Raw genomic sequence first — 115343 nt, 5'->3', positions numbered from 1 at the left:
GGCTGATCGAAGACGGCCTGAAGGCCGGCGATCGCCTGATCACCGAAGGATTGCAATTCGTCAAACCTGGCATCGAAGTCAAAGCCAGTGAAGCGACTAACGTTGGCGCAAAGAACCCGGCCCCCGCACAGGCAGCTGATAAGGCTTCCAGCGGCAAAGGGGAGTAAACCATGTCGAAATTTTTTATCGACCGTCCGATTTTCGCCTGGGTAATTGCCTTGGTGATCATGCTGGTCGGGGCACTATCGATTCTCAAACTCCCGATCAACCAATACCCGAGCATTGCGCCTCCGGCGATCGCCATTTCCGTGGCCTACCCGGGCGCTTCCGCGCAAACCGTGCAGGACACCGTGGTTCAGGTGATCGAACAGCAGCTCAACGGTATCGACAACCTGCGTTATGTCTCCTCGGAAAGTAACTCCGACGGCACCATGACGATCACCGCGACCTTCGAGCAAGGCACCAACTCCGATACCGCGCAGGTTCAAGTCCAGAACAAGCTGAACCTGGCCACCCCGCTGCTGCCGCAAGAAGTACAGCAGCAGGGTATCCGCGTGACCAAGGCAGTGAAGAACTTCCTGTTGGTGATCGGCGTGGTCTCGCGTGACGGCAGCATGACCAAGGACGACCTGTCCAACTACATCGTGTCCAACATGCAGGATCCGATTTCGCGGACAGCCGGCGTGGGCGACTTCCAGGTGTTCGGCTCCCAGTACGCCATGCGTATCTGGCTCGACCCGGCCAAGTTGAACAACTTCAACCTGACCCCGATCGACGTCAAAACCGCCATCGCCGCGCAAAACGTCCAGGTATCGTCCGGCCAGCTCGGCGGCCTGCCTGCCCTGCCCGGCACCCAGCTGAACGCGACGATCATCGGCAAGACCCGCCTGCAGACCGCTGAGCAATTCGACAAAATCCTGCTCAAAGTCAACAAGGACGGCTCCCAGGTTCGCTTGAGAGATGTCGCCGACGTTGGCCTGGGTGGCGAGAACTACAGCATTAACGCCCAATTCAACGGTGCCCCGGCTTCCGGCCTGGCGGTGAAACTGGCCAACGGCGCCAACGCCCTCGACACTGCAAAAGCCCTGCGCAAGACCATCGATACCCTCAAGCCGTTCTTCCCGGAAGGCATGGAAGTGGTGTTCCCGTACGACACCACTCCGGTGGTGACCGAGTCGATCAAGGGTGTGGTTGAAACCCTGGTCGAAGCGATCGTGCTGGTGTTCCTGGTGATGTTCCTGTTCCTGCAAAACTTCCGCGCCACGGTCATCACCACGATGACCGTGCCAGTAGTATTGCTGGGTACATTCGGGATCCTCGCGGCGTTCGGTTTCAGCATCAACACCCTGACCATGTTCGGTATGGTGCTGGCCATCGGCTTGCTGGTGGACGATGCCATCGTGGTGGTGGAAAACGTCGAACGGGTCATGAGCGAAGAAGGCTTGTCACCCAAGGAGGCCACCAAGAAATCCATGGGGCAGATCCAGGGTGCACTGGTGGGTATTGCGCTGGTGCTGTCGGCGGTACTGCTGCCAATGGCGTTCTTCAGCGGCTCCACGGGTGTGATCTACAAGCAGTTCTCGATCACCATCGTTTCGGCGATGGCGCTGTCGGTGATGGTCGCACTGATATTCACCCCGGCCCTTTGCGCCACCATGCTCAAGGCGATTCCGAAAGGCGAGCACGGCACTCCGAAACGCGGCTTCTTCGGCTGGTTCAACCGCAATTTCGACCGTGGCGTACGCAGCTACGAGCGAGGCGTGGGCAACATGCTCACGCACAAGGCGCCTTACCTGCTGGCGTACCTCATCATCGTGGTCGGCATGATCTGGCTGTTCACCCGCATTCCAACGGCGTTCCTGCCGGAAGAAGACCAGGGTGTACTGTTCGCCCAAGTGCAGACCCCGGCCGGTTCGACGGCCCAGCGCACCCAAGTGGTCGTGGACCAGATGCGTGAATACCTGCTGCGCCCAAGCAAGGATGGCGGTGAAGGCGATGCGGTGAACTCGGTGTTTACCGTGACCGGCTTCAACTTCGCCGGCCGTGGCCAGAGTTCGGGTATGGCGTTCATCATGATGAGGCCGTGGGATGAACGTAACGCCGACAACAACGTGTTCAAAGTCGCGGCCCGTGCCCAACAGCACTTCTTCACCTTCCGCGACGCCATGGTGTTTGCGTTCGCGCCACCGGCGGTACTGGAACTGGGTAACGCCACCGGTTTTGACGTGTTCCTGCAAGACCGCGCCGGTATCGGTCACGAAAAGCTGATGGCTGCCCGTAACCAGTTCCTCGGCATGGCGGCGCAAAGCAAAGTGCTGACGCAAGTGCGCCCGAACGGTCTGAACGACGAGCCGCAATACCAGCTGGAAATCGACGACGAGAAGGCCAGTGCGCTGGGCGTTACCATTGCCGACATCAACAACACCCTGTCGATTGCCCTGGGCAGTAGCTATGTAAACGACTTCATCGACCGTGGTCGGGTGAAGAAGGTTTACGTGCAAGGCCAGCCGGATTCGCGCATGAGCCCTGAAGACCTGAAGAAGTGGTACGTGCGCAACAGCGCCGGGACCATGGTGCCGTTCACCGCGTTCGCCAAGGGTGAGTGGATCTACGGTTCGCCGAAACTGGCCCGCTACAACGGCGTCGAAGCGGTGGAAATCCTCGGTTCCCCGGCGCCTGGCTATTCCACCGGCGAAGCGATGGCCGAAGTCGAAGCCCTCGCCCAGAAACTGCCGGCGGGTGTCGGTATTTCCTGGACCGGTCTGTCGTACGAGGAGCGTCTGTCGGGCTCGCAAGCTCCGGCGTTGTACGCATTGTCGCTGCTGATGGTGTTCCTGTGTCTGGCGGCGCTCTATGAAAGCTGGTCGATTCCGATCGCGGTGATGCTGGTGGTGCCGCTGGGGATCATCGGTGCGCTGCTGGCGACCAGCCTGCGGGGCCTGTCCAACGACGTTTACTTCCAGGTGGGCCTGTTGACAACCATCGGTCTGGCAGCGAAAAACGCCATTCTGATCGTCGAATTCGCCAAGGAACTTCATGAGCAAGGGCGTAGCCTGCGCGAAGCAGCGATCGAAGCGTGCCGGATGCGTTTGCGACCGATCATCATGACCTCGCTCGCCTTCGTCCTCGGCGTGGTACCGCTGGCGATTTCCACGGGCGCCGGTTCCGGTAGCCAGCATGCCATCGGTACGGGCGTTATTGGCGGTATGATCACCGCCACGGTACTGGCGATCTTTTGGGTCCCACTGTTCTTCGTCACCGTGTCGTCCATTGGCCAGCGCAAAATCGCCGACCAGGACGACGCTATTGAACCTTCTAAAGAGGCTGGCCAATGAGCAAGTCGCTACTCTCCATCGCAGTTGCCGCCTTCGTGCTGAGCGGCTGCTCGCTGATTCCCGATTATCAGCAGCCTGAAGCACCGGTGGCGGCCCAATACCCGCAAGGCCCGGCGTACTCGTCGGCCCAGGCGCCGAACCAGGCGGCTGCGGAACAGGGCTGGAAGCAGTTTTTCCATGACCCGGCCCTGCAACAGCTGATCCAGGTCTCGCTGGAAAATAACCGTGACCTGCGTGTCGCGGCCCTGAACATCGACGCGTTCGCGGCTCAGTACCGCATCCAGCGTGCCGATCTGTTCCCGGCCGTTTCGGCCAATGGCACTGGCAGCCGTCAGCGCCTTCCGGCTGACGCTTCGCAGACGGGTCAAGCCGGAATTTCCAGTTCCTACTCGGCTACCGTTGGCATCAGCGCTTATGAACTCGATCTGTTCGGTCGGGTCCGCAGCCTCAGCGAAGAAGCCCTGCAAAAGTACTTCGCCACTGAAGAAGGTCGTCGCAGCACGCAGATCAGCCTGGTGGCCAGCGTGGCCAACGCCTACCTGACCTGGCAGGCCGACAAGGAACTGCTGAAGCTGACCCAGGACACCCTCGGTGCGTTCGAGGAGAGCTACAAGCTCACCGCGCGCAGCAACGAAGTGGGGGTCGCCTCGGCCCTGGACCTGGCCCAGTCGCGTACCTCGGTGGAAAACGCCCGGGCGCAACTGGCCAAGTACACCCGTCAGGTCGCGCAGGATGAAAACAGCCTGGTGCTGCTGCTCGGCACCGGCATCCCGGCCAATCTGCAAGCCGCCAAGCCACTGGCTGACGACCTGCTGAGCGACGTCCCGCCCGGTCTGCCATCGGACTTGCTGCAACGTCGTCCGGATATCCTCCAGGCCGAGTACAACCTGAAAGCGGCCAACGCCAACATCGGCGCGGCACGGGCGGCGTTCTTCCCGAGCATCAGCCTGACGGCCAATGCCGGCACCTTGAGCCCGGATCTGTCCGGTCTGTTCAAGGGCGGTTCGGGCACCTGGCTGTTCTCGCCGCAGATCAACCTGCCGATCTTCAACGCCGGCAGCCTGCGCGCCAGCCTGGATTACTCGAAAATCCAGAAAGACATCGGCGTGGCGAACTACGAGAAGTCCATTCAAACGGCCTTCCAGGAAGTCGCCGACGGCCTGGCTGCCCGCCAGACCTACACCGATCAGTTGCAGGCGCAGCGTGATTTCGTCACCGCCAACCAGGACTACTACCGTCTGGCCGAGCGTCGCTACCGTATCGGTGTCGACAGCAACCTGACCTTCCTCGATGCCCAGCGTCAGCTGTTCAGTGCGCAACAAGTGCTGATCACAGATCGCCTGGCGCAACTGGTCAGTGCGGTCAATCTGTACAAGGCACTGGGTGGTGGCTGGAACGAGCAGACGGCGAAAGTCGAACCGCTGAAAGAAGAAGCGCCAAAGATGAAAATGTTCTGATAGCGCTGTTGTAAGAGAAGCCCACCTTTTGGTGGGCTTTTTGTTGGCTGTGGGAAAAGGTGTGTCTGGTCTGGCCCCTTCGCGGGCAAGCCTCGCTCCTACAGGTTGTGCGGGGTACATAAAGTCTGAGTTCGACGCGGACACTGTAGGAGCGAGGCTTGCCCGCGAAGAGGCCAGCCCTGACACCACCAAACCCTCGGCCCATCTTGCGTTCGATAACCGCCCAAAACCCGCTTTTCCCGATTGAACCACCCAGTCCATCCCCCGCACCATTCGTCGCACAAAACCAATAACATCAGGTTCGACACCATGCCCCCGCGCCCTGCCCTGTCCGGCTGATCCCACTCCCGTTTTTCATCCATTCGAATCCTTGTCTGCAACCTCAACGTTGCGGCACCGAACCGTTTCATCCCTAACAATTAGAGAGACCCGAGCCCATGACGCCTTCCACCGCGCAGTATTTCTTCCCAAGCCTGATCGCCATCGCTCTGGCCGGTGCGGCCCTACCCGCCATGGCCGAGGAGTCGGGTTTTGTCGAAGGCGCCAAGGTCAACCTGAACCTGCGTAACTTCTACATCAACCGCAACTTCACCAACCCGACCAAAGCTCAGGGCAAGGCAGAAGAGTGGACGCAAAGCTTCATCCTCGACGCCAAGTCCGGGTTCACTCAGGGCACCGTCGGGTTCGGCATGGATGTGCTGGGGCTGTACTCGGTGAAGCTCGATGGCGGTAAAGGCACGGGCGGGACGCAGTTGCTGCCGCTGGATCACGACGGTCGCCCGGCGGACAACTTCGGTCGTACCAACGTGGCGTTCAAGGCCAGGCTGTCGCAGACCGAAGTCAAGGTAGGCGAATGGATGCCGGTGCTGCCAATCCTGCGCTCGGACGACGGTCGCTCCCTGCCGCAAACCTTCCGTGGCGGCCAGATCACCTCGAAAGAAATCGCCGGCCTGACGCTCTATGGCGGCCAGTTCCGCGCCAACAGCCCGCGCGACGACAGCAGCATGAGTGACCTGTCGATGACCGGAAAACCGACCTTCACCTCCGACCGTTTCAACTTCCAGGGCGGCGAATACGCCTTTAACGACAAGCGCACCCAGATCGGCCTGTGGAATGCCGAACTCAAGGACATCTACAGCCAGCAGTACGTGAACCTGATTCACAGCCAGCCTATCGGCGCCTGGACGCTGGGCGCCAACCTGGGTTTCTTCTATGGCAAGGATGACGGCAGCGCCCGGGCCGGCGATCTGGACAACAAGACCTGGTCGGGCCTGTTCTCGGCCAAATACGGCGGCCACACCTTTTACGTAGGCCTGCAAAAACTCACTGGCGACAGCGCCTGGATGCGGGTCAACGGCACCAGCGGCGCCACCCTGGCCAACGATAGCTACAACGCCAGTTACGACAACGCCCGGGAAAAATCGTGGCAGGTGCGCCATGACTACAACTTCGTCGCCCTCGGCATCCCCGGCCTGACCCTGATGAACCGCTACATCAGCGGCGACAACGTGCACACCGGCACCATCACCGATGGCAAGGAATGGGGCCGCGAAAGTGAACTGGGCTACACAGTACAGAGCGGCGCGCTCAAGGACCTCAACGTCAAATGGCGCAACTCGACCCTGCGCCGGGACTTCAGTAATAACGAGTTCGATGAGAATCGGTTGATCGTCAGCTATCCGATCAGTTTGTTGTAACCACACCAAGGGCAGCTGGCGAAGTTTAAGGCCGCTGCCTGTAACCACCGGTCGGCTTGACTGGCATTTTGCGAGTTGGCAGATACAGTCAAAAAGGTTGTTTAATTCTCCAGCCCTGATGTAGGAGCCCCTGTTTTCTTCCGTTATCTCCGGATGCTGTACGCGAAGCTGCCATGACCGCGGAGGTCAGGTATGTGCAAGCGAATAGTTATCGTCGGTGGCGGCGTAGGTGGAACCATGTTGGCCAATCAGCTGGCCAGCAAGCTGTATCCGGAAATCCTGCGCGGCGAAGTCTCGATTGCACTGCTGTCCAATTCCCCTGATCACTTCTATAAACCGGCGTTCATGTACGTTGCGTTCAACCTGTTTTTCCAGGAAGAACTCAAGCGTGCGGAACGCTCGCTGTTGCGCCCGGAAATCGAGTTCAAAGTTGAAGAAGTGACACGTTTTGATTTCCCCGGGCAACGCTTGAATACCCGTAGCGGAAAAGTTTACGACTATGACTTTCTGGTCATCGCCACTGGATGCATACCGGCTCCGGAACGCATCGAAGGCTTGAAAGAGGCCGGTGATCATTTCTACCAATACGAGCCCGCCAGGCAACTGGCGCAAAAGCTGAGCACCATCGAACAAGGTCGCATCTTCATTACCGTGTCCTTCCCGAAAACGCCCAACGTTCCGCATCAATGCGGTATCGCGCCTGTCGAAACCACCTTGATGCTCGATGATTTCCTGCGGCGTCGTGGCGTGCGGGACAAGGTCGAAATTATCTACACCTACCCGACCACGGCTCAACTGCTGCATAACTGCCTGTTCCTGCAACGGCCGACGGGGGAAATTCTGCCGCGTATTTTCGAGCAGAAAAACATCCGTTTTCAGCGTGGGTTCACCCTGAGTCGCGTTGATCCAGACAGCAAAATCGCGTACTCCGAGGAAGGTGACGAGCAACCCTTCGACATTCTGATGGCGACACCACCGATAAGGGCCGTGGACGTCGTGCTGGAGTCCGGTGCCTCACAAGCACCCAACAACGAAGGGTGGTTACCCACCAACCACGAAACCCTTCAGGTCTACGATCTGGACCACGTCTATGTGATCGGTGACAGCTGCGACCTGCCTATCAGCAAAGCGGGAGGTGCATGCCATAACCAGGCGCCCGTGATTGCCAACAACATCGCCGCCGAAATCCGTCTGGGCACCACCATCGCCGCCTATGACGGGCGTGTTCAGGCCGTGGCGCAAATGGGCCTGAATGCAGGAATGCCGCTTTGTTATGACTACCAGCGCGATGTCCTGCCAACCCCGCCCACCAAACTCGGCGGGTTACTCAGAAACGGCTTCAATCGCGGCCTGTACTGGGCTGTCGCCCGCGGAATGCTTTGACCCTGCACAGGGAGAGGATGAATCGTCATGGACCTGGTAAATGAATCAATCGCACCCGCCACCAGCCCCGGATTGGATGCGCTAATGGACAAGCTGAAACCGTTGATTGACGGTGGTCGGCTGGACAACCTTGTGGACCTGCTTTCGCTGGTCAGCGACCTCATCGACCTGTTGGATCCGGCCATGGTGGAGAAGCTGGCTCAGCTTTTCGAGAACGTAACAGCTGCCACCTTTAGCGTCAGCAATGCCGTTCGCATGGCAAAAGCCGATAGCGCAGAAAACGGGCAGCCCCCCAGCGTTTATCAACTGCTGAAATTGTTGCGCGAACCCGATACTCGACGAGGTGTGGGGTTTGCACTCAAAACCCTAAACGTCATTGGAAGACAACTTTGAACTGCCAGAGAGGACAACCTCGTGAGCACCAAACTGCAAACAGCAAGGAATGCCAGCACTGACTGGGATGCCAGGGCCTACCTGCAATTCTCGATACTTCGACTACGCCCGGTTAACGAACTCCTCGACCGCGTCAACCTTGAAAACCCCAAACGCATCTACGACCTCGGGTGTGGCACCGGCATTGCCACTCAAGCTCTGGCCAAGCGCTGGCCCCGCGCGCACCTGACGGGTGTCGACAGTTCTGAGCGGATGCTTGAGGAGGCCAGATGCTTGCCAATCAAGGCGCAGTGGAAGCAGTGTGATCTACAAAACTGGCAGCCGGAGCAACCGGCCGATCTGCTCTTTGCCGCCGCTGTGCTGCACTTCATCAACGATCACGGACTGCTGCTGCCGCGTTTGCTCGGTTATCTCAATGCGGGTGGTTGTCTGGCGGCGCACATGCCCGACTGGCGGGACGCGGTGTGGTATCAACTGATGCTCGACACCCTCAACGATGGCGGTTCCGACGGTAAACCGCTCGGTTCCCCGCAATTGCGCGAGACGATGGCTGCGCGGTCGTTGCTGTCGTTGGAAGATTACTACCGGCTGCTCTCACCGATCACCCGGACGCTGGATATCTGGGAGACCGAGCAGTTGCAGGTTGTGGACGGCAAGTCGCCGGTGTATGACTGGGTCAAAGTCTCGGCCTTGCGGGCGGTGATGCAAGGTTTGAAAGATGACGAACAGGCGCGGTTCATTTATCACTTCATGATGCGGGTGCATGCGCATTACCCCCATGAGAGCGATGGACGCACGCTGTTTCCGTTCAAGCGGATTTTCATTGTCGCTACGGTTTAACATTCAGCATTGATGCAAGCTGAACCACCGCCATCGCGAGCAGGCTCGCTCCCACATTTGATCGGTGTGAACGCAATTATTGCGTTCAACGAAAATCCCCTGTGGGAGCGAGCCTGCTCGCGATGGCGTCACCTCAGACAATACAAAACCCGAAGATCAATCTCGGGATTCAACCCCCAACTCATCCCACACCGACTCCGCCAAATGGAACGTCGCATTGGCCGCCGGGATGCCGCAGTAGATCGCGCTTTGCATGATCACTTCCTTGATCTCGCCGCGGGTCACGCCGTTGTTGGCGGCGGCGCGCAGGTGCAGCTTGAGTTCTTCGTTGCGGTTCATGCCGATCAGCATGGCGATGGTGATCAGGCTGCGGGTATGACGCGGCAGGCCCGGACGGGTCCAGATGTCACCCCACGCATGGCGGGTGATCATCTCCTGAAACTCCGAGTTGAACTCGGTCAGGGCATTCAGGCTACGGTCGACATGGGCATCACCGAGCACCGCGCGCCGGACGTTCAGGCCCTCGTCGTAACGTTGTTTCTCGTCCACAACAATCCCCTTAATGAGCCAACAGAAACGCCAGCACACGGTCGCTGAAATCTGCACCGGCCTGGACGTTGGACAGGTGCGCGGCATAGAACTCGGCGTACTCGGCGCCCTGCACATGCTCCTGAATAAAATGCCCGCCGGACGGCGGCGTGACCGCATCTTCAGTGCCGGCGATGACCAGCAGCGGCACCTTGATCGAGGACAGCTGATCACGGAAGTCGGCATCACGCACGGCCGCGCAATTGGCGGCATAACCTTCAGGCGAAGTGGCCGCGAGCATGTCAGTAATCTTCTTCGCGGTAGCAGGATTCGCCTCGGCAAAATCCGCGGTGAACCAGCGCGCAATCGACGCATCGCGCAAGGCAACCATGGCGGCCGGACCGTCACGCAGCACGGTTTCGATCCGTGGGTTCCACACCGACGGATCGCCGATTTTCGCCGCGGTGTTGCACACCACCAGTTTGTTCAATCGATCGCCAGCATTGATGCCCAACCACTGGCCGATGAGGCCGCCCATGGACAGACCGCAAAAATGTGCCCGCTCGATGTGCAACGCATCCAGCAGCGCCAGCACGTCGCGGCTCAGTTGCTCGATGTTGTACGGCCCCGGCGTCACCAGCGATTTGCCGTGGCCACGGGTGTCAAAACGCAGCACTCGGAAATGCTCGGTGAACGCCGAAATCTGCGTGTCCCACATGTGCAGGTCGGTCCCCAGCGAGTTGGACAGGACCAGCACCGGCGCATCCGCCGGGCCATCAAGTTGGTAGTTCAGTTCGCCCTCGGCGAGTTGTACGAAAGCCACAGCAATCTCCTTCAGGCAGTCAACGCAGAATGTTCAGCCACCGCTCGCTCGACCCAGGCATGGGCCTGACCGAGGTAATAGGCGGGGTCCAGCAAACGATCGAGTTCAGCAGCAGACAGCTCGGCGGTCACTTGCGGCTCGTCGCCGAGTACCGCTCGCAGATGACGTTGTTCAGCCACCGCACGTTTGCAGCATTGCTCAAGTAAATGGTGCGCGGTGTCACGGCCAACCCGTTGGGCGAGGACGATGCTCACCGCTTCGGCCAGCACCAAACCCTGGGTCAGGTCGAGGTTGCGCGCCATGCGATCGGCATCCACTTCCAGTCCATCCGCCACCAGCAACGCTTGTTTAAGGCTGCCGGACACCAGGCAACAAATCTCCGGCAGGGTTTCCCATTCGGCATGCCACAGGCCCAGGCTGCGCTCGTGTTCCTGAGGCATGGCGCTGAACAGGGTCGAGAGCAGGCCGGGTACGCGGGTTGCCGCACCGATCAGCACGGCGGCGCCGACGGGATTGCGTTTGTGCGGCATGGTCGAAGAACCGCCCTTGCCCGGTGCCGACGGCTCAAACACTTCGCCGGCTTCGGTCTGCATCAACAGACTGATATCGCGGCCGAGTTTGCCGAGGCTGCCGGCGATCAAACCGAGCACCGCGCCGAACTCCACCAGGCGATCACGCTGGGTGTGCCAGGGTTGGTCCGGCAACGTCAGTTGCAGCTCACCGGCCAAGGCTTCGGCAATCGGCATCGCTTGCTCGCCGAGGGCCGCCAGTGTTCCGGAGGCACCGCCGAATTGCAGCACCAGCAGGCGCGGTTTGAGTTCTCGCAAACGCTGACGGCTGCGGGTGATGGCGCCCAGCCAACCGGCGATTTTCATGCCGAGGGTCACGGGCGTGGCGTGTTGCAACCAGGTACGTCCGGCCAGCGGTGTGGCAACGTAGCGCCTGGCTTGGGTCGAGAGGGTCTCGCCCAGTTGCGCCAGATCACTTTCGATCAGTTCCAGTGCTTGGCGCAGTTGCAGCACTAGCCCCGTGTCCATCACGTCCTGGCTGGTTGCGCCCAGATGCACATAGCGTTCGGCTTGGGCATCGTGGGCCGCGATCTGTTTACCCATCGCCTTGACCAACGGAATCGCCGAATTGCCCGCCGTGGCAATCGCCTCGCCAAGTGCGGCAAAGTCGTAGTGCCCGGCCCGACATGCCGCCTCGATCGAGGCGACAGCCGTCTGCGGAATCAAGCCAACCCGCGCCTCGGCCCGCGCCAACGCCGCTTCGAAATCAAGCATGGCCTGAACCCGGCCCTGATCGCAGAACACCTCACGCATATCGTGGGCAGTGAAGTAGGCATCAAACAATTGATTGCCCGGTCGCTCGTTCATAAACAGTCCCTGAAGGCGTGGACCGTGAGGCCAACGCGGATGGATCAAAGGTCGTGGTGCAAATACTTGGCCTGTCTCGGCAGGCGCAGGCTGAACAGGAACGCCACCGCCATCATCACCGTGACGTACCAGTAGAAGGAGTTTTCCATGCCCACGGCTTTAAGGCTCAGGGCGACGTATTCCGCCGAGCCACCGAAGATCGCGTTGGCCACCGCATAGGCCAGGCCGACACCCAGTGCACGCACTTCCGGCGGGAACATTTCGGCTTTGACCAGGCCACTGATGGACGTATAGAAACTCACGATGGCCAGCGCCACGGTAATCAGCACAAAGGCCAGAAACGGACTGCTGACACTTTTCAGGCTCAGCAGGATCGGCACGGTGCACAGCGTCCCCAATGCACCGAACCACAGCATCGAGTTACGTCGGCCGATCTTGTCCGCGAGCATGCCGAACAGCGGCTGCATGCACATATAAAGGAACAGCGCGCCGGTCATGATGTAACTGGCGGTCTTGGCGTGCATGCCGGCGGTGTTTACCAGGTACTTCTGCATGTACGTGGTGAAGGTGTAGAAAATCAGCGAGCCACCGGCGGTGTAACCGAGCACGGTGATGAATGCTGCTTTGTGATCGCGGAACAACGCGCGGATGCTGCCGGCGTCCTTGTTCTCGCGCATCTCCTTGCTGGTGGTTTCTTTCAGCGAACGACGCAGAAACAGCGAAATCAATGCCGCCACCGCACCGACCACAAACGGGATCCGCCAGCCGTAGGCACGCAGATCGTCTTCGGTGAGGAACTGTTGCAGGACCACCACCAGCGACACCGCCAGCAGTTGCCCGCCAATCAGCGTCACGTACTGGAACGAGGCGAAGAAACCACGCTGGCCCTTGAGGGCGACTTCGCTCATGTAGGTCGCGGTGGTGCCGTATTCGCCACCCACCGACAGGCCCTGGAGCAAGCGGGCGAACAGCAGCATGATCGGCGCCCAGACGCCGATGTCCTTGTAGGTCGGCAGGCACGCGATGAGCAACGAACCGAAGCACATCATCAGAATCGAGATCAACATCGAATTCTTGCGCCCGTGCTTGTCCGCGACACGGCCGAAAATCCAGCCACCGATCGGTCGCATCAGGAACCCGGCCGCGAACACGCCGGCGGTATTGACCAACTGAACGGTGGGGTTGTCGGACGGAAAAAAGGCGGGCGCGAAATAGATCGCGCAAAAGGCGTAGACGTAGAAGTCGAACCATTCGACGAGGTTACCGGACGAAGCGCCGACAATTGCGAAGATCCGCTTGCTGCGCTCTTCGCCGGTGTAGTGCGCTGGAATAGCGGTGGGGGTTGTCATTGTTTTCACTCAATGGGGACTGTGAGAGTCTAGACACACTTTGCAACAGTCCCGTTCCGCAGATAGATCAGCAACGCAGATCCCTGTGGGAGCGAGCTTGCTCGCGATGGCGGTATGTCAGTGCCATCAATGCTGAATGACACACCGCTATCGCGAGCAAGCTCGCTCCCACAGGGTTTGTGGTGTCCACTCAATAATCGAAGAACACGGTCTCGGCATCAGTGCCTTGCAGGATGACATTCCACTGATAAACACCGGACGCATCCTTTTTCGCCAGCAAGGTACTGCGACGCTCAGCCGGCACACACTCCAGTAGTGGGTCCTCAACGTTCGCCGGTTCGCCCTCAAAGTAAATCCGTGTGAGCAAGTGCTTCACCAACCCACGAGCAAACACCAGCACAACCAGGTGCGGCGCCTGGGTCGAGCCCTTCAGGCCTTCCACCGTTCCAGGCTTGATGGTGGTGAACCGGAAACGCCCTTCGGCATCCACCGGCACCCGGCCAAAACCTTCGAAGTTCGGGTCCAGGGGTTTGGCCTGGTCGTCTTCGGGGTGGTCGTACTTGCCGGCGGCGTTGGCCTGCCAGACTTCCAGCATCGCATCGTTGACGAAATCGCCATTGCCATCGACGACTTGCCCGGTGATCACCACGCGCTCGCCGAGGGTTTGTTCAACGGTCAGGTCTTCGCGGTTCAGCCAGGTCAGGCCAATGTGGTAATACGGCCCGACGGTGTGGGACGTGGTCGCGTTCAGCGTCATCTTATTTCTCCATCGGCGTGGCTTCGCGGCCGCGCAAGACGATGTCCCAGCGATAACCGAGGGCATAGGAAGGGATGGTTTTTTCCAGATCGAACGTGGCGATCAAACGCTCTTTGGCGCGGGTGTCGGGCACGCAGTTGTAGATCGGGTCATAAGCCAGCAGCGGGTCGCCCGGGAAATACATCTGCGTGACCAGCCTCGTCAGGATGCTCGGCCCGAACAGGGAGAAATGGATGTGCGCCGGGCGCCAGGCGTTGTGGTGGTTGCCCCAGGGGTAGGCACCGGGCTTGATAGTCTGGAACTGGTACCAGCCATCGGCGTCGGTCACGGTGCGGCCGGTGCCAGTGAAGTTCGGGTCCAGCGGCGCGTCGTGCAGGTCGCGGGCATGGTTGTAGCGACCGGCGGCATTGGCCTGCCAGATCTCCACCAGAATCCCCGGGACCGGCAAGCCGTCTTCATCCAGCACGCGGCCGTGGATGATGATGCGCTCACCCAACGGTTCGCCCGCGTGTTGCACCGTCAGGTCGTTGTCCTTCTCGTTAATACGCTCGGCGCCGATGGTCGGGCCGGTGATTTCCGACAACGAATGAGGCAAAAACACCAACGGCTTGGACGGCGCGCGACGGTTGGTGGATTGATAAGTCGGGTGTAGGTAGTCCGGCTGGGTGCCTTCCTGCGGGCGACGGTAACCAGGCTTGTCAGTCATTTCGCTTTCCTCTGTTCTTATGAGTCTGCCGGGTGTCAGACGCGTTCGATGGCCAAGGCCAGACCCTGGCCGACGCCGACGCACATGGTCGCCAGACCTTTCTTGCCACCCGTTTTTTCAAGCTGATGCAACGCGGTCAGGACCAGACGCGCACCGCTCATGCCCAACGGATGACCCAAGGCAATGGCGCCACCGTTCGGGTTGACCTGGGCCGCGTCGTCCGCAATACCCAGTTCGCGCAGCACCGCCAAACCCTGGCTGGCGAAGGCTTCATTGAGTTCGATCACGTCGAAATCGCTAACGGCCAGGCCCAGGCGCTCAGTCAGTTTGCGCACCGCCGGGACCGGGCCGATGCCCATGACACGCGGTGCGACACCGGCGCTCGCCATGCCCAGCACTTTGGCGCGAGCGGTCAGGCCATGTTTCTTCACCGCTTCGGCGGAGGCCAGGATCAGCGCCGCGGCACCGTCGTTCACACCCGAAGCGTTGCCGGCAGTGACAGTTTTGTCCGGGCCATTGACCGGTTTCAGTTTGGCCAGGGTTTCCAGGGTGGTGTCGGCACGTGGGTGCTCATCCTGGCTGACGACGGTTTCCCCTTTCTTGCGGGCAATGCGCACTTCAACGATTTCTTCCGCGAAAAATCCTGCGGCTTGCGCGGCGGCCGTCCGCTGCTGGCTGCGCAGGGCGAAAGCGTCCTGATCCTCGCGGGACACTTCGTAATCGTCCGCCACGTTGTCGGCGGTCTGCGGCATCGCATCGACGCCGTACTGGGCTTTCATCAACGGATTGATGAAGCGCCAACCGATGGTGGTGTCTTCCAGCTTCATGTTGCGCGAGAACGCCGCATCGGCCTTGCCCATCACGAACGGCGCGCGGGACATTGACTCGACGCCGCCGGCAATCGCCAGCTCCATTTCACCGCTGGCGATGGCGCGGAAGGCGGTGCCGATGGCGTCCATGCCCGAAGCGCACAGGCGATTGAGCGTAACGCCCGGAATAGTTTCCGGCAGCCCGGCCAGCAGCAGCGCCATGCGTGCGACGTTGCGGTTGTCTTCGCCGGCCTGGTTGGCACAACCGAGGAACACCTCGTCCACTGCCGTCCAGTCCACAGACTGGTTGCGCTCCATCAAGGCCTTGATCGGCACGGCGGCGAGGTCGTCAGCACGAACAGCCGACAAACCGCCACCGAAACGGCCGATGGGGGTGCGAATCGCATCGCAGATATAAACGTCGCGCATCACGCTTCTCCGGGTGCTTGGCCGTGGGCGGCGGCGGTGCGGGCTTCCAGATCCCTGAGCGCCTTCAATTCAACGTCGGTGGGCTCGGCGGTGTGTTCAACCGTGTCTGCGAAACGAATCGCCCAACCGGTGGCGGCAATCACTTGCTCGCGGGTCACGCCCGGGTGCAGCGCGGTGACCACGAATTCATGGGTGTCGGCTTCCGGTTCCATGATGCACAGGTCGGTGATGATGCCGACCGGACCGGCGCCCGGCAGGCCGAGACGCTTGCGCGAATCACCGCCCTCACCATGGCCGACCGAAGTAATGAAGTCGAGTTTGTCGACGAAGGAACGTGCCGACTGCTTGAGGATGATCAGCACGCTTTTGGCGGAGCCAGCAATCTCCGGCGCACCACCGGCACCCGGCAGACGGACTTTCGGCTGGTGGTAGTCACCGACCACCGTGGTGTTGATGTTGCCGAAACGGTCGACCTGCGCGGCGCCGAGAAAACCGACGTCGATGCGCCCGCCCTGCAACCAATAGCGAAAAATCTCACCGGTCGGGACAACGGTGTCGGCGGTTTCCGCCAGTTCGCCGTCACCAATCGACAGCGGCAGCACGCTCGGCTTGGCACCGATCGGACCCGATTCGTAGATCAGGACGACATCCGGTGAAGAAGTCAGTCGCGCCAGGTTGGCGGCTTTCGACGGCAGGCCGATACCCACGAAGCACACCGAACCGTTTTTCAGACGGCGGGCGGCGGCGACGGTCATCATTTCATTGGTGGTGTAAGTCATTACTTGGCCTCCGAAGCAGCGGCCAGCTTGGCCTGGAACTCACTGAAGTCAGCGCAGCCGTGGATGTATTCGTTGATCCACGCGGTGAAGGTTTCACGGTCGCGGGCAATCGGGTCCCATGCCTGGTAGAAACGGTTATCGCGCTCGTTGTAGCCGTGAGCGTAGGACGGATGCGCACCGCCTGGAACGTGGCAGACCGCGCTCAAGGCCCAGGTCGGCAGCACGCAGGAGTTCATCGGTGCGTTGAGGTCGTCGACAATTTCCTCGACGGTAACGATGCAACGCTTGGCCGCCAGCGCGGCTTCTTTTTGCACACCAAGAATGCCCCACAGCAGCACGTTGCCTTTACGGTCGGCTTTCTGCGCGTGAATCACGGTGATGTCCGGACGCACCGAGGGCACGGCTGCCAACACTTCGCCGGTGAACGGGCAGGTGACGGTTTTGATCAGCGGGTTGACCTTCGGCAAGTCGGAACCGGCGTAGGCACGTAGCACTGCGAACGGTAGGCCGGAAGCGCCAGCGACGTAGGCATTGGCCAGGTCGGCGTGGCTGTGCTCTTCGATTTCCAGCGCGTGTGGCCATTGCTTCTCGACGGCGTCACGCAGGCGGTGCAGCGAACCGACGCCCGGGTTGCCGCCCCAGGAGAAAATCAGCTTGCGAGCACAACCGGCGCCTATCAACTGGTCGTAGACCAGGTCAGGCGTCATCCGCACCAGCGTCAGATCTTTCTTGCCCTGGCGAATGATTTCGTGACCCGCCGCCGTAGGGATCAGGTGAGTGAAGCCTTCGAGCGCGACGGTATCGCCGTCGTTGACGAATTGCTTCACCGCGTCGTGCAGCGAAAGGATTTCAGCCATGGGGCAGGCTCCCGTTTTGTTATGAACCGACAGTGGATGAAAAAGGCGCGAGGTTCAGCGCCGGAATGACTGAAGGTTAAGCCTGTGCAAAACGTCAAACAATCCGATAATCGACTGAGTGTTCGTTTATCGAACAGATTGTTGCTTGACTACCGATCGCTAAAAGCTTCGCGGGCAAGCCTCGCTCCTACAGGTGGTGATCACCCGTAGGAGCGAGGCTTGCCCGCGAAGAGGCCATTAACCTCGCTGAAAATTCTGAACCCTGCCCTCAGGTCGCATCCGCATGACTGACCATGCCCTTGATCACCACCGCCGTGGTCGCCAACGCCGCCGGAATCACCAGTGCCGTCAGCACCTGCTCAAAGTTCCAGCCCAGGCCCAGCAGCGTTGCGCCCATCCACGCCCCGAGAATCGCGCCGAACCGGCCAATCCCCAGCATCCACGAGACCCCGGTGGCGCGACCTTGAGTCGGATAAAACCGCGCCGCCAGCGAAGGCATCGCCGATTGCGCGCCGTTGACGCACATCCCTGCCACCAGCACCAAGGTCGCCAAAATCGTGATGTTGCCCAGGCTCTGCCCTACCGCGTAGGCAAACACCCCGGCCATCAAGTAGAAAATGCCGATGACCTTGTGCGGATTGAACCGGTCCATCGCCCAGCCCACGCCCACTGCGCTCAGCACCCCGCCAAACTGGAACAGCGCGCCAATGAACGCCGCTTGCTCCATGCTTGCGCCGCTGTCGCGCATCAGCGTCGGCAGCCAACTCGTCAGCAGGTAAACGATCACCAGCCCCATGAAGTAGGTCAGCCACAACAACAAAGTGCCGGTGCTATAGGTGCCGGAGAAGATCACCGCGAACACGTTGCGAGCCTTCACGGTTTTCTGTTCCGGCACGCTGAAGCTCGACGCCTGGGCGACGACGACCGGATCGATCGGCGCGAGGGTCTTGCGCACTTTGTCGGTGCCACGGTTGCGCACGACCAGATAGCGCGCCGATTCCGGCAGCCAGAACAGCAAGACGACGGCGAGGATCAACGGCAGAACCCCGCCGATCAACAGCAGGCTGTGCCAGCCGAAGGCAGGAATCAGCTTGGCCGAGATGAACCCGCCACCGGCCATGCCAAGGTTGAAGCCGCAGAACATGCTGGTCACCAGCAGGGATTTTTTGCGCTCCGGGGTGTATTCCGACAACAGCGTGGTGGCATTCGGCATCCCGGCGCCAAGGCCCAGGCCGGTGAGGAAGCGCAGCACCAGCAATTGATCGACGTTGGTGCTGTACGCCGACGCCAGGCTGAAGGCACCAAACACCAGCACTGCACCGACGAGTACGACTTTTCGCCCAAAGCGGTCAGCCAAGGGGCCGGAGCCCAGTGCGCCGAAGACCATGCCGATCAGCGCCGCACTCATGACCGGGCCGAGACTGGCGCGATCGATGCCCCAGTCCTGGGACAGGGCCGGCGCGATGAAACCCATGGCCGCGGTGTCGAGGCCATCGAGGAAGACAATCAGGAAACACAGGATCACCACTCGCCACTGGTAGCGCGAAATGGGTTGAGCATTGATGAAGGACTGCACGTCGAGGCAGTTTCCTACAGCAGACTGAGGCTGGTTCATTATTTTTATTCCACGCAAGAACGCAGTCGGACAGTTGCCAGCCTTGGGCTGGCGCTGCCGCGACAGTAATGATCCTGGGGAAACAGCGTCAATTCGATAAACGCGACTCTGTGCGTTTATCGAACAGCTTAGGCAAACAGCTGGGCGCTGAGGTCGCGACTGGCACTCAGCAAGCCCGGCAAGAAACGTTGCTCCAGCTCGTTGCGGCTGACCCGTCCGGCGTGGGTACTGACGTTAAGCGCCGCCACCACCTGGCCGGAAGCGTCATACACCGGAACGGCAATCGAGCGCAGGCCTTGCTCCAGTTCCTGATCGACGATGCACCAGCCTTGCTGCCGCACTTCCTGCAAACATTCGAGCAACGCCTCGGGGGTGTGCAAGGTTCGGCTGGTCTTGGCCTGGAACTCCGCATGGTCGAGGTATTCGCGCAGCGAAGTGTCATCCAGCGCCGCGAGAAGAATCCTGCCCATGGAGGTGCAATAGGCCGGCAACCGCCCACCCACCGACAGGTCTACGGAAATCAGGCGCTGGGTGGTCGCCGAACGAGCGATGTACAAAATGTCGTCGCCCTCCAGCGTGGCCATGTTGCAGGCTTCGTGAAGTTGCTCACTCATCCGGTCCAGATACGGCTGGGCAGAAACCGCCAACGGCGTCGAGGACAGGTAGGCATGGCCGAGCGTCAGCACTTTGGGCAGCAGCGAATAAGTGCGACCGTCCGTGGTGGCGTAGCCGAGTTTGATCAGGGTGTGCAGGCAACGTCGCACAGCGGCGCGGGGAATTTCCGTGCGATGACTGATCTGGGCAATGGTCAGGTGTCGCTTGCGCTCCTGGAACGCTTGTACCACCGCCAGCCCCCGGGCCAGGGACGTCATGAAATCCGGGTCGCCGGTCAGGGCCTGGATTCGCTTGGCGGGCGAGGCCACGATCGGCGGCGCCACTGAAGCGAAGGAATTGCGCATTTGATCGTTCATATCAGGTCCTTTTCCTACACGGATCAACGGCTATTACAAGCGGCTTCGGGTCCTGCACACAAGCCACAGGCCGCAAGATTGGGCGATTATCGAACCATCGCCCGATAATCGCAATCGGCACCACGGGCAATGCCAACTTGCCTGTGCTGATTTTCACAGTGCCGGCTACATGCTTTTATTCTTGTTGGGTCGCTGACTTAAAGGAACGATGTAAGGGGGGTTAACTTGTTCGGCTTTATGGCGTCAGAAAGACATCGCTGCAATGTGACATCATCGCAGCCCTAGTTACCGATGAAAGTTGCGAGTAACAAAACAATCACACAGCCAGAACTACTTTTAACTCGCAAGAGATAGTGTTCTTCGGATCGACCGCTATAATGCACCTCAGTGGCGAAGCGGTTTTTACGTGCCGATTCCACTATTCGGCAGCCCGGTATTCTATCGTCGCTGTCTGCAGCAAGCGCTTGACGCTCATTTCATATGCTCCGCCAACGCGCTCGCTGAAACAGGTAACTGATGCTACGTCAGCTGTTTTTCTCTGGTGCCGTGGCCGCCTGCAACATGGAAGTATTGTTCGCACGCCGTAAAAAACGATGCCTTTGTCGGGGATTGTCCTTTCGACGCGTGTGGTCAATGGATCCATGCAGCGCGTTTCACCAGAATTTATCTCAACTCATACAGGTAGCACTGTGACGAAAGACGAACTGCGCGCGGAACTTGAGCGCCAGGAACAACGTTACAAGGAAGTTTACGGCGGGGAAGTCACCACCTACGCCGCTCAGCCCGAACCCGAACGCAAGCCATGGCGTAAACGCGCCACCGTTCAGGATCAGGCATTCACCCAGGAATTGCAGAAGATGGAAAAGGAACTCAAAGCCGAAGAGCCATGAATATCCCGGCCTGAATCCTTTCAAGGGTCTGCATCTGCACCTGTTAAAAGCGGGTTGTATGGATGTTGCCTTTCGCGCCCGCTACAAGCGGGCAGCGGCCACCTCACCCTATGGATGAGGCAAATGGCACATGCCTGACCCTCTTCTCAGATATTTCACACAAGCGTTCAAGCCTCTCGGCTTTACGAGCGAAACCCTTGTGGCTACGGTCTTTTCATCTGAATTCAATGACTTGCAAAACCCGGGGAAAAGCTGGGAGATAGGCTATCGTCACAAACTAATTCGTTGAAGAATGTTACCGATGAGCACCTAGTGCATCGATTAGCAGTCTTTTCTGGCATAATCGCGCCCCCTTACGACCGGGTCAGAAAACCTTCATGATCGATTTATTCAGCGGACTGGATGCTTGGGTGCTTGTGAGCCTCTTGCTCGCCCTGGCCTTTGTCCTCGCCTTCGAGTTCATCAACGGCTTTCATGACACCGCTAACGCGGTGGCCACCGTTATCTACACCAAAGCCATGCCGCCTCATCTGGCGGTGTTCTTTTCCGGTGTGTTCAACTTCCTCGGCGTGCTGCTGGGCGGTGTCGGCGTGGCGTATGCCATCGTTCACCTGCTGCCGGTAGAGCTGCTGATCAATGTGAACACCGGTCACGGGCTGGCCATGGTGTTCTCGCTGCTCGCCGCCGCCATCACCTGGAACCTGGGCACCTGGTACTTCGGTATCCCGGCCTCCAGCTCCCATACGCTGATCGGTTCGATCCTCGGTGTCGGCCTGGCCAACGCGTTGATCAACGATATTCCACTGGCCGATGGTGTGAACTGGCAGAAAGCGATCGATATCGGTGCCTCCCTGGTGTTCTCGCCGATGGCCGGCTTCCTGGTCGCGGCCCTGATATTGATCGGCCTTAAATGGTGGCGTCCGCTGTCGAAGATGCACAAGACGCCGGAACAGCGCCGCAAGATCGATGACAAGAAACACCCGCCGTTCTGGAACCGCCTGGTGCTAGTGATTTCGGCAATGGCCGTGAGCTTTGTGCACGGCTCCAACGATGGCCAGAAAGGTATCGGCCTGATCATGCTGGTGCTGATCGGTATCGTGCCGGCGCAGTTCGTGCTCGACCTGGGCAGCACGACTTACCAGATCGAGCGGACTCGCGATGCGACCTTGCACCTGAGCCAGTTCTACAAGCGCAATGCCGATACGCTGGGTGAATACCTTGCGCTGGGCAAAAGTGTGGAAGGCGATCTGCCGGAGAAATTCCGTTGCAACCCGCAACAGACCGAACCGACCATCACCGCCCTGCTCGGCACCCTTAAAGGTGTAGCAGACTACCACTCGCTACCGTCGGAAAGCCGCATCGAAGTGCGTCGTTATCTGCTCTGCCTGGACGACACGGCGAAGAAAGTCGGCAAGCTGCCAGGCCTCCACGCCCGCGAAAAGGCTGACCTGAACAAGCTGCGCAAAGACCTGACCACCACCACCGAATACGCCCCGTTCTGGGTGATCCTGGCGGTCGCCCTGGCCCTGGGCCTGGGTACCATGGTCGGCTGGAAACGCGTGGTGCTGACCATCGGCGAGAAGATCGGCAAACAAGGCATGACTTACTCCCAAGGCATGTCGGCACAGATCACTACGGCGAGCCTGATCGGCATGGCCAACATCTTCAGCCTGCCGGTCTCCACCACCCACGTCCTGTCCTCAGGCGTTGCCGGCACCATGGTCGCCAACAAAAGCGGCCTGCAAGGCGGCACCGTAAGAACCATCCTGCTGGCCTGGGTCCTGACCCTGCCAGCAACAGTGGCCCTGTCCGCCGGCCTGTTCTGGCTGGCGTCGAAGGCACTGGGCAGCTGATACATCGCTGCAACAAAGAGGCGCGTTCCGTGAGGTTCGCGCCTTTTTTATGGCCGGCATTTCGGCAATCCCGTTCTAATGAAAGAGATTGGTTGGACATGAGGACGCCATCGCGAGCAGGCTCGCTTGTATGTTTAGACTTGAAGGGGTGGGCGGGACTAAAAGCTCGATTCCGACTCTAGCCAGTACGGACCGTGGGAGACTTCTCGTCCCGCCCTTTCTACCCAAAGCGCCGATAAGGAATTCATCGGTAAAACCGACGATAGAGGCAAGCCAGCGCAAGGGTAAACCCCGACAAGCACCTAAACCCTAGCTCCGAGGATTCGTCATGACAATCCTTACCTCGCCAACGGTAATCGGTATCGATGTGGCCAAGGCCGAAATCGTCGCTTACCGCGAAGACCTGAAAATCACTCAAGCCATCAACAACGATCGGGAAACTCTTGGCCGTTGGCTCAAAACGCTGCCTGCGCAAAGCTCAATTGCCCTGGAAGCTACCAGCATTTACCACTTAGACACGGTTGAGCTGGCCCACGAAATGGGGCATCGGGTTTACGTTGTGGATGCTTATCGGCTGAGCCACTACCGCGAAAGCATTGGCCAGCGGGCGAAAACCGACCCTTGTGATGCGCGTCTGCTGGCGCGTTACCTGACTAGCGAGCAGGAACGGCTGCGCATCTGGAGTCCACCTCCGCAGGCCTACAAAGTATTGAAAAGTCTGCTGCATAGACGCGCAGAACTCATCAACGTGCGTGTGGGGATCACGTTGAGCTGGTCGAGCGAACCGCTTCTGAAAGAGGAGTTGGCCCAGCAGTTGAAGTCCTTCAAACAAGCTGAGCAGGTCATTCAGAAGTTACTGCACAAAGTCAGCAAAGAAGCGGGGATCACCGAAAACATCAAGCGTTGCAAAGCCATTGAGGGGATTGGTGATCTTACTGCTATTGGCTTGGCGACCGCGTTCATGCGTGGCCACTTCGTCAGTGGCGATGCGTTCATTGCCTTTTTGGGGATGGACTTGAGAGCAAGAGATTCCGGGAAAAAGAACGGCCCACGTCACCTGAGCAAAAAAGGCGATACGGAGATACGGCGCCTGGCTCACAACGCGGCAATGGCGGCATGTCGGTCCCCCACTTGGAAACCGTACTATGAGTCCTACCTGGCCAGAGGCTTGGCAAAAACCCAAGCCCTGGTCATTCTCGCCCGCAAGCTGTGCCGGGTGGCATTCGCGCTCATGAAAAACCAGAGCGAATACCAGCCGAATTTGAGGTTGCAGGGTTCCCCTGCAACATAGAATCTCCCACAGGGGAATGAGGTGCACCTGCAAGAGACTGGTCGGCTACTAGGCCGCCATCGCGAGCAGGCTCACTCCCACAGGGTTCTATATTGTCAGTGAGATTTTCGTGGGCAAAAAAAAGGGCAACCGAAGTTGCCCAAAATGCCTTGCGTGCTCATTACATCCAGAAAGAACTACGGCTTACGCTTATGCGAATCCTTCCAGATAAAAAATCCGAACCCTGCGAAAAACAGAACCATGAGGCCGACTGTCAGCACTCCGGCGATCACCACGTTATCGAAAAACATGACGGCTCTCCTGCACTTGCCCTGTTGCGATAGGGCTAAGTTAACCAATCAGGCAGAAGAGAAAATTGACCAGGATCAATGTCGCCCGAGACAGGGCGTAAAGGAGGGGAAATAACTGACCTGCATCAAAGGATGCAGGGTGATTCAACGCTTTTTCGGCTTGTTCTTCGGCTTCTTCTTGGCTTTACCCAACGGCATCGCCTGCTCAAACGCCTGACGCACTTCATTCAGACGCTTTTCATTAAGGTCATGAACCCGCTTGGCGCGTTCAGAGTTAAGGTCAATCAGCTTGTCATCTTGGCTCATGGTGCTCAGGACATCGTATGGCAGGGTTTTAGCAATAATGCGGTCTCGCAGCAGCGCTGACCAGCCACAACCTCAAATCTGGATATCGACCCACAACCCCTGGCGCGGCTGATCTTCCATCAACGGCGCCACCGGCACGGTATTGTCGGCATTGAGCTCGACACCCGGAACCGCCAGATGCTCCTCCGGATCTTCATCGGCTTCACGACGACGCCGTTCCCGCTCCTGCTTGCGACGCTGTTCCTCGCGCAGCTGGAAAGCAGCTTCCTCGGGATCACGCTGTTGCAGGTCGATGGTGGTTTCGTTGGAGCTTTCCTGCACCGGCACAACAGGCGGAATGTCCGGGCGCTGGCGGATCGGGTCCTGCTGTGACGTGATCGGCACGGCACTCAAGGGGAGCATCGGTGGCAGCATAATTATCAGTCTCCTGTCAGCAGGCTGTCGGCTGCGGGGATGGCGACTTGAGCCATCGGTCGCAAACTGTGACCGGTTTGGCACCGATTGGTGCCCCGTCCTGCAAGCATCGCATCGCTGGGCTAACGTAAGACTGCGAGTTTTTATGAGAGTCCTTTGGCCCTGAAGCCCTCATTCCGTTAAGATAGCCCGCTTTTTCAAGGTGGGAGTCAGGCAGCATGGCGCAGCAGTATCAACCGGGGCAACGCTGGATCAGTGACAGCGAAGCCGAGCTGGGTTTAGGCACCGTTCTGGCACAGGACGGCCGCTTGTTGACCGTGCTCTATCCGGCCACTGGCGAGACTCGCCAGTACGCGCTACGGAATGCGCCCCTCACCCGCGTGCGATTTTCGCCGGGTGACTCGATCACTCACTTCGAAGGCTGGAAACTGACCGTCCAGGAAGTCGACGACGTCGACGGCCTGCTGGTCTACCACGGCCTCAATGCACAGAACGAAGTGGTCACCCTGCCGGAAACCCAGCTGTCGAACTTCATCCAGTTCCGACTGGCCAGCGACCGTTTGTTCGCCGGGCAGATCGACCCATTGGCCTGGTTCTCCCTGCGCTACAACACCCTGGAACACACCAGCCGCCAGTTGCAATCCTCGCTCTGGGGCCTGGGCGGCGTGCGTGCGCAACCGATCGCGCACCAGCTGCACATCGCCCGTGAAGTCGCCGACCGCATTGCGCCGCGGGTTCTGCTGGCCGACGAAGTGGGTCTGGGCAAAACCATCGAAGCCGGCCTGGTGATCCACCGCCAACTGCTGTCGGGCCGCGCCAACCGCGTGCTGATCCTCGTTCCGGAGAACCTGCAGCACCAGTGGCTGGTCGAGATGCGCCGCCGCTTCAACCTGCAAGTCGCGCTGTTCGACGAAGAACGCTTCATCGAAAGCGATGCCGCCAACCCGTTCGAAGACACCCAGCTTGCGCTGGTCGCACTTGAGTGGCTGGTGGGCGACGAGAAAGCCCAGGACGCGCTGTTCGCTGCCGGCTGGGACCTGCTGGTCGTCGACGAAGCGCATCACCTGGTGTGGCACGAAGAAAAGGCCAGCCCCGAATACTCGCTCGTCGAGCAACTCGCCGAAGTTATTCCCGGCGTGCTGCTGCTGACCGCCACCCCGGAACAACTGGGCCAGGACAGTCACTTCGCGCGCCTGCGCCTGCTTGACCCGAACCGTTTCCATGACCTGCACGCCTTCCGTGCCGAGAGCGAAAACTATCGCCCGGTGGCCGAAGCCGTTCAGGAGCTGCTGGACAAGGGGCGCCTGTCGCCCGAAGCGCACAAGACCATTCATGGTTTCCTCGGCAACGAAGGCGAAGCCTTGCTGGCGGCGGTCAACGATGGCGATATCGAAGCCAGCGCCCGTCTGGTCCGTGAACTGCTGGACCGCCACGGCACCGGCCGCGTGCTGTTTCGCAACACCCGCGCCGCCGTGCAGGGTTTCCCGGAGCGCAAACTGCATCCGTACCCGCTGCCCTGCCCGGACGAATACCTCGAACTGCCGCTGGGCGATCATGCCGAGCTGTACCCGGAAGTCAGCTTCCAGGCCCAGCCGGACGCCAACGAAGAAGAACGCTGGTGGAAATTCGACCCGCGCGTCGAATGGCTGATCGATCAGCTGAAGATGCTCAAGCGCACCAAAGTGCTGGTGATCTGCGCCCACGCCGAAACCGCCATGGACCTGGAAGACGCCCTGCGCGTGCGTTCCGGGATTCCGGCCACGGTGTTCCACGAAGGCATGAACATCCTTGAGCGTGACCGCGCTGCCGCTTATTTCGCCGACGAAGAGTTCGGTGCGCAGGTTCTGATCTGCTCGGAAATCGGCAGTGAAGGTCGCAACTTCCAGTTCTCGCACCACCTGGTGCTGTTCGATCTGCCATCGCACCCGGACCTGCTGGAGCAGCGTATCGGACGTCTGGACCGGATCGGCCAGAAGCACATCATCGAACTGCACGTGCCATACCTGGAAACCAGCCCGCAAGAGCGCCTGTTCCAGTGGTACCACGAAGCGCTGAACGCGTTCCTCAATACCTGCCCGACCGGCAACGCCTTGCAGCATCAGTTCGGCCCGCGCCTGCTGCCGCTGCTGGAAAATGCCGACGATGGCGAGTGGCAAGCGCTGATCGACGAGGCCCGCGCCGAGCGTGTGCGTCTGGAAGCCGAGTTGCACACCGGCCGTGACCGCTTGCTGGAGCTCAACTCCGGCGGCGCCGGCGAAGGTGATGCACTGGTCGAGGACATCCTCGAGCAAGACGATCAGTTTGCCCTGCCGATCTACATGGAAACCCTGTTCGACGCCTTCGGCATCGACAGCGAAGACCATTCGGAAAACGCCCTGATCCTCAAGCCAAGCGAAAAAATGCTCGACGCCAGCTTCCCGCTGGGCGACGACGAAGGCGTGACCATCACGTACGACCGCAACCAGGCGCTGTCTCGCGAAGACATGCAGTTCATCACCTGGGAACACCCGATGGTGCAGGGCGGCATGGACCTGGTGCTGTCCGGCTCGATGGGCAACACCGCCGTGGCGCTGATCAAGAACAAGGCGCTGAAACCTGGCACCGTGTTGCTGGAACTGCTCTACGTCAGCGAAGTGGTTGCGCCGCGCTCACTGCAATTGGGTCGTTACCTGCCGCCGGCCGCCCTGCGCTGCCTGCTCGACACCAATGGCAATGACTTGTCGGCCCGGGTGTCGTTCGAGACCTTGAACGACCAACTGGAAAGCGTGCCCCGTGCCAGCGCCAACAAGTTCATCCAGGCTCAGCGCGATCAACTGACGCCACGGATCAACGCGGGCGAAGAGAAAATCTTCCCGCGTCACGCCGAACGGGTTGCCGAAGCGCAACGTCGTCTGGCGGCCGATGCCGACGAAGAACTGGCGCGCCTGACCGCGTTGCAAGCGGTCAACCCGACCGTGCGCGACAGCGAATTGGTTGCCCTGCGCAAACAGCGTGAGCAAGGTTTGGCCATGCTCGACAAGGCTGCGTTGCGACTGGAAGCGATTCGGGTGTTGGTGGCGGGTTAAACCGCCCTGCTCCACCGCTGAAAACAAGAAGGCTCGCAGCGATGCGGGCCTTTTTTATTGCCTGAAATTTGATGCTGTGATGCTGATGGCCGCATCTCTAGCAGGCTAGCTCCCACAGGGGATTTGTTAACGCTGTAGATCCAATGTGGGAGCCAGCCTGCTGGCGATAGCGATTATGCAGTCGCCACTGCAGCATCAGGTTCACCCACAGCGACCAACCCGTCCTTCATCCGCTTCGCATCCCGAACAAAACACCGCGACGCCAGGAACAAAAACACCATGGTGAAAAACAGCGCCACCGGGATCAGATACATCGCGTCATGCAACCCGACCGCCTTGAACGCCTCGGTCATCTGCTCGACGCCCGCCGCGGCCATCGCCGTGTGCGCAAAGTGGTCGGACAAACCGCCCACCACCACCGGTCCCAACCCCCCGCCCAGCAAGTACAACCCGGCAAAGAACAGCGCCATCGCCGTGGCCCGCAAACGCGGTTCGACCACGTCCTGAATCGCCGTGTAAACGCAGGTGTAGAAGTTGTAAGCGAACAGCCATCCCACACTGAATATCGCGACGAACACCCCGATCTCGATCCGCCCGGCATGCAGCGCCCACGCCGTACACACGGTCGAGATGATCAGGCTGAACGCCGCAAACAGCAGTCGCCCATTGGCCACCCGCTGGTGAATCTTGTCGGCGACCCAGCCACCGAGCGTCAACCCGAACAACCCGGTCACGCCGACGATCACCCCGGTCGCCACCGCCGCTTCCTGCAATGGCATCAGGAAGTAACGCTGCAGCATCGGCACCAGGAACGAATTGCAGGCATAGGTGGCAAAGTTAAAGCACAGCCCCGCCATCACCAGCCACAGGAAGGTCGGCACCGCCAACACGCGACGGATCGGCCGGTCGACGCGTTCCTGGGAGACTTGCACGCTCTCCGCGGCGCCGCGTTTCGGCTCCTTGATGTAGAACATGAAGATCGCCAGGATCAGCCCCGGCACCGCCGCGATGAAGAACGGCGCACGCCAGCTGTCGAACGCCTTGACCATGGCGCCAATGGTGAAGAACGCCAGCAGCAGCCCCAGCGGCAGGCCGAGCATGAAAATGCCCATTGCCCGCGCGCGACGGTGAGCCGGAAAAAGATCGCCGATCAGCGAGTTGGCGGCCGGTGCGTAACTGGCTTCGCCAATGCCGACGCCCATGCGCACGATCAGGAACGCCCAGAAATTGCCCACCAACCCGTTGACTGCCGTCAGGCCGCTCCACGCCGCCAAGCCCCAGCCCATCAGTTTGCTGCGCGAACCGGTATCGGCCATTCGCCCCAGCGGCAGGCCGGCAATCGCATAAACGATGGTGAATGCAGTGCCGATGATGCCCAGCTGGAAGTCGCTGAGGTGCCATTCCATGCGGATCGGTTCGATGATGATGGCCGGGATGGTGCGATCGAAGAAGTTGAACAGGTTGGCCAGGAACAGCAGGAACAGAATGCGCCAGGCATTCGCCGCTTGGGTCGAGTTCTGCATGGGGTCCGTCTCTTTTATTGTTATTGGGGCCTCGCTGTCCCCGGAACCTCCAATCTAGTCAGACCCGCCAAAGCTGTCTGTAATTATTCGTAATGCTGATACCAACCCATGGCACAAGGAGCTTTCTGTGGGAGCTAGCCTGCTAGCGATGACGGAGTGTCAGTCGACATCATCGGTGCCTGACACACTGCTATCGCTAGCAGGCTAGCTCCCACAAGGTTTTTTGCAAAGCAGGTATTTCTCGCCATTGGTCACCTTGAAAAATACCTTCGATCCCCCCTTCCCAAGCCCAAGGCGAAGCCTAGAATAGCGGCCTTGTCTGCCCCACCGTGTCCCCCATCCCTCCTTTGACTATCGCCCATGTCCGAAGCCAGTCCGTGTCTGAATTGCGGTGCCTGCTGTTCTCATTTTCGCGTGTCTTTTTTCTGGGGTGAATGCACCTCGGCCGGGGGAACGGTGCCTGACGACCTTGTCGCGCCCATCAGCCCCAGCCGGGTGGCGATGCTGGGCACCGACTGCAAACCCACTCGCTGTGTCGGGCTGGTCGGCGAAGTCGGCAGCACCGTGCAATGCTCGATTTACGATCAGCGTTCCAGCACCTGCCGCGAGTTCGACGCCTCCTGGGCCAATGGCGAGGCAAACGTGGATTGCGATGCGGCACGGGCAGCGTTCGGATTGCCGGCCCTGCAACCGGAATTCGAATTCCCTTATGAACAGATCGCCTAAGGCTCCATACAAGTAATTACAAAATCATAAGCAGCAATTGGCCACTACCGTTTGCACTCTTTGTATGACCTCTATACTCCAACGCATTCGCCAGGGTTCATGGTGTCGGCTGGATAGATACGGGGCGTCCGATGGAGTGGCCTGCTTTATATTTCACGACCCAACTGCCAGAAACCGGCCAGGTCATACTCAATTGCGTCCATAACCCCTTTTTGGTGTTGCTGGCTTATGTGGTCGCCTGTGCGACCGGCTTCGCCACGCTGGACATCACCGAACGGGTCGGCCATGCCGAAAAACCCGCGTCCCAACGTCTCTGGCGCTGGGTCGGTGCCGGCTGTCTGGCGGGCGGTATCTGGGCCATGCACTTCATCAGCATGCTGGCGTTCCAGGCGCCGATCGAAATTCACTACCAGATGCCCATCACCCTGATCTCACTGTTATTCGCGTTGACCGCCTCGTGGCTGGCAATGCACACCCTCAGCCATCCTCATGTGAATTTCTGGCAAACCCTGCGGGCCGCGGTATGGATCGGCCTGGGCATTGCGACCATGCACTACGTGGGCATGGCCGCCATGCAGTCGAATGCGACGGCTTATTACGACCCCGGCCTGTTCGCCCTCTCCATCGTGATCGCGATTGGCGCGAGCCTGGCCGCCCTGCTGATTTCCCGTCACCTGCGCGAAGGCAGCGGCGTGGCTCATCAACTGCTCAAGTACACCGCCAGCCTGGTGCTTGGGGCCGGCATCGTCAGCATGCATTTCACCGGCATGGCAGCGCTCAACCTGGTGCTGCCCATCGATAGCCTCCAGCCGCTGCCCGGCGACAACAACCACCTGCAACTGGGATTGACGGTGGCGATGATGACGTTGCTGATCATCGGCAGCAGCATCAGCGCGGCACTGGCCGACAAGAAGCTGCAACACAAGGATTGCGACCTGCAGCGGGTCAACACCCTGCTCGGCCAACTGGATCAGGCACGCCTGTCGCTGCAACAGGTGGCGCACTACGACGCGCTGACCAACTTGATCAACCGCCGTGGTTTCAACCAGATTTTCTCCGAAAAACTGCTCGAGAAGACTAACGAAGGCGGCATGCTGGCGGTGATATTCCTCGACATCGACCACTTCAAGCGGATCAACGACAGCCTTGGCCATGACGCTGGCGACGAATTGCTCAAGGTTCTGGCCAGCCATATCAAGAGCTCGGTACGCAGCCACGACGAGGTGGTTTCGCGCTTCGGCGGGGACGAGTTCTGCATCCTCATCGGCCTGAATGACCGTGAAGAAGCGCGGCACCTGGCCCAGCGCATCATGCTGAAAATGAAAGAGCCCATCGAACTGGCGGGTCGCAGTATGGTCATGACCACCAGCATCGGCATCAGTGTTTTTCCGCAGGATGGTACGACCTGCGAGGAGCTGCTGAAAAACGCCGACCTGGCGCTGTACCAGTCCAAGGGCAGCGGGCGCAACGGGTTGCAATTTTTCAGTCCACACATGAAAACCCGTGCCACGCTGGAGCTGCAACTCGAAGAAGAACTGCGGTACGCCTTGCGCAATGACGACGGATTGATCCTCTATTACCAACCGATCTATGAGCTGAAAACCGGGCAGGTCACCAAGCTCGAAGCGCTGATTCGCTGGCAACACCCGGTTCACGGGTTGCTGGCACCGGATCGATTCATTGCCATTGCCGAGGCCAACGGCCTGATTGCCGAACTGGACAACTGGGTGTTGTGCAAGGCCTGCGAGGATCTTGGCGAGCTGTCCCGCCAGGGCCGTGAAGATCTCAAGATCGCCGTGAATTGCTCGCCACTGAACCTTGCCCGCGAGGATCTTGCCGATGAAATCGAAAACGCCCTGCGCATCGCCGGGGTGGCACCGCACCGACTGGAACTGGAGGTGACCGAAAACGCGCTGATGGGCAACCTCGCCAACACCCTGGTGCTGCTGAAGCAGATCCGCTCCCTCGGTGTGTCGCTGTCGATCGACGACTTCGGCACGGGTTATTCATCCCTGGCCTACCTCAAGCGCCTGCCGCTGAACACACTGAAAATCGACCGCTCGTTCATCCAGGACGTCCCCAAGGCCACCCAGGACATGGAGATCGTCCACGCCATTATCATCATGGCCCACACCCTGCATTTACAGGTCATCAGCGAAGGCGTTGAAACGTCCGAGCAATATGACTTTCTCGAACGCCAGGGCTGCGACTTCGTTCAGGGCCACCTGCTCAGCCGTCCGGTGCCTATGGCCGAGTTGCATACGGTACTGGAGGACATCAATCAGCGCAAACATGCACGCAGTGTCAGTCCTCTGAGCCTGGCTTGCGGTACAACTGCACTAACGTCGACGGATCCTTTTCCAAAAAACCCTGGCCCCCATGCAAGCGCATCAGTTGTGCGGCCAATCCGCTGATCGGCGTGGCCGAACCCTGTTCGCGGGAGAATTTCACCGCGGTGTCGAGGTCCTTGAGTAGCGTGCGCACGTGCCACTTCACCGGTTTGAAACGACTCTCGGCCATTTGCGGGGCGAGGATCTGCAGCGGTCTTGAATCGGCGAACCCTCCTGCCAGCGCCTCGGCGATCAGGCTGGCGTCGACCCCGGAACGCTCGGCCAGCGCCACCACTTCAGCAATCACTAGCGCATTGCAGGCAACGATCATCTGATTGCAGGCCTTGGTCACCTGCCCGGCGCCGACTCCGCCCATGTGAGTCACCCGTTGACCGATATTCAGCAGCACCGGTCTGACTCGCTCAAGGTCTGCCGCGTTGCCGCCCACCATTATCGCCAGGCTGCCGGCCTCGGCACCGACGACCCCGCCGGACACCGGAGCGTCCAGCCAGCGCATGTCGCATTGGCTGTCCAGCGCCGATGCCATTTCACGCGTCGCGGTCGGTTCGAGACTGGAAAAGTCCACCAGCAACTGACCACTTTTCGCCCCCTCGGCAATCCCGGCCGGGCCGAAAACCACCTCGCGCACCACCGCAGTGTCCGCCAGGCACATCATCACCACGTCGGCGTGCTGACCCAATTCAGCCGCTGTCGCCACTTGCCGGGCGCCGGCCTCGACCAACGCTGCGCACTTGGCCGGATTGCGATTCCACACCGTCAGCGGGTACCCCGCCGCCAACAGGCGCCGACACATGGGCAAGCCCATCAGGCCGATTCCGGCAAAACTCAACGAAGGTAGGGTTGACATCATTTAGCCTCCTTTTGATTAAAGATCGCCGAATATTGGCCGATTCATCATGACTAAGGAAAGGATTCCCCCGAGCGATGCTCAGGCTTTAACCCTGACGCTTGGGCAAAATACGCGCTAAAAAAAGTCGCGAGATCCTATCCGTGAAGGTTCGACGACACTGTGTCGCCGAACTAACCAGCCCAGGTACATGGCGCCCAATGACTTCTAAAAATAATCCGGCCACTACGGTTTCCGATCTGACACTGAGCCCCGCAGCGAACAGCCCCTCATCGTCGAAGCCATTGATCCCGTCGCGTCCGCTGGCCAGTCAGCAATACCTGTATTTCACCGAAACCAACACCGATCGCATCCTCGATAACCTCAATGGCCTGCGCGACATGGTGTTCCCGCGCCCACCGCACCTGGAAGGCGACAACGAACAGCACAACGACCAGGAATTCCCCTCGGTGTGCCTGATCGGCCTGGGACGTTGCGGTTCCAACATTGCGCTGGACGTCGCGGAGCTGGTGTACAACGCCCGCAAGTTTTACCTCAACGAATTCAACAACGAAGACCGTCTGTCGCCGGACAAACGCTACGCCGAAAAGGGTTACAGCCCGGCGCAGTGGATCCGCAACAACCTGCGTCTGGGGACGAACAAGGCCACCAAGCCGGTGTTCCTGGTAGAACCGCTGGTGATGCTCGGCGACCTGGACAAAGACATCGCCGGTCGTATCCGCTTCTCACGCAAGGGCGAAAAGAGCGGCTTTCTGCGCGACTACAGCAAAATGAAGATCATGGACTTGTCGGAAGTCCACGCCGGTGGCGCCGGTAACGCGCCGATCCTCGGTCAGTACCTGGCCAAGATCATCCTGAACAAGGACACCCAGCGTTTCTCCAGCCCTGACTGGAAAATGATTCACTCGTACCTGATCGACAGCTGCGGCATCAAGGCCAACCAGTCGCGCCTGTATTTCTCGATTTTCAGTGCCGGCGGCGGTACCGGTTCGGGCATGGCCTCGGAATTCGGCCTCGCCCAGCAGCACTCGTACATGAACAAGACGTTCGACACCAAGCCGATGGATGAACACGACGGCAAGAGCGGTCACTCCTTCGTCTTCGAGCCGATCTTCACCAGCGGCATCTGCGTGCTGCCGAACATTTCCGATCACCGCAGTGAAATGTCCGAGGCGCTGCACATCAACGCCGGTCGCCTGCTGTGCAAATACCTGTCGGAAGAGTGGGACTTCTCCTACAACTTCGCCAACGAAGACAGCAGCGAAGCCAGCGTCATGGGCCGTATTCGCCCATGGAACGCCATGATGCTGATCTCCAACGACATCATGCGTTATGCCGAAGAAAGCGATGATGGCAACATCCAGAACATCGACGTCAACGCGATGGAAAAGCACGCCAACCAATACATCTCGCAGCAGATCTTCAACATTCTGACGGCGCAGGCGGTCACGACTGACTACGACCAGAACTATTTCCGTCGTGCCGGCATCGACATCGGTGAAACCATTCGTCTCGACGCCAACGACTTGTTCATGAGTCTGGCCGGCCCGGTGGCGATTGCCTACGCCGAGTCCGTGGTGCCGGAAACCCCGCCGCCGAGCAGCGACAAGTTCAAGGTGTTCGAAAAAGAACCGCAGCGTCTGAACATCGACGACTTGTTCTTCCGCTCTATCGACCTGCCGCACTTCAACAAAGTGACCCAGGCGATCGAAGGCATCAGCCTGTTGCCGATCGAGTCCAAGCGTTATCGCGCCTCGCTGGAGCAGTACAAGAATTCCGGTTACGACGCGGCCGCGTTGCACGACCTGCACTTCTTCAAGAACTGCTCGTCGGTGGTCTCGATAGTTTCGCTGCCCAAAGACTACAAGCTGTCCTACATGGACCTGAACCGGTTGAAGACCCACCTCAACAGCCTGTTCCCGAACACCACGCTCAAGCGTTATGCGCTGGTGATCGGTGCATCGGCCAACTTGTCGTTGACCACCCTGATCGCCAAGAGCCCGTGCCTGTCGGACGACTTCCTGACGCTGATCGTGGCCTTCATCAAGCGCTGCTTCGCGAAAAACCCGTACCGCTTCGACGACACGCTGGATAACTCGATCCTGGACTTCATCATCAATGAAGAATTCGACGAAGACCTGATCGACGACTTGCTCAATGAGTTCGAGAACCCGGCGAAGATCCTTGATACCAACTGGTACGCGATCAAACCGATGTACGAGAAGAAGTACCGCGAGCTGATCAACGACAAAGACAAGTTTGTCTCGATCAACGACATTCGTTTGTCGCGTGATTGCGTGAAGAAGGCGATCAAGTACCTGCGTGAGATCTACCGTCACCGGATTGGCAAGACCAAGGTTATTTCGCTGAATAACCATACTGGCAAGACGTTCTCGGTCTGACGCAATTCGGCGTCGCGGCCAATCGCGAGCAGGCTCGCTCCCACAGGGATCGCATTTCTTCTGAAGGAACGCGGTCAACTGTGGGAGCGAGCCTGCTCGCGATGGCGGCACAGGATTCAGCACAAATCCCAACATCCAGAAACAATTAAGCAGCCCAAAGGCTGCTCAATAAACTGTTCCCGTTACGTTTACGTCACCCTCGCCAAGACCCTTCTGTGGCCTTTCTCTACGGCAACGTGCCATCACGCTACTCACCTACACACTTTTAGTCGCCGACCCTGCGCACCAATAAAGTGCAGACAGTCAGCTCGTCGCCCTTTCCTGGATCAGAATCCAAGGTGAAACCACCACTGCCCACAGCTCGGGGTCGCGCTCAAAAAGATCCAGCGCCCGTGTTTCAGACAGCTTGGCGACCTTGTCGGCAGCCAGCCAGGCAGCCACTTTCTCGCCTTCATCCGTTGCCACGGCTTCGGCGGCGGCGATCAAATCCAGGCCAGCGTCGACCCACAATAGGGCACCCTTGGCGAAGAAGGGCTCCAACTCTTTCCACGTAATAGATGCGGTTTCACCAAGCAGCTTGGCATAGAGGGTGCTAGGTTCTTGATTCATGGGCGCTGTCCGGAAAAGAAATCGATGCGAATGATAACGTCGGTGGTCTGGCAGAAAAACCCGGATGCAATTGAGTCACCGAAAGAAAAGAGCAGGAAAGCCAGGGAATGCTGCTGAATCAAGCAATTAGCCAGCTAACATCCCGCCGCAATTCTGTCTTTTTCTTTCAATAAAGCGACACCCTCTGGATTTGCCCCCTGACGCCAGCTTCCCAGGCTAACAATTGGCGCTCTACACTGTACCGGTACAGTTGCCGGGGGCATTTTCCGGAGGATATCGAAGATATCTGACCCGGTTCTGCTGCTACGGCGCCAGGACTATAAAAACTACAACAGTAAGAGTGGAGCACTATGACTAAGGCTACTAAGCAGATTTCCAAACTGTTTGCCGCTATGGTTCTGGCCGGGGTTGCCAGCCATTCGTTCGCAGCTGACACCATCAAGATCGGCATCGCCGGCCCTAAAACCGGTCCTGTAGCCCAATACGGCGACATGCAGTTCAGTGGCGCCAAAATGGCCATCGAACAGATCAACGCCAAAGGCGGCGTAGACGGCAAGCAACTGGTCGCCGTTGAATACGATGACGCCTGTGATCCAAAACAAGCGGTAGCGGTCGCGAACAAAGTCGTCAACGACGGCGTCAAGTTCGTGGTCGGTCACCTGTGCTCCAGCTCCACTCAACCGGCTTCGGACATCTACGAAGACGAAGGCGTGATCATGATCACCCCGGCTGCCACCAGCCCGGACATCACCGCCCGTGGTTACAAAATGGTGTTCCGCACCATCGGTCTGGACAGCGCCCAGGGCCCTGCCGCCGGTAACTACATTGCCGATCACGTCAAACCGAAAATCGTTGCTGTCCTGCACGACAAACAGCAATACGGTGAAGGCATCGCCACCGCCGTTAAAACCACACTGGAAGGCAAAGGCGTCAAGGTTGCCGTGTTCGAAGGCATCAACGCCGGCGACAAGGATTTCTCTTCGATCATCCAGAAACTCAAACAAGCCAACGTCGACTTCGTTTACTACGGCGGCTACCACCCTGAGCTGGGTCTGATCCTGCGCCAGGCGGATGAAAAAGGCCTGAAAGCCAAGTTCATGGGTCCGGAAGGCGTGGGTAACGACTCGATTTCGCAGATCGCTCAGAAGGCCTCCGAAGGTCTGCTGGTGACCCTGCCGAAATCCTTCGACCAGGATCCGGCCAACATTGCCCTGGCTGACGCCTTCAAAGCCAAGAAAGAAGACCCGAGCGGTCCGTTCGTGTTCCCGGCCTACTCGGCGGTGACCGTGATCGCAGACGGTATCAAGGCTGCCAAGAGTGAAGACGCTGCCAAAGTGGCTGAAGCTATCCACGCCGGCACGTTCAAAACCCCGACTGGCGACCTGAGCTTCGACGCCAAGGGCGACCTGAAAGACTTCAAATTTGTGGTTTACGAGTGGCACTTCGGCAAACCGAAAACTGAAGCCAAGCCTCAGTAAGGCCTTGCCTGACTGACTGCCAATAAAGCCCACGGCGTGCCGTGGGCTTTGTTTTACAAATGTACTGGGCCGTGCTGGCGTGATCCGCCAGCCTCCCCACCTGAAAATCTCAAAACCGTCATCAGCGGTTCGCTGGCAAACCTCGCGTTCGAAGTGGATGCAGATCCACGGGGCTCGAGCGGGAAAATGACTCCACCAGTGAAATGCGTATCAGGTTTTTAGGAGCGCTGTAATGCCTGACATCTATCACTTCCTCCAACAGCTGGTTAATGGCCTGACCATTGGCAGCACGTATGCCCTGATCGCCATCGGCTATACGATGGTTTACGGCATCATTGGAATGATCAACTTCGCCCACGGCGAGGTGTACATGATCGGCTCCTACGTGGCGTTCATCGCCATCGCCGGGCTGGCCATGCTGGGACTCGACAGCGTTCCGCTGTTGATTACCGCTGCTTTCATCGCGACCATCGTCGTGACCAGTGCCTACGGTTACAGCATCGAACGCGTCGCCTACCGCCCCTTGCGCGGCAGCAACCGTCTGATCCCGCTGATTTCCGCCATCGGCATGTCGATCTTCCTGCAGAACACGGTTCTGCTGGCGCAAGACTCCAAGGACAAATCCATAGCCAACCTGATCCCCGGCAACTTCACCTTCGGGCCAGGTGGCGCACATGAAGTGCTGATTTCCTACATGCAAATCGTGGTGTTCGTGGTGACCCTGGTCGCCATGCTCGGCTTGACACTGTTCATCTCCCGCTCTCGCCTGGGTCGTGCCTGCCGCGCCTGTGCCGAAGACATCAAGATGGCCAACCTGCTGGGTATCAATACCAACAACATCATCGCCCTGACCTTCGTCATCGGTGCCGCACTGGCAGCCATCGCGGCCGTTTTGCTGAGCATGCAGTACGGTGTGATCAACCCGAACGCCGGGTTCCTCGTCGGACTCAAGGCGTTTACTGCTGCGGTACTGGGCGGTATCGGCAGTATCCCCGGGGCCATGCTCGGTGGGTTGGTGCTAGGGGTGGCGGAAGCCTTTGGTGCCGATATCTTCGGCGACCAGTACAAGGACGTCGTGGCTTTCGGCTTGTTGGTTCTGGTTCTGTTGTTCCGGCCGACCGGCATTCTGGGCCGTCCGGAGGTTGAAAAAGTATGACTAGGAATCTTAAACAGGCACTGTTCAGTGCCTTGCTGGTATGGGCCGTGGCCTACCCGGTACTGGGTCTGAAGCTGACCATTGTCGGCATCCACCTCGAAGTTCATGGCACCAGTAACGCCACACTGATCACCATCGCGTTGTGCTCGGTGCTGATGTTCTTGCGCGTGCTGTTCGACCACCAGATCAGTTCGGCCTGGCGTTCCTCGCCAAACATGCCGTTGATCCCGGCCAAGACCAGCAACTTCCTGACCCTGCCAAGCACTCAACGCTGGATCATCATTGCGTTGATCGCCGGCGCCCTGGTCTGGCCGTTCTTCGGTTCTCGCGGTGCGGTGGATATCGCCACGCTGGTGCTGATCTACGTGATGCTCGGCCTCGGCCTGAACATCGTGGTCGGCCTGGCCGGCCTGCTCGACCTGGGTTACGTCGGCTTCTATGCCGTCGGGGCGTACAGCTATGCATTGCTGTCGCACTATCTGGGTCTGGGGTTCTGGATCTGTCTGCCGATCGCCGGCCTGATGGCGGCCACTTTCGGCTTCCTGCTCGGCTTCCCGGTACTGCGTCTGCGCGGCGACTATCTGGCGATCGTGACTCTGGGCTTCGGTGAAATCATTCGTCTGTTCCTGCGTAACCTCACCGATATCACTGGCGGCCCGAACGGCATCAGCAACATCGAGAAGCCGACGTTCTTCGGCCTGACCTTCGAGCGCAAAGCGGCCGAAGGCATGCAGACGTTCCACGAGTACTTCGGCCTGGAATACAACTCGATCAACAAGGTGATTTTCCTGTACCTGGTTGCTCTGTTGCTGGCCCTCGGCGCGTTGTTCGTCATCAACCGTTTGCTGCGCATGCCGATCGGCCGTGCCTGGGAAGCGTTGCGTGAAGACGAAATCGCCTGCCGTGCGCTGGGTCTCAACCCAACGGTCATCAAGCTGTCGGCCTTCACCCTCGGCGCGGCATTCGCCGGTTTTGCCGGCAGCTTCTTCGCTGCCCGTCAGGGCCTGGTGACACCGGAGTCGTTCACCTTCATCGAGTCGGCGATCATTCTCGCCATCGTTGTATTGGGTGGCATGGGCTCGCAACTGGGCGTAATTCTGGCTGCCGTGGTGATGATCCTGCTGCCTGAAATGATGCGTGAATTCAGTGAGTACCGTATGTTGATGTTCGGCGCCTTGATGGTGCTGATGATGATCTGGCGTCCTCAAGGCCTGCTGCCCATGCAACGTCCTCACATGGAGCTGCGCAAATGAGCCGCGAGATCCTTAAAGTCGAAAATCTGAGCATGCGCTTCGGCGGCTTGCTGGCGGTCAACGGCGTAGCCCTGACCGTGAAAGAAAAACAGGTAGTTGCGTTGATCGGCCCTAACGGCGCCGGCAAAACCACGGTGTTCAACTGCCTGACCGGTTTCTACAAACCGAGTGGCGGCAGCATCCTGCTGGACGGCGAACCGATCGAAGGCCTGCCAGGCCACAAGATCGCCCTCAAAGGCGTGGTGCGCACCTTCCAGAACGTGCGGTTGTTCAAGGACATGACCGCGGTCGAGAACCTCTTGATCGCGCAGCACCGTCACCTGAACACCAACTTCCTGGCAGGCCTGTTCAAGACTCCAGGGTTCCGCAAGAGCGAGCGCGAGGCGATGGAATTCGCCGAGTTCTGGCTGGACAAGGTCAACCTCAAGGAGTTTGCCAACCGTCCGGCCGGCACCCTGGCCTACGGTCAGCAACGTCGCCTGGAAATCGCCCGCTGCATGATGACCCGCCCGCGGATCCTCATGCTCGACGAACCGGCCGCCGGCCTGAACCCGAAGGAAACCGAGGACCTCAAGGCGCTGATCAGCATGCTGCGTGAAGAGCACAACGTTACCGTGCTGCTGATCGAACACGACATGAAACTGGTCATGAGCATTTCCGACCACATCGTCGTGATCAATCAGGGCACGCCTCTGGCCGACGGCACGCCGGAACAGATCCGTGACAATCCTGAAGTGATCAAAGCCTACCTGGGGGAAGCGTAAATGCTGCAATTCGAAAACGTTTCCACCTTCTACGGCAAGATCCAGGCGCTGCACAGCGTCAACGTCGAAGTCCGCCAGGGCGAGATCGTGACCCTGATCGGCGCCAACGGTGCCGGCAAGTCGACCCTGCTGATGACGCTCTGCGGGTCACCGCAGGCGCACAGCGGCAGCATCCGCTACATGGGCGAAGAGCTCGTCGGCCTGGACTCGTCGCAGATCATGCGTAAAAGCATCGCGGTCGTGCCGGAAGGTCGTCGGGTGTTTGCCCGTCTGACTGTGGAAGAGAACCTGTCCATGGGCGGATTCTTTACCAACAAGGGCGATTATCAGGAGCAGATGGACAAGGTTCTCGGACTTTTCCCACGCCTGAAAGAACGCTTTGCCCAACGCGGCGGCACCATGTCGGGCGGCGAACAGCAAATGCTCGCCATCGGCCGTGCGCTGATGAGCAAACCCAAACTGCTGCTGCTCGACGAGCCATCGCTGGGCCTGGCACCGATCATCATCCAGCAGATCTTCGACATCATCGAACAGCTGCGCAAGGATGGCGTGACCGTGTTCCTGGTAGAGCAGAACGCCAACCAGGCGCTGAAAATTGCCGACCGTGCGTACGTTCTGGAGAACGGACGGGTGGTGATGCAAGGCACTGGGGAAGCGCTGCTGACTGATCCGAAAGTGCGTGAAGCGTATCTGGGTGGTTGAGTCTTTGCGGTAAACAAAAAACGGCCTTCGGGCCGTTTTTTTGTGGCTGGCGCAAACCCTCCTGACAATAAAGATCCCCTGTGGGAGCGAGCCTGCTCGCGATAGCGGTGTGTCAGTCAACAAAACTGTTGAATCTGAAACAGCTATCGCGAGCAGGGTCACTCCCACAAGGGATTTGGGGTGTTCGGGATAGCCGTTTTCTGCACATTTCAAAAAAGTTTCGCAGTCAGCTGTAACGCATCGCGATGACCTTTCTCTAGAGGGGTAAGCCAGCACAAACGCGGCTTACCAAAACTCAAACAACGGAGAAACATCATGACTGCTACCACCCGCACCCTGTCCGCCACCGCCCTCGTTCTGGCCCTTGGTTCTGCGCTGAGCATGGCCGCTGTCTCCACCGTCCAGGCCGCCGACAACAGCAACATGGAAAAATGTTTCGGCGTGGCCATGAAAGGTCATAACGATTGCGCAGCTGGCGCTGGCACCACGTGCGCAGGCACCGCGAAAACCGACCACCAGACCAACGCCTGGAAACTCGTTCCGAAAGGCACCTGCGCCACCACCGAAAGCAAGACTTCGCCGACCGGTTTCGGTCAGATGGAAGCTTTCAAAGCCAAAGCCTGATCAGCCTCCCAGCCTGAGTGTCGACCATGAACAATTCACCGTTCGGGCTCCCGCCCCGCGCCGGGCTGGGGCTCAAGACCGGGCACTTTCGTGAAGTGCTCGGTGCACAACCGGACATCGGTTTCTTCGAAGTCCACGCCGAAAACTACATGGTGGCCGGCGGCCCTTTTCATCACTATCTGGGGTTGATCCGCGAGCAGTATCCGCTGTCGCTGCATGGCGTTGGCCTGTCCATCGGTGCCGAAGGTCCGCTGGACCTTCAACACCTGCAACGCCTTGCCGAGCTGATCGAGCGCTATCAACCCCACTCCTTTTCCGAACACCTGGCCTGGTCCAGCCATGGCCCGGTGTTTCTCAATGACCTGCTGCCGCTGGCCTACGACAACGCAACGCTGAAACGCGTCTGCGAACACATCGATCAGGTGCAGACCACGCTCAAGCGCCCAATGCTGCTGGAGAATCCGGCGACGTATCTGGCGTTCAAGCACTCGACGATCGATGAGGCCGACTTCATCAGCGAAGTCATTCGCCGCACCGGTTGTGGGTTGTTACTGGACGTGAACAACGTCTACGTATCGAGCATCAATCATCAACGCGACCCTTTGGCCTACATCGACGCCCTGCCCCTTCACGCGGTCGGTGAGATTCATCTGGCCGGATTTGCCGAAGACACCGACAGCCTCGGTGACCGTCTGCTGATCGACGATCACGGCGCGCCTATCGATAACGCCGTGTGGGCGCTGTACGTACAAGTGCTGGAGCGCGTCGGTCCGATGGCGACGCTGATCGAACGCGACAACCAACTGCCGGCCTTTAGCGTGCTGCACGCCGAAGCGCGTCAGGCCGATGAGTTGTTGCTGTGCGCCGAGGTCCGGTCATGAGCAATCACGCCGATTTCGCCGCCGCCCTGTTCGATCCAGAGCGGCCCTGCCCCAACGGATTATTCAGTGCAAATGGCGCTGATCCGGCCAGCCGTTTTGCGGTGTATCGCAACAATGTGCAGAGCTCGCTGATCAACGCATTGGCGGACAGTTACCCCGTGGTCGTGCAATTGGTTGGCGAAGAGTTCTTCCGCGCCATGGGCGGGATCTATGTGCAAAGCACCCCGCCCCGGAGCCCGTTGATGAATCGCTACGGCCATGATTTCGCAGCCTTCATCGAAGGCTTTGCGCCCGCCGCCAGCGTGCATTATCTGGCCGATGTTGCCCGATTGGAACGCCAGCGAGTCGTGGCCTATCACGCCGCTGATGCGCAAGGCGTGGGCAACGAACAGTTCGCCGCGGAACTCGCCGATCCGCATGCCCTGAGCGAGCTCACCGTCGAACTTCATCCCTCCCTCAACCTGTTGAATTCAACCTACGCCGTGGTCGCGATCTGGGCTGCGCATCAACAGGACGCGACGCTGGCAGAAATTGATCTGAACCACGGACAGCACGCGCTGGTGCTGCGTCACGGTCTGGAGGTTGAGGTATTTGCCATTGATCAGGGTGCCAGCGCATTCATCCAGAACCTGCAAAACGGCCAGTCGCTAATGCAGGCGCTGGAAGCGGCCCCCGCCTTCGACCTTGGCCAAACCCTGGCGCTGCTGATCAGTCGCAACGCCATCACTCATTTACACAAAAACAAGGTATCGCCATGAACACCCGGACTGAATCACAGAACCCCATCGCCCGCGCTATCGCGTTGCTGGAGATGATCCCCCACAGCCTGATCGCCTTTATCGCGCGTTTCTCCATCGCCGCGGTGTTCTGGAAGTCCGGGCAAACCAAGGTCGAAGGCCTGGCCATCGACCTGTTCGACGGCTCCTTCCAGCTTGGCGTGCCACACCTGGCGGACTCGACCATCCCGCTGTTCCAGAGCGAGTACCACGTGCCGTTGCTGTCCCCGGAACTGGCGGCGCACCTGGCAGCCTTCGCCGAGCATTTCTTCCCGATGCTGATCCTGATCGGCTTCGCCACGCGGTTCTCGGCGCTGGCCTTGCTGGGCATGACCCTGACCATTCAACTGTTTGTGTACCCCGATGCTTATCCAACCCATGGCACTTGGGCTGCGGTGCTTCTGTACCTGATGGCCACAGGGCCGGGGAAATTGTCGATTGATCACCTGATCGCCCGACATTTCTCCCGCTAACGCAGCCCCATGTAGCAGCTGCCGAAGGCTGCGTTCGAACGCGAAGCGGTCGCAAAATCCGGAAATGCGGTTTACCTGACAGATCGCAGCGACTGATCTCACGTCTGCTGCGCAGCCGAACGCAGCCTTCGGCAGCTGCTACAAAGTCAGTGCGAAGTCAAAGGCGGGCCAACGCCTCGCCGCTGCGTTTGAACCAGTCGATCAGGTAGTCCGCCAACACTTGGGTGCGTTTCGGCAGTCCCCCCTGATACGGATGCACCAGGTACATCGGCATGCTCCGCGTCTGATAATCGCGCAGGAGCCAGCGCAATCGCCCGTCAGCCAGTTCCGCTTGCAGCAGGTAAGAAGGCAACCGCGCAATGCCGGCGCCGGCCAGTGCCGCTTTTTTCAGCAGGTTGTAGTGATTGCTGGCAAACGGCCCCGACACCCGCACCCGCAGCAACTCGTGCTGCTGGTGATAGAGCCATTCTTCGCGACCGCTGTAATGGCTGTTGAGCAGGCAGCGATGCTCGGCCAACGCCTGGGGCGTCTGCGGTTCGCCGTACTGTTCGAGATAGGCCGGGCTGGCGCAGGTCATTTCGTGCCAGGCAAGCAGCGGTCGGGCAACCAGGCGCTCGTCATTACTGACATCAGAGCGAACCGCCAGATCAAAACCGTCGCGGGACAAATCACGGTAGCTGTTGCTCAGGTCCAACTCGATCTGCACGTCTGGATACTTACGGGAAAACTCCAGCAACAAGCCATCGAAGAAGGTTTCCCCCAGCGATACCGGAACTGTCATACGCACCGGCCCGGCCATGTCGTCCTTCAGACGCGCCAATGCCTGACGCGTCTTCTCGACTTGTACCACCAGCGCCTGAGCTTGCGGCAACAGCGCCGCGCCTGCCGCCGTCAAACTCAAACGGCGGGTAGTGCGTTGCAGCAAAACCACGGAGAACCGGGTTTCCAGCAGGCTGATGCGCTTGGACAACTGCCCCTTGCTGCAACCCAATTGTTGCGCCGCCAAGGTGAAACTGCCCGCTTCGATCAACACCGCGAACGCCGCCAGATCATCCATCTCGCTCATGGATTGTTTCCATTTGAAAACCAAAGGTTGCCTATTAGCGCGCTTATCAACAGAAAAAACCACTCTAGACTGCAACCTCGTTCAACCACTTCGAGGAACAGTACGATGAAAATTCTTTTGATAGGCGCAGGCGGCACCATCGGTTCAGCGGTCGACAATGAACTGTCCCAGCGTCACGAAATCATCCGCATCGGCCGTAACAGCGGCGATTTCAACGTGGATATCAGCGACAGCGCCTCGATCCGCAAACTGTTCGAGCAAACCGGCAAGTTCGACGCTCTGGTCTGCGCGGCCGGCAACGTCACCTTCGCGCCGCTGAATGAAATGACCGAAGAGAGTTTTGCGCTGGGCCTGAAAGACAAGCTGATGGGCCAGGTCAACCTGCTGCTGATCGGCCGTGAATTCGCCAATGACGGCGCCTCGTTCACCTTCACCACTGGCGTGCTCAGCCACGACCCCATTCGCAGCGGCGCCTCGGCGGCAATGGTCAACGGCGCGCTGGACAGCTTCGTCCGTGCGGCGGCCATCGAACTGCCACGCGGGTTGCGGGTTAACTCGATCAGCCCGACTGTGCTGGTCGAAGCCATGGGCAGTTACGCGCCGTACTTCCGTGGCTACAAACCTGTTCCCGCAGCGGATGTGGCATTGGCCTACGCCAAAAGTGTGGAAGGCTTGCAAACAGGCCAGACCTTTCACGTGGGCTGAGTCCGCTACTCAAGCGATCTGATCACTCAATCAGGGTGGGCAGCAGATTTTTGGCGACGGTTTGAGACATCGCAACCCGGAACCGAGCCCCCAAAGCCGAATGTACGGTTGCGGTGGAAATGGGCAGGCCATTGATCATTAAGGTCAATGGCTGACCCAAAGACTCACGACTGATCTTTTGTACTCGCTCGGTCGCCTCAGGACTGAGCGTGACCTCCAACTGAACGAGGTCCGGGTTGGCCCCATAGTCGTCCTTCAAAAGCATCTCCATTCTGGTGAAGTCAGTGGCCGACGAGAAATCAATCTCGACCGCATAACCCGCCTGTGCCACCGCCATTGCCAGTATCAACACCCCGATTTTCCTGTGCATGACGCGCTGTTCCTATGCTCATAAGCGTTGAGATTCCTGTGTAATCTACCGACCTGGTTCACTACTGCGCTCAAAAACACCTCACAAAATATTGCGCAAAGGATCTGTCCACCTGACACCGACTTAAGCTGTTCTTGTTATCGACGCCCTGGCTGCGTAACGTGGCGGCACTTGTCTGGAGAGCCGAAGATGCGTGTTGCCCGTTCCGTAGTCCTTGTTGCCCTGCTTCCGTTGTTCGCTGCCTGTCAGTTGCTGGATGGCCCGCGTGAAAGCGCCTCCCACGTGGTCCAGACCCGCATGCAGGGGCAGTTGACGGCGGCGGACGGCAAGTTGCTGTTCCAGCCGTGCAATGAGCAGCGCAGCTATGTGGTCAATGACACCGGCGGCACCAGCGTCCTGCAAGAGGCTGCGTCCCTCGCCGATGCTCAGGGCAAGCTGTTCGCCGACGTGCGTGGGAATATCGTTGCCGATAGCCGCCTGGATCTGGAGCAGTTGTACCGCGTCGAACGCTCGGGCACCGCGTGCGATGATCCCAATTTCAAACTGCTGATCCTGCGCGCCGCCGGCCACTCGCCCGAGTGGAACGTCAAGGTCAGTGGCAAAGGCATGGTCATCGACCGCGCCGGTCAACCACCCCTGGCGGTGCCGTACGTTGAAGAACAGCTGGGCGATGGGCGTTTCAATCTCAGCACCGAAGCCAATAACCAGCACATCGAACTGTGGGTCGCGCCGCAACGTTGCGTCGACAGCACCACCGGCAGCGTCCAGCACATGAGCGCCGAGCTGCGCATCGATGGTCAGGTGCAACGCGGTTGCGGGTATTTCGGCGGCGCGCGTAACGACTGATCGTTTTTGCCTCACGGGACCGGCGTTTGGGGCTTATAATCGCTGCCTTCAAACGCCTTGGCGCAGTTGTGCGCCCCGCGAACCGGATCCTGTCATGTTACGAATCACCGAACTCAAGTTGCCGATCGACCATCCCGAAGAAGACCTGCGCCCTGCCATCGTGCAGCGCTTGGGCATCGCCAGTGATGACCTGCTCGATTTCACCTTGTTCAAGCGCAGCTACGATGCGCGCAAAAAATCCTCTGAACTGTGCTTCATCTACACCATCGACCTCACCGCCAAGGATGAGGCCGCGCTGCTGCACACGTTCGCCGATGACCGTAACGTCAACGTGGCGCCGGATGTCAGCTACAAAGTGGTCGGCCAGGCGCCGGCTGATCTTGAGCAACGTCCCGTCGTCGTGGGTTTCGGTCCATGCGGGATTTTCGCCGGGCTGCTGCTCGCGCAAATGGGCTTCAAGCCGATCATCCTCGAGCGCGGCACCGAAGTGCGCCAGCGCACTAAAGACACCTGGGGCCTGTGGCGTAAAAGCGTGCTCAACCCGGAATCCAATGTGCAATTTGGTGAAGGCGGCGCGGGAACGTTCTCCGACGGCAAGCTCTACAGCCAGATCAAGGACCCGAAATTCATCGGCCGCAAAGTCCTGCACGAGTTCGTCAAGGCCGGCGCACCGGAAGAAATCCTCTACGTCAGCAAACCGCACATCGGTACGTTCCGCCTGACCGGCGTGGTGGAAAACATGCGTGAGCAGATTCGCGCGCTGGGCGGCGATGTGCGCTTCCAGCAGCGGGTCACCGACGTGTTGATCGAGGACGGCCAACTGGTCGGCGTCGAGCTCAATGGCGGCGAACGGATTCATTCGAAACACGTGATTCTGGCCTTGGGCCACAGCGCCAGGGACACCTTCCGCATGCTTCACAGCCGTGGTGTGTTCATGGAAGCCAAGCCGTTCTCGGTGGGTTTCCGCATCGAGCACCCGCAGTCGCTGATCGACCGCGCGCGCCTCGGCAAATACGCCGGCCACCCGAAACTCGGGGCGGCCGACTATAAGCTGGTGCACCACGCCAAGAACGGCCGTTCGGTGTACAGCTTCTGCATGTGCCCGGGCGGCACCGTGGTGGCGGCGACGTCCGAGCCGGGCCGCGTGGTCACCAACGGCATGAGCCAGTACTCGCGTAACGAGCGCAATGCCAACTCCGGGATCGTCGTCGGGATCACCCCGGAAGTCGATTACCCGGGCGGCCCGCTGGCGGGTATCGAGTTGCAGGAACGCCTGGAATCCCACGCCTTTGTGCTGGGCGGCAGCAACTACGAAGCGCCGGCGCAACTGGTTGGCGATTTCATTGCGGGCAAGGCGTCCACCGAGTTGGGCAGCGTTGAACCGTCCTATAAGCCAGGCGTTGCCTTGGGTGATCTGGCGCTGGCTCTGCCCGCGTTTGCGATTGAAGCGATTCGTGAAGCATTGCCGGCATTCGAGAAGCAGATTCGCGGCTACTCGCTGCATGACGCGGTGTTGACCGGGATCGAGACGCGCACCTCGTCGCCGCTGCGGATTACCCGTAACGAGTCGATGCAGAGCCTGAACGTAAAGGGGTTGTTCCCGGCGGGTGAAGGCGCGGGTTATGCGGGCGGGATTCTGTCGGCGGGTGTGGACGGGATTCGGATTGCCGAAGCCGTGGCACGCGACATCCTCGGCCTGGAAGCCTGATCAGCACGACCTGACACACCACAAAACCCTGTGGGAGCGAGCTTGCTCGCGATAGAGGATTTACATTCAACAGAGGTGTTGACTGATCTACCGCTATCGCGAGCAAGCTCGCTCCCACATTGGATTTCGGTGTATCAGATGTTTGCGCGTAGAACGGTATTCGGCAACAGCTCACCACGCTCCACACTCGCCGCCACTACATCCATCATCCCACTCAACTCATACCCCTGGGCCTTGAGCCATTCCTGATCGTAATAGCTGGTCTCATAACGCTCGCCGCCATCGCACAGAATCGCCACGATCGACCCCGACTCGCCCGCCGCCGCCATCTGCCCCGCCGCCATCAAGGCGCCAATCAGGTTGGTCCCGCTCGATCCGCCGACACGACGTCCCAAATGCTGCGCCAGGTAATGCATGGCCGCCAGCGACAACGCGTCCGGCACCTTGACCATCGCATCGATCACCTTGGGCAGGAACGACGCCTCGACCCGTGGCCGCCCAATGCCTTCAATCCGCGAACCGTGATCCAGTCGCAAGCTGGCATCACCGGTCTTGTAGAAATCGAAGAACACCGAACGCTCGGCATCGGCGCACAGCACGCGGGTGCAATGCTGGCGATAACGCACGTATCGACCGAGGGTCGCGGTGGTGCCGCCGGTGCCGGGGCTGGAAATCAGCCAGCTCGGTTCCGGGTGCCGTTCGAACCGCATTTGCTGGAAGATCGACTCGGCGATGTTGTTGTTCGCCCGCCAATCAGTGGCACGTTCGGCGTAGGTGAACTGGTCGATGAAGTGACCGTCGTGCTCGCGGGCCAGGCGCTCGGACTCGGCGTATATCTGCGTCGGATCGTCCACCAGGTGACTCTTGCCGCCGTAAAAGGCGATCTGCGCGATCTTCTCTTTGGACGTGGTCGCCGGCATCACCGCAATGAACGGCAACCCCAGCAACCTGGCGAAGTACGCTTCGGAAATCGCCGTCGAACCGCTGGACGCTTCAATCACGGGCGCGCCGGGTTTGAGCCAGCCGTTACACAAGGCATAGAGGAACAACGAGCGCGCCAGTCGGTGCTTGAGGCTGCCGGTGGGATGGCTGGACTCATCCTTGAAATACAACTCGATACCCGGGAAACCCGGCAGCGGCAAGGGGATCAGGTGGGTGTCGGCGCTGCGCTGGAAGTCGGCTTCGATAATCCGAATGGCTTCGCGGGCCCACTGTCGGTTGTCGCTCATGGTGGTTTTCTCGTTGAATCGGACAAGAGTCGGCCTTGTCGCAGGGCTCAGCCAATAAGCTTAGGAAAAATCCCACGCCACGCACAGATACAGCTGAGGCCCAATACGTCTGGCAACTGCTAGGCTCAGGTCCGTGCCAGCCCTTCGCGTTGTAACGGCATATAACAAAAAAGAATATAACTTTTGTTTTAACAACTAACGGTACGGGTTAGGGTGTGCCACCTTTTTGATTATTCGATGGAGAGCGACCTTGCCTCTGCGTAGCACTTTCACGCGTTTCTTTCAGTTGGAAGCTGCCAGCGGTCTGTTATTGATCGCTGCGGCAGCCCTGGCTTTGATCATCAACAACTCCCCGTTGTCGTGGCTCTACAGCAGTTTTCTGGACACGCCGGTAGTGGCGCAGGTCGGTGCGCTGCAAATCGCCAAACCGGCGCTGCTGTGGATCAACGACGGCCTGATGGCCCTGTTCTTCCTGCTGATCGGCCTGGAAGTGAAGCGCGAAGTCCTCGACGGTCAACTGTCGAAACCTTCGCAGATCGTTCTGCCCGGCGCGGCAGCGATTGGTGGCATGGTGGTTCCGGCGCTGTTCTACTGGTTTCTCAATCGTGACGACCCGGCCGCCCTGAGTGGCTGGGCCATCCCGATGGCCACCGACATCGCCTTCGCCCTCGGTGTCCTCGCCCTGCTGGGCAAGCGCGTGCCGGTGTCGCTGAAACTGTTCCTGATGACCCTCGCGATCATCGACGACCTCGGCGCCATCATCGTCATTGCGATCTTCTATTCCGGCACGCTCTCGACCCTTTCCCTGGCATTGGCCGCAACTTGCATCGTCGCGCTGATCGCGATGAACCGGCTCGGCGTGGTCAAGCTCGGGCCGTACATGATCATCGGTTTGATCCTCTGGGTCTGCGTGCTCAAGAGCGGTGTCCACGCGACACTGGCCGGTGTGACACTGGCGTTCTGCATTCCATTGCGCACGAAAAACGCCGAACCGTCGCCGCTGCTGACCCTCGAACACGCCCTGCATCCCTGGGTGGCCTACGGCATCCTGCCGCTGTTCGCCTTCGCCAACGCTGGCCTGTCCCTGAGCGGCGTGACCATGGAAAGCTTCACCCACCACGTTCCGATGGGCATCGCCGTTGGCCTGCTGCTGGGCAAGACCCTCGGTGTGTTCGGCCTGACCTGGCTGGCCGTGAAAATCGGCATCGCCGCCCTGCCCCAAGGCGCCAACTGGGGCCAGGTATTGGGTGTGGCGGTCCTCTGCGGGATCGGCTTCACCATGAGCTTGTTTGTCGGCTCCCTGGCGTTTGAGCCGGGCGTCAGTGAATACGCAGGGATGGATCGGATGGGTATTTTGACCGGTTCGATTCTGGCGGCCTTGATCGGTTATGCGGTGACGGCGGCAGCGAGCCGCAAGCGCACCGCGCTGCAATCCTGAGTGATAGAGAACACTCTTAGCGACATTCAGGATTCGTCCTACAGCCACGTTTGACCTCGTTCGTTAACGTCGCACAGCCCCTTTTCGGGGGCTGTCGACGTACGAACGCAAGGAAGATCAGTGGCTGGCAACAAGGATATCCCCAGGGTTAAAAACCCACCGTCCGGCGACGGTCATCACGTCACTCACCGCTTCATGACGGCCACCGAGCTGGCCGAGCGGGACGCCCGACAAAACGCTTACGACGCCATGCTCGCGAGGCAAGACGCCTTCGAGCGCAGCCGTGAGATTGTCGCTAAAAAGGACGAATCCGTTCGTGCCGGATGCGTCTTCGCCAAGTCCTGCAAGCTGCCGGACGCCATCATCGATTACTCGAATCCTTCGGGCATGGTGCCCACCGACAGCCTCAAGGATTACGGGGAAGTCGCCTGGCTCGGCGCCCGTGAAGCAGACGATGCCGGGTTGCTGAATCTCGAAACCATCAGCGGCAGTACCCTCTCGCTTGGCATTGGCCGAATGGCGCTTCGCGCTCCGGCTCTTACTGCTCCAGCCGCCGCAATCGGCGTTGCCGGGGCCACCGCATTGGCCACGGTGGTCGCGCTGTTCTGGACGCCAAGCCTGGGCGACAGTGCGCTCTATACCGAAGAACAGTTGCGCGCCTTGAAACAGGCCAGGACCCGCGTTCGTCTACAGGTTGAACAACAGGCTGACGGTAGTCTCAAGGGGTATGGCTTCTACACCGGCAAGAACCGCGATTGGGAAATGGTTGATGTTGTGCAGTTCTCGTTGCGCGGCAGCCAGCAAGTGGCAGATCTGGGGGATGGGGTTGAACTGATCTGGACACCGGCTGTGGATGGTTCAGACATCCTTGGGATTCCAGCGTTGGAGGCTGCACCGCAAGCGCCGCATATTTGGGTGTATCCGCCTACGCCAGCGGCTGACGGGATTATTGTGAATCCGGTTTATCCGCCTGAGTACAAGGATTTCATTCTTGTGTTTCCGGTGGATTCGGGGGTAAAGCCGGTTTACATCGTTCTAAGTGTCCCGGGAGACCTGAAGTACCACCCTGCGCCAACAGCATTACCAGCTTTTCCAGATGTAAAACCTGCGCCGATGAAAACTTCCGTGCGGGGCGGCGGAAAAAAACGCAGACGCTGGAAGGATCCGTCAGGGAGAATTTATGAATGGGATTCACAACATGGCAAGGTTGAGTTGTATACGAAACAAGGAAAACATCTGGGAGAGTACAACCCGGAAACCGGAGAGCAGACAAAACCTGCCGATCCTGCAAGGAGAGTAGAAAAATGAAACATGTAATAGAGGTTTTCGACCGTCAGACTGAAGATCTGCTTCTTACGGTAGATATCCCTGCCAGTCGACGTAAAGCTTTGAGAGTTCTGATGAACTGGCAGCAACCGGACGACGAATTCGACGGTCACGACTTGTCACCAGAACAAGTAAAGGTATTGGAAGACTGGACAGGAAAATCCCTCATGGGTGCAAATAACATCGTACAACTGGTATGCACAGAATGACTCGGAGCTATCCAGCGGTACGCCATGCAGTTGAAGCTTTTGATAAAAAAACAGAATTTTTAGTGTTTGAGGTTCCCATACCAAGGGAGAATATTGAACAGCTGAGAATAATAATGAAGTGGAGCGAACCAGAAGACGAAATCTATGGTTACGATCTTGATAGTGCTCAGATTACACAGTTGGAAGCTTTGATCGGCATTACGTTCTACGACCAGAAGTACGATTTTCAAATCGGAAGTCATGCAAGCAAGTAAATTTTCTACTTGCATAAAAAACCCCAACCAGTCACCCGGTCGGGGTTCTCTTTTACCGCTCGTTCCCGCTTAGTGCGAAACGCGGCTTGTCCCATCAACAGTAGCAATCCGCACCCGCTCACCCACACGGAACACTTCATTCTCCTGAACCTGCTGCACATAGGCGCGCATGCTGCCGTCGTCTTCGCGAACGGTGATTTCGACGCCCTGTGTGCGGGTCAGGCCTTCTTCGGTGGCCGAACCGAGCAGGCCGCCAGCGACGGCGCCGATGACCGCCGCGACGATGCTGCCTTTACCGCCGCCAATGGCGCTACCGCCGACACCGCCGACCACTGCGCCCGCTGCGCCGCCGATCGGGGTCTTGGTGCCTTCGATTTTCACCGGACGCAGGGATTCGATGGTGCCCATGCGAACGGTCTGCACACGACGCGCTTCGTCACGGGAGTAGGAGTCACCGGTCAGGCTCGATTGGCAGCCGGTGAGCAACATCGCCATCGTGGAAAAGGAAGCAACCAGCAGAACAGACTTACGCATAGCATCAACTCCAAAGGACAGGTATTCATTAAACTCCGCAGCTTGACGCCTGTCACGGCATCGCTGGGATAAAAATGGTTTCATTCAGGCCCGGTACAGGCGCCTCGGACTCACCACACAGTAGCGGCAAACTGAAAAATCTGCGCCACTGACCCAAGGATTTTCATGGATTACTTCATCATTGTCGTCACCACTGTCGCCGGTTTGTACTTCCACTGGTGGCTGTACGTGCGGATCAAACGCTGGATGGACCGCGATCTGGCGTTGGCACTGGCGGGTAAAGACGAGCAGAAAAAAGCGTTCATGCTCGAGCAACTGGCAAGCGCTCAGGCGCAGAAGATCAAGCGCCGGGACCTGCCCCAGTGGCTTGAAGCCGCTGCGACGGGCTATCCCGATCGGTAGACTGCTTAAGGTGCCAGACGTTCAAGAATCCAGTCGGCGCCTTGCTGACGGTAGTTGAGGCGATCGTGCAGGCGGCTCGAACGGCCTTGCCAGAACTCGATGCGCTCGGGTAGCAAGCGGTAACCGCCCCAGTGTTCCGGGCAGTGAGGCTGAGTGTCGCTGAAACGTTGCTCGGTGTTTTTGAGCAGCGCTTCCAGTTCAGCGCGATCGGCAATCACGCGGCTCTGGGGCGAAGCCCAGGCACCGAGGCGACTGCCCAACGGGCGGACCTGAAAGTAGGCGTCGGACTCTTCAGCCGTGACCTTCACCACCCGTCCTTCAATGCGTACCTGACGCTCCAGGGTCGGCCAGAAAAACGTCATGGCGGCGAACGGGTTCGCCGCCAGATGCTGGCCTTTGGCGCTGTCGTAGTTGGTGAAGAAGGTGAAGCCCTCCTCGTCCAGGCCCTTGAGCAGCAGAATGCGGCAATGCGGCCGACCGTCCTGATCGACCGTGGCCAGGGTCATGGCATTGGCCTCCACCGGCGGTTGCTCGGTTTTCACCGCGTCGGCAAACCACTGATGGAACAGCCCGAACGGCTCGGCCGGGGCTTGCGCCTCGGTCAGGCCATCACGGGTGTAGTCGCGACGCATATCAGCCAGGCCCTGGGTCATGGCGCATTCCTTTTGGTTAACGAATTACTTTTTGTCCGCATCGGCGGCAACGACTTTCTTGTCAGCCGCTGCGGCTTTGGCTGGTGCCGTTTTTTTCGCAGGCGTTGCCGTTTTAGCCGGTGTTTTCTTGGCTGGAGCCTTGGCAGCTTTCTTGGCCGGGGCTTTTTTCGCAGCAGGCACAGCCGCTTTCTTCGCGGCTGGCGCAGGGGTAACTGGCTTGACCACTGGCTTGACGTCCTGCACAGCGACCATCTTCACTGGCGCCGGCGCCGGCATGTTGTACTTGCTCAGCAACGCGACCATGGTGTTTTGCGGAGTCACCAGCAATTCAACACGACGGTTCAAGGCACGACCTTCATTGCTGTCGTTGGCAGCACGCGGAGCTTCGCCCCCCATGCCGCGCAGCATCAGACGATCACGCTGCAAACCGCTGAGGCGGAAGATCGCGGCCACGGCTTGGGCACGCTCCTGGCTCAATTTTACGTTGGCCGGTGCGGCGCCCGAGGTATCGCTGTGGCCGAGCACCAGCACGGCAGTCTTTGGATCGACTTCAAGGATTTTCGCGACGCGAGTGAACGGGCCGAGGGTCACCGGCAGCAACATGGCCGGACGGTCCGGGTTGAACGAGCCTTCTACCGGAGCGATGACCACCAACACGTTTTCACGGCGCTCAAGCTTCAGGTTGCTGTCCTTGATCGCATCGCGCAGGCGCGGCTCGTAATCGTCGAGCCAGGCTTGAGTGACTTTAGGGTCCGGCATTGGCACGGCTTTGGCGGTAGGTTGTTCTTTGCCGCCGAACGGCCACCACCATTTGCCACCGGCATCGGCTTCAGCCTTGGCGACTTCGACAGGTTTGGCTTCAGGCTTGGCTTCAGGTTTTACTTCAGGCTTTTTGTCGACCGCTTCATCGGAACCGAATGGCCAGTACCAAGGACTGGAGCTCTCAGCCTTGGCCACTGGTGCGGCAACGGCAGGTTTCAAAGGGGCCGGAGTTGGGGTTGGAGCTGAAGCAGGGGCCGGCTCTTTCACCGCGACTTTGTCGGAGGAGCCGAACGGCCACCAGCTGCTGCCATCCGAATCACTTTGTGGGGTCTGTGCACAACCGGTGATTGCGACGCACAGGGCCAAGGCAAGGGTGGTTTTATTGAATGACATTGGATATCCACAAAAATGAAATCATAAAAAATCAGGCCGGCATGACCCGGATAAACAGACGCTTGGAAACCATAAAGGCCTTCGGGTTCCGGCCCTGGAGCCCGCGAGTGCGTTTTACAGACAAGTGGCCAGTACTCGCGCAAGCTTCTGCGCGCGTGGATCCATCAAGACGTACGGCCCCAGGGTATTTGTCACAAAACCGAAGGCCACATCGTGTTCCGGGTCAGCAAAGCCGATGGAGCCGCCAGCGCCCGGATGGCCGAATGCCCGTGGGCCGAGGCCGTAGGTCGCATTGGGAACATCTGGCTGATCGAGCATGCAACCCAGGCCAAAACGGGTCCGGGTCAATAAAGTCTTGTCTTCGCCAAGGCTGTGTTCGCGGGTCAGCTCCTCGAGCATTTCGCTTTCCAGCAGGCTGCCGTCGAGCAGGCCAGCGTAGAAACCAGCGAGGCTGCGGGCGTTACCGTGGCCATTGGCGGCCGGCTGTTGCATCCGGCGCCATTCGGGTTTGTTGGTGCTGGTCATGATGGACGGCGGGTTGGTGAAGGCCCGGGTGGTCATGGCAGTCGGTTCACGCATGGTCACTTGCAGCAAACGCTGGGCCGCGGCATCGCCAACGTTACCCTTGCCACGGGCAATGTGCGCCACGCGGTGGAACTCTTCGTCCGCCAGGCCAACGTGGAAATCCAGCCCCAAAGGCTTCGCGACCCGCGCCACAATCGATGCACCCGGCCCACGACCGTCGACACGACGCAGCAACTCGCCCATCAGCCAGCCATAGGTAATCGCCGCGTAACCGTGGCCTTCACCCGGTGTCCACCATGGTGTTTCGGCGGCCAGGGCATCGACCATGGTGTACCAGTCGTAAAGCGCTTCGGGCGCCAGCAACTCGCGCAGCGCCGGCAGGCCGGCCTGATGGCAGAGCAATTGACGCAAGGTGACGGATTCTTTGCCGGCGGCGGCAAATTCGGGCCAGTAGCGAGCAACGGGGGCATCCAGTTGCAGCTTGCCTTCGGCAACCAATTGCAGGGCCGTGACGGCGGTGAAGGTCTTGGTGCAGGAGAACAGATTGGCAATGGTGTCGCTGTGCCAGGCTTCAAGGCCATCCTTGTCGGCGGTACCGGCCCAGAGGTCGAGGACGGTTTCGCCACCGACCCGGATGCACAACGCCGCGCCACGTTCCTGAGGATCGTCGAACAGCGCCGCGAAAGCTTCGCGTACCGCTTCGAACTTAAGCTCGTAATGACCCTGAATCTGCACCCGCAACTCCCCGAATTCTATAAAGTGGCCCGCATTGTTCCAGCCCTTGGGGGATTTGGGAACAGGTGCGGGCTGGGCGGTGCATCCGCCCATAGAATTAATCAGAACCTTTGTGGCGAGGGAGCTTGCTCCCGCTGGGCCGGTCCGCGTTCGGGCGAAGCGGCCCCAAAATTGGGACTGCTGCGCAGTCCAGCGGGAGCAAGCTCCCTCGCCACAGGAATATCAGCGATTAATGGCCATTGGCGGAATGCCCGCCCGCATGGCCCGCACCCTGCCCCGCACCTTTGCCAGCGTCAGCTTTTCTGCCGCCCTCGCCTTCATGGCTGGCTTTATCCGCTTCAGCCTTGGCCTTCTCGGCCTCTTTACCCAACTGATCGACGGTCGCCAGATTGCTCTTGCGCACGCTATCAACGAAGCCCTGAAATGGCAGATCGGTAATGCCCACCAGGCCAAAGTGCCCGTTCTCGCCATCCAGCAGGCGGCCGGTCACGGGTTGATCGAGGTACTGGAACCAGTGCACCCCGACAATCGACGGCTCGCTCAGCGCTTGCTTGAGGAAGTTGGCGTACGCCGGCCCACGGTCTTCTTCCTTGGCCAATTGCGTCACGCCTCCCCAGAACGGGCCGCGATCCGCAGAGCCGAAATTGAACTCGGTAATCAGCACCGGTTTGTCCAGGCTGCGCAACTTGGCGAAGTCATAACCGTCCTGCGGTTGCAGGGTGTACATGTTGAAGCTCACCACGTCGCAATACTGCGCGCAGGAATCCACGGCTTCCGGGGTGCTGATGGCGAAGCGACCGCCCAGCAACAGCTGATTCGGCGCGTGCCACTTCAGCGAATCGGAAAGGGTCTTGAAGTAGGTATCGGCAAAGACCTTCTGGAAGTATTTGAAGTCGGCTTCGATTTCCGGGTGTTCGGCGCTTGGCAGCGGCGGCACGAAGCCCGGGTCTTCCATCAATTCCCAGGCAGGCAAGTCGATGCCCCAGGCCTTGGAAAGGCCGGCCTGGTTGCGGTACTTGTCGCGTAATTGTTTGAGGAACGCACGTTTGGCCGGCACGTCGGTGGTCATTTTCAAGGTGCCGTAGGCCAACGCGTAACGGGCTTTCGGATCGTCGCCGGGGCCGGCCCAGGCCAGTTCGTTGTCGGCGAAGTAGCCGATCAGCCATGGATCGTCGCGATGGTCCCGGGCGGCGATGGCCACGGCGCGTTCGGTGGCCATGGCGAAACGCGGGTCAAACGGGTCGGGCATACCGCCCCACCAATCAGTGCCGGTACTGATGCTGGCGTAATCGCCGACGATCGACAGCGGCAAGGTGTACGGCACACGGTCAGCATTGGCCAGCGCCGGGGCGCTCCAGTTGCCGACGGTGTTGAAACCCCAGGCTTGCAGGCGATCCAGGGTTTGGCTAGCCCAGCGTTTTTCATCGACCACCGCTTTGCAGGGTTCGGCGGGGGCTTGCTCAACGGCTTTCGCCACGGTGGCTTCGACCGCGCCGGTCTTGGCGGCTTCGGCGACGCCGGATTCGGCAGTCGTCGGCGCGACAGGTTGCTCGGCAGCCTTATCGGCCGTGGCCTCAACCGCGTCAGCCTTGGCCGCTTCGGCGACACCCGCCTTGGTGTCGCTGCCCAACGCGCAAGGTTCGCCATACAGGCGCTGCAAGTTAGCGCCATAGAAGTCGTACCAGCGACCGGCATTGTAGCCACGGCCCTGATCGGCGCCGTTGCCGCCACGGTTGTCGCCTTCGCCATAATGACTGGCCAACGATTCGTCCGGTTTTGGCAGGGATTCAAACATCCACTCGCGACCAGCGATGTAAGTCTGGTTGACGTCCGGGGTCACGGTGTTGACCCCGAGCGAATAGAACGGATGCCCTTCCGGGGTCACCAGGTACCAGCGACCGTCACGCTTTTCAGTGCGGAAAAAGCCGCTGGCCTTGAACGCAGGCCCCTTGTTCCAGCCACCGAACTTGTCCAGGGACAATTTCTGGCGCTCGGCGAGCCAAGTGTTGGTTTGTTGTTGCTCCTTGGCGGCGGCGCTTTTCAGTTGCTCATCGCTACCCACCTTCTCCGGCCATTTGGCCCGGGTCGATTGACCGTAGGCGTCCACCAGGCCGCCATAGGCGGCCTTGGTCACCGCTTCACCGTCCTGCACGCCGAAGCGCTCAAGCAAGATGCTTTGGGCAACTTTCGGTTGATCCATCGACAACGTGACCGACACCACCTGGCTGCGATCCAGCTCACCGGCGCTGCTAGCCAGCAAAACGCGTTGGCCGTCAAACGTCATCGGCATCGGCGGCCCGGCCTTCATGCCCTGGCTCAGCGGCGAACTCGGTTGCAGCGGCACCAGCAAGGTCTGCGCCGGTCCGGCTGGCAAATCGACACGACTGATCAGCGTCTTGCCGTCATTGCTCTGGATTTTCACGTAAAGGGTCACGGCCCAGTCCATCGCGCTCTGGATCCGCAAGCTCATGACGCCTGACTGCGACCAGTCCCAGGCACCGGTTTGCGGGGTCAGACGCAAGGTCGGTTGCGCCACCGGGTTGAACGTCACCCGACGCAGCACTTCGCCTTCGGCCGTTTGCTCCGCATTGGATTGTGGCAGGCTGGCATCCTGAGTCGCCACTTTGACCACATCGGCGGGGCGCACAAAGTTGAACAGCGTCTGTTGGCCGGCAGGGGCTGCCAGTAACGGGGCTGCGAACATCAACGCGAAAACGGCAGGCAACGAACGGCGAATCATAGGAACGTAGTTCTCCCTAACGACCCTCATGGGCCAATGGAAAAGCGGTGGCTGAAAGATAGACAACGCGGCGGGCTAAAAAGCCCACCGGTGTTTCAGGAAATTTCGCGACGGAATGGCGGCAATGCGTTAAGGATCGCTTTGCCGTAACGCTGGGTGACCAGACGCCGATCCAGCAGGGTGATGGTGCCGCGGTCTTCTTCGGTACGCAGCAAGCGACCGCAGGCCTGGACCAGTTTCAGCGAGGCATCCGGCACGGAGATTTCCATGAACGGATTGCCGCCACGGGCTTCGATCCACTCGGCAAGCGCCGCTTCGACCGGATCGTCAGGCACCGAGAACGGAATCTTCGCGATCACCACGTGCTCGCAATACGCACCGGGCAAGTCGACCCCTTCGGCAAAACTCGCCAGACCGAAGAGCACGCTGGAGTCCCCGCCATCGACACGTGCCTTGTGCTTGTTCAGGGTTTCCTGTTTCGACAGGTTGCCTTGAATGAACACTTGCTTGCGCCAGTCGCGGTCCAGGCCGTCGAACACGTCCTGCATCTGCTTGCGCGAGGAGAACAGCACCAGGGTGCCGCGCGAGCCTTCCACCAGTTGCGGCAGATCACGGATGATCGCCGCGGTGTGCGCGGGCGCATCACGCGGGTCGGCTTTCAGGTCCGGCACCCGCAGCACGCCCGCATCGGCGTGATGGAACGGGCTCGGGACCACAGCGGTCACGGCTTTTTTCGGCAGGCCGGCGCGCATGCGGAAACGGTCGAACGTGCCAAGTGCGGTCAGGGTCGCCGAGGTCACCAACGCGCCGTAAGCCACGTTCCACAGATTGCGACGGAGCATTTCCGCCGCCAGGATCGGGCTGGCATTGACCTCGATGTCGAACAGCGAGCCGCTTTCGGCCAGGGTCAGCCAACGGGCCATGGGCGGGTTGTCTTCCGGGTCTTCAGCGGTGAACGCGACCCACAATTCCCAGTTGCCCGAAGAACGCGACAACAGGCTGCCGAACAGCGGATACCACTCTTCGGCCTGGTTGCTGGCGATGCCGATGTTGACCTCGCCGTCCATGCCTTCCTTGAGCAGTTCGGTGAGCCGGGTGAACAGGTCGGTCAGACGGGCAAAGCCCTTCTTCAACTCGACGCCCATTTCACGCATGTGCTCGGGAATCACCCCGCCGACAAAACGGTGGCGCGGACGCTCGCGGCCTTCGACGTCTTCGCCGGGTTTGAAATCGGCAACCTGCTCGCACGCAGTAAACATGAATTGCTGCTGGGTCTTGATCTCGCGGGCCAGCTCCGGCACCTGCTCAATCAACTTGCCCAGATCGCCCGGCAACGGGTGCTGGGCGAGCAGTTTGGTGAGGTTCTTGGCGGTGGTTTCCAGCCAGTCGGCGGTGGAACGCAGGCGCGTGTAGTGGGCGAAATGGCCGATGGCCTTGTCCGGCAGGTGGTGACCTTCGTCGAACACGTAGATGGTGTCGCGCGGGTCCGGCAACACGGCGCCGCCGCCCAGGGCCAGATCGGCCAGGACCATGTCGTGGTTGGTGACGATCACGTCAACCTTGCCCATGCCTTCGCGGGCCTTGTAGAAGGCGCACTGGCCGAAGTTCGGGCAATGACGGTTGGTGCACTGGCTGTGATCGGTGGTCAGGCGCGCCCAGTCGGCGTCTTCCAGGGCGGTGGACCAACTGTCGCGGTCGCCGTCCCATTTATTGCCGGCGAGCTTCTCGATCATGCTGGTGAACAGCTTTTGACTGGCCTCATCGACCTCGATCTTGAAACCTTCTTCTTCGAACAGCTGCGCCGTGGCGGTTTGCGCGTGACCTTCCTGCAGCAACATGTCGAGCTTGGACAGGCACATGTAGCGCCCGCGGCCCTTGGCCAGAGCGAAGCTGAAATTCAGCCCGCTGTTGCGCATCAGGTCGGGCAAATCCTTGTAGACGATCTGCTCTTGCAGGGCCACGGTGGCCGTGGCGATCACCAGGCGTTTGCCGGCCGCCTTGGCGGTGGGGATCGCCGCCAGGCTGTAGGCCACGGTTTTGCCGGTACCGGTGCCGGCTTCCACCGCGACAATCGCGGGGTCGCCACTGCGCCGGCCTTCGTCGTCGGTGTCGATGTCACCGAGGACTTTGGCGATTTCGGCGATCATCAGGCGCTGGCCGTAGCGCGGCTTGAGGCTCTTGGCTTCAAGAAAACGCGAGTAGGCGCCCTGGATCGTGGTTTTGAGTTCGGTGCTGATCATGGATTGTCGGGCGCAAAAAACGCTGGATAAATTTTCAGTGGTTCGGATCGGCCGCTATCATACCCCGCTAATTAATCCCGCGCAGAACGGAGTACCTCAATGACACCTTTTGGCATCGTTTACACCCTGCATGTCCTGTCCGCCCTGGTGTGGGTCGGCGGCATGTTTTTCGCCTGGATGGTCTTGCGACCCGCGGCGATGAAGGCTTTGGAAGGTCCCGCTCGGCTGAAGCTGTGGGTGGAAGTGTTTCAAGGTTTTTTCCGCTGGGTCTGGGTGGCGGTGGTGCTGTTGCCGATCAGCGGGGTAGGCATGATTCATCTGCAATACGCCGGGTTTGAGGCCGCGCCACGGTATGTGCAGGTGATGATGGGGTTGTACGTGGTGATGACCGCGCTGTTTATCCGGATTCAGGCGTTACTGCTGCCGGAGTTGCGCACGGCGGTGGCGGCGCAGGATTGGCCGACCGGGGCCGCGACGCTCGGGAAGATTCGCAAATTGGTGGGGATCAATCTGATTGTCGGGTTGGTGCTGGTGGCGATTGCTTCGGCCAGGCCGATCTTCTAAAGCCCCGCAGACTTTGTGGTGAGGTGGTTCTGTGGCTAGGGGACTCTGTGGCGAGGGAGCTTGCTCCCGCTCGGCTGCGAAGCAGCCGTAAAACCAGGCACCGCGCACTTTAGAGTGTGTCGGGAAGCTGGTCTTGGGGCCGCTTCGCGACCCAGCGGGAGCAAGCTCCCTCGCCACAAGGATCCTCGGCGTTCTTAGAGGCGCTGTACGGTCACCGAACCCGCAGCACCGGCAGGCCCGGGCTGGCCATCAACACCAGGGCGGCCACTTTTGCCGCCATCAGCTTCGTACACCAGACAGCCCTTGGCCTTGCCGCCGGCACCCGGTTTACCGCCAGGCCCCGCAACGCCACCGGCACCGCCCGCCACCTGAACCTTGATCTGTTCCACCGGATAATCACGTGGCACTTCCAGCCTGACCAGCGCACCGGGCGCACCCGGCTGGCCATCACTGCCATTGCTGCCATCGGCACCGCGACCCGCCTGGCCCCAGGTGCAACCCGGTGCCTGGCCGTTGGCCCCGTCGAGCCCCACAAAACCTGGCGCGCCCGCGCCACCGCGAGCGTCTACCGACAACTGCGGCGCATTCAGTGCCTTGATCTGTAAATTCAGGTTGCGCCCCGAGCGAGCAGCCTTGAGGTAAGTCCCCGGCGCCCCGCGAGCCGTGATCTGGCTGCCTTCGGACAACTCGGCACGGCTGACTTTCAATTCCAGAGCCTGTTCACTCGGCACGATGGCAATCCGCGCCTCACGACCCAGGTGCAATTCGCCGACGGTCACTTCGGTCACGTTCGAAGGAATCAACAAGGTGCCGTAATCGGCGACTTCCAGGCGTTCAAGTTGCAAGGTGCTGGCGGTGTTGGGCAGGCGCATCAACGAATTGGTTTCGACACTGACAACCTGAGCGCAGGCCAATGGGCTGATGAGTGCGGCGAGCAGACAGAGTTTACGCATGGGAAGCCTTCGATGCGGTCGGAGCCGGGAGGGTTTGCAGGTGGAATACGCCGAAAAACAGGATCTTCAAGCGATCACGCCAAGGGTGGGCGCGACCCCTGAGGCTGCGGAAACAGAACACAGCCTCAAGCAGATGAAGGGACGCCAACACGACACCGGCCAGATCGACCAACTGGTGCAGCGGATTGACAAACGGCATCAGCAAATTGACCAGCACCACCAGCCAGAACAGCAGGGTCAACAACTTCCCCAGCCCCCAGATCACCTTCATACGCCCCCCGTTGATAATTATTCTTTGGGCGCACAGTAACGGCTTCCGCGAGGGATAAGCCAGAGGGCAACAGAAAATTCTTCATGAAGGCCGCCGAATGGCCGTCGGATCGATCGAAATATCGTCCGACGGCTCTAGTTCGGGGTTTAGCGATTAACGTGCAACTCCACCCGACGGTTTTTCGCGCGTCCTTCATCCGTATCGTTGTCGGCCACCGGCTGGCTTTCGCCTTTGCCTTCACTGGTGAGTTTGTTCGGCGCCAGGCCTTGGCTCAACAGATAGGCCGCCACGCTGCTGGCGCGTCGTTCCGAGAGTGCCTGGTTGTATTCATCCGAACCCACGCTGTCGGTATGGCCGATTACCTTGATGCTCACCACATCGGCGTTTTGCAGTTTGTCCATCAGCGAATCCAGCTGACTCTGCGCGGAGGCGCTCAGGTCAGACTTGTTGAAGCCAAACAGCACGTCGCTGGGCAGGGTGATGACTTCGGGTTGCACAACTTCGACAGGTTTCACGCTGGCCGGATACTGCGGCAGCGGACAACCATGATGTTCGACAGGGGTATTGGCCGGGGTATCAGGGCAACGATCACGTCGATCGAAGACACCATCGTCGTCCTCATCGCCATCCTGGGCGTAACAGATCAAGCCACCGGTCAAGATACCGAGCGCCGCTCCACCGCCTGCCCAGCCGGCACTTTCAATCGCGCCCAGACCTCCGCCGACCAGTCCGCCGATGACGCTGCAGATCGGCCAGGTACGTTGATTGAGGGGGGCAGTGCCATCGCTGTGGGTTGCGCAGCCGGTCAACAGACTGCCTATTAGCAGAACCGGCAAGACGGTCCGTGTGAGAACGCTCATATGGAAAGCTCCTGTGTCACCGGCCCATACCGGTTACACAGGAGTAAAGACCCGCATCCGCGACTGCACAAGCCGCGGAGCGGATGGGGCCTAGCGGTTGATTTTGATTTCAGTACGACGGTTCTGCGCGCGACCGTCAGCGGTTTTGTTATCGGCAACCGGCTGACTTTCACCGGCACCGGCCACAGACACGAAGCTGCTGCGTGGTACGCCTTGCTCGATGAGGTATTCAACCACCGAGTGAGCACGCTTATCCGACAGTTTCTGGTTGTAGGCATCACTGCCCACGCTGTCGGTGTGACCGGTCACGGTCAACTGGGCAGTACTGGCTTCCTGTTTCAGGCGAGTGGCAATTGTGTTGAGTACATCTTTGTCGGAAGGCGTGAGCGTGGCTTTATCGAACTGGAAGTGAACATCGCGGATGACGATGACTTCTTCCTTGACCACCACGACTTCTTCGACCACTGGCGCAGGCACCGGTGGAGGGCAACCGTCGGCATCGACCTTCACGCCTCTAGGCGTACCCGGGCACTTGTCGCGACTGTCCGGCACACCATCGCCGTCTTCGTCTCCATCACCGTGAACCCAGCAATAGGCCGCTGCCGTGCCGCCGACCAGCAGCGCGCCATACCCCGCCCATGCCGAACTCTCGGTCGCGCCGAGACCCGCACCGATGACACCGCCGACCGCCGCACAGGTCGGCCAGTCGGTTTTCTGCAAACCTGCGCAACCAGTCAACACACTGGTTAGCAGAACCAAAGGTAATGCTGTCCGAACTATGCTCATCTAGTTTTCTCCTGAGGGATCGGCTTAGAACCGATTCAGGGAGTAAAGACCGGAGTTTTAATCTCCGCCAGCAATAGGCTAACGCTGTTTTGCCCCGTGTTCACGGTAGTTCGCCGATTTTGCGGGAAACCGCTCTAGGCCCGGACGTTCGGGCAGGCTAGTCTTGGTGCTCTGATTGAGGATCTCTGATGATTGCAGGTATTTCTTCGCGCACGCCGCAGCAGGCGTTGGCCGCTTTGCTTGATCGATATGCCCCTGCGCGTCTGTTATTGATCGGCGCCAGCGAGTTTCCCGCGCTTGAGGCGTTCAAGCTCGCGCACCCCGACAGCTGCATAGCCCATGCAGCACCTGGCGTGTTGCCTGCCGAGCTGGCGGCGCGTCGGTTTGACCTGGCGCTGGTGGTCGATTGCCTTGAACACCTGCCAAAACGCGACGGTCTGAATCTGTTAGGCGGGATTCGTAACCTTAACGCCAGTCGCATTGCGGTGCTGGCAGACTTGCCGGCCAGCGGCTGGCAGGAGACGGATTTCTTCTCTCTGGCCTTGCAAGCCAGTGAACGCTTCCAGCGAGATGATCAAGTGCTGACGCTGTTCACCTACGATCTGCTTGACTATAAACAGGTGCCCGACTGGCTCAACTCGCGGTTCTGGGCCAATCCGGAAAACTTCGGGAAATATTGGTGGTAATGCAATGAGTACATCCATTTGCCCTTGCGGCAGCGGCACCCTGCTCGATGCCTGCTGCGGCCATTACCATGCAGGACATCCCGCGCCGTGTGCCGAAGCCTTGATGCGCTCGCGCTACAGCGCCTATGTGCTGGGGTTGATCGACTATCTGGTGAGCACCACCCTGCCCGCACAACAGCCCGGCCTGGATCGTCAGTCCATCAGCGACTGGAGTGCGCAAAGCACCTGGCTGGGTCTTGAGGTGGAAAGCTCCGAGGTGTTCGGCGGTCAGCCGGAACACGCGTTCGTCACGTTCACCGCGCGCTGGCATGACGGTGGCGGTGAACACAGCCACCGCGAGCGCTCCTCGTTTGTGCAGAACGCCGGGCACTGGTACTTCATCGACCCCACCGTGCAACTCAAGGCCGGACGCAACGATGCCTGCCCGTGCGCCAGCGGGCAGAAGTTCAAGAAGTGTTGTTACAATTACCTACCATAGAGTTTTAGGTAGGCGGCGTCATGGGGAAGGTCTTCAGCTACATCAGATTCAGTAGTGCAAAACAGTCAGCAGGCGACAGCTACGCAAGGCAAGTGAAAGCCGCCAAGGCGTTCTGCGACGAAAACGACTTAGAGCTGGCTGACCCTCGTGAGTACCTTTTCTTCGATGCAGGCCGCTCAGCATTCAAGGGCAAACACCTCGACGACACTGGCGAGCTGGCGCGATTCCTGAGCTTCGTTGAAGACGGGACAATCCCACCGGGCAGCTATCTGGTAGTCGAATCTCTCGACAGGCTGAGCCGTGAAAAGGTGAGAGACGCCCTTCCGCGTTTCCTTGATCTTCTGGCTAAAGGTATCAACGTCTACACCAGTGTGGACAAACGCCTGTACACCAAGGATTACAACGAACTCGACCTAATCATCTCGATTATCTCGATGTCCCGTGCGCATGAGGAATCGGCCACAAAGGGTGGCCGGGTATCTTCAGCGTGGCGTAATAAACAGAAGGAAGCGCGTGATACTGGCAAGCCTCTAGGGAAGCTCCGTCCGCTCTGGCTGGACGTGACACCCGATGGATACGTGCTGAATCCTGCCAACGTTGCCGTTGTACGCCGCATCTTTGAATTATCCACCAAGGGATACGGCTCCCGCATCATTGCAGCGACATTGAATCAGGAAGGTATCCCCGCTTTCAGTGCTGGCAGGAAGAACTTCAGCGGTCTATGGGGTTTCAGCACCGTGCGTCATATTCTCGGTAGTCGCGCAGTGTTGGGAGAGTATCAGCCTCACATTTTCATAGACGGCAAAAGAACTCCAGACGGTGAGCCCGTCAAAGGTTACTTCCCTGCTGTGGTGACTGAGGACGAATACTACCTGGCCCATGCCTCCAGATCGTCCCGCAAAACTCACACCATCACCAAGACCACCACCAACTTCAACCTGCTGGCTGGAATTCTGAACTGCTACAAATGCGGGGCACTCATGCACCTTCAAGGGCAGCGTGGTCGGAAATACTTCAAGTGTTCCAAGTCGATGAAGGGGATGTGTGACGCCGGTATCATCAGCGCCCCTCGCACTGAAGCAGTCTTCAAAGAGATTTTAGCCAAGGTCGATAGCCTGTCATTGGTGCAAGACAGTTCAGGCAGTTTGCAGAAATCTCTTCAGATTCTTGAAGGTCGGATCGCAGAGCAGAAACAGCTTCAAGACAAGACAGAAGCATTTCACGCCGAGTACCCATCCCGTATAACTGCCAAACAACTCCATGAACTGGAATCCAGCATTGGAACGCTTGAGGCTGAACGCACAACCCTGACTGAGCAACTGGCAGCGGACAAGGTAATGAACAAAGAGAACTTCTTTGAAAAGCTTGACCTCGTTTCGTTTGAAGGTCGTGTCGCTGCAAACAACCTTATCAAAAGGCTGGGTCTTCACATCTTTGTGAACAAGCACGGCAGGACGGATGAGACGTATTTGGTGAGTAAGGGCAACGCCATTCCCACCCCATTCAGTGACGCAGGCGAAAGCCTGCTGTTCTACCTGATGCACAAGCGCGGCAACATCCGTTTTGAAGCAATGGATGACGAATACTTTGACCTTCAAGTGATACAAGGCGAGATGAATGAGATAGAAGCTATTTTTGCCAAAACTGAATCTTGGGACCAGCTACCACCAGAGCTTCTGGCAATGTGGAAAGCGCGTCATGGTGTGGCCGAGTGATATACAACCTCAGCATACCTACATCCAACTCCCAACACCCCTAACAGCCCCGCCCTATTGGACTAACGCAGTACAATTGGTAAAAAGAAGTTGACTACAAAGTGCATATATGCGTTGACAAACAGGCATTGTCATGAGATAATAATATAAGGATAAGAGATTAACTAAATGATCTTTCCACCAACTTCCCCGAGCAACGCATATCCTTCCTTATATGCAACCTCCCTTCTGACCGGCCAGATGCTCAAAGCCGGATACATCTTTTGTTTCCGTGTGGTGTTTTCGATTCACCATATGGTTCCTCTCGCAAGGCTTCATGGCCTGTTTCAGTACCCCGCTTGCTGGCGACCACCGGAACAAATTCAGCTTTACTTGTCATCTTGGGTGGTGACTCTAAGGCCAGAGCCTAAAAATTCTGGCCTTTTTTCTGTTCGCCACTCCTTAGCGTAAAACAAATATCACAACCAACTTCTAACACTTCCAGCCAAGGAGAATTTATGGCCGTAGAAAGACTGTGCCCACAATGCGGCAAAGTGCACAAAGTTAAACGTATCACAAAAATTTACTGTTCAACTCTTTGCAGGGTAAGTGCAGCCAACACCAAGAAGCGTCAATTGCTGATGCTAACAGACCAACAACAAGCAGAAACCAACAACACAATTTAATACGGAGAACCAAAATGACAACATTCAACCAAGCGACACTAGAACAACTGAAAGAACAAGCCATTGCCAAGTACAAAAACACAGAACACGGAACACGGATATGATGCTTTTGCAGCGACTTGCCCGAAAACCCTCCGTGCAATCGGTAAGATGGTTGTAGGTAGTTTCGTAGCAGTCTCAGTCGTGTACCAAACAGAGATTATCAAGACCTATATTGAATATACCTCCAAAGGCTACACATACCATCCAGTTGGAACTGTCCCGCTCAGCAATGCTGGCAGTGTTCAAATCTACTTCTACAAACCTGAAAAACCAGTAGCTTTTGGGGAGGCTGGTGAGGCTCGCATTCAAGGTGTGCAATATCAGAGCGACGATATTCTAAAGATCGTAACTGAAGTAGAGCAAACCTATCGTGCTGAGTGCAAAGCAGCAGATGCAGCCGCTGTGTTAGCTGAGCAACAACGTATGCAGGAGGAAATCGAAGCTCAAGTTGATGCTGAGATTGCAGCAGAATACCAATCTCGTGTTGATGCGGCTAAAGCTGATCGACTAGCACGAATTGCAGCAGCAGCCAAACCAGCTCCCAAAAAAGCCCGTGCGTAGGCGGGCCACTGCCTGCATTACAGATGATCATTAGCGATCTCCAAGTTGGCAGTGGTGATCAAGGGCCAGTAGACTCAGGTACATTTAATAGCGAGCCGGGGAAAAGGATGGGCAATCCGATTGAAATGCATTTCACCACAGCACGTGACCTGCTGGATTTCGTCTCCCCATTGAATCCTGCCTGGGATGCGGGCACGCATATATTCAGGGGACAGGCGAGCGATGAGTACAAACTAACACCGTCGATATGCCGTCGCGGTGAAGGCTCATTTGCATACGGCTCAGCAAGACGGGAGTTTTCATTCACAGTTTCTGGGCAGGTGGAATATGAGCTAGAAGTTCTCAAGAGGTTCCTCGACGGTTGTGATCGGTCGGGATTGTTGGTGCCGGGGTACACAAAGGAAATCAAACGACAGTTTGCCCATGAGCGTGGCAGGTTCCTGAGTGCGTCCAGACCATGGCCCCAGCCAGAGATGTACGAAATCATGGCTGTCGCCCAGCATTACGAGGTGCCCACTCGCCTACTCGACTGGACAGAGAGAAGCTTCGTCGCTTGCTACTTCGCAGCGTCTTCAGCAAATTTTGAATTAGATAGCATGAAGATGCCGAGAATCGCCATCTGGGCATTAGATACCACGCACTCAAAAAACTGGGAAACGGTGTCAATCATTAGAACGCCGGGCGGGACAAGCAAAAATCAAGCAGCTCAATCTGGCCTATTCACTACGCATAACGTTAAAGAATTTAGCGACACAGACCACTATCAGTCAGAAGCACTTGATGACGTTGATGAAATTTATGGGGTCGGTGACAACATAAGCTCGCTCCTCAAAATTACATTGCCGGTCGAAGAAGCCCCTAACCTACTAAACCTATGCTCAAAACTCGGGGTTGATGCCTCAACACTTTTTCCCGGTTATCATGGTGTAGCAAAGAGTGTAAAGGATTGGGCCAACGTTGAAGTTGGTGTACGAGCTTCTAAATCACTTCAGGAAGAAATCTATCAACACGGTTACGACTAAGATTTCGACTAAATGCACATAGAAAAGCCCGCCATAGCAACTCACAAAGGCGGGCCATCCTTCGATACGCCCAATCTCGATAGATGCATTTACAGCCCTAGTGCCTTAACCAAAAACCTACAGCTGTCCCCACGGCACCGAAAGCCCACTTCTGTGATTCGTCTGCGTATACATCCGGCGTCAAGATTACATATAAGGCAGCACACAACACCATCAAGGTTACTAGCACCGCCATCCAGTTAGTTCGCTTTTGTGGAGGTTCGCCGGATGGCCGCTGCATTCTGCGCTGAGCCTCTTCAAGATCAAAATTCTGAGGGTTATCACCATGTGGAGTAGCGAGAACGGGGCTGTCTGGTGCCCTGCTCGTTAACACCCCCCCACCCCCTAGGCCAATCACCACAAGCGCACAAATTCCTACGACTATGAAAATCCAAGGTAAATACTCAATCATGGCAGCACCTCCTGTTCGGCATAGATCAAGCGTAGCAGCATGACGAGAAAAACCCACAGAACGGGCTTAGATAGTCAGGGTGGCAAGCCATTGAAAAGCCATCATCAAGCCCCCACATACGATTCACACCGCACATCACGGTTAATTCAGGCGAAACAGAGAAAGGAAGCGCAGAATGATTAAGGTAATGCTGTCTCTAGACCTTGTTAACGGAGAAAACGAGCGAGATGACCTCTATGGCTTGCTTGAAGAAAGCAGCTGGATGAAGGCCAAAGACGTTGACACGGTCTGGTTTATTGAATTTCCGTCCCTCAACTCACAGGATAAAGATTCGTTACAGGAGGTGAAGAATGATATCGCATCGACATTACTCAAAGCAGCTAGAGCATTGAAACTTGAGGAAATCTACTACGTGGCCCAACTGGGAAATGCAGATGTCATAGGTCGCGTGGTGAAAAAGACGAAAGATAAATATGCCGTCTTCGCCAGAGACCTATACTAAATACGCCTCTACTAAATGTCATTAGAACAACTTCGATGGTGCAAGATTTTGATGCATCATCGGGTTTCAAGCTTGCAGTAGGCCAGTGACCCCGCTTCCCGGCGTGACGCCAGAGTGGGTATGGGTAGAGAATGGAATACCGTTAACTGTCCATTCGCCAATAACTTAGCTTTGGCCTGTCCAATTTAGTCCCTTGTGTTTGGAATCAGAAACAGGAAGCCATGCAATCGGGCAGTAATGCCGGGGTCTCTCCCACAGCGTCTACTCAACATGAGCCAAGTTGCAGCACTCTACAAGCGTTCAGAACCCGCATCACTGAATGCTACCACTTCTTGCACTACTCTGTACGAGAACAACGCTAAGAGCCTCCGCAAGAGACTCTGACGCACTTCAATTAACAACTTACAGAAAGACCGGCATGGCCAAACTCAAAGCCGTATGGACGCTTATAGGCGCCCTCGCACTGTGCTTTGTATTAACGCTTGGATACTCGGTTACTAGATATGACGAATTGCAGAAAGACAACCTGCAAGCGTTAGAAAACTCTCGCCGTTACACCGACAGCCGAATTATAGAAACGCAGGCTTCCATGCTAGCCGCAATCTTTGATGTTACCAAAACCACAAAACTACTAACCCGAATCATCTGCCTATCACAATTTGACAAGAACGAATGTGAACAGGAGCTAGGACCACCTTATAAGGAAAACTAATGGAACAACAACGCACAAAGAACCAACGCTTACACCCGCAAGAAGTTAGACGCTCCTACGCCAATTGTAGAGAGTGAAGCCCCACAAGAGTATCCAGAATTAACACAGGAACGCTTCCAAGAGTGGGATATCCCTGTGGTGGAAGACGTAGAACCTAAAAGACGTAAACGCCGTAAAGATAAACATGTTGAACAGTATCGTAAAGAGGCACGCTGGCAATGAGAGTACGATACAAAGGCATTGAACGACAACAGCCAATCCTTATGGGTGCAGAACAGTACCTGACAGATTATCTGGGTCCGCACATCCCATATAACTTTCCTGATATCACCGAGCATCTACTCAAGTGTATTAAAAGAGGTGTGACGGAAGAAGAGTTCAAACGCTACATTCATAGAAGACATTTACTCTAGGAGAACCAGAAAATGACAGTACAAAACATTGCCAAAACACTCAGTCGAATTGCTGAGCTAATGATTGTTGGTGCAGATGCTGCCACAGCACAAGACTACACAGAACGAATGAAAGAGTTCGATGATGCCATATTTTCCCAAGTGGTGGATGGAGTTAGACAAGAAGTATTGAAGAGCGTTAAAAATGCTCCCATGTCCTCCGCTGATATGACAATGAATATTCTTAAAGCCAGATACGGCAAGGAGTAACAACAATGAAAACCTGCACATGCCGTAATTGCGGCCACGTTTATGTAAAGGCTAGGGCTTCAGCATTCTGCTCTAGCTCTTGCCGCAAAGCTTACAACGAACAAACACCTACCCCAGCAATCCTGACAGGAGCTACAACCAATGAAAGCAACAACCTCCACAGCAACCGTTAAACAACGTACATGCAAGAATCCAGATTGTAAGAAGAGATTCAGGCCAACTGTTAAAACCGCCATCTATTGCAACCGCACTTGCAAAGACAAATCCGCCAACAAGAAAGTGAAGAAAGACCCAATGGAGAAAGCTTTGAAAACAGCCTTCTTCTACTATCTCGCTCGTGAGTGTCTCCGTGCTGGAACACTTGAGATTCTACGCGGCCACACTGTTGAATCTCTGTCTGATCTTTACACCCTGTACAAATCCAATATGCAACATAACGGATATGGGGACCGTAACGAGTACGAGCTATCCCACATCGCCCCTGTGAAGGGACATGACTTCATTGGCCTTCTGTACGCTGAGAACCTTGTATCCGCTCCCAAAGCTCTCAACAGAGCCCACAGCACAAAGTATTATGGATATGGAAAATCAATCCATCGTCCACTGGACTCAAAGTGGAACGTTGATAAGGAATTGGAAAAGGAATCTGACGTTGTTGCACGGGTGATTGATTACCTTGGAAAGAAGGTCGTTCTAGATACAATCAAGAATTGCAAGATCAAGCCAGCCCAACGTAGCCAACTCACAGAATGGATTGTCAGTAGATACGATCCAGCCAACCCAGACCACGTAGCCGCTCTGCCATCCTTGAGCAAACTGGACGATCTCAAGACAAAAGAGCTTCAGCACGTTAAAGCAGCAATGCTTGGTGAAGAAGATGGTGAATACTTCGCCTCCCCTGCTTCACGCCCTGAAGTTGTTCTCTGTCATGAGCTAACCCGTTTGAGTGCGTACAGACCAGAGCTTGAGGTGTTCGCTTACGCTCTCAGTGAAGCTCTCGCCACTCAGACAGAATCCTCCAGTCTGTTTACCCTGCACCATGCACAGATGTTGTTTGACGTGCTGCACGGTAAGTCGATTGCGGTGATGGCCGATACGCTGGAAATGGTGATTGCTGAGAATATCCAGCTATTCATGTTGAATTACGCCCCCGGCAAACGACATGTCATCGCCAACCCTGAGACTCAACGCTACTTCCTCCAAGATCATAAGGATCAAGTTGTCATCACGTCTCTGGCTGCCTTCAAGGCGTCAATGGGCCAACCGGCACGCACAGTCGTCCTAGTGGATACAGTCGATTCCTTGTCACTCGTTCGACCTAGGGCTGTGGACATGAACAGTTCTGACCCGTTCTGCAACGCTCCTTTCTAAGGAACACCCTGAAGCCCTGTCTGGCCCCGTGCTGGATGGGGCTTTTTCGTTGGTGACAACACATTCTTCGCACCTGCCATAGGAGACGTTCTACTCCGACTGCATTGCCTACAGACCATATAAATCAAAGCTTACAGCCACTTTTAGTGTGCAGATATCCACGATGTGGAACGAGTAATAACCCCTGACGGCAACGTCAAAATGGTATTCAACCCCGGCCTACAGCCGAATGTTTGCACGGATAGAAAGAAGATAAATTAAAAGTCTTCATGTTAGTTGCTTGCAACATGAAAATTACTAGTTTGACAGGATTCAGCACTACAGAGATAATGCTCTAGTAGACCGTAGGTCATAGCGAACAGCTTCTGAACGTAGTTCAAAGTGTTATTAAATAAAATACAATCAACATACCAGAACAAGAAGAGCTGACGCTCTGTAGTCGGTACGACTGAGTTGTACACTCTCCAAGAACGTCAGTTCTGGATGGTATGGTTTCTATGTTGGCTGTTATGGATTTTCACTCTCAGTTGATTATCCTTCTGAACGTCCGCTCAGGATTGTACACCCTGTCAGGTTGCTAGCTTTTCATTATGCAACGCAATCAAATTTACCTCCTTGATGCGCAGCATCCATGTCCTGTTTATAGAGTGCGACGGAAATAGAAACGTCCTTTACGCCACTGCCGCCACTGCCGCCACTGCCGCCACTGCCGCCAGTGTCCCGTAAGCGTCAGCGATGCTCTCTGTTTAACACTCATTTTGTTCTCCTGATCGTCGTGAGCAAAAAATTTTGCTCACGGCATTACCCTGTGTAAACGGTGGCAAACCATGTGAATGGACGATGGAAAAGCGGCGGCTAAAAATTTAGCCACGGCTTTTATCCTGTGTTCTCCTAATCCAATCTCCCAAAAATTTGGGAGATTGCCGTCACCCTGTTTAGACGATGGCAAACCATGAGCGGAAAATTCCGCTGATGCTCGTTACCCTGTGGAAAGACATGGGCTGAAAATTTAGCCCATGCTCTCCTCGTCAGATGGGAAAGCGGCGGCGAAAAATTTCGCTGCTGCTTTTATCCTGTGTAGACCATAGCGACACAATCAATTCCTGGCCCTTGGCCCATGGTGCCGTGCCTTGTCTTTATAATGCGACGGAATCAAATTGATCAAAAAATGAACAATAACCCCTCCTAAACCCTGTAGTAACTATATGGTAAATATTGGTGTATTGGCTTAGGCCGGTTAGGCCAATATTGCTGCACCCCTCGATTTCATTGGCTTGTAGGGCATGAGCCGAAAATTTGGCTGATGCTTCCACATCCCTCCAATCGTTCTAAACCCCTTTCTCGCACCACAATAGTGCACATCTACTAAGCGAATCGCTTTTTCTCTCGCGACGGCGGAATTTGAAAAACTGAGAAGAACGGAACCGTCCAGCCGCATCACAAGCAATCGCTAGCATATACAAGCGAATACAACAAGTATTTTGTGTTGAAAATCGAATTTTTCTGTGTAAAGGTTTCTCCACACCAACTGGAGGTACGACATGACCGATCACACCCCGCACGACATTAGAGCAGCACTCACCGCCATTGCCGATGGCACCGTAAGCGACTGCCGGGAGACCGACGATCAAGGCATCTTCCACTTCCTGTACGGGCACGGTTACATCGATGGTGTAAGAGTTGGCCTTAATCGGTTCCAGCTTGATGACATCGTGCTAACTGACGTTGGACACCAATACTTGGCCTCCCTTCCAATTCCTAGATGAGAGAGTTGTGTTCATACGGTGTACCCTATGACCGGTCGTCGATGAATACGGATTTGGTGTATTCATAGGGTTGAATTCAGATTTGAACACAGGCAACATGGGCACCTCTAGACCCTAAGCACACAGAGGTGAACACAAATGGTTGACGTCGCATACATCCGGGTAAGTTCGATAGAACAAAATGTTGATCGTCAGCTTGATGGCCTGACCTTCACCAAAACCTTCACAGACAAAGTGAGTGGTGCGACAACAGACCGTCCACAACTACAGGAGATGATTGGTTACGTGCGTGAGGGTGACTGTATCCACGTACACTCAATCGACCGGCTCGCTCGTAGTCTGGAAGACCTGCTGAAACTGGTGAAAGATTTCACTGCCAAGGGTGTAGCCGTGAAGTTCCACAAGGAGTCTCTCCACTTCACAGGTGAAGCCAACCCAATGCAGGAACTGATGTTGTCGATGATTGGTGCAGTCGCTCAGTTCGAACGCTCGATGATTAAAGAACGCCAGCGTGAGGGTATCGCCAAGGCAAAGGCCAAAGGGGTCTACAAGGGACGTACCAAGGCTGTTACCAATGATGATATCCGTGCTGCTATCACAGTGGACAAGCTGAGTTACAGAGACGCAGCCAAAGCTCTTGGTGTGTCGGTGTCATCCGTTCAACGCGCAATGAAGGCTGGTGCTGAGGCTTGATACAACACCACTCTCAGAGCCTTTAGGCGCTCTCAGGGGCGCTCAACTTATATCTAAATTACGACAGCTTCTGGTTTGGCTGGTCGCACATCGTTAAGCAGTGCACGTACAAAACCCGCTTTTCCAACTCCCTTTCCAACTTATATTTCCGGCCAAGAATTCAGCCAACATCAAAGTTGCACACCTCTCGCGGCGCGGGGGATGGGTTTTTGTATGGAAAAACGCCCCTATTGCATATCTTTCAATAGAATATCTGTCAGTATTTCTTGCTCAATCCATCCCACTGTAAGCCGAATTAGAAGCTTTAGGTCTTTGATATCTTTTTCAACCCACCTTCTTACGTAGTGCGTCTCATCATTACCAAGCCAAGCAGCTCTCTTTGCACACTGCTTAACATTTTGGTTATCAACAAAGTTCTCAATAACCGGCCCCAGCATTTTGCTCTTAATGTCGTCTTCATTATCTGGGTGCTTAGTGATGCAATAGTCTTTCACCAGAAACTCAAGTGCCTTCCGATACCCTACGCCTGCTATCTCTCTAAGACCAAAAGCTTCTGCCCTATTGGCTTGAATGAAAATCTCGACATATTGAGGAGATACCTTAGCCACATGCTCAGAGAATACGGGATCAACTGGATTCCTTGGGTGCAGAAACCTCAATCGGAACTCCCTTCCCATTTCGAAAGCATTCATCTTTTCTCGCCTGAACACAGCGATAGACGCTCTCTTACAGGTGTGTCTTGGGCACATGAACGCCATATCAACTATATTATCCGAAGCATCTACTGTAGTGGATAAAACTTCCGCTTTGATTGCATGGTGACAATGTGGACACTCATCAGGGAGTTGATTGAATTCGTAATACTCTTGACCAATTTTGAGCTTAGTCATATCTCGTCACTCTCCTGTACTTATCACTTGCATGGGAACGCATTATGGAGTGCAAGCGTTGTTAGAAATGCAGCGTCATTATGCAATGTTTCCGGTCTATCTTTTAAGTACTTTACGACAATCCTCGCAGCTTGCGCGTTGCTGATACTTCCTTTCGGAAAGCACGCTTTGTATTCGTTAGGCACATTACTATTCTGGTAGTAATCCATTGTAAACCTTACACCTTCTATCAAGCCAAAACAGAAGCCAGAGTCAAACAGATCATCGGACATCATGTTTTCATTATCTAACGCCCGGATACCTTTCTGACACTGACCTAGAAGCACAGTCCCAGTTTCTGCCATGGCAGCCCCGCTCCCCAGCACCCCAACCAGTGCAACCGATGACGCTATCCATGCTTTCATGATGATTCTCTCGTCGTGTAATGGCACGATGGTATCGGCCCCCTAGGTTTCCTGCCAGTCAGCCTAATGCTCTCCGTCGCATACGCCAGCTATGATGTGAGTGGGGAAACGTCGAAATGACGCGGTAGGTTTTTGTAGCAGCAAATGAAGAAGTGTTGTGCGGGGTATTTCGGCGCGTGAGGTGAACCCTGTAGCAGCTGGCGAAGCCTGCGTTCGGCTGCGTAGCAGTCGTGAAATCAGGTAAACGCGGTGTTTCAGGCAGACCGAGCCAGCAGGATTTACGACTGCTGCGCAGCCGAACGCAGGCTTCGCCAGCTGCTACAAGGGAGAGACGTCACCATGATCACCCGGCGACTCGCACTCTATCTGCTCACTCTGCTCCTCTTTCTCGGGCTCGGCGGCTGCGCGTCCTGGTTCGGTGACGATCTGCCCGATCCGCAAGTGCACCTGGCCAAGGTCGAAGTGGTCCGGGCCAAGCTGATGGAGCAAAAATTCATCCTGCACTTTCGCGTTGACAACCCCAACGACAGCGACTTGACGGTGCGCGGCCTCGAATATCGCATTCACTTGGGCGACATATTGCTGGCTGAAGGTGAACATGAACACTGGTTCACCGTCGGTCCTAAACGCAGTGCCTATTTCAAAGTACCGATCCGCACCAACCTGTGGCCCAAGGTGCGGGATCTGGTAAAAATGCTGAAAAAACCCGATCAACCCATCCCCTATCGTCTGGAAGGTGAACTGGAAACCGGTTTATTCATCGCGCACTACGTGCACCTGGCGCGCAATGGCGTGATAATCCCCGCCGATTTAATTCCGGAGAAAACCCGATGACCCAGCAACCCCATGTCCATGGCCCTGACTGCAACCACGATCATGACCATCACGACCACCATGATCACGACCATGGCCATGTCCACGGCCCGAACTGCGGCCACGCCCACCAGGAACCGGTGCGCAACGCCCTGAAAGACGTCGGCCGCAACGACCCTTGCCCATGCGGCAACGGCAAGAAATTCAAGAAGTGCCACGGCGCTTGATGCTTCGGGCGAAGATTTTCTTCGTCGGTTGAATCGCTATCGCGAGCAGGCTCGCTCCCACAAGGATCTCAGTCGTTCATAGAACCAATGTGGGAGTGAGCCTGCTCGCGATGACGTCGGCACATTCACTATCAATTTGTCAGTTACACCGCTATCCCGAGCAAGCTCGGTCCCACAGGGATTTCAGTCAGCCTGCAATATCTGCGCGGTGCTCACGACCGTCGCATATTCCCCGTGCAAATTCCCCAACGACATCGCATGCACTTCTTCGGCTGAATGCGCATTGCCAAAATAATCAGCCTTGTCGAACGTAAAGCACGCATCCTCCGCAACCCATGCCTCAAACCCCAGATTCCCGGCAGTTCGCGCCGTGGACTCCACCGAGTTGTTGGTCGCAACGCCAACGATGATCAACTGCTCGATCCCTGCCTCGAGCAAACTCGACTCCAGCCCCGTCGCACAAAACGCATCCGGCACCTGCTTGGAAATCAGCTGCTCACCGGCCAACGGCTGGAAACGTTCCTGAATCTCCACACCCGATTGCTGCGGCCAGAACACTGAATCCGGTGAACGGGACAGGTGCTGCACATGAATCACCGGCCGCCCGGTTTGCCGCCAATGACCCAACAAATCGAGAATTCTCTCTTCGGCCTGAGGATTATTTCGGCGACCGAGTCTGGGCTGCAGGATGCCTTTTTGTTGGTCGATGATGATCAGTGCTGCGTTGGTCTTGAGCTCCATGCCGACTTTTCTCACACGAGGTCATTGAATTTCACGCACTTCAGCATCACCTCCTCTTACAGGCAAGCCATCAAACGCAAACAGGACGACCTGATGCCCGCGGTCGCTGTCCACCCCTACAACGTCTCTTGATGTGGAGTACTTCATGATCGACCTGTATTACTGGACCACCCCCAACGGCCATAAGATCTCGATTTTCCTGGAAGAAGCCGGCCTGCCGTACAACGTGCACCCGATCAACATCAGCCAGAACGAGCAGTTCCAGCCGCATTTTCTGAAAATCTCCCCAAACAACAGAATCCCGGCCATCGTCGACAATGAGCCCGTCGATGGCGGCGAACCGTTGTCGGTGTTCGAGTCGGGGGCGATTTTGCTGTACCTGGCGGAGAAGACCGGCAAGTTCCTGCCCAAAGACCTGCGCGGCCGCCAGCAAGCGCTGCAGTGGTTGTTCTGGCAGATGGGCGGCCTGGGACCGATGGCCGGGCAAAATCATCACTTCAGCCAGTTCGCCCCCGAGAAAATCCCTTACGCGATCAAGCGCTATATTGATGAAACGGCCCGCCTGTACGGGGTTTTGGACAAACAACTGGCCAACAATGAGTTTGTCGCCGGCAACGAGTACAGCATTGCCGACATGGCGATTTACCCGTGGATCGTTTCCCACAAATGGCAGAGCCAGAACCTGGAAGACTTCCCTAACGTGCTGCGCTGGTTCAACCACATCCAGAACCGTCCGGCGACGGTGAAGGCGTATGCCTTGGCGGCCAAGGTCAACCCACCAAAACCCTGACGTCGGATCGTTCCCACGCTCTGCGTGGGAACTATCATCGCGAAGAAATAACCCCGCCGCCGCTTGCGCGCCCTCCTCCTGCTCTCTAACGTAGCGCCTTTATTGCGCCTCTACCCCCGCAGGAGCTTTGCCATGGCCTCGCCAGCCCTTACACATTTTCTTCCCCGGTTCGGCGTTGCCGCAGCAGTGGCCGGTGTTTTGAGCCTGACCGGTTGTCAGACCTGGAACACCCAGGACACCCTCCCGCCGACCACCGGCGTACAGCCGCTCAAGGGCCTGGCGCAGAACGTTTCGGTGCGCCGCAATGCCATGGGCATGCCGCTGATCGAAAGCAACAGCTTCCACGACGCCCTGTTCGCCCTCGGCTACGTCCACGCCAGCGACCGCATCACCCAAATGGTCACCCTGCGCCTGTTGGCCCAGGGCCGTTTGTCGGAGATGTCCGGTTCCGACCTGCTGGACGCCGACCGCTACATGCGCGCCGTCAACCTGAAGAAAAGCGCCGGCGAGCTGTACAAGGCGTCTTCGCCACGTCTCAAGCGCTTCTTCGAAGTCTATGCGCGCGGCGTCAACGCCTACCTGTTCCGCTACCGCGACAAACTGCCGGCGGACCTCATGGCCACTGGTTACAAGCCTGAATACTGGCAACCGGAAGATTCGGCGCTGATTTTCTGCCTGCTGAACTTCAGCCAGTCCGCCAACCTGCCGGAAGAAATCGCCGCGCTGATGCTGGCCCAGACCGTCACCACCGACAAACTAGGGTGGCTGACGCCGTCCGCTCCCGACGAAAAACTGCCGCTGGGCGAAGCCGAAAAACTTCAGGGCATCAAGCTCAATGGAGCAATCCCGGGCCTGGCCGACATCAGCAAAGCCACCGGGCAACTGTCCGACCTGAATCTGTTGGGCGCCACCTCGTCGAACAACTGGGCCATCGGCCCGCAACGCAGCCGCAGTGGCAAAAGCCTGCTGGCCAGCGACAGCCATGGCCCGTTGGGCGTGCCGTCGTTGTTCAGCTACGTGCAGATTCGCGCGCCGAAATACCAGGCCTCTGGCGTGACGATCGCCGGTTTGCCCATGGTCCTCGGCGGTTTCAACGGCAAAGTGGCGTGGAGCATGACCTCGGTCATGGGCGACAACCAGGACCTGTTCCTGGAAAAAATCAAACGCCAGGGCAACGGCCTCACGTATGAAGTCAGCGGCAAATGGCAGCCGGCGATCGTGCGTAACGAAACCTACTTCGTCAAAGGCCAGCGGCCGATTCGCGAAGTCGTCTACGAAACCCGCCACGGTCCGCTGCTCAACAGCGCCCAGGGCACGACGCTGGCCAATGGTTTTGGCCTGGCCTTGCAGACGCCGAACTTCACCGACGACAAAACCCTGGACGCGTTTTTCGACTTGTCCCGGGCGCAGACCGTCGAGAAAGCCTCGGACGCCAGCCGCGAAATCCGCGCCATCGCCCTGAACCTGGTGTTCGCCGACGCCAGCAACATCGGCTGGCAAGTCACCGGGCGCTACCCGAACCGTCGCGAAGGCGAAGGCCTGCTGCCGTCGCCGGGCTGGGAAGGTCGCTACGATTGGGACGGTTACGCCGACCCGATGCTCCATCCGTATGACCAGGACCCGGCCCAAGGCTGGCTCGGCACCGCCAACCAGCGGGTCATTCCCCATGGCTACGGCATGCAGCTGTCCAACTCCTGGTCGGCGCCGGAGCGTGGCGAACGCCTGGCCGAACTGGCGGGTGTGGGCAAACACGACACGCGCAGCGTGATCGCGATGCAATACGACCAGACCACGACGTTCGCCGCCAAGCTGAAAAAAATGTTTGAAGCACCGGGCATGTCCCAGCCGCTCAAACAGGCCATCGAAGCGTTGCCAGTTGCCGATCGCGGCAAGGCCCGTGAGGCCTACACCCGCTTGATGGCGTTCGACGGCAAACTCAGTTCGACCTCAGCGGATGCGGCAATCTACGAGCTGTTCTTGCAGGAAAGCACCAAGCAAATCTTCCTCGACGAACTGGGCCCGGAAAGCAGCCCGGCGTGGAAAGCCTTTATCGCCAACGGTAAGTTGTCCTACGCGGCACAGGCCGATCACCTGTTGGGCCGCGAGGACAGTCCGTTCTGGGATGACGCCCGCACTCCGCAGAAAGAAGACAAACCGACGATCCTCGCCCGCAGCCTCGCGGCGGCCATCAGCGCCGGCGACAGCCAATTGGGTGGCGATCACAAAGCCTGGCAGTGGGGCAAATTGCACCGCTATGAATGGAAGAATGCCGGTGGCCAGACCGTTCGCGGTCCATTGGCGGCAGGGGGCGATCACACGACGCTGAACACTGCGGCGTTCACTTGGGGGCAGGACTTCAACACCACGTTGGCGCCGGCCATGCGCTTTATCGTTGATTTCAGCCAGGCGGAACCGTTGATGGGGCAAAACAGCACCGGTCAGTCCGGCAACCCGGCGAGCCCGAATTATCTCGACAGCATTGATCCATGGCTGAAGGGGCAATACATGAGCCTGCCGATGCAACCGCAGAACTTTGACAAGGTGTATGGCAAGACGCGGTTGACCCTGACACCTGGCAAGTAAGGTCACCACCGACCCAATGTGGGCTAACCCATGTGGGAGCGAGCCTGCTCGCGATGAGGCCATGTCAGCCACCACTTTTAGTGACTGAAACACCGCTATCGCGAGCAGGCTCGCTCCCACAGGGGATATATTTCACCCGACCTGATCGTTCCCACGCTCTGCGTGGGAATGCAGCCCGTGACGCTCCGCGTCACTGGACGCGGAGCGTCCCTTGAGGCGTTACCACGCGGAGCGTGGGAACAATCATCCAACTTCTAAAAATCAATAGAACTTCTGCCTTCGCGCAAACCTCATAGCTAACAAGTCCCCCCATTTTGGTAACAACATGGATCTTGTTATCGCGCGCCCTGAAGGTTTGTACTGCCCCGCCGGCGATTTCTATATCGACCCGTGGCGGCCGGTCGAGCGTTCAGTCATCACTCACGCTCACGGCGACCATGCCCGCACCGGTAATCAGCATTATTTGGCGGCCGCCCCCGGCGAAGGCATTTTGCGTGCGCGATTGGGCCAGGACATCCACCTGCAAACCCTGCCCTACGGCGAGCGCTTGCAGCACAACGGCGTCACCCTGAGTTTTCACCCCGCTGGCCATGTCTTGGGCTCCGCCCAGGTGCGCCTGGAATACGACGGCGAAGTCTGGGTGGCCTCGGGGGATTACAAGATCGAACCCGACGGCACTTGCGCGCCGTTCGAACCGGTGCGGTGCCATACCTTCATCACTGAGTCGACTTTTGGTCTGCCGATTTATCGCTGGCAACCTCAGGCGCAGATCTTTGCCGAGATCAATCAGTGGTGGCAGGCCAATGCCGCCGCTGACAAAACCAGCGTGCTGTTCTGTTATTCCTTCGGCAAGGCCCAGCGAATTCTTCACGGTATTGACGCCAGTCTCGGCCCCATATTGGTGCATGGCGCGGTGGAACCGTTGAACCGCGTGTATCGCGAGAGTGGCGTTTTTATTCCGCCGACGATCTATGCCGGCGACGTCCTGAAGAGTGACCCGATGATGCGCAAGGCGTTGGTCATCGCTCCGCCATCGGCGGGCGCCAGCACCTGGATGCGCCGCTTTGGCGACTACAGCGATGGATTCGCCAGCGGCTGGATGCGCTTGCGCGGTACGCGGCGCAGACGCGGCGTGGACCGTGGCTTTGTCTTGTCCGACCACGCCGACTGGCCCGGCCTGCTCTGGGCCATCGAACAGACCGGCGCCGAACGGGTGATGGTCACCCACGGTTCGGTCGGCGTGCTGGTGCGGCATCTGCGCGAACAGGGCCTTGATGCCATGGGTTTCAGCACCGAATACGGCGACGATGAGGAAGACAACGCCTCCGTCGAAACCGACAGCGCCGAGGTAGCGTCATGAAGGCCTTCGCCGAGTTGTACGCTGAACTCGACGCCACCACGTCAAGCAACGCCAAACTGGCCGCCATGCAGGCCTACTTTGCCCAGGCTGCACCCGAAGACGCCGCGTGGGCGGTGTACTTTTTGTCCGGTGGTCGCCCTCGGCAGTTAGTGCCGGTGCGCGTGCTGCGCGAACTGGCGGTTGCGTTCTCCGGCCTTCAGCCCTGGCTGTTCGAAGAGAGCTACCAGGCGGTTGGCGATCTGGCGGAAACCATTTCGCTGGTCCTGCCCGAGACCCTGCACAGTTCCACCGACGGGCTGGCGGTATGGATTGAAGACAAGCTGCTGCCATTGCGCGGTGAATCCCCGGAAGTCCTTGCAGAGCGATTGCCCGCGCTCTGGGCGCAACTGGACCGCCACAGCCTGATGCTCTGCATCAAGCTCATTACCGGCAGTTTCCGCGTCGGCGTCTCCAAGCTGCTGGTGACGCGCGCCCTGGCGGCCATGGCCGGGCTCGACAGCAAACGGGTGGCCCAGCGGTTGGTCGGTTATACCGACCTGTCCAACCGCCCGAACGCGGCCAGTTATCTGAAATTGATCGCAGCCGAATCCTCCGACGAACACTCCCAGCGCGGTGGCCAGCCCTACCCGTTTTTCCTGGCCCATGCCTTGGCGCAACCGGTCGAGCAATTCGAAAACGTGCTCGGCCCGGCGAGCCAGTGGCAAGTGGAATGGAAGTGGGATGGGATTCGCGCCCAAGTGGTCAAGCGTGACGGGCGGCTGTGGGTCTGGTCGCGCGGCGAAGAACTGGTGACCGAGCGCTTTCCCGAACTCGACAGCCTGTTGCATGGCCTGCCTGACGGTACGGTGATCGACGGTGAAATCGTCGCCTGGAAAACCACTAGACCGAACACCGAAGACGCCTTTGACCCGCAATCGCCGGCCTCTCCCTCGGTGCTGCCGTTCGCGCTGTTGCAGCAGCGGATCGGCCGCAAAACCCTGGACAAGAAAATTCTCGACGAAGTGCCGGTGGTGGTCCTCGCCTACGACTTGCTGGAATGGCAAGGCGAGGACTGGCGCAGTCAGCCTCAGGCCAAGCGCCGCGCTCAACTGGATCAGCTCGTCGCCACCTGCAACAACCCGGTGTTACTCGCCTCACCGGTGCTCACTGGCGAAGACTGGTTCGACCTTGCCAGACAACGCGAAGCCTCCCGCAGCCTCGGTGTCGAAGGCATGATGCTCAAGGCCCGGGATGCGTTGTATGGCGTCGGCCGGACCAAAGACATGGGCGTCTGGTGGAAATGGAAAGTCGACCCTTTCAGCGTCGATGCGGTGCTGATTTATGCGCAGCGCGGCCACGGTCGCCGGGCGAATCTCTACAGTGATTACACTTTCGCGGTCTGGGACGGCCCGCCCGATGCCAGCGAACGAACGCTGGTGCCGTTCGCCAAAGCCTATTCGGGGCTGACCGACGAAGAAATGCGCCAGGTCGACAGCATTGTGCGCAAGACCACGGTGGAGAAATTCGGGCCGGTAAGCAGTGTGAAACCGAGCCTGGTGTTTGAGTTGGGTTTTGAGGGCATTGCCCTTTCGAAACGCCACAAGAGCGGGATTGCCGTGCGGTTTCCGCGGATGCTGCGCTGGCGCCAGGACAAGTCGGTTGAGGAGGCTGACAACCTCGCAACACTGCAAGATTTGCTGGGCTAACCCGATTCCTTGTAGGAGTGAGCCTGCTCGCGATAGTGGTTTATCAGGCAACACTTTACTGACTGACACTCCGCTATCGCGAGCAGGCTCACTCCTACAGGTATTTGTGCCATTCTGAACCAAGATGGTGCAGCAATTTTCCGGCGCCCGATTTCGTGCACAAATCCCCGATTGCCATTTCTTGCATCACCTTTTAAAACGCTTGTTCGGGACTCTGGTTCGGAAATTGCTACTTTCATCAGGTCTTACGCTTTCCAGTAACAATAATTCTGCGCCACAAGCGCTCATATTGGTTCTTAGGGATTGAATAATGAAAAAAGCATTGCTGACCCTTTCTGCACTGGCGTTGTGCATGGCTGCTGGTTCCGCCATGGCAAAGGAATACAAAGAACTGCGTTTTGGCGTTGACCCTTCCTATGCGCCATTCGAGTCGAAAGCGGCCGACGGTAGCCTGGTGGGCTTCGACATCGATCTGGGGAACGCGATCTGCGCCGAGCTGAAGGTCAAGTGCAAATGGGTCGAAAGCGATTTCGACGGCATGATTCCGGGCCTTAAGGCCAATAAATTCGACGGTGTGATCTCCTCGATGACCGTCACCCCGGCCCGCGAAAAAGTCATCGACTTCTCCAGCGAGCTGTTCTCCGGTCCAACCGCTTACGTGTTCAAGAAGGGTTCCGGCCTGAGCGAAGACGTTGCTTCGCTGAAGGGCAAGACCGTCGGTTACGAGCAAGGCACCATCCAGGAAGCCTACGCCAAGGCCGTGCTGGACAAGGCTGGCGTGAAAACCCAGGCCTATCAGAACCAGGATCAGGTGTATTCCGACCTGATGTCCGGCCGTCTCGATGCAGCCATCCAGGACATGCTGCAAGCGGAACTGGGCTTCTTGAAGTCGCCGAAGGGCGAAGGCTACGAAGTCAGCAAGCCGGTTGACAGCGAATTGCTTCCAGCCAAAACAGCTATCGGTATCTCTAAAGGTAACAAAGACCTCAAGGCACTTTTGGATAAAGGTATCAAAGCGTTACACGACGATGGCACCTACGCCACCATTCAGAAGAAACACTTTGGCGATCTGAATCTGTACAGCGGCAAATAATGCCCGGCGCCCATCTCGCGATGGGCGCTTTTTTTATCCGATCAGGTTGCTGATTTATGTTCGAAAACCTCTTACAAAATCTGGGGCTCTCAGCCTTCAGCCTCAAGGGCTTCGGTCCGTTGCTGATGGAAGGCACCTGGATGACCATCAAATTATCGGCGTTGTCGCTGCTGGTCGCCGTATTGCTCGGCTTGCTCGGCGCCACCGCCAAACTGTCAAAAGTCAAACTGGTGCGGGTTCCGGCCCAGATCTACACCACGCTGATTCGCGGCGTACCCGACCTGGTGCTGATGCTGCTGATTTTCTACAGCCTGCAAACCTGGTTGACGTCGTTTACCGATTTCATGGAATGGGAATACATCGAGATCAACCCGTTCAGTGCCGGGGTCATCACCCTGGGCTTCATCTATGGCGCGTACTTCACCGAAACCTTCCGCGGGGCGATTCTCGCTGTGCCTCGGGGTCAGGTCGAAGCCGCCACCGCTTATGGCCTTAAACGCGGCCAGCGTTTTCGAATCGTGGTGTTCCCGCAAATGATGCGTTTCGCCTTGCCGGGCATCGGTAACAACTGGATGGTGATGCTCAAGGCCACCGCACTGGTCTCGATCATCGGCCTCGCTGATCTGGTCAAGGCCGCCCAGGACGCCGGCAAAAGCACCTATCAGCTGTTTTACTTCCTGGTGCTTGCCGCGCTGATTTACCTGCTGATCACCAGCGCCTCCAACTTCGTCCTGCGCTGGCTCGAACGCCGCTACGCCGCCGGTTCCCGGGAGGCCGTACGATGATCGAACTCTTGCAGGAGTACTGGAAACCCTTCCTTTATACCGACGGCTACAACATCACCGGCCTGGCCATGACCATGTGGCTGCTGACCGCCTCGATCGTCATCGGTTTCCTGGTGTCGATTCCGCTGTCCATCGCCCGGGTCTCGCCGCACTTCTACGTTCGCTGGCCGGTGCAGTTTTACACGTACCTGTTCCGCGGCACGCCGCTGTATATCCAGCTGCTGATTTGCTACACCGGTATCTACAGCTTGGCCGCCGTGCGTGCGCAACCGGTGCTGGATGCGTTCTTTCGCGATGCGATGAACTGCACGATCCTGGCGTTCGCCCTGAACACCTGCGCCTACACCACGGAGATTTTCGCCGGGGCGATCCGCAGCATGGCCCATGGTGAAGTCGAAGCGGCCAAGGCTTATGGCCTGACAGGCTGGAAGCTGTATGCCTACGTGATCATGCCGTCAGCCCTGCGTCGCTCGTTGCCTTATTACAGCAACGAAGTGATTTTGATGCTGCACTCGACCACCGTGGCGTTCACCGCGACCATCCCGGACATCCTGAAAGTCGCGCGGGACGCCAACTCGGCGACCTTCCTGACCTTCCAGTCGTTCGGTATTGCCGCGCTGATTTACCTGACCATTACCTTTGCGCTGGTCGGCCTGTTCCGCCTCGCCGAACGCCGATGGCTGGCCTTCCTCGGGCCGACCCACTAGGACTTGCAAATGCGCCACCAAACACACGACCTGTTGGCCCCGCTGCCGGGAACTGCACGACAGATTCACAGCTTCCATTTCGGCCCATCGGCGGCCAAAGGCAAAATCTACATCCAGTCGTCCCTGCACGCCGATGAAATGCCCGGCATGCTGGTGGCCTGGCACCTCAAGCAGCGTCTGGCGGAACTTGAAGCCGCCGGCCGCCTGCGCAGCGAAATCGTGCTGGTGCCGGTGGCCAACCCGGTGGGCCTGGAACAAGTGCTGATGGATGTCCCGCTGGGCCGCTACGAGCTGGAAAGCGGGCAGAACTTCAATCGCTGGTTCGTCGATTTGAGCGAAGCGGTGGGCAACGAGATCGAAGGCCTGCTGGGCGATGATCCGCAGCGCAACCTCGAGACCATTCGTACCAGCCTGCGCAATGCGCTGGCCCGGCAAACCGCCGGCACTCAGTTGCAATCCCAGCGCCTGACCCTGCAACGACTGGCCTGCGATGCGGACATGGTGCTGGACCTGCACTGCGATTTCGAAGCGGTCGCCCACCTTTACACCACACCCGAAGCCTGGCCGCAGGTCGAGCCTTTGGCGCGGTACATCGGTGCCGAAGCGAGCCTGCTGGCGACCGACTCCGGCGGTCAGTCGTTCGATGAATGCTTCACCCTGCTCTGGTGGCAGTTGAAAGAACGCTTCGGCGAACAATTCAACATTCCGCTCGGCAGCCTCTCAGTCACCGTCGAATTGCGCGGCCAGGGCGACGTCAATCATCCTTTGGCCAGCCTCGATTGCCAGGCGCTGATCGATTACCTGATTCACTTCGGTGCCATTGCCGGCGAACCGGCGCCACTGCCCGAGCTGCCCTACCCCGCCACGCCGTTGGCCGGCGTCGAGCCGGTGTCGACACCGGTGGGCGGTCTGCTGGTGTTCACCGCGCTGCCGGGGGAATACCTCGAAGCCGGGCAACTAGTCGCCGAAATCATCGACCCGATCGCTGATCGCGTCACCCCTATTCATTGCACCGCCGCCGGCCTGATGTACGCCCGCTCGCTGCGGCGCATGGCCACTGCCGGCATGGTGATCGCGCATGTCGCGGGCACCGAGGCCTATCGCAGCGGCTACCTACTTTCGCCTTGAGGATGCATGCCCCATGTACAAACTGACCATCGAAGGCCTGCATAAAAGCTATGGCGATCATCATGTGCTCAAAGGCGTTTCACTCAAGGCCAACACCGGCGACGTCATCAGCCTGATCGGCGCTAGCGGCTCGGGCAAAAGTACCTTTCTGCGCTGCATCAACTTTCTCGAACAACCCAACGATGGCGCCATGACCCTGGACGGCCAGAACATCCGCATGATCAAGGATCGCCACGGCATGCACGTGGCCGACCCCGATGAACTGCAAAAAATCCGCACGCGCCTGGCCATGGTGTTCCAGCACTTCAACCTGTGGAGCCACATGACGGTGCTGGAAAACATCACCATGGCGCCGCGCCGGGTGCTGGGTTGCAGCAAAGAGGAAGCCGAGGACCGTGCGCGGCGTTATCTCGACAAGGTCGGGCTGGCGGCGCGCGTGGCGGATCAATACCCCGCGTTTCTTTCCGGTGGTCAGCAGCAACGCGTGGCGATTGCGCGGGCATTGGCCATGGAGCCGGAGGTCATGCTGTTCGACGAACCGACGTCGGCACTCGACCCGGAACTGGTCGGTGAAGTGCTCAGAGTGATTCAAGGCCTGGCTGAAGAAGGCCGGACCATGATCATGGTGACTCACGAAATGAGCTTCGCCCGCAAGGTGTCGAGCCAGGTGTTGTTTCTGCATCAGGGCCTGGTCGAGGAAGAAGGCGCGCCGGAAGACGTGCTGGGCAATCCGAAGAGCGAACGCTTGAAGCAGTTCCTGAGCGGTAACCTCAAATAACACTCCCCCTTTGTAGGAGCCGGCTTGCTGGCGATGGTGTGTCAGTCGACAACAATGTGTCTGACACACCATCGCCAGCAAGCCGGCTCCTACAGGATCGCGTTTCTTCATTAAACCTTTGCCCTTGCGCCGCGGTCACTGAAAGAAGACTTTTCAGAGCGCACACCGCCGGCATGGGATCCTCCACCGACTACGCAAAACAATGGTTCAGCGCCCGCGACTGGAAGCCATTCGCCTTTCAGAAGCAAGTGTGGACGGCCGTTAAACGCGGTGAGTCCGGGTTGCTGCACGCCAGCACGGGTTCCGGTAAAACCTATGCGGTCTGGTTTGCCGCGCTCAATCGCTTCGCCTCCTCTTTCGTTCCCGTTGAAACACCTCGCAAACGAAAACCTGTCGCCCAACCGCTGACAGTGCTGTGGATAACCCCGATGCGTGCACTGGCGGCGGATACGGCGCGTGCACTGGAGACGCCCCTGCACGACCTGCAGATCCCGTGGAGCGTCGGCCTGCGCACCGGCGACACCAGCAGCAGCGAACGTGCGCGACAGAGCCGGCGCCTGCCAACAACACTGATTACCACGCCCGAAAGCCTCACCCTGATGCTCGCCCGCGCCGATGCGCGAACAGCGTTATCGACCTTGCGCATGGTGGTGGTCGACGAATGGCACGAACTGCTCGGCAACAAGCGCGGTGTGCAGCTGCAACTGGCTCTCGCCCGTTTGCGCCGGTGGAATCCGGATCTGATCGTGTGGGGCGTTTCCGCGACGCTGGGTAATCAGGCCCACGCCGAACAGGTATTGATCCCACAGGGTGGCGCCATCAGCGTTCAAGGCCAGACGTCCAAGGAACTGCGGGTCGACTCGTTGCTGCCGCCCGCCATCGAGCGATTTCCATGGGCAGGGCACATTGGCTTGAAGATGTTGCCGCAGGTCGTCGCCGAAATAGAGTCCAGCCCCAGCAGCCTGGTGTTCACCAATACCCGCGCGCAATCCGAGATCTGGTATCAGGCCTTGCTGGAGGCTCGCCCCGATTGGGCCGGGCTGATCGCCTTGCATCACAGCTCTCTGTCGCGAGACACCCGCGACTGGGTCGAGCGAGCGCTGAAGGAAGGTCAGCTCAAAGCCGTGGTCTGCACCTCAAGCCTGGACCTTGGGGTGGATTTCTTGCCGGTGGAACGGGTGCTGCAAATCGGTTCGGCCAAAGGTGTGGCGCGCCTGATGCAGCGGGCCGGGCGTTCCGGTCATGCGCCGGGGCGCGTGTCACGGGTGACGCTGGTGCCGACTCACAGCCTGGAGCTGATCGAAGCGGCGGCGGCTCAAGACGCCGTGGCGCAACGCCGTATCGAGCCCCGCGAGTCGCCGCACAAACCGCTGGATGTGCTGGTTCAGCACTTGGTCAGCATGGCCTTGGGCGGTGGGTTTATGCCCGAAGAGTTGTATGAAGAAGTCCGTGGTGCCTGGGCTTATCGAGACCTCACGGCGGAGGATTGGACCTGGGCGCTGGCGTTCGTACGCAACGGAGGGCTTTCCCTGACAGCCTATCCGGATTATCGCCGTGTCGAGCCGGATGAGCATGGCGTCTGGCGCGTACCGGATGCGCGACTGGCCCGACGACATCGCATGAGCATCGGCACCATCGTCAGCGACGCGAGCATTCAGCTGAAGTTCTGGAGCAAGGGTGGCGGCGGCAAGCAGCTGGGCAGTGTCGAGGAAGGATTTATTGCGCGACTTAAACCGGGCGACGGCTTTCTGTTCGCGGGGCGCTTGCTGGAGTTGGTGCGGGTGGAAAACATGACCGCATACGTTAAACGCAGCACCGCGAAAAAAGCCGCGGTGCCGCGCTGGAATGGCGGGCGCATGCCCCTTTCCAACGAACTGGCACAGGCGGTGGTCACGCGTTTCAGTGCGGCAGAGCAAGGCGAGTTCATCGGCCCGGAGATGCGCGCACTGCGTCCGTTGCTGGAGGTGCAAAAACGCTGGTCCGGGCTGCCAACCTCCAATACGTTGCTGGCCGAAGCACTGAAATCCCGCGAAGGCTGGCACTTGTTCCTTTATCCCTTTGCCGGGCGCCAAGTGCATCTGGGACTGGCGAGTTTGCTGGCGTGGCGGGTCAGCCAGCAACAGGCGGTGACGTTTTCCATCGCGGTCAACGATTACGGGCTGGAGTTACTCAGCGCCACTTACGTGGACTGGTCGCAGGTGTTGAATCCAGGGCTGTTTAGCCCAGAGCGTTTGTTGGAAGACGTGCTCGCCAGTTTGAATGCCGGCGAACTCGCGCTGCGCCGCTTTCGGGAAATAGCACGTATTGCCGGGCTGGTGTTTGCCGGCTACCCCGGCGCACCGAAAAGCACACGGCAGGTTCAAGCTTCCAGCGGGCTGTTCTTCGAAGTGTTCAAACAATACGACGCCGGGAATCTGTTGCTGGCTCAGGCCGGGGAAGAAGTCCTACGGGAAGAATTGGATATTCATCGTCTGGAACAGACGTTGGCGCGCATCAATCAGCTGAAACTGGACCTGCATCAGATCAAACGCCCTACACCGCTGGGGTTTCCACTGTTGGTGGAGCGCATGCGGGAAAGCATGAGCTCGGAAAAACTCGCGGACCGTATTCGACGCATGGTCACCGACCTTGAGAAAACCGCCGAAACCGGAAAAACCTGATGAGTACGCCCTATCCCGTGCGACTGGCCGGCGAAGAACTGTGGCTGCTGCCGGAGAAAGCCATTTACTGGCCGGCGCAACAAGCGCTGCTGATCGCCGATGTGCACTTTGGCAAAGCGGCGGCGTATCGAAGCCTTGGTCAGCCGGTGCCCCATGGCACCACCGCCAGCAATATCGCTGTGCTGGACGGGTTATTGGCCGCCCTGCCCTGCCGTCAGCTGATTTTCCTCGGGGATTTCCTGCACGGGCCTGGCTCCCATGCTACCGGCACGTTAAGCGCACTGGCAGAGTGGCGAGCGCGCCACTCTGATCTGGCGATGACGCTGATCCGCGGCAACCACGACAAACGCGCCGGGGACCCGCCAGCCTCGTTAAACATTCGTGTGGTGCCTGAACCGTTGTTGCTCGGACCGTTCGCCTTGCAGCACGAGCCCGACCCGCATCCGCACCGGCATGTGCTCGCCGGGCATGTGCATCCGGCCTATCGGCTGAACGGTAGAGGTCGACAGCGTCTGCGACTGGCGTGTTTCAGATTGGGAGAGGACATCAGCCTGCTACCGGCCTTCGGCGCGTTTACCGGCGGTTATCAGGTCGATCGGGACGACAGCTGCAGGATTTTTGTCATCGGCGACAACGAAATATGGCCAGTCAGCTGAATTCTGCCCCACAACCTGTAGGAGCGAAGCTTGCTCCGGGCGGCGTTCCGACGAAGGCGGTGTGTCAGGCAACATATTCTTATCTGACACACCGCCTTCGCGAGCAAGCTTCGCTCCTACAAGAAGCCATCATTTTCGACGGCAGATCAGGCTACAGGCGCGGGAGGCGGCTCATCCGGCAGGGTGGGCTCACCGGGCTCTGTAGGTTGCTCGTTAGGGGTATCGGGATCAGGCTGGCCGGGGATGCCCCCCGCCATGCTGATAGGTGGATGTGCCAACAAGGACCAGGCCAAGACGCCAACCTGATTGGGCTCAAGCCTTGCCAGTTCGGCACTTATTCGCGGATCGATCTTCATAAAGCACTCCTGAGCAATGGCCCCGTCCGCTGTAGGCGAACCGGGCAGTACACCCAATAGAGTGTCTACCCGCCCAAGAATTCCCGCCACCTGCCAGATGAATCGATCAGGTGCGCGGGAGGGTCACGCCGCGCTGGCCCTGATACTTGCCGCCACGGTCCTTGTAGGAGACTTCGCACTCTTCGTCGGATTCAAGGAACAGCATCTGCGCCACGCCTTCGTTGGCATAGATTTTCGCCGGCAGGTTTGTTGTGTTCGAGAATTCCAGGGTCACGTGCCCCTCCCACTCAGGCTCAAGCGGGGTAACGTTGACGATGATGCCGCAGCGGGCGTAGGTGCTTTTGCCCAGGCAGATGGTCAATACGTTGCGCGGAATACGAAAGTATTCGACGGTGCTGGCCAAGGCGAAAGAGTTTGGCGGGATGATGCAGACATCGCTGTGGATGTCGACGAAGCTGCCGGCATCGAAATTTTTCGGGTCAACAATGGCCGAATTAATGTTGGTGAACACCTTGAAATGATTAGTACAACGAACGTCGTAGCCGTAACTCGACACGCCGTAGGAGATCACACGGTTATCGTCGCTGCCACGAATCTGACGCTCGACGAACGGCTCGATCATGCCGTGCTCTTGCGCCATGCGGCGAATCCACTTGTCCGATTTGATGCTCATGGCGGGTGTCCTGAATAGCGAGGTGGAAAAATTCTGTCCGGCATCTTACCGGGCGCGCGCTCCGGGTTCAAAGTCCGAGGGACAATTCTCGCCGATCACCCGTGATAACTGGGCCTTTGTCGTAATCGGATGCACCGTCAGTCATGAAAACAGAGAAACCTTCGTCGGAAGGATTGGCACATTCCGGAAAAAGGGTTAAGGTGGCGCCACTGTGCTGCTTGTGTCACTGAGAATCTCTACACGATATGTTGAATTTCGATCCAACCATCTACAAGAATTTTTCCTGCTCTTTGCACTCAGTCTCGGCCAGGGTTCTTCCTGCGTCGCAGTTATCTTTGTTCAAGGAGTTACACCATGTCTAATCGCCAAACTGGTACCGTTAAGTGGTTCAACGATGAAAAAGGCTTCGGCTTCATCACTCCACAATCCGGTGACGACCTGTTCGTTCACTTCAAAGCTATCCAATCCGACGGCTTCAAAAGCCTGAAAGAAGGCCAACAGGTTTCTTTCATCGCTACCCGCGGTCAGAAAGGCATGCAAGCTGAAGAAGTTCAAGTTATCTAACTTGTACTTGCTTTAGTAAAAAGCCCCGCCCTCAAAAGCGGGGCTTTTTTGTGCCTGAGTGTTTTGCAGGCAAAAAAAATCGCAGCCCATGGCTGCGATTTTTTGCGTCTTACCAGGCTACACCGAATCCTGCGGTGTAGCGTGTCTTGTCCAGATCAGCATCATTGGTGCCGCTGATGATGTCTCTCTCGGCCTTCAAGTTAAGCGATGCCCAATCGGTGACCTTGTAGCGCAAGCCCATTTCGGCATCGAGCGCATATTCGGCCACGCCGGACAGCGGTTTGCCCACTTCGCCGTTCGTGAAGAACTCCACCTTCTTGCCGATCAGATAGCGGTTGTAATCCCACTTCATCGCCAGGGAATAGAAGTTTTCCTTGCTGCCGTCGGAGAACTCATAGTCCGTACGGTTAACCAGCGAGCCCAGGGAGAATGCGCCCAGCTCGTTATCCCAGAACTGGTAACCCGGACCGGTACCGACCGTGCGCTGACGGGAGAGATCTTCAACCTTGTCGCGCTTATAGACCGCGCGGCCCTGCCAGAACCATTTCTCGGTCAGGAAGCGGTCGAGCGAGTATTCGCCCCGCCAGTTGTCGGTGGTGACCACGTCATCCTGGAATTCGCGGTTATATTCACCTTCCGCGATATGCCGCCATTTGCCATGGCGCGCAGTGGTCTTGAAGTCGATGTCGTAGTCGTCGGTATCTTTTTCCGCCCGCTGGTAATCCAGCGCCGCGTCGACATTCCCTTTCCACACCAAGTCTTCGACCACTGGCTTGGGCTTGAGAATCTGCTGGATACTGGCCAGCTCGACCGTCTTCGGCGCCTCACCGTTTTCCAGCGTCACCTTGCCGTCGTCTGCCGCATGCAGCGACTTGGCCTTCTCGCCGGTATAGGCATCCTGCTTGACCAGCAGCTCCTGATCACTTTCCAGTGTCTTGACCTGTTTCCAGTCGATCGGGACCGCACCGGCGTACTCGGTCTGGATCAGCAATTTACCGCCATCGAACAGCGTGATCTTGCCGCTCAATTTGTCACCGTTCTTCAACCAGACGGTATCAGCGAGCAACGGCGTGGAGGCGCTGAGGACAGCGAGGCACAGCAAGGTTCTGGACACCATAAGCAATAACAGGCTCAAGTTTGCGAAAAAAAGTCGGCATTATCCCTGAGAATAAGACCCTAGCAAGGACTGACCCGACTATTTCTATTGAGTTCATTTCTCAGTCAATGATCGAGGATTTACCCTACAGACGGTAATCCACTGTAGGAGCGAGCCTGCTCACGATAAACTCAAGATCGACGCGTTTTCCCAGTTAGCTCGCGTTATCGTTAACGACCATCGCGAGCAGGCTCGCTCCTACAGGGATCCCGGATGTGACCGACACCGATGCAGAAACCGAAAGTGCGGCGCAAATCCGACGCACGGCGCTCTACCTGACCCTCGCGCAGGTGCCCGAGGGTAAAGTGGTGAGCTATGGTCAACTCGCTGAGCTGGCCGGGCTGGGCCGCGCCGCGCGCTGGGTGGGTCGCACATTGAGCCAACTGCCCGGCGACACCAAATTGCCATGGCATCGTGTGCTCGGTGCCGGCGGTCGGATCAGCCTGCCCGTGGGCAGCCCTTCCGGGGATGAGCAGCGCGCGCGATTGCGCGCCGAAGGCGTCAGTATCCTGAACAATCGTGTTGATATTCAGCGCCATGGCTGGCGCCCGGTAGAGCACAGCGGTTAGAGTGCGCGCTTTGTTTCCGTAATTCTTGAGGCAGACTCCAGCCCATGCCCCGTAAAACCTGGCGCGCCGCGCTCGCCGCCTATGCCAGCCCCTCGACGCTTGTGTTGTTGTTGCTTGGTTTCGCCGCCGGCCTGCCCTACATGCTGGTGTTTTCGACGCTTTCCGTCTGGCTGCGTGAGGCCGGTGTGGCCCGCGAAACCATCGGCTATGCAAGCCTGATCGGTTTGGCCTATGCCTTTAAATGGGTCTGGTCCCCGCTGCTCGACCAATGGCGCCTGCCATTTCTCGGCAAGCTCGGTCGACGACGCTCCTGGCTGGTACTGTCCCAGGCGCTGGTGATCCTCGGCCTGATCGGGATGGGTTTCTGCGATCCGCAAAAGCATTTGTCCTGGTTGATCGCCATCGCGGTGGTCGTCGCCTTCGCCTCGGCGACGCAAGACATTGCGGTTGACGCCTATCGCCTGGAAATCGCCGACGACACTCGCCAGGCCGCGCTCGCTGCCAGCTATATGTCTGGCTATCGGATCGCCGCCCTGCTGGCGACAGCCGGCGCACTATTCTTCGCTGAGGGTTTCGGTTCCACCGGTTTCAACTACAAGCATTCGGCCTGGGCCGGCACCTACATCCTGTTTGGCGCCCTGATGATCCCGGCGCTGCTGACCACGCTGTTCATGCGCGAACCGCCCGTGCCCCTGCGCACTCAACTTCAGGCAGGCCGCTACAGCTTCATGCATCAACTGGTGTCGGTGTTCGTGCTGATCGTGCTGTTGGTGTCCGTGCCGGCCATGTTCACCCAGCTCTACAACACCGATTTCGCCAGCGTGCTGTTTGAAGGCGCGAGCCCGCTCGACCTGTTGCTCGAAGATCGCGCCTTCCTGCGGGCGATCCTCTACACCACGCTCACGTTTATGTGCCTGTCGGCCATGGGCCGCCGCGGCCTGGCGCCAGTGCTGACGCCAATCAACGACTTCATTCTGCGTTACCGCTGGCAGGCGTTCCTGTTGCTCGGGCTGATCGCCACCTACCGCATGTCCGATACGGTCATGGGCGTGATGGCCAACGTGTTCTACATCGACCAGGGCTTCACCAAGGATCAGATCGCCAGCGTCAGCAAAATCTTCGGTTTGATCATGACCCTGGTCGGCGCCGGCATGGGCGGCCTGCTGATCGTACGTTTCGGCATCCTGCCGATCCTGCTGATCGGCGGCATCTCGTCCGCCGGCACCAACCTGCTGTTCCTGATGCTCGCCGACATGGGCGCCAACCTGAACATGCTGATCCTGACCATTTCCCTGGACAACTTCAGCTCGGGCCTGGCGACGTCGGCGTTCGTCGCTTACCTGTCGAGCCTGACCAACCTCAAGTTCTCGGCCACCCAGTACGCCCTGCTCAGCTCGATCATGCTCCTGCTGCCACGTCTGATCGGCGGCTATTCAGGGGTCATGGTGGAGAAGTTCGGTTACCACAACTTCTTCCTGATCACGGCGCTGTTGGGCGTTCCGACCCTATTGTTGATCGCCTTGCACTGGTACCAGGAGAGCCGCCGCGCAGGTCCGACGCCGACACCCGAACCGGTGCCGACCCAGGTCGCGGAAGAATCGTAGGACATTTCGCAGAGGGCGCGGCGATTCCCGCCCTCCTGCCACACCGCCGACCGCACGCCTGTACGCCAGCGGATCTCGCCCGTACAATGCTCCGTCATTTCTCGTCATCAGCAACCGACAACGGCCAACCATGCGCACCAGTCAATTTTTGCTCGCCACACAGAAAGAAACGCCTTCCGACGCGGTCGTCATCAGCCATCAGCTGATGCTGCGCGCCGGCATGATCCGCAAACTCGCCTCGGGCCTCTACACCTGGCTGCCGATGGGCTTGCGAGTGATGCGCAAGGTCGAAGCCGTCGTTCGTGAAGAAATGAACGCCGCAGGCTCTCTCGAAGTGTTGATGCCGAGCACCCAACCGGCTGAGCTGTGGCAGGAATCCGGTCGCTGGGAAGAGTACGGCCCTGAATTGCTGCGCTTCAAGGATCGTCACGGTCGCGATTTCTGCGCCGGCCCGACTCACGAAGAAGTGATCACCGACCTGATGCGCAACGAGTTGAGCAGCTACAAACAGCTGCCGATCAACCTGTACCAGATCCAGACCAAATTCCGTGACGAAATTCGCCCACGCTTCGGTTTGATGCGCGGCCGCGAGTTCATCATGAAGGACGCCTACTCCTTCCACGCTGATCAACCTTCGCTGCAAGTCACCTACGACCGCATGCACCAGGCGTACTGCAACGTGTTCACCCGTCTGGGCCTGAAATTCCGTCCTGTAGAAGCCGACAACGGCTCCATCGGCGGTGCCGGTTCCCACGAGTTCCACGTACTGGCCGAGTCCGGCGAAGACGATATCGTCTTCAGCAACGGTTCCGACTACGCCGCGAACATCGAGAAAGCCGAAGCCGTACCGCGCGAAACCTCTCGCGCTGCACCGACTGAAGAGCTGCGCCTGGTCGACACCCCGAACGCCAAGACCATTGCGCAACTGGTCGAAGGCTTCAACCTGCCGATCGAAAAGACCATCAAGACCCTGGTGGTTCACGCTGAAGAACAAGGCAAGCTGATTGCCCTGATCATCCGCGGCGACCACGAGCTGAACGAAATCAAGGCCGCCAACCAGCCAGGCGTTGCCAGCCCGCTGGTGATGGCGTCCGAAAGTGAACTGCGCGACGCCATTGGCGCCGGTGCCGGTTCTCTCGGCCCGTTGAACCTGCCGCTGCCAATCATCATCGACCGTTCCGTCGAACTGATGAGCGACTTCGGCATCGGTGCCAACATCGACGACAAGCACTACTTCGGCGTGAACTGGGAGCGTGATCTGCCGGTTCCGACCGTTGCCGACCTGCGTAACGTTGTCGCCGGCGACCCAAGCCCGGATGGCAAGGGCACTCTGGAAATCAAGCGCGGCATCGAAGTCGGGCACATCTTCCAGCTGGGCAACAAGTACAGCAAAGCGATGAAGTGCGAAGTGCTGGGTGAGAACGGCAAACCGGTCACCCTGGAAATGGGTTGCTACGGCATCGGCGTTTCCCGCGTGGTGGCTGCGGCCATCGAACAGGGCAACGACGAAAAGGGAATCATCTGGAGCGACACACTGGCTCCATTCCAGATCGCCCTGGTGCCGCTCCGCTACGAAACCGAACAGGTTCGCGAAGCCACCGACAAGCTGTATGCAGAACTGACTGCAGCCGGCTTTGAAGTGTTGCTGGACGATCGCGACAAGAAAACCAGCCCGGGCATCAAGTTCGCGGACATGGAGCTGATCGGCATTCCGCACCGGATCGTGGTCAGTGACCGCGGCCTCGCCGAAGGCAATCTGGAATACAAGAGCCGTACCGAACCTGAAGCGCAAGCGCTGCCGGTTGCTGACGTACTGTCTTTCCTCCAGGCCCGTATCCGCCGCTGACACCAGATAGAGAAGTCATGTTCAAGCGAAACACCTTAGGCCTCGGTGGTGCCGCCCTGTGCGGCACCCTGCTGGTCAGCGGCTGTGCCAATCACATGTCGCAACGCAGCGAGCACGAGGAACGTGTCGAGCGCAAATTGCTCGATCACAGCCTGCAGATCGATGTCGGTGAGCCCAAGGTGCTTGAGCTGCCGCAACGGCGGGTGAAAATCCACGAGCAGAAGACGTTCGAAGTCACCGAATTCGAAGTTACGCGCCACTACGATCGCTACACGCCTTACCAACCCTGGCGCGAGGTCTACGAGATTCCGCTGGGCGCGGTGGCGGTGGTGGGCGGTGTCGGTGCGAATGTGGTCAACGTGTTCACCCTCGGCAACCTGCCGGACAGCGTCACCAAGGATTGGCTGAGCTACGGTTTTGCCGGGCTCAACCCGTTCATGAACGCGCAGTCCAACGGCCGGGCGCAGCAGAACCTGGCAGGCATCGACGAAGTCCAGCTCGACAAACGCACCGAATACTCGAGCCTGCCTTGGAGCGAGCGTCCGGTTGTGGTGAAGGCCGGCAAGGAAACGTTCGAGCTGGGCACCGACAAAAACGGTGTTTTACGCATTAACCTGCTCGACAGCCCGTTCGCCGAACATGACATCAATCATCTGAGCCGACTGCTGATCAGTGTCGAAGACGGTCAGGACGATGTGCACACCGACTCGTCCCTGGCGGTCAGCAGTGGCTTGCGCGGCAAACTGCTCGAAGCGCATGGCCTGATTTATGACGACCTCGAAGACGACGAAGTGAGCCAGTGGGTACACCGGGTCAAGCGCTTGTCGGAACTGGGTCTGGAAGAAGAAGCCAGCGAGCTGGAACAAAGCCTGATCGAACTGACCCGCAATGATCCAGAGTTGCAGACTGAATTCCTCAAGTCGCTGACCAAGGATGCCGGGCGCCTCGTCGCTGATCCGGGGCCGAATTAAAAGCAAAAGCTTCGCTAGCAGGCTAGCTCCCACAGGGGATTTGAGGCGGTCACATATTGTGTGTCCACAGCAAATCCAATGTGGGAGCTAGCCTGCTAGCGATGACGGCCTGACATTCACCATCACATCAAAACCTTGCCCCTACCGCTCAAACAGCTCCATCTGCTCAAACCCACCGCGCAAATCCTCCAGCCTGACCCCAATCCCCAACAACCGCACCGGTTTCCCGCCGCGATTGAATGCCTGGGTCAGCAACAACTGATAACTGCCCAAATCCCGCCCAGCCCCGGCCTGTTCCAGCGTCGTCTGGGTAAAGTCATGGAATTTCACTTTGACGAATGGCTTGCCCGGCCGGTAGCTGCTGTCGATCCGCGCCATGCGGCCCGCCAGGGTTTCCAACAGCTCGGGTAATTTATCGAGGCAGCTCACCAGATCCGGCAGGTCTACGTCGTAGGTGTTTTCGACACTGATCGACTGTCGGCGGCTGTCGTTGTGCACCAAACGCTCATCGATCCCACGGGCCAGGCTCCAGAGTCGCTCGCCGAAACTGCCGAATTCACGCACTAGGGCCAACTTGTCCCATTCGCGTAAATGCGAGCAATCGACAATGCCGAGCTTGCCCAGTTTGTCCGCGGTGACTTTGCCCACGCCGTGCAGTTTGCTCACGGGCAAACCGCTGACAAAGTCTTCTACCTGATCCGGCGTGATGACAAACAAGCCGTTGGGCTTCTTCCAGTCACTGGCGATCTTGGCCAGAAACTTGTTCGGCGCAACGCCAGCCGAGACCGTGATGTGCAACTGATTGGAGACTCGTCGGCGAATGTCCTGGGCGATACGCGTGGCGCTGCCACCGAAATGCGCACAGTCCGACACGTCGAGGTAAGCCTCGTCGAGGGAAAGTGGCTCGATCAGGTCGGTGTAATCGCGAAAGATCGTGTGAATTTCCTTCGACGCTTCTCTATAGGCCTCCATGCGCGGCTTGACGATGGTCAGGTCCGGGCACAGTTTCAGGGCATGCCCGGAAGACATCGCCGAGCGCACACCGTAGGCCCGCGCTTCATAGTTACAGGTGGCGATCACCCCGCGCCGATCCGCCGAACCACCCACCGCCAGGGGTTTACCTGCCAGGCGCGGGTCGTCACGCATCTCGATGGCAGCGTAGAAGCAGTCACAATCGACGTGGATGATTTTTCGCTGGGTCATATAAAAGCGGTGTTCATGGTGAAGAAATGGAGTCATGGCGTGCCGGATCGGCAGTATCTCACTGACACCTGTATATAGCACCAGTAGTCTGAATCTTCTTCCCTGCTCGTAGGAAAAGTAACCGGTGAATTTATTTTCTCAATCGAAAAGCACCGTTCGATAGAGCTGAAAGCCTTGCCACACCTGCCTCACAGACCATCGCCGTGCCCCGACTTCTAGCTAAGCGATTGAACCAGAAGAGGTTTTATCTGGATTGAAGGTTGACAGCCCGGCGATCCTCTGTAGAATGCCGACACACAGACGCGGGATGGAGCAGTCTGGTAGCTCGTCGGGCTCATAACCCGAAGGTCGTCGGTTCAAATCCGGCTCCCGCAACCAAACATCAAAAAAGGCTACTCGAAAGAGTGGCCTTTTTTGTGCGTGTCTGTTTTGTGCCCTCTTTATTGACCAGAAGTAAGAAATCGTTCTGATTCCGAAACTTAACGCTCCCCTGCGACCGTTCGCCGCTTATTTACGCTTATTTGACCCGGTTCCAGATTAACGGTTGACACACAGGCGTATCTCTATAGAATGCCGCCACACAGACGCGGGATGGAGCAGTCTGGTAGCTCGTCGGGCTCATAACCCGAAGGTCGTCGGTTCAAATCCGGCTCCCGCAACCAAACATCAAAAAAGGCTACTCGAAAGAGTGGCCTTTTTTGTATCTGTTGAAAAAGTCCTTTCGCAACAATGACCTGTCACTGTGTAGAGAAGCGTTCGGGATCACCAAGGCTGTGGGTTCAGACTATGCTGAATCGCAGACAGAACCCTCTACGACTCATGACACGCCATCGCCGATAACCGGTGAGAGGCGTTAATATTTGTGATTATTTTTTTCTACAGGGATTGGTAACTTGGCTGGATACCTCCATCCTGTCGCGCACAATCCAAGAGGTGATTGATGCGCGCCAACTCGTCTGATCCACAAGACACCGTCACAGCGACACAACCGATCAAGGCCGAGCGTCTGCGCTGGCTGGATCTGGTCAGCAAGTACCGTCAGCCCATCGGCCTGGCGGTCACTCTGCTGTTGTTCGCTATCGCGCTGATTGCCTGTCGTCATCTGCTGAGCGAACTCGATCTGTACGCTTTGCATGACTCGATCCTGGAAGTACCGAAGCCGGCATTGCTCGGCGCATTGGGTGCAACCGTGGTCGGCTTCATCATTCTGCTGGGGTACGAATGGTCGGCCAGCCGCTACGCAGGCGTGACACTCGCGCCGCGCATCCTGGCACTGGGCGGTTTCACTGCGTTTGCCATCGGCAACGCCATCGGTCTTTCGATGCTCTCGGGGGGCTCGGTCCGCTACCGTTTATATGCACGTCATGGTCTGGGGGCTTCGGAAGTCGCTCACATGACGCTGTTCGCCAGCCTCTCGCTTGGCTGCGCCCTGCCACCGCTGGCCGCCCTGGCAACCTTAAGCAACCTGCCTGCCGCCTCGGCTGCCCTGGGGCTGTCCGAAGGTTTGCTGGGCGCAGTTGCCGCGGCCGTTCTGCTGCTCTTCAGCGTATTGGCCATCGGCATCTACCGCCGTCGCCTTCCGGAACAGCCTTCCAAGGACAACTTGCTGGTCAGGGTCGGACGCCGCACCTTGCGCCTCCCCGGCCGCCGCCTGACCTTCCTGCAACTGATCATCACCGCCCTGGACGTGGCCGCCGCCGCGACCGTGCTTTATTTGTTGCTGCCGGAAGCGCCGCCCTTCGGTGCGTTCCTGCTGGTGTACCTGCTGGCCTTGGCCGCCGGTGTGCTCAGCCATGTGCCCGGCGGTGTCGGCGTATTTGAAGCCATCCTGTTGGCCGCTTTCGCCGACACACTCGGCGCCGCCCCACTGGCCGCCGCGCTGCTGCTCTATCGCCTGATCTATGTCGTGTTGCCCCTGCTGGTGGCGTGTGTGTTCCTGCTGATCAACGAAGGCCAGCGTCTGTTTCAGTCGCGCCAGTCCCTGCGGGCCGCTTCCGGTCTGGCGGCGCCGATTCTGGCGGTGCTGGTGTTCCTGTCCGGCGTGGTGCTGCTGTTCTCCGGCGTGACCCCGGAAATCGACACCCGCCTGGAACACATCGGTTTTCTGATTCCGCATCGGCTGGTCGACGCGTCGCACTTCGGCGCGAGCCTGATCGGCGTGCTGTGCCTGCTGCTGGCTCAAGGTCTGCGTCGTCGGCTGTCCGCCGCGTGGATGCTGACCACGATTCTATTGCTGGTCGGCGCCCTGCTCTCTCTGCTCAAGGGTTTTGACTGGGAAGAAGCCTGCCTGATGACCCTGACGGCGAGCCTGCTGGGGGTTTTCCGGCGTTCGTTCTATCGCCCGAGCCGCCTCACTGAATTGCCGTTCTCGCCGCTCTATCTGGTTTCCAGCCTGTGCGTGCTTGGCGCGTCGATCTGGTTGCTGCTGTTTGCCTATCAAGACGTGCCGTACAGCCATCAACTCTGGTGGCAGTTCACCCTTGATGCCGATGCCCCACGCGGCCTGCGCTCATTGTTGGGCGCCGCCGTTCTGCTGGTGGTCGTGTCCCTGACCTGGCTGCTGCGCACCGCGCGCCCGGTGATTCACTTGCCGACGCCTGAGGAGCTGGATCGCGCGGTAAAGATTCTCATGGCCTCTGCGCAACCGGACGGTGGCCTGGCCCTGACCGGTGACAAGGCGTTGCTGTTTCACCCCAACGACGAAGCGTTCCTGATGTACGCCCGCCGTGGCCGCAGCCTGGTGGCCTTGTACGACCCGATTGGCCCGACCCAGCAACGGGCGGAAATGATCTGGCAGTTCCGCGACCTCTGCGACATCCACCACGCCCGCCCCGTGTTCTATCAAGTCCGAGCCGAGAACCTGCCGTACTACATGGACATCGGCCTGACCGCGATCAAGCTCGGCGAAGAAGCCCGGGTCGATCTGCAGCGCTTTGATCTCGAAGCCAAGGGCAAAGAGATGAAAGACCTGCGCTACACCTGGAACCGCGGCACCCGCGATGGCCTGTCGCTGGAGATCTTTGAGCCGGGCCATGCGCCGATGGATGAGCTCAAGGTGATTTCGGATGCCTGGCTGACCGGCAAGAACGTGCGCGAGAAAGGCTTCTCGCTCGGCCGCTTCAGCGACGACTACATCAAGCATTTTCGCGTGGCGGTGATTCGTTTCGAAGGACGCCCGGTGGCGTTTGCCAACCTGCTCGAGACTTACGGCCATGACTTGGCCAGCCTCGATCTGATGCGCGCGCACCCGGACGCCCCCAAGCTGACCATGGAGTTCATGATGGTCGGCCTGATTCAACATTATAAAAATCATGGATACGCGCGCTTCAGCCTGGGCATGGTGCCGCTGTCGGGGTTGCAACCCCGGCGTGGCGCACCGCTGACCCAGCGTCTGGGCTCGATGGTTTTCCGCCGTGGTGAGCAGCTCTACAACTTCCAAGGCTTGCGCCGCTTCAAAGACAAGTTCCAGCCTGACTGGGAACCCCGTTATATGGCCGTGCCCGCCGGACTCGATCCGCTGGTTGCCCTGGCCGATACTGCTGCCCTGATTGCGGGCGGCTTGACTGGATTGGTGAAACGCTGATGATTCAACGCTCCTTGCGGTACGTACTGGGCACGCTGGTCGTGCTGGCCCTGATTCTCGGTGGCGGTTACTGGTACCTGAAACGCCCGGCACCCGAACCGACCCTTGAACTGCTGACACCGGCCGATGGTGCGGCGATGACCCGCGTCATCCCCGGCAACACGCCGCGCGCCCAGGTGCTGGTGGCGGTCAACGAAGACCAGAAACTCAGCGACAAACAATTGATGACCCTGAGCCGCACCGGCTCGGCGCAGATTGTCCAGGTGATCCTGCCGAAAGACTGCCTGCTGCAAAGCCGCGCCCTGCAATCGGGCCTGCGCGAACTCAAAGGTCCAGCGACCCTGGTCAGCGGTATCGGCCCTGGCGCCGTGCTGGCGTGGCGCTGGTTGTCCGAGCAAAAGGACGAAAAGGCTCAAGCTGTCTCCGTCGACCTGGCCCTGGAAAAACCCGGCTGCACCCACCTGCTGCCGAAAAGCGCCGCTCACGGTCATTGGCTGGTGGCCTGGAACGACAACCCGGACGACACCAGCGCCGGCTTCGTGCGTGACCAAGCCAACGCCGAAACCAGCATCAGCGACTACGACATCAACCTGCCGCAAGTGCTGAACAACGAACTGCGCAAGCTCCTCGTCGGTGGCGACAAAGCCGCTGGCGGTCTGCAGATCCCGGTGGTCGAAGTCCCGGCCGGCCAGGCCAAAGACACCGTGACCCTGTTCCTGTCCGGTGACGGCGGCTGGCGCGACCTGGACCGCGACGTCGCAGGCGAGATGGCCAAGATCGGCTACCCGGTGGTCGGCATCGACACCCTGCGCTACTACTGGCAGCACAAGAGCCCGGAGCAAAGCGCCCTTGACCTCGCCGAGCTGATGCAACACTACCGGCAGAAATGGGGCACCAAGCGCTTCATCCTGACCGGTTACTCGTTCGGCGCCGACGTCCTGCCGGCGATCTACAACCGCCTGGAGCCCGCGGAACAGCAACGCGTCGACGCAATCATCCTGCTGGCCTTCGCCCGCACCGGCAGCTTCGAGATAGAAGTCGAAGGCTGGCTCGGCAACGCCGGCAAAGAAGCCGCCACCGGCCCGGAAATGGCCAAGCTGCCACCGGAAAAAGTGGTGTGCATCTACGGTGAAGAGGAAGTCGACGAAAGCGGCTGCACCGACAAGACCGCCGTGGGCGAAGCGATGAAACTGCCCGGCGGCCACCACTTCGACGAGAACTACCCGGCGCTGGCAAAGCGCTTGGTGGACATCATCGAGAAGCGCCAGGCCAAGGACGAGACGGTTCAGGAGTGATCTGAGGCCTGCCTACAAGAAGCCCCCGCAGCCGTTTGGTTGCGGGGGCTTTTTTACATGTACAAACATGAAGCGCTTCCAGCTAGCCGGACGCTATGTCGAATTCGACTCAGATTTCATTTACCCAAAAAGTTTTTCTTCTTGGGCGTGCAGGCTTGCCATCTTGAACAAAAGAAAAATGTCTTGACTCTTCATCAAGCTAGAAACTCCAAGTGTCCACATTCCATAAAACGTGGACACTTTTTTCATTGGAAATATCGAACCGTCAAGACCGCTCGATAGCTCCTGACCTCGCGACCGGCCCGGACAAAGATCGAATCTGAAGAAAAGCTGGCTGAAAGCAAGTAACACCGCCGCTCCCCTGTGGGAGCGAGCCTGCTCGCGATGGCGCACTGAGATTCGCTAATGGTGTTGCCTGACAGACCGCTATCGCGAGCAGGCTCACTCCCACAGGGATGGTCAGTGGCTTCAAAATCACCGGGCACAAAAAAGCCCCCACCACCTTCACGGCAACGGGAGCTTCCTACTTATAGGCGACGCTCTGCGGCGTCATAAACCTCTTCGTCACGTCGGGCCCCGACTGCGACGATCAATACCTGAATGGCCTTGCCGTCGACTCGATATACAATCCGCGTGTCGCCTGTCCGGATCCGTCTGCAGCCTGCAAGACTGGCTCTTAGGGGCTTGCCGCTCTTGTCCGGCTCACCATTGATAATCCGCTCTTCGATAACATCAAGAATGCGGTTCGCCGCTACAGCTCCCAGCAGATCCAGATCCTTCTGAACCTCCGGATGATAGATAACGCCCCAAACCATCCACAGCTCCTTTAGTCTTTCTTGGCGTACCGCGCCCGCATATCGTCGTGGCTGACAGCCTTGGCTTGATCAAAACCGATCAGTCGCTCTCGAGCCGCAGCTTCAACTCGAAGGTCCTCAAGCTCGTCGAGCATTTCCTGATACGCATCGACATTGATAATGACCGCTGCGGGTTGGTTGTCTTTGAAAATGACCAGTCGTTCGGTGGCTCGGCTGGAAATCTCCTTTAGCCTCGCACTAAATCCCCTGACCATCGCCGTCACCGAAATCGCTTGGTCAGCACGCTCTAGTAATGCCGTCATACTCACCTCTCTACCTGCTAGTGCAAATTTGAACACACAGTTCTGCGTAGAGTATTGCGTCGAATTCAACATACCGCAAGCTGCAAAAAAAACGTGAAACTGCCTACCTGCGCTTTTCTTGCTCACTGAGCGTGTTTAGTTTTGTTTACTTATGGTGTCGCAATATCGGATGACGCCCGCGGACCTTGTAGGCAAACTCCGAATCTCGCGTTTGGGCACTTTGCCGCCTTGTTGCGTTTTTCTTCGACGGGATACTCTCCGGACGTCGCTGACCTTTCAGCGATCGGGCTTGGAAACCCGTCGAACCAAAGCGCACCAGCGCCCTTCGTGGCCGCAGTAGCTTTACGACTGCGATCCTGAGTTATGGCGGCTGTGCGTGGGACGCCCTCGGGCGTGCCGGTTCCTTGGTTCCCGGTTTTCCAACCTGCGTACAGTCGCCACCTATTCGATTGGAAACGAACGTGGCGACTCCTCGAACCCTGGAGAAAGACCATGACTAAAATTGATGCTTCCGCGATTTCAGAATTAAAACCATAGGCTTCACCCCACTCATCTACTGCCCGGATCAGGCGTTGTTCAACGTCCGCGCCGGCGTCCCCATCATTGCTGCATTATCACAAGCCTCCGACCTGCTGTTCCTCGCCAAATCATTTTCCGAGGATGCCGCCTACGCAAAAGACACCGACCGTCATGCCTGGGCTGCTCACTATCTGACGGCGATGGGTAAGGCGGTGATTGATGATGTGGTGAAGGTGCTGACGCCGCGACCGGCCCGGACGAAAACCGAATCTGAAGAAGAGCTTCCCGAAAGCCAGTAACACGGCAGATCCCCTGTGGGAGCGAGCCTGCTCGCGATGGCGGACTGACATCCACCATTGTTGTCGACTGACAGACCGCTATCGCGAGCAGGCTCGCTCCCACAGGGATTGTCAGTGAACCCGGATCATCGGGCACAAAAAAGCCCCCGCTGCCGCACTGGCAACGGGGGCTTTTTGATGGGGCTTACATCTCTACCTGGGTACCCAACTCAATCACCCGGTTCAGCGGCAGATTGAAGAAGCGCAAATTGCCGTTGGCATTCTTCAACATGAAGGCAAACAGCGCCTCGCGCCAACGCGCCATGCCTTCTAGTTTGGAGGCGATCACCGTCTCGCGGCTGAGGAAGTAGGTGGTGCGCATCGGACTGAAGTCGAGGTCATCGAGATGACACAACTTGAGCGCTTGCGGCACGTCCGGCTCATCGACGAAGCCGAAGTGCAGGATCACGCGGAAGAACCCTTCACCGTGGGATTCAACCTCGAAGCGCCGTGTCGGCGGCACGCGCGGGATGTCTTCGTAGACCACGGTCAGCAGCACCACTTGCTCGTGCAATACCTGGTTATGCAGCAGGTTGTGCAACAGCGCGTGAGGCACGGCGTCCGGGCGCGCGGTGAGGAACACTGCGGTGCCCTGGACGCGATGCGGCGGTTGCACGGCGATGCTGCTGATGAAAATCGGCAGCGGCAGCCCGCCCTCGTCCATGCGCTCCACCAGCAGCTGCTTGCCGCGCTTCCAGGTGGTCATCAGCACAAACAACGCGATACCGGCGATCACCGGGAACGCCCCGCCCTGAATGATTTTCGGCACGTTGGCCGCGAAATACAGACCGTCCACCAACAGGAAACCGAGCAACAGCGGCACCGCGAGGATCGGAGGCCATTTCCACAGCAGCAATATCACCGCCGACACCAGGATGGTGGTCATCAACATGGTCCCGGTCACGGCCACACCGTAGGCCGAGGCCAGGGCGCCGGAGGACTCGAAGCCGATCACCAGCAGAATCACGCCGACCATCAGCGACCAGTTCACCGCGCCAATATAGATCTGGCCTTGCTCGGCACTGGACGTGTGCTGGATGTGCATGCGCGGAATGTAACCGAGCTGGATCGCCTGACGGGTCAGGGAGAACGCGCCGGAGATCACCGCTTGCGAGGCGATCACCGTGGCCAGGGTCGACAAACCCACCAACGGGATCAATGCCCAGCTCGGCGCCAACAGATAGAACGGGTTGCGAGCGGCTTCCGGATCACCGAGCAGCAAGGCACCCTGACCGAAGTAGTTCAGCACCAGCGCCGGCAGCACCAGGATGAACCATGCGCGGGCAATCGGCTTGCGACCGAAGTGGCCCATGTCGGCGTACAGTGCTTCGGCACCGGTCAGTGCCAGCACCACCGCGCCGAGAATCGCCACGCCCATGCCCGGGTGAACAATGAAGAAGCGCACGCCCCAGACCGGGTTCATCGCTTGCAACACTTCGGGATGCTGCAGGATGCCGTAGACACCAAGCGCGCCCAGCACCACAAACCAGGTCACCATGATCGGCCCGAACAGGATGCCGATGCGCGCGGTACCGTGGCTCTGGATCAGGAACAGCGCCACCAGCACGACCAGCGACAACGGCACTACCCAATGGTCGATGCCATCGAATGCCAGTCCAAGGCCTTCAATCGCTGAAAGCACGGAAATCGCCGGGGTGATCATGCTGTCGCCGTAGAACAGCGCCGCGCCGATCAGCCCGCAGACCACCAGCAACCCTCGCAATTTGCGATGCCCCGCCGCCGCCCGCCTGGCCAGCGCGGTCAAGGCCATGATCCCGCCCTCGCCCTGGTTGTCGGCGCGCAACACGAACATCATGTACTTGATCGAGACGACCCAGATCAGCGACCAGAAGATCAGCGCCAGGATACCCAGCACGCCGTCATGGTTGACCGGTACGCCGTAGCCCCCGGAAAACACCTCTTTGAGGGTGTACAGCGGGCTCGTGCCGATATCGCCATAAACCACCCCGACCGCCGCGACCAGCATGCCGATCGGCTTCGCCGCCGAATGTTCGGCACCCGCTGCCTGACTACTTGCCTGACCCATCCACCACTCCTACTACCCAGACCGGACTTCTTTGAAAGAAGCGCTATGCTTTGCCACGCAGCATGCGCTGTTTTACATGACGTTACAGACGTTTCATTGACTGTAAAGAATAGGTAAAGCGTAACGGCGCGAAGCATAGCGCAGCACTCGTCGTATTTCCCTGCATAAAGCTGGTCAAGTGCGCCTCTCATCGCTAGAATTGCGCACTTTTTGATCAGAGGCACGCCAAGTGCCCGCTTGTCGCCTTGCCGTCTTCGGCTGGAGGCGTCACAAATACCGAGGTTAGACATGTCCACCACTCCTGCGCCGGCCAATCCAAAGGTTGGCTTCGTATCCCTGGGTTGCCCCAAAGCACTGGTCGACTCCGAGCGCATCCTTACCCAGCTGCGTATGGAAGGTTATGACGTTGTGTCCACCTACCAGGACGCCGATGTCGTGGTGGTCAACACCTGCGGTTTCATCGACTCGGCCAAGGCTGAATCTTTGGAAGTGATCGGCGAAGCCATCAAGGAAAACGGCAAGGTCATCGTGACCGGCTGCATGGGCGTCGAAGAAGGCAACATTCGCAAGATTCACCCGAGCGTGCTGGCCGTGACCGGTCCGCAGCAATACGAGCAAGTGGTCAACGCCGTGCATGACGCCGTGCCGCCGCGTCAGGATCACAACCCGCTGATTGACCTGGTGCCGCCGCAAGGCATCAAGCTGACCCCGCGCCACTACGCGTACCTGAAGATTTCCGAAGGCTGCAACCACAGCTGCAGCTTCTGCATCATCCCGTCGATGCGCGGCAAACTGGTCAGCCGTCCGGTCGGTGACGTGCTCGACGAAGCCCAGCGCCTGGTCAAGGCCGGCGTCAAAGAGCTGTTGGTGATCTCGCAAGACACCAGCGCCTACGGCGTCGACGTGAAATACCGCACCGGTTTCTGGAACGGCGCGCCGGTGAAAACCCGCATGACCGAACTCTGCGAAGCCCTGAGCACCCTCGGCGTCTGGGTTCGTCTGCATTACGTTTACCCGTACCCGCACGTCGACGAGCTGATCCCGCTGATGGCCGCCGGGAAAATCCTGCCGTACCTGGACATCCCGTTTCAGCACGCCAGCCCGAAAGTCCTGAAGTCCATGAAACGCCCGGCCTTCGAAGACAAAACCCTGGCGCGGATCAAGAACTGGCGCGAAATCTGCCCGGACCTGATCATCCGCTCGACCTTCATCGTCGGCTTCCCGGGCGAAACCGAAGAAGACTTCCAGTACCTGTTGAACTGGCTGACCGAAGCCCAGCTCGACCGCGTCGGCTGCTTCCAGTACTCGCCGGTGGATGGCGCTCCGGCCAACGATATGGACCTGGAAGTCGTTCCGGACGACGTCAAGCAAGACCGTTGGGACCGCTTCATGGCGCATCAACAAGCCATCAGCTCGGCCCGTCTGCAAATGCGCGTCGGCCGTGAAATCGAAGTGCTGGTCGATGAAGTCGACGAGCAAGGCGCCGTTGGCCGCTGCTTCTTCGATGCCCCGGAAATCGACGGCAACGTGTTCATCGACAACGGCAGCAACCTGAAGCCGGGCGACAAGGTCTGGTGCAAAGTGACCGACGCCGACGAATACGACCTGTGGGCTGAACAGATCTAAACGCAAAAAATACGAAAAGCCCTGCTCTCTTGACGAGATGTGGGGCTTTTTTACGTCTATCGTTTTGTGAGGAAAGGATTCTCGACACTCACAGGAAAAGGGGCATCCGGCCATGCGCCAACATTCGGTTATCCACACGCCGAAACACAGCGATTACGAAGAACTCACGCGAGTCTGGGAAGCCTCGGTGCGCGCCACCCACGACTTTCTGCCGGACAGCTACATTGAATTGCTGAAGAATCTGGTGCTGACCCGCTACCTCGACGCGGTAATGCTGATCTGCACCAAGGACTCGCGCCAACGCATCACCGGGTTTGCCGGGGTGGCAGCGGGCAAGATCGAAATGCTCTTCATCGACCCGGCCCACCGTGGCCAGGGTTTGGGCAAGCAGTTGCTGCGCTATGCCATGGAGCATTTGAACGCCGACGAGCTGGACGTCAACGAGCAGAACCCGCAGGCGCTGGGGTTCTACTTCAAGCAAGGGTTCGAGGTGATTGGGCGTTCGGAGGTCGATGGCATGGGGCAGCCGTATCCGTTGCTGCATATGCGCTTGCGCCAAAACCAGCAGCGTTCACAACATGCCTGACACCATAGAACCCCTGTGGGAGCTGGCCTGCCAGCGATTGCATCACCTCGGTGTATCTGACAAACCGTAGCGTCTGCATCGCTGGCAGGCCAGCTCCCACAGGAAATTCAGCCGTACTGAAATGGAGCCGGGATTAACCGGCGCCACGCAGGTACAATGCCCACCCCTTTTTTGTTACGGCCCTGTCATGACTGACCCGATTCGTCTCTCCAAACGCCTCATCGAACTCGTCGGCTGTTCCCGTCGGGAGGCTGAGCTGTTCATCGAGGGCGGCTGGGTCACCGTGGACGGCGAAGTCATCGACGAGCCGCAATTCA

At 58.4% G+C, this 115343-nt stretch carries 106 protein-coding genes, 2 tRNA genes and 2 pseudogenes (2 of these 110 running past the window's edge); 69 read left to right on the top strand and 41 right to left on the bottom strand.

From position 1 onward, the window contains the following. The 7 genes from emhA to ACA070_RS06365 all read left to right on the top strand — a co-directional run. Positions 1-167 carry the final stretch of an efflux RND transporter periplasmic adaptor subunit EmhA gene (gene emhA / locus ACA070_RS06395; RefSeq protein ID WP_497450471.1) on the top strand. The gene continues 991 nt to the left of window position 1, outside the view, so only the last 167 of its 1158 coding nucleotides appear in the window; the start codon falls outside the window, past its left edge; its stop codon occupies positions 165-167. Positions 168-170: 3 nt separating this feature from the next. Next, a complete protein-coding gene (gene emhB / locus ACA070_RS06390; protein WP_497450470.1) occupies positions 171-3335 on the top strand; it encodes an efflux RND transporter permease subunit EmhB in 3165 nt (1054 codons plus the stop codon). Further along, the gene (gene emhC, locus ACA070_RS06385; protein ID WP_497450469.1) at positions 3332-4792 is read left to right on the top strand and encodes an efflux RND transporter outer membrane subunit EmhC; all 1461 of its coding nucleotides are present in this window, start codon (positions 3332-3334) and stop codon (positions 4790-4792) included. The genes emhB and emhC overlap by 4 nt, the downstream gene beginning before the upstream one ends. A 437-nt stretch (positions 4793-5229) precedes the next feature. Then, complete coding sequence (locus ACA070_RS06380; protein ID WP_497450468.1) at positions 5230-6489, top strand: OprD family porin; 1260 nt, start codon at positions 5230-5232, stop codon at positions 6487-6489. A 192-nt stretch (positions 6490-6681) separates the two neighbouring features. Beyond that, positions 6682-7872, top strand: a complete 1191-nt coding sequence (locus ACA070_RS06375) for an NAD(P)/FAD-dependent oxidoreductase (RefSeq protein WP_497450467.1) — start codon at positions 6682-6684, stop codon at positions 7870-7872. 27 nt (positions 7873-7899) lie between these two features. Further along, the gene (locus ACA070_RS06370; RefSeq protein WP_497450466.1) at positions 7900-8265 is read left to right on the top strand and encodes a DUF1641 domain-containing protein; all 366 of its coding nucleotides are present in this window, start codon (positions 7900-7902) and stop codon (positions 8263-8265) included. 21 nt (positions 8266-8286) lie between these two features. After that, entirely contained in the window at positions 8287-9105 is an 819-nt protein-coding gene (locus ACA070_RS06365; RefSeq protein WP_497450465.1) for a methyltransferase domain-containing protein, read from the top strand. 156 nt (positions 9106-9261) lie between these two features. Here ACA070_RS06365 and pcaC read toward each other — a convergent pair whose 3' ends face one another. The 11 genes from pcaC to pcaR all read right to left on the bottom strand — a co-directional run bounded on the left by pcaC (position 9262) and on the right by pcaR (position 20104). Beyond that, the gene (pcaC, locus tag ACA070_RS06360; protein ID WP_497450464.1) at positions 9262-9654 is read right to left on the bottom strand and encodes a 4-carboxymuconolactone decarboxylase; all 393 of its coding nucleotides are present in this window, start codon (positions 9652-9654) and stop codon (positions 9262-9264) included. A 10-nt stretch (positions 9655-9664) separates the two neighbouring features. Further along, positions 9665-10456 carry a 3-oxoadipate enol-lactonase gene (gene pcaD / locus ACA070_RS06355; protein WP_497450463.1) on the bottom strand — a complete coding sequence of 264 codons (792 nt, stop codon included), beginning with the start codon at positions 10454-10456 and terminating at the stop codon, positions 9665-9667. Between the two features lie 11 nt (positions 10457-10467). Continuing rightward, positions 10468-11832, bottom strand: coding sequence for a 3-carboxy-cis,cis-muconate cycloisomerase (locus tag ACA070_RS06350; RefSeq protein ID WP_497450462.1), 1365 nt, complete (start codon positions 11830-11832; stop codon positions 10468-10470). Positions 11833-11876: 44 nt separating this feature from the next. Then, complete coding sequence (locus ACA070_RS06345; protein ID WP_497450461.1) at positions 11877-13181, bottom strand: MFS family transporter; 1305 nt, start codon at positions 13179-13181, stop codon at positions 11877-11879. A gap of 190 nt (positions 13182-13371) precedes the next feature. Continuing rightward, positions 13372-13938: a protocatechuate 3,4-dioxygenase subunit alpha gene (gene pcaG, locus ACA070_RS06340; protein WP_497450460.1), complete on the bottom strand. Its 567-nt coding sequence runs from the start codon at positions 13936-13938 to the stop codon at positions 13372-13374. 1 nt (position 13939) lies between these two features. After that, positions 13940-14644 carry a protocatechuate 3,4-dioxygenase subunit beta gene (gene pcaH, locus ACA070_RS06335; RefSeq protein ID WP_219095259.1) on the bottom strand — a complete coding sequence of 235 codons (705 nt, stop codon included), beginning with the start codon at positions 14642-14644 and terminating at the stop codon, positions 13940-13942. A gap of 35 nt (positions 14645-14679) precedes the next feature. Further along, positions 14680-15885: a 3-oxoadipyl-CoA thiolase gene (gene pcaF, locus ACA070_RS06330; RefSeq protein WP_497450459.1), complete on the bottom strand. Its 1206-nt coding sequence runs from the start codon at positions 15883-15885 to the stop codon at positions 14680-14682. Then, on the bottom strand, positions 15882-16661 hold the full coding sequence (locus tag ACA070_RS06325; RefSeq protein WP_131059296.1) for a CoA-transferase subunit beta: 780 nt from the start codon (positions 16659-16661) through the stop codon (positions 15882-15884). Before ACA070_RS06325 ends, pcaF begins: the two co-directional genes overlap by 4 nt. Beyond that, on the bottom strand, positions 16661-17518 hold the full coding sequence (locus tag ACA070_RS06320) for a CoA transferase subunit A (RefSeq protein WP_149417863.1): 858 nt from the start codon (positions 17516-17518) through the stop codon (positions 16661-16663). Before ACA070_RS06320 ends, ACA070_RS06325 begins: the two co-directional genes overlap by 1 nt. Before the next feature lie 268 nt (positions 17519-17786). Beyond that, on the bottom strand, positions 17787-19133 hold the full coding sequence (pcaK, locus tag ACA070_RS06315; RefSeq protein ID WP_497450458.1) for a 4-hydroxybenzoate transporter PcaK: 1347 nt from the start codon (positions 19131-19133) through the stop codon (positions 17787-17789). Between the two features lie 128 nt (positions 19134-19261). Then, positions 19262-20104, bottom strand: a complete 843-nt coding sequence (gene pcaR, locus ACA070_RS06310; RefSeq protein ID WP_010462552.1) for a pca regulon transcriptional regulator PcaR — start codon at positions 20102-20104, stop codon at positions 19262-19264. 689 nt (positions 20105-20793) lie between these two features. On the opposite strand from pcaR, the gene ACA070_RS06305 reads away from it, so the two are divergent. The 3 genes from ACA070_RS06305 to ACA070_RS06295 all read left to right on the top strand — a co-directional run bounded on the left by ACA070_RS06305 (position 20794) and on the right by ACA070_RS06295 (position 24138). After that, on the top strand, positions 20794-20994 hold the full coding sequence (locus ACA070_RS06305; protein ID WP_007935837.1) for a hypothetical protein: 201 nt from the start codon (positions 20794-20796) through the stop codon (positions 20992-20994). 377 nt (positions 20995-21371) lie between these two features. After that, the gene (locus ACA070_RS06300) at positions 21372-22847 is read left to right on the top strand and encodes an inorganic phosphate transporter (RefSeq protein WP_461957540.1); all 1476 of its coding nucleotides are present in this window, start codon (positions 21372-21374) and stop codon (positions 22845-22847) included. A gap of 328 nt (positions 22848-23175) precedes the next feature. After that, complete coding sequence (locus ACA070_RS06295) at positions 23176-24138, top strand: IS110 family transposase (RefSeq protein WP_497447722.1); 963 nt, start codon at positions 23176-23178, stop codon at positions 24136-24138. Between the two features lie 176 nt (positions 24139-24314). Here the strand turns inward: ACA070_RS06295 and ccoM are convergent, their stop codons facing one another. The 3 genes from ccoM to ACA070_RS06280 all read right to left on the bottom strand — a co-directional run bounded on the left by ccoM (position 24315) and on the right by ACA070_RS06280 (position 25148). After that, positions 24315-24428: a cytochrome c oxidase subunit CcoM gene (gene ccoM / locus ACA070_RS06290; RefSeq protein ID WP_010462558.1), complete on the bottom strand. Its 114-nt coding sequence runs from the start codon at positions 24426-24428 to the stop codon at positions 24315-24317. A 144-nt stretch (positions 24429-24572) separates the two neighbouring features. Next, positions 24573-24734 carry a hypothetical protein gene (locus ACA070_RS06285; protein ID WP_007935839.1) on the bottom strand — a complete coding sequence of 54 codons (162 nt, stop codon included), beginning with the start codon at positions 24732-24734 and terminating at the stop codon, positions 24573-24575. Positions 24735-24806: 72 nt separating this feature from the next. After that, positions 24807-25148, bottom strand: coding sequence for an aspartate-semialdehyde dehydrogenase (locus tag ACA070_RS06280; protein WP_497450457.1), 342 nt, complete (start codon positions 25146-25148; stop codon positions 24807-24809). 218 nt (positions 25149-25366) lie between these two features. Here ACA070_RS06280 and rapA point away from each other — a divergent pair, with 218 nt between their 5' ends. Continuing rightward, positions 25367-28213, top strand: a complete 2847-nt coding sequence (gene rapA / locus ACA070_RS06275; RefSeq protein ID WP_497450456.1) for an RNA polymerase-associated protein RapA — start codon at positions 25367-25369, stop codon at positions 28211-28213. A gap of 173 nt (positions 28214-28386) precedes the next feature. Here rapA and ACA070_RS06270 read toward each other — a convergent pair whose 3' ends face one another. Continuing rightward, positions 28387-29736 (bottom strand): spinster family MFS transporter, encoded by a 1350-nt coding sequence (locus tag ACA070_RS06270; RefSeq protein WP_497450455.1) that lies wholly within the window; start codon positions 29734-29736, stop codon positions 28387-28389. Between the two features lie 360 nt (positions 29737-30096). On the opposite strand from ACA070_RS06270, the gene ACA070_RS06265 reads away from it, so the two are divergent. Both ACA070_RS06265 and ACA070_RS06260 read left to right on the top strand, forming a co-directional pair. Beyond that, positions 30097-30462, top strand: coding sequence for a YkgJ family cysteine cluster protein (locus ACA070_RS06265; RefSeq protein WP_497450454.1), 366 nt, complete (start codon positions 30097-30099; stop codon positions 30460-30462). A gap of 131 nt (positions 30463-30593) precedes the next feature. Beyond that, positions 30594-32876 (top strand): putative bifunctional diguanylate cyclase/phosphodiesterase, encoded by a 2283-nt coding sequence (locus tag ACA070_RS06260; protein WP_497450453.1) that lies wholly within the window; start codon positions 30594-30596, stop codon positions 32874-32876. Here ACA070_RS06260 and ACA070_RS06255 read toward each other — a convergent pair. Then, positions 32767-33663, bottom strand: coding sequence for an NAD(P)-dependent oxidoreductase (locus tag ACA070_RS06255; RefSeq protein ID WP_497450452.1), 897 nt, complete (start codon positions 33661-33663; stop codon positions 32767-32769). The genes ACA070_RS06260 and ACA070_RS06255 overlap by 110 nt on opposite strands. A 197-nt stretch (positions 33664-33860) precedes the next feature. Between ACA070_RS06255 and ACA070_RS06250 the strand changes: the two genes are divergently transcribed. Then, positions 33861-36062 carry a hypothetical protein gene (locus ACA070_RS06250; protein ID WP_497450451.1) on the top strand — a complete coding sequence of 734 codons (2202 nt, stop codon included), beginning with the start codon at positions 33861-33863 and terminating at the stop codon, positions 36060-36062. A 303-nt stretch (positions 36063-36365) separates the two neighbouring features. Here ACA070_RS06250 and ACA070_RS06245 read toward each other — a convergent pair whose 3' ends face one another. Beyond that, positions 36366-36671, bottom strand: coding sequence for a DUF2288 domain-containing protein (locus ACA070_RS06245; RefSeq protein WP_497450450.1), 306 nt, complete (start codon positions 36669-36671; stop codon positions 36366-36368). Between the two features lie 350 nt (positions 36672-37021). On the opposite strand from ACA070_RS06245, the gene ACA070_RS06240 reads away from it, so the two are divergent. The 9 genes from ACA070_RS06240 to ACA070_RS06200 all read left to right on the top strand — a co-directional run bounded on the left by ACA070_RS06240 (position 37022) and on the right by ACA070_RS06200 (position 44778). Continuing rightward, positions 37022-38149 carry a branched-chain amino acid ABC transporter substrate-binding protein gene (locus tag ACA070_RS06240; RefSeq protein ID WP_497450449.1) on the top strand — a complete coding sequence of 376 codons (1128 nt, stop codon included), beginning with the start codon at positions 37022-37024 and terminating at the stop codon, positions 38147-38149. 232 nt (positions 38150-38381) lie between these two features. After that, positions 38382-39305 (top strand): high-affinity branched-chain amino acid ABC transporter permease LivH, encoded by a 924-nt coding sequence (gene livH, locus ACA070_RS06235; protein WP_497450448.1) that lies wholly within the window; start codon positions 38382-38384, stop codon positions 39303-39305. Continuing rightward, positions 39302-40558: a high-affinity branched-chain amino acid ABC transporter permease LivM gene (locus ACA070_RS06230; RefSeq protein ID WP_497450447.1), complete on the top strand. Its 1257-nt coding sequence runs from the start codon at positions 39302-39304 to the stop codon at positions 40556-40558. Before livH ends, ACA070_RS06230 begins: the two co-directional genes overlap by 4 nt. After that, positions 40555-41322 carry a high-affinity branched-chain amino acid ABC transporter ATP-binding protein LivG gene (gene livG / locus ACA070_RS06225; protein ID WP_497450446.1) on the top strand — a complete coding sequence of 256 codons (768 nt, stop codon included), beginning with the start codon at positions 40555-40557 and terminating at the stop codon, positions 41320-41322. The genes ACA070_RS06230 and livG overlap by 4 nt, the downstream gene beginning before the upstream one ends. After that, complete coding sequence (locus ACA070_RS06220; RefSeq protein WP_497450445.1) at positions 41323-42024, top strand: ABC transporter ATP-binding protein; 702 nt, start codon at positions 41323-41325, stop codon at positions 42022-42024. A gap of 315 nt (positions 42025-42339) precedes the next feature. Continuing rightward, positions 42340-42648: a BufA1 family periplasmic bufferin-type metallophore gene (locus ACA070_RS06215; protein ID WP_497450444.1), complete on the top strand. Its 309-nt coding sequence runs from the start codon at positions 42340-42342 to the stop codon at positions 42646-42648. Between the two features lie 26 nt (positions 42649-42674). After that, positions 42675-43529 carry an MNIO family bufferin maturase gene (gene bufB, locus ACA070_RS06210; protein WP_497450443.1) on the top strand — a complete coding sequence of 285 codons (855 nt, stop codon included), beginning with the start codon at positions 42675-42677 and terminating at the stop codon, positions 43527-43529. Next, entirely contained in the window at positions 43526-44287 is a 762-nt protein-coding gene (locus ACA070_RS06205) for an HvfC/BufC N-terminal domain-containing protein (protein WP_497450442.1), read from the top strand. The genes bufB and ACA070_RS06205 overlap by 4 nt, the downstream gene beginning before the upstream one ends. Beyond that, positions 44284-44778 (top strand): DoxX family protein, encoded by a 495-nt coding sequence (locus ACA070_RS06200; RefSeq protein ID WP_497450441.1) that lies wholly within the window; start codon positions 44284-44286, stop codon positions 44776-44778. The genes ACA070_RS06205 and ACA070_RS06200 overlap by 4 nt, the downstream gene beginning before the upstream one ends. Before the next feature lie 157 nt (positions 44779-44935). Here ACA070_RS06200 and ACA070_RS06195 read toward each other — a convergent pair whose 3' ends face one another. Then, positions 44936-45844 (bottom strand): LysR family transcriptional regulator, encoded by a 909-nt coding sequence (locus ACA070_RS06195; protein WP_497450440.1) that lies wholly within the window; start codon positions 45842-45844, stop codon positions 44936-44938. A 105-nt stretch (positions 45845-45949) separates the two neighbouring features. Here ACA070_RS06195 and ACA070_RS06190 point away from each other — a divergent pair, with 105 nt between their 5' ends. Then, complete coding sequence (locus tag ACA070_RS06190; RefSeq protein ID WP_497450439.1) at positions 45950-46549, top strand: short chain dehydrogenase; 600 nt, start codon at positions 45950-45952, stop codon at positions 46547-46549. Positions 46550-46571: 22 nt separating this feature from the next. Here ACA070_RS06190 and ACA070_RS06185 read toward each other — a convergent pair whose 3' ends face one another. Further along, a complete protein-coding gene (locus ACA070_RS06185) occupies positions 46572-46919 on the bottom strand; it encodes a hypothetical protein (RefSeq protein ID WP_497450438.1) in 348 nt (115 codons plus the stop codon). A 189-nt stretch (positions 46920-47108) separates the two neighbouring features. On the opposite strand from ACA070_RS06185, the gene ACA070_RS06180 reads away from it, so the two are divergent. Then, positions 47109-47765, top strand: coding sequence for a COG3650 family protein (locus tag ACA070_RS06180; protein WP_497450437.1), 657 nt, complete (start codon positions 47109-47111; stop codon positions 47763-47765). A 94-nt stretch (positions 47766-47859) separates the two neighbouring features. Then, positions 47860-49473, top strand: a complete 1614-nt coding sequence (locus tag ACA070_RS06175) for an NAD(P)/FAD-dependent oxidoreductase (RefSeq protein ID WP_497450436.1) — start codon at positions 47860-47862, stop codon at positions 49471-49473. 134 nt (positions 49474-49607) lie between these two features. Here the strand turns inward: ACA070_RS06175 and ACA070_RS06170 are convergent, their stop codons facing one another. Beyond that, complete coding sequence (locus tag ACA070_RS06170) at positions 49608-50702, bottom strand: PLP-dependent cysteine synthase family protein (RefSeq protein ID WP_497450435.1); 1095 nt, start codon at positions 50700-50702, stop codon at positions 49608-49610. A 250-nt stretch (positions 50703-50952) separates the two neighbouring features. Here ACA070_RS06170 and nhaA point away from each other — a divergent pair, with 250 nt between their 5' ends. From nhaA to ACA070_RS06150, 4 genes are all read left to right on the top strand, one after another. Further along, positions 50953-52140: a Na+/H+ antiporter NhaA gene (gene nhaA / locus ACA070_RS06165; RefSeq protein ID WP_497450434.1), complete on the top strand. Its 1188-nt coding sequence runs from the start codon at positions 50953-50955 to the stop codon at positions 52138-52140. Between the two features lie 120 nt (positions 52141-52260). Continuing rightward, positions 52261-53448: a colicin E3/pyocin S6 family cytotoxin gene (locus ACA070_RS06160; protein WP_497450433.1), complete on the top strand. Its 1188-nt coding sequence runs from the start codon at positions 52261-52263 to the stop codon at positions 53446-53448. Next, complete coding sequence (locus ACA070_RS06155) at positions 53445-53675, top strand: DUF7683 domain-containing protein (RefSeq protein WP_497450432.1); 231 nt, start codon at positions 53445-53447, stop codon at positions 53673-53675. Before ACA070_RS06160 ends, ACA070_RS06155 begins: the two co-directional genes overlap by 4 nt. Beyond that, a complete protein-coding gene (locus ACA070_RS06150; protein WP_497450431.1) occupies positions 53672-53929 on the top strand; it encodes a DUF7683 domain-containing protein in 258 nt (85 codons plus the stop codon). Before ACA070_RS06155 ends, ACA070_RS06150 begins: the two co-directional genes overlap by 4 nt. Positions 53930-53998: 69 nt before the next feature. On the opposite strand, the gene ACA070_RS06145 is transcribed toward ACA070_RS06150, so the two are convergent. Beyond that, positions 53999-54463, bottom strand: a complete 465-nt coding sequence (locus ACA070_RS06145) for an outer membrane lipoprotein (RefSeq protein WP_084321772.1) — start codon at positions 54461-54463, stop codon at positions 53999-54001. Positions 54464-54628: 165 nt separating this feature from the next. Between ACA070_RS06145 and ACA070_RS06140 the strand changes: the two genes are divergently transcribed. After that, positions 54629-54865, top strand: a complete 237-nt coding sequence (locus ACA070_RS06140) for a hypothetical protein (RefSeq protein ID WP_497450430.1) — start codon at positions 54629-54631, stop codon at positions 54863-54865. A gap of 5 nt (positions 54866-54870) precedes the next feature. Here ACA070_RS06140 and pdxH read toward each other — a convergent pair whose 3' ends face one another. From pdxH to dinG, 5 genes are all read right to left on the bottom strand, one after another. Next, entirely contained in the window at positions 54871-55518 is a 648-nt protein-coding gene (gene pdxH / locus ACA070_RS06135) for a pyridoxamine 5'-phosphate oxidase (RefSeq protein WP_461979993.1), read from the bottom strand. Between the two features lie 24 nt (positions 55519-55542). Beyond that, the gene (locus ACA070_RS06130) at positions 55543-56673 is read right to left on the bottom strand and encodes an OmpA family protein (protein ID WP_497450429.1); all 1131 of its coding nucleotides are present in this window, start codon (positions 56671-56673) and stop codon (positions 55543-55545) included. A 114-nt stretch (positions 56674-56787) separates the two neighbouring features. Continuing rightward, positions 56788-57933: a serine hydrolase domain-containing protein gene (locus ACA070_RS06125; RefSeq protein WP_497451919.1), complete on the bottom strand. Its 1146-nt coding sequence runs from the start codon at positions 57931-57933 to the stop codon at positions 56788-56790. Positions 57934-58162: 229 nt separating this feature from the next. Beyond that, entirely contained in the window at positions 58163-60673 is a 2511-nt protein-coding gene (locus ACA070_RS06120) for a beta-galactosidase (protein ID WP_497450428.1), read from the bottom strand. 95 nt (positions 60674-60768) lie between these two features. Further along, positions 60769-62913 carry an ATP-dependent DNA helicase DinG gene (dinG, locus tag ACA070_RS06115; RefSeq protein WP_027925648.1) on the bottom strand — a complete coding sequence of 715 codons (2145 nt, stop codon included), beginning with the start codon at positions 62911-62913 and terminating at the stop codon, positions 60769-60771. A 99-nt stretch (positions 62914-63012) separates the two neighbouring features. Between dinG and ACA070_RS06110 the strand changes: the two genes are divergently transcribed. Further along, the gene (locus tag ACA070_RS06110; RefSeq protein WP_497450427.1) at positions 63013-63477 is read left to right on the top strand and encodes a CopD family protein; all 465 of its coding nucleotides are present in this window, start codon (positions 63013-63015) and stop codon (positions 63475-63477) included. A 194-nt stretch (positions 63478-63671) separates the two neighbouring features. Here ACA070_RS06110 and ACA070_RS06105 read toward each other — a convergent pair whose 3' ends face one another. From ACA070_RS06105 to ACA070_RS06090, 4 genes are all read right to left on the bottom strand, one after another. Further along, a complete protein-coding gene (locus tag ACA070_RS06105) occupies positions 63672-64430 on the bottom strand; it encodes a collagen-like triple helix repeat-containing protein (protein ID WP_131059260.1) in 759 nt (252 codons plus the stop codon). Further along, the gene (locus ACA070_RS06100) at positions 64423-64701 is read right to left on the bottom strand and encodes a DUF1145 domain-containing protein (RefSeq protein WP_497450426.1); all 279 of its coding nucleotides are present in this window, start codon (positions 64699-64701) and stop codon (positions 64423-64425) included. The genes ACA070_RS06105 and ACA070_RS06100 overlap by 8 nt, the downstream gene beginning before the upstream one ends. A 146-nt stretch (positions 64702-64847) precedes the next feature. After that, a complete protein-coding gene (locus tag ACA070_RS06095) occupies positions 64848-65561 on the bottom strand; it encodes a PA1041 family peptidoglycan-binding anchor lipoprotein (RefSeq protein WP_497450425.1) in 714 nt (237 codons plus the stop codon). 90 nt (positions 65562-65651) lie between these two features. Next, complete coding sequence (locus ACA070_RS06090; protein WP_497450424.1) at positions 65652-66347, bottom strand: PA1041 family peptidoglycan-binding anchor lipoprotein; 696 nt, start codon at positions 66345-66347, stop codon at positions 65652-65654. Between the two features lie 188 nt (positions 66348-66535). Here ACA070_RS06090 and ACA070_RS06085 point away from each other — a divergent pair, with 188 nt between their 5' ends. The 11 genes from ACA070_RS06085 (at position 66536) to ACA070_RS06035 (ending at position 77673) form a co-directional block, all read left to right on the top strand. After that, on the top strand, positions 66536-67033 hold the full coding sequence (locus ACA070_RS06085; RefSeq protein ID WP_497450423.1) for a DUF6231 family protein: 498 nt from the start codon (positions 66536-66538) through the stop codon (positions 67031-67033). A 4-nt stretch (positions 67034-67037) separates the two neighbouring features. Further along, positions 67038-67511: a YchJ family protein gene (locus tag ACA070_RS06080; RefSeq protein WP_497450422.1), complete on the top strand. Its 474-nt coding sequence runs from the start codon at positions 67038-67040 to the stop codon at positions 67509-67511. A 20-nt stretch (positions 67512-67531) separates the two neighbouring features. After that, positions 67532-69226 (top strand): recombinase family protein, encoded by a 1695-nt coding sequence (locus tag ACA070_RS06075; protein ID WP_497450421.1) that lies wholly within the window; start codon positions 67532-67534, stop codon positions 69224-69226. A 728-nt stretch (positions 69227-69954) separates the two neighbouring features. Next, positions 69955-70494, top strand: coding sequence for a hypothetical protein (locus ACA070_RS06070; protein ID WP_497450420.1), 540 nt, complete (start codon positions 69955-69957; stop codon positions 70492-70494). A 107-nt stretch (positions 70495-70601) separates the two neighbouring features. Further along, positions 70602-71516: an FRG domain-containing protein gene (locus tag ACA070_RS06065; protein ID WP_497450419.1), complete on the top strand. Its 915-nt coding sequence runs from the start codon at positions 70602-70604 to the stop codon at positions 71514-71516. Positions 71517-72142: 626 nt separating this feature from the next. Continuing rightward, on the top strand, positions 72143-72469 hold the full coding sequence (locus ACA070_RS06060; protein WP_497450418.1) for a hypothetical protein: 327 nt from the start codon (positions 72143-72145) through the stop codon (positions 72467-72469). A gap of 418 nt (positions 72470-72887) precedes the next feature. Continuing rightward, complete coding sequence (locus ACA070_RS06055) at positions 72888-73181, top strand: hypothetical protein (protein ID WP_497450417.1); 294 nt, start codon at positions 72888-72890, stop codon at positions 73179-73181. Positions 73182-73606: 425 nt separating this feature from the next. After that, a complete protein-coding gene (locus ACA070_RS06050; protein WP_497450416.1) occupies positions 73607-73843 on the top strand; it encodes a hypothetical protein in 237 nt (78 codons plus the stop codon). A 141-nt stretch (positions 73844-73984) separates the two neighbouring features. Continuing rightward, a complete protein-coding gene (locus ACA070_RS06045; protein ID WP_497450415.1) occupies positions 73985-75214 on the top strand; it encodes a hypothetical protein in 1230 nt (409 codons plus the stop codon). A 1541-nt stretch (positions 75215-76755) separates the two neighbouring features. Beyond that, complete coding sequence (locus tag ACA070_RS06040) at positions 76756-76980, top strand: hypothetical protein (RefSeq protein ID WP_497450414.1); 225 nt, start codon at positions 76756-76758, stop codon at positions 76978-76980. Between the two features lie 138 nt (positions 76981-77118). Further along, positions 77119-77673, top strand: a complete 555-nt coding sequence (locus tag ACA070_RS06035) for a recombinase family protein (RefSeq protein WP_497450413.1) — start codon at positions 77119-77121, stop codon at positions 77671-77673. A 227-nt stretch (positions 77674-77900) separates the two neighbouring features. On the opposite strand, the gene ACA070_RS06030 is transcribed toward ACA070_RS06035, so the two are convergent. Together ACA070_RS06030 and ACA070_RS06025 are read right to left on the bottom strand one after the other, a co-directional pair. Then, positions 77901-78563 (bottom strand): hypothetical protein, encoded by a 663-nt coding sequence (locus ACA070_RS06030; RefSeq protein WP_497450412.1) that lies wholly within the window; start codon positions 78561-78563, stop codon positions 77901-77903. Positions 78564-78586: 23 nt separating this feature from the next. After that, complete coding sequence (locus ACA070_RS06025; RefSeq protein ID WP_497450411.1) at positions 78587-78967, bottom strand: Rap1a/Tai family immunity protein; 381 nt, start codon at positions 78965-78967, stop codon at positions 78587-78589. 339 nt (positions 78968-79306) lie between these two features. Between ACA070_RS06025 and ACA070_RS06020 the strand changes: the two genes are divergently transcribed. Both ACA070_RS06020 and ACA070_RS06015 read left to right on the top strand, forming a co-directional pair. Then, positions 79307-79801, top strand: coding sequence for an LEA/WHy family protein (locus ACA070_RS06020; protein ID WP_497450410.1), 495 nt, complete (start codon positions 79307-79309; stop codon positions 79799-79801). Then, positions 79798-80007: an SEC-C metal-binding domain-containing protein gene (locus ACA070_RS06015; protein WP_007906737.1), complete on the top strand. Its 210-nt coding sequence runs from the start codon at positions 79798-79800 to the stop codon at positions 80005-80007. Before ACA070_RS06020 ends, ACA070_RS06015 begins: the two co-directional genes overlap by 4 nt. A gap of 183 nt (positions 80008-80190) precedes the next feature. Here ACA070_RS06015 and ACA070_RS06010 read toward each other — a convergent pair whose 3' ends face one another. After that, positions 80191-80748: a cysteine hydrolase family protein gene (locus ACA070_RS06010; RefSeq protein WP_497450409.1), complete on the bottom strand. Its 558-nt coding sequence runs from the start codon at positions 80746-80748 to the stop codon at positions 80191-80193. A 145-nt stretch (positions 80749-80893) separates the two neighbouring features. On the opposite strand from ACA070_RS06010, the gene ACA070_RS06005 reads away from it, so the two are divergent. From ACA070_RS06005 to pdeM, 11 genes are all read left to right on the top strand, one after another. Further along, positions 80894-81538, top strand: a complete 645-nt coding sequence (locus ACA070_RS06005) for a glutathione binding-like protein (RefSeq protein ID WP_497450408.1) — start codon at positions 80894-80896, stop codon at positions 81536-81538. A 132-nt stretch (positions 81539-81670) separates the two neighbouring features. Then, the gene (locus tag ACA070_RS06000) at positions 81671-84121 is read left to right on the top strand and encodes a penicillin acylase family protein (protein ID WP_497450407.1); all 2451 of its coding nucleotides are present in this window, start codon (positions 81671-81673) and stop codon (positions 84119-84121) included. A 325-nt stretch (positions 84122-84446) separates the two neighbouring features. Next, on the top strand, positions 84447-85481 hold the full coding sequence (locus tag ACA070_RS05995; RefSeq protein WP_497450406.1) for a ligase-associated DNA damage response exonuclease: 1035 nt from the start codon (positions 84447-84449) through the stop codon (positions 85479-85481). Continuing rightward, entirely contained in the window at positions 85478-87166 is a 1689-nt protein-coding gene (locus ACA070_RS05990; protein WP_497450405.1) for an ATP-dependent DNA ligase, read from the top strand. The genes ACA070_RS05995 and ACA070_RS05990 overlap by 4 nt, the downstream gene beginning before the upstream one ends. Positions 87167-87476: 310 nt before the next feature. Next, complete coding sequence (locus ACA070_RS05985; RefSeq protein WP_462025880.1) at positions 87477-88259, top strand: transporter substrate-binding domain-containing protein; 783 nt, start codon at positions 87477-87479, stop codon at positions 88257-88259. Positions 88260-88315: 56 nt separating this feature from the next. Then, positions 88316-89044, top strand: coding sequence for an ABC transporter permease (locus ACA070_RS05980; protein WP_077750284.1), 729 nt, complete (start codon positions 88316-88318; stop codon positions 89042-89044). Next, on the top strand, positions 89041-89751 hold the full coding sequence (locus ACA070_RS05975; protein ID WP_131059230.1) for an ABC transporter permease: 711 nt from the start codon (positions 89041-89043) through the stop codon (positions 89749-89751). Before ACA070_RS05980 ends, ACA070_RS05975 begins: the two co-directional genes overlap by 4 nt. 9 nt (positions 89752-89760) lie before the next feature. Next, positions 89761-90879, top strand: a complete 1119-nt coding sequence (locus ACA070_RS05970; protein WP_497450404.1) for a succinylglutamate desuccinylase/aspartoacylase family protein — start codon at positions 89761-89763, stop codon at positions 90877-90879. A 13-nt stretch (positions 90880-90892) separates the two neighbouring features. Beyond that, entirely contained in the window at positions 90893-91657 is a 765-nt protein-coding gene (locus ACA070_RS05965) for an ABC transporter ATP-binding protein (protein ID WP_109628270.1), read from the top strand. A 173-nt stretch (positions 91658-91830) separates the two neighbouring features. After that, positions 91831-94317 (top strand): ligase-associated DNA damage response DEXH box helicase, encoded by a 2487-nt coding sequence (locus tag ACA070_RS05960; protein WP_497450403.1) that lies wholly within the window; start codon positions 91831-91833, stop codon positions 94315-94317. Continuing rightward, positions 94317-94973 (top strand): ligase-associated DNA damage response endonuclease PdeM, encoded by a 657-nt coding sequence (pdeM, locus tag ACA070_RS05955; RefSeq protein ID WP_497450402.1) that lies wholly within the window; start codon positions 94317-94319, stop codon positions 94971-94973. Before ACA070_RS05960 ends, pdeM begins: the two co-directional genes overlap by 1 nt. A gap of 146 nt (positions 94974-95119) precedes the next feature. Here pdeM and ACA070_RS05950 read toward each other — a convergent pair whose 3' ends face one another. Both ACA070_RS05950 and dcd read right to left on the bottom strand, forming a co-directional pair. Next, positions 95120-95329, bottom strand: coding sequence for a hypothetical protein (locus ACA070_RS05950; RefSeq protein WP_017336784.1), 210 nt, complete (start codon positions 95327-95329; stop codon positions 95120-95122). A 106-nt stretch (positions 95330-95435) separates the two neighbouring features. Then, positions 95436-96002 (bottom strand): dCTP deaminase, encoded by a 567-nt coding sequence (gene dcd, locus ACA070_RS05945; RefSeq protein WP_497450401.1) that lies wholly within the window; start codon positions 96000-96002, stop codon positions 95436-95438. Positions 96003-96356: 354 nt separating this feature from the next. Here dcd and ACA070_RS05940 point away from each other — a divergent pair, with 354 nt between their 5' ends. Continuing rightward, positions 96357-96566 carry a cold-shock protein gene (locus ACA070_RS05940; protein ID WP_002554837.1) on the top strand — a complete coding sequence of 70 codons (210 nt, stop codon included), beginning with the start codon at positions 96357-96359 and terminating at the stop codon, positions 96564-96566. 109 nt (positions 96567-96675) lie between these two features. Here ACA070_RS05940 and ACA070_RS05935 read toward each other — a convergent pair whose 3' ends face one another. Then, positions 96676-97683 carry a DUF481 domain-containing protein gene (locus ACA070_RS05935; RefSeq protein ID WP_497450400.1) on the bottom strand — a complete coding sequence of 336 codons (1008 nt, stop codon included), beginning with the start codon at positions 97681-97683 and terminating at the stop codon, positions 96676-96678. Positions 97684-97937: 254 nt separating this feature from the next. Between ACA070_RS05935 and ACA070_RS05930 the strand changes: the two genes are divergently transcribed. The 4 genes from ACA070_RS05930 (at position 97938) to ACA070_RS05915 (ending at position 102712) form a co-directional block, all read left to right on the top strand. After that, positions 97938-98291 carry an MGMT family protein gene (locus ACA070_RS05930; RefSeq protein ID WP_497450399.1) on the top strand — a complete coding sequence of 118 codons (354 nt, stop codon included), beginning with the start codon at positions 97938-97940 and terminating at the stop codon, positions 98289-98291. A 44-nt stretch (positions 98292-98335) separates the two neighbouring features. Further along, on the top strand, positions 98336-99895 hold the full coding sequence (locus ACA070_RS05925; RefSeq protein WP_497450398.1) for an AmpG family muropeptide MFS transporter: 1560 nt from the start codon (positions 98336-98338) through the stop codon (positions 99893-99895). A gap of 130 nt (positions 99896-100025) precedes the next feature. Beyond that, complete coding sequence (locus ACA070_RS05920; protein WP_497450397.1) at positions 100026-101741, top strand: proline--tRNA ligase; 1716 nt, start codon at positions 100026-100028, stop codon at positions 101739-101741. A 17-nt stretch (positions 101742-101758) separates the two neighbouring features. Next, positions 101759-102712: a hypothetical protein gene (locus tag ACA070_RS05915; protein ID WP_497450396.1), complete on the top strand. Its 954-nt coding sequence runs from the start codon at positions 101759-101761 to the stop codon at positions 102710-102712. A gap of 141 nt (positions 102713-102853) precedes the next feature. Here the strand turns inward: ACA070_RS05915 and dinB are convergent, their stop codons facing one another. Further along, positions 102854-103915, bottom strand: a complete 1062-nt coding sequence (gene dinB / locus ACA070_RS05910) for a DNA polymerase IV (RefSeq protein WP_497451918.1) — start codon at positions 103913-103915, stop codon at positions 102854-102856. A gap of 301 nt (positions 103916-104216) precedes the next feature. On the opposite strand from dinB, the gene ACA070_RS05905 reads away from it, so the two are divergent. From ACA070_RS05905 to ACA070_RS05890, 4 genes are all read left to right on the top strand, one after another. After that, positions 104217-104293 (top strand) — tRNA-Met (locus ACA070_RS05905). 207 nt (positions 104294-104500) lie between these two features. Then, positions 104501-104577 (top strand) — tRNA-Met (locus ACA070_RS05900). 278 nt (positions 104578-104855) lie between these two features. After that, entirely contained in the window at positions 104856-107498 is a 2643-nt protein-coding gene (gene mprF / locus ACA070_RS05895) for a bifunctional lysylphosphatidylglycerol flippase/synthetase MprF (RefSeq protein WP_497450395.1), read from the top strand. Then, positions 107498-108793, top strand: coding sequence for a virulence factor family protein (locus ACA070_RS05890; RefSeq protein ID WP_497450394.1), 1296 nt, complete (start codon positions 107498-107500; stop codon positions 108791-108793). The genes mprF and ACA070_RS05890 overlap by 1 nt, the downstream gene beginning before the upstream one ends. A 123-nt stretch (positions 108794-108916) precedes the next feature. Here ACA070_RS05890 and ACA070_RS05885 read toward each other — a convergent pair. The 3 genes and pseudogenes from ACA070_RS05885 to ACA070_RS05875 all read right to left on the bottom strand — a co-directional run. Next, positions 108917-109015 (bottom strand): annotated as a pseudogene (locus ACA070_RS05885) (MarR family transcriptional regulator); the annotation flags it as partial. 305 nt (positions 109016-109320) lie between these two features. After that, positions 109321-109608: a type II toxin-antitoxin system RelE family toxin gene (locus tag ACA070_RS05880; RefSeq protein WP_038979200.1), complete on the bottom strand. Its 288-nt coding sequence runs from the start codon at positions 109606-109608 to the stop codon at positions 109321-109323. A gap of 11 nt (positions 109609-109619) precedes the next feature. Beyond that, entirely contained in the window at positions 109620-109910 is a 291-nt protein-coding gene (locus ACA070_RS05875; RefSeq protein WP_027925020.1) for a Phd-YefM, read from the bottom strand. A 492-nt stretch (positions 109911-110402) separates the two neighbouring features. Here ACA070_RS05875 and ACA070_RS05870 point away from each other — a divergent pair. Beyond that, positions 110403-110728, top strand: a pseudogene (locus ACA070_RS05870) (DUF3077 domain-containing protein). Between the two features lie 184 nt (positions 110729-110912). On the opposite strand, the gene ACA070_RS05865 reads toward ACA070_RS05870, so the two are convergent. Further along, positions 110913-112814, bottom strand: coding sequence for a potassium transporter Kup (locus tag ACA070_RS05865; RefSeq protein ID WP_497450393.1), 1902 nt, complete (start codon positions 112812-112814; stop codon positions 110913-110915). A 288-nt stretch (positions 112815-113102) separates the two neighbouring features. Here ACA070_RS05865 and rimO point away from each other — a divergent pair, with 288 nt between their 5' ends. The 3 genes from rimO to ACA070_RS05850 form a co-directional block, all read left to right on the top strand. Further along, positions 113103-114440 (top strand): 30S ribosomal protein S12 methylthiotransferase RimO, encoded by a 1338-nt coding sequence (rimO, locus tag ACA070_RS05860; protein ID WP_131059214.1) that lies wholly within the window; start codon positions 113103-113105, stop codon positions 114438-114440. 112 nt (positions 114441-114552) lie between these two features. Further along, on the top strand, positions 114553-115026 hold the full coding sequence (locus ACA070_RS05855; protein ID WP_497450392.1) for a GNAT family N-acetyltransferase: 474 nt from the start codon (positions 114553-114555) through the stop codon (positions 115024-115026). A 187-nt stretch (positions 115027-115213) separates the two neighbouring features. After that, a protein-coding gene (locus ACA070_RS05850) for an rRNA pseudouridine synthase (protein WP_010462687.1) crosses the window boundary here: on the top strand, positions 115214-115343 show its start. 581 nt of this gene lie beyond the right edge of the window; only the first 130 of its 711 coding nucleotides appear in the window; its start codon is at positions 115214-115216; the stop codon falls past the right edge of the window.

This window comes from Pseudomonas sp. LBUM1678 (assembly GCF_059695575.1).
This window is presented reverse-complemented; position numbering and strand designations above follow the sequence as displayed.

Bases quoted from the DNA above. Each gene is read 5' to 3' on its own strand.
- emhB (WP_497450470.1), top strand. From the start codon at position 171: ATGTCGAAATTTTTTATCGACCGTCCGATTTTCGCCTGGGTAATTGCC.
- emhC (WP_497450469.1), top strand. From the start codon at position 3,332: ATGAGCAAGTCGCTACTCTCCATCGCAGTTGCCGCCTTCGTGCTGAGC.
- ACA070_RS06380 (WP_497450468.1), top strand. From the start codon at position 5,230: ATGACGCCTTCCACCGCGCAGTATTTCTTCCCAAGCCTGATCGCCATC.
- ACA070_RS06375 (WP_497450467.1), top strand. From the start codon at position 6,682: ATGTGCAAGCGAATAGTTATCGTCGGTGGCGGCGTAGGTGGAACCATG.
- ACA070_RS06370 (WP_497450466.1), top strand. From the start codon at position 7,900: ATGGACCTGGTAAATGAATCAATCGCACCCGCCACCAGCCCCGGATTG.
- ACA070_RS06350 (WP_497450462.1), bottom strand. From the start codon at position 11,832: ATGAACGAGCGACCGGGCAATCAATTGTTTGATGCCTACTTCACTGCC.
- ACA070_RS06345 (WP_497450461.1), bottom strand. From the start codon at position 13,181: ATGACAACCCCCACCGCTATTCCAGCGCACTACACCGGCGAAGAGCGC.
- pcaG (WP_497450460.1), bottom strand. From the start codon at position 13,938: ATGACGCTGAACGCGACCACGTCCCACACCGTCGGGCCGTATTACCAC.
- pcaH (WP_219095259.1), bottom strand. From the start codon at position 14,644: ATGACTGACAAGCCTGGTTACCGTCGCCCGCAGGAAGGCACCCAGCCG.
- ACA070_RS06325 (WP_131059296.1), bottom strand. From the start codon at position 16,661: ATGACTTACACCACCAATGAAATGATGACCGTCGCCGCCGCCCGCCGT.
- ACA070_RS06320 (WP_149417863.1), bottom strand. From the start codon at position 17,518: ATGGCTGAAATCCTTTCGCTGCACGACGCGGTGAAGCAATTCGTCAAC.
- pcaK (WP_497450458.1), bottom strand. From the start codon at position 19,133: ATGAACCAGCCTCAGTCTGCTGTAGGAAACTGCCTCGACGTGCAGTCC.
- pcaR (WP_010462552.1), bottom strand. From the start codon at position 20,104: ATGAACGATCAAATGCGCAATTCCTTCGCTTCAGTGGCGCCGCCGATC.
- ACA070_RS06300 (WP_461957540.1), top strand. From the start codon at position 21,372: ATGATCGATTTATTCAGCGGACTGGATGCTTGGGTGCTTGTGAGCCTC.
- ACA070_RS06295 (WP_497447722.1), top strand. From the start codon at position 23,176: ATGACAATCCTTACCTCGCCAACGGTAATCGGTATCGATGTGGCCAAG.
- ccoM (WP_010462558.1), bottom strand. From the start codon at position 24,428: ATGTTTTTCGATAACGTGGTGATCGCCGGAGTGCTGACAGTCGGCCTC.
- ACA070_RS06285 (WP_007935839.1), bottom strand. From the start codon at position 24,734: ATGAGCCAAGATGACAAGCTGATTGACCTTAACTCTGAACGCGCCAAG.
- ACA070_RS06280 (WP_497450457.1), bottom strand. From the start codon at position 25,148: ATGCTGCCACCGATGCTCCCCTTGAGTGCCGTGCCGATCACGTCACAG.
- rapA (WP_497450456.1), top strand. From the start codon at position 25,367: ATGGCGCAGCAGTATCAACCGGGGCAACGCTGGATCAGTGACAGCGAA.
- ACA070_RS06270 (WP_497450455.1), bottom strand. From the start codon at position 29,736: ATGCAGAACTCGACCCAAGCGGCGAATGCCTGGCGCATTCTGTTCCTG.
- ACA070_RS06265 (WP_497450454.1), top strand. From the start codon at position 30,097: ATGTCCGAAGCCAGTCCGTGTCTGAATTGCGGTGCCTGCTGTTCTCAT.
- ACA070_RS06260 (WP_497450453.1), top strand. From the start codon at position 30,594: ATGGAGTGGCCTGCTTTATATTTCACGACCCAACTGCCAGAAACCGGC.
- ACA070_RS06255 (WP_497450452.1), bottom strand. From the start codon at position 33,663: ATGATGTCAACCCTACCTTCGTTGAGTTTTGCCGGAATCGGCCTGATG.
- ACA070_RS06250 (WP_497450451.1), top strand. From the start codon at position 33,861: ATGACTTCTAAAAATAATCCGGCCACTACGGTTTCCGATCTGACACTG.
- ACA070_RS06245 (WP_497450450.1), bottom strand. From the start codon at position 36,671: ATGAATCAAGAACCTAGCACCCTCTATGCCAAGCTGCTTGGTGAAACC.
- ACA070_RS06240 (WP_497450449.1), top strand. From the start codon at position 37,022: ATGACTAAGGCTACTAAGCAGATTTCCAAACTGTTTGCCGCTATGGTT.
- livH (WP_497450448.1), top strand. From the start codon at position 38,382: ATGCCTGACATCTATCACTTCCTCCAACAGCTGGTTAATGGCCTGACC.
- ACA070_RS06230 (WP_497450447.1), top strand. From the start codon at position 39,302: ATGACTAGGAATCTTAAACAGGCACTGTTCAGTGCCTTGCTGGTATGG.
- livG (WP_497450446.1), top strand. From the start codon at position 40,555: ATGAGCCGCGAGATCCTTAAAGTCGAAAATCTGAGCATGCGCTTCGGC.
- ACA070_RS06220 (WP_497450445.1), top strand. From the start codon at position 41,323: ATGCTGCAATTCGAAAACGTTTCCACCTTCTACGGCAAGATCCAGGCG.
- ACA070_RS06215 (WP_497450444.1), top strand. From the start codon at position 42,340: ATGACTGCTACCACCCGCACCCTGTCCGCCACCGCCCTCGTTCTGGCC.
- bufB (WP_497450443.1), top strand. From the start codon at position 42,675: ATGAACAATTCACCGTTCGGGCTCCCGCCCCGCGCCGGGCTGGGGCTC.
- ACA070_RS06205 (WP_497450442.1), top strand. From the start codon at position 43,526: ATGAGCAATCACGCCGATTTCGCCGCCGCCCTGTTCGATCCAGAGCGG.
- ACA070_RS06200 (WP_497450441.1), top strand. From the start codon at position 44,284: ATGAACACCCGGACTGAATCACAGAACCCCATCGCCCGCGCTATCGCG.
- ACA070_RS06195 (WP_497450440.1), bottom strand. From the start codon at position 45,844: ATGAGCGAGATGGATGATCTGGCGGCGTTCGCGGTGTTGATCGAAGCG.
- ACA070_RS06190 (WP_497450439.1), top strand. From the start codon at position 45,950: ATGAAAATTCTTTTGATAGGCGCAGGCGGCACCATCGGTTCAGCGGTC.
- ACA070_RS06185 (WP_497450438.1), bottom strand. From the start codon at position 46,919: ATGCACAGGAAAATCGGGGTGTTGATACTGGCAATGGCGGTGGCACAG.
- ACA070_RS06180 (WP_497450437.1), top strand. From the start codon at position 47,109: ATGCGTGTTGCCCGTTCCGTAGTCCTTGTTGCCCTGCTTCCGTTGTTC.
- ACA070_RS06175 (WP_497450436.1), top strand. From the start codon at position 47,860: ATGTTACGAATCACCGAACTCAAGTTGCCGATCGACCATCCCGAAGAA.
- ACA070_RS06170 (WP_497450435.1), bottom strand. From the start codon at position 50,702: ATGAGCGACAACCGACAGTGGGCCCGCGAAGCCATTCGGATTATCGAA.
- ACA070_RS06155 (WP_497450432.1), top strand. From the start codon at position 53,445: ATGAAACATGTAATAGAGGTTTTCGACCGTCAGACTGAAGATCTGCTT.
- ACA070_RS06150 (WP_497450431.1), top strand. From the start codon at position 53,672: ATGACTCGGAGCTATCCAGCGGTACGCCATGCAGTTGAAGCTTTTGAT.
- ACA070_RS06145 (WP_084321772.1), bottom strand. From the start codon at position 54,463: ATGCGTAAGTCTGTTCTGCTGGTTGCTTCCTTTTCCACGATGGCGATG.
- ACA070_RS06140 (WP_497450430.1), top strand. From the start codon at position 54,629: ATGGATTACTTCATCATTGTCGTCACCACTGTCGCCGGTTTGTACTTC.
- pdxH (WP_461979993.1), bottom strand. From the start codon at position 55,518: ATGACCCAGGGCCTGGCTGATATGCGTCGCGACTACACCCGTGATGGC.
- ACA070_RS06130 (WP_497450429.1), bottom strand. From the start codon at position 56,673: ATGTCATTCAATAAAACCACCCTTGCCTTGGCCCTGTGCGTCGCAATC.
- ACA070_RS06120 (WP_497450428.1), bottom strand. From the start codon at position 60,673: ATGATTCGCCGTTCGTTGCCTGCCGTTTTCGCGTTGATGTTCGCAGCC.
- dinG (WP_027925648.1), bottom strand. From the start codon at position 62,913: ATGATCAGCACCGAACTCAAAACCACGATCCAGGGCGCCTACTCGCGT.
- ACA070_RS06110 (WP_497450427.1), top strand. From the start codon at position 63,013: ATGACACCTTTTGGCATCGTTTACACCCTGCATGTCCTGTCCGCCCTG.
- ACA070_RS06105 (WP_131059260.1), bottom strand. From the start codon at position 64,430: ATGCGTAAACTCTGTCTGCTCGCCGCACTCATCAGCCCATTGGCCTGC.
- ACA070_RS06100 (WP_497450426.1), bottom strand. From the start codon at position 64,701: ATGAAGGTGATCTGGGGGCTGGGGAAGTTGTTGACCCTGCTGTTCTGG.
- ACA070_RS06095 (WP_497450425.1), bottom strand. From the start codon at position 65,561: ATGAGCGTTCTCACACGGACCGTCTTGCCGGTTCTGCTAATAGGCAGT.
- ACA070_RS06090 (WP_497450424.1), bottom strand. From the start codon at position 66,347: ATGAGCATAGTTCGGACAGCATTACCTTTGGTTCTGCTAACCAGTGTG.
- ACA070_RS06085 (WP_497450423.1), top strand. From the start codon at position 66,536: ATGATTGCAGGTATTTCTTCGCGCACGCCGCAGCAGGCGTTGGCCGCT.
- ACA070_RS06080 (WP_497450422.1), top strand. From the start codon at position 67,038: ATGAGTACATCCATTTGCCCTTGCGGCAGCGGCACCCTGCTCGATGCC.
- ACA070_RS06075 (WP_497450421.1), top strand. From the start codon at position 67,532: ATGGGGAAGGTCTTCAGCTACATCAGATTCAGTAGTGCAAAACAGTCA.
- ACA070_RS06065 (WP_497450419.1), top strand. From the start codon at position 70,602: ATGGGCAATCCGATTGAAATGCATTTCACCACAGCACGTGACCTGCTG.
- ACA070_RS06060 (WP_497450418.1), top strand. From the start codon at position 72,143: ATGATTAAGGTAATGCTGTCTCTAGACCTTGTTAACGGAGAAAACGAG.
- ACA070_RS06055 (WP_497450417.1), top strand. From the start codon at position 72,888: ATGGCCAAACTCAAAGCCGTATGGACGCTTATAGGCGCCCTCGCACTG.
- ACA070_RS06050 (WP_497450416.1), top strand. From the start codon at position 73,607: ATGACAGTACAAAACATTGCCAAAACACTCAGTCGAATTGCTGAGCTA.
- ACA070_RS06045 (WP_497450415.1), top strand. From the start codon at position 73,985: ATGAAAGCAACAACCTCCACAGCAACCGTTAAACAACGTACATGCAAG.
- ACA070_RS06040 (WP_497450414.1), top strand. From the start codon at position 76,756: ATGACCGATCACACCCCGCACGACATTAGAGCAGCACTCACCGCCATT.
- ACA070_RS06035 (WP_497450413.1), top strand. From the start codon at position 77,119: ATGGTTGACGTCGCATACATCCGGGTAAGTTCGATAGAACAAAATGTT.
- ACA070_RS06030 (WP_497450412.1), bottom strand. From the start codon at position 78,563: ATGACTAAGCTCAAAATTGGTCAAGAGTATTACGAATTCAATCAACTC.
- ACA070_RS06025 (WP_497450411.1), bottom strand. From the start codon at position 78,967: ATGAAAGCATGGATAGCGTCATCGGTTGCACTGGTTGGGGTGCTGGGG.
- ACA070_RS06020 (WP_497450410.1), top strand. From the start codon at position 79,307: ATGATCACCCGGCGACTCGCACTCTATCTGCTCACTCTGCTCCTCTTT.
- ACA070_RS06015 (WP_007906737.1), top strand. From the start codon at position 79,798: ATGACCCAGCAACCCCATGTCCATGGCCCTGACTGCAACCACGATCAT.
- ACA070_RS06010 (WP_497450409.1), bottom strand. From the start codon at position 80,748: ATGGAGCTCAAGACCAACGCAGCACTGATCATCATCGACCAACAAAAA.
- ACA070_RS06005 (WP_497450408.1), top strand. From the start codon at position 80,894: ATGATCGACCTGTATTACTGGACCACCCCCAACGGCCATAAGATCTCG.
- ACA070_RS06000 (WP_497450407.1), top strand. From the start codon at position 81,671: ATGGCCTCGCCAGCCCTTACACATTTTCTTCCCCGGTTCGGCGTTGCC.
- ACA070_RS05995 (WP_497450406.1), top strand. From the start codon at position 84,447: ATGGATCTTGTTATCGCGCGCCCTGAAGGTTTGTACTGCCCCGCCGGC.
- ACA070_RS05990 (WP_497450405.1), top strand. From the start codon at position 85,478: ATGAAGGCCTTCGCCGAGTTGTACGCTGAACTCGACGCCACCACGTCA.
- ACA070_RS05985 (WP_462025880.1), top strand. From the start codon at position 87,477: ATGAAAAAAGCATTGCTGACCCTTTCTGCACTGGCGTTGTGCATGGCT.
- ACA070_RS05980 (WP_077750284.1), top strand. From the start codon at position 88,316: ATGTTCGAAAACCTCTTACAAAATCTGGGGCTCTCAGCCTTCAGCCTC.
- ACA070_RS05975 (WP_131059230.1), top strand. From the start codon at position 89,041: ATGATCGAACTCTTGCAGGAGTACTGGAAACCCTTCCTTTATACCGAC.
- ACA070_RS05970 (WP_497450404.1), top strand. From the start codon at position 89,761: ATGCGCCACCAAACACACGACCTGTTGGCCCCGCTGCCGGGAACTGCA.
- ACA070_RS05965 (WP_109628270.1), top strand. From the start codon at position 90,893: ATGTACAAACTGACCATCGAAGGCCTGCATAAAAGCTATGGCGATCAT.
- ACA070_RS05960 (WP_497450403.1), top strand. From the start codon at position 91,831: ATGGGATCCTCCACCGACTACGCAAAACAATGGTTCAGCGCCCGCGAC.
- pdeM (WP_497450402.1), top strand. From the start codon at position 94,317: ATGAGTACGCCCTATCCCGTGCGACTGGCCGGCGAAGAACTGTGGCTG.
- ACA070_RS05950 (WP_017336784.1), bottom strand. From the start codon at position 95,329: ATGAAGATCGATCCGCGAATAAGTGCCGAACTGGCAAGGCTTGAGCCC.
- dcd (WP_497450401.1), bottom strand. From the start codon at position 96,002: ATGAGCATCAAATCGGACAAGTGGATTCGCCGCATGGCGCAAGAGCAC.
- ACA070_RS05940 (WP_002554837.1), top strand. From the start codon at position 96,357: ATGTCTAATCGCCAAACTGGTACCGTTAAGTGGTTCAACGATGAAAAA.
- ACA070_RS05935 (WP_497450400.1), bottom strand. From the start codon at position 97,683: ATGGTGTCCAGAACCTTGCTGTGCCTCGCTGTCCTCAGCGCCTCCACG.
- ACA070_RS05925 (WP_497450398.1), top strand. From the start codon at position 98,336: ATGCCCCGTAAAACCTGGCGCGCCGCGCTCGCCGCCTATGCCAGCCCC.
- ACA070_RS05920 (WP_497450397.1), top strand. From the start codon at position 100,026: ATGCGCACCAGTCAATTTTTGCTCGCCACACAGAAAGAAACGCCTTCC.
- ACA070_RS05915 (WP_497450396.1), top strand. From the start codon at position 101,759: ATGTTCAAGCGAAACACCTTAGGCCTCGGTGGTGCCGCCCTGTGCGGC.
- dinB (WP_497451918.1), bottom strand. From the start codon at position 103,915: ATGACCCAGCGAAAAATCATCCACGTCGATTGTGACTGCTTCTACGCT.
- mprF (WP_497450395.1), top strand. From the start codon at position 104,856: ATGCGCGCCAACTCGTCTGATCCACAAGACACCGTCACAGCGACACAA.
- ACA070_RS05890 (WP_497450394.1), top strand. From the start codon at position 107,498: ATGATTCAACGCTCCTTGCGGTACGTACTGGGCACGCTGGTCGTGCTG.
- ACA070_RS05880 (WP_038979200.1), bottom strand. From the start codon at position 109,608: ATGGTTTGGGGCGTTATCTATCATCCGGAGGTTCAGAAGGATCTGGAT.
- ACA070_RS05875 (WP_027925020.1), bottom strand. From the start codon at position 109,910: ATGACGGCATTACTAGAGCGTGCTGACCAAGCGATTTCGGTGACGGCG.
- ACA070_RS05865 (WP_497450393.1), bottom strand. From the start codon at position 112,814: ATGGGTCAGGCAAGTAGTCAGGCAGCGGGTGCCGAACATTCGGCGGCG.
- rimO (WP_131059214.1), top strand. From the start codon at position 113,103: ATGTCCACCACTCCTGCGCCGGCCAATCCAAAGGTTGGCTTCGTATCC.
- ACA070_RS05855 (WP_497450392.1), top strand. From the start codon at position 114,553: ATGCGCCAACATTCGGTTATCCACACGCCGAAACACAGCGATTACGAA.